The organism is Emcibacter sp., from assembly GCF_048269205.1.
Lineage (GTDB): Bacteria > Pseudomonadota > Alphaproteobacteria > Sphingomonadales > Emcibacteraceae > Emcibacter.
On the sequence record NZ_JBLXJC010000002.1, the window covers coordinates 1 to 115343 of the forward strand.

Below are 115343 nucleotides of genomic sequence, written 5' to 3' on the forward strand. Positions count from 1 at the left end.
TAAATCAGCGCGGCCTGCCCGCCCCGGCCCTCTGCCACATGGCGGTCGATCAGGTTATGACAGGCGCTCAGGCGTCCGTCCGCAAACCAGCGGTAGCTGTCACCCTCACGATGCAGGATCTGTTTGGGAAAACTCTCCCAGTCCAGGGAAGCAGCGGCAGACGCCCAATAGTCTTGTGGATCATTTTTCCATCCGGACAGGAGCTCTTCATAGGTGGTCATTTTTCATCTCCCCTGCCGACTTCCCGCCGGCAGTTCCAAAAGATTGACAATATCATCGAGCACATTCACTCGGATTTTGCTTACAACCGGTTCCCCGTGCTTTCCGGCCTCCATCAGTCTAAAGTTATATTCGGCCAAAAGAATTGCCAATTAGACTAAAGATAGCGTCGAAACGGATAGAACAGATATCCTGCGAGTTTCTCTTTCAGGGGACGGCCACGCCAGTCCGGCATTTCGTAAGACGGGCTTTGTGCCAGATCGCGGGAGAAGTGATCCCCAAGCGTCTCGACAATTTCCTTCCTGTTGCTGACCAGCATGGCTTCATGATTCTGGTGCAGGCTCAAACCATCCAGGTTGCAGCTCCCTATGGCGGCCCAGTTGCCGTCAACGATCATCATCTTCAGATGCAGCATGGAGGGCTCATAATAATTTATCCGGATGCCAGCGGCCAAAAGGCCACCACAACAATGTTTTCCAACCACATAAGGCGCATATCCGGAGTAGTCCGAAAGCAGGATTTGCACATCCACACCCCGCTGAACGGCCCGGACCAGCGCTTTGGATAACCTTTGATCCGGCGTGAAATAGGGTGTGGCCAGTTTCACAGATTTTTCCGCAGCATCGATCTGTTCAAGCAGGCTGTCGATAAAATAATGTTCGCCGGATTCAGGCGCATTGGCCTGGATGGAAATATCCCCGTCGGTTTCAAAATCCGGATGGGCGTCAATCTCCTCGTCATCCGATGCCTGCGATTTGGCCCAGCTTTGCTCAAAAATATATCGCAGCTGCTGGATCACTTTCCCCTCCAGCCTCAACATGCTATCCCGCCAGTCATGAATGGTGTCATAGATACAGACACCGCCGATATAGGCGCTCCGTTCGTCAATCATCAGTATTTTCCGGTGATCCCGGGGGAAAAAATTAAATCGTTTCAACCAGGCGAGCCGCGGCTTGTTAAAAAAACAAACCCGGACACCCGCATTCTCCAGTTCTTTCAACCGGGAAGACCCGATCAGTTCCAGACAGCCATACCAATCCAGTAACAGCCTGACATCCACACCCTCCCGGGCTTTGGCGATAAACAGATCAATGAAACGGTTCCCGATGGAATCAGGATGAAAAATATACTCCTCCATCCGGATGGATTTCTCGGCATCGCGGCACTCTGCAAGCATCGCTTCCCATGCGGACGGGGTCGTCGTGTAATAGTCTGTAACCTGCGAATTCATCTCGGTGCCTCTCTGGAGTACAGGCTGCTTATTTCGATACAGTATGTCCACCGCAGATTGCCAGAACTCTTCCGGCACCGCTCGCCACCCTGAGTTCAGTTGTAGATTACCCGCCATATCCTGGCCCTTCTGCAGATAAATCCCAGTGTACTCACAAAACCTAAGAGGTGGTAGAAGACTTTCTATTATATCGCTTCCGGTATTCTTCCGTATCTTCCCCGGCATCCTTGCCCGCAAACCTGTAGCGGGGAGCAAGTGCAGAATATCGGACGGGATGGGCGAACTGTCTTTGATCTCCGTCAGTATGAGGCACATTTACGACGGACTTCCGCGTCACAAAATGAGGATGGGTGCCCGCTTCGGCAATGGACAGAACCGGATCGACACACACATCACGGTCAGCAAAAAGCTTCATCCAGGATTCGAGCGGTTTTTCCCTGAATATTCCGACAAGCTCCTGATGAAAAAGGTCTGTCTGCTCCAGGGCCAGCGGCAGAAGATCCTCCCGCCCGAGCGCTTCGCACAACCCCCGGCGGAACTTTTCCTCCAGACTGCCGACAGCAAGATACCTGTCGTCAGACGTCCGGTAATAATTGTAAAATGACGAGCCGTTGAGCAGCGAGACCGCTTCATTTTTTTCGCAATTGCCGTTGAGGCCGGCGGGACCGGAAACCGCATTCATGGCCCATATGGCATCTGTCATGCCCACATCCACATGCTGGCCCTTCCCGGTCTGGTCCCGATGACGCAAAGCCATCAGTATGCCGATCACACCGTGCAGCCCGCCGGCGACATCCGCCACCGCAAAAGACAGTGGCGCGGGCGCTTGGCCGGAAGCAGCCTGTCCCTCAGCCGCCCCCGCCAGGGAAAAATAGTTGATGTCATGGCCCGCGCGGCGGCTGTATTCTCCGGTCTGGCCGTACCCTGAGATCGAGCAATAGATCAGTCCCGGGTTGCTTTTCCTCACCTGGTCGTAGCCAAAACCGAGCCGGTCCATGGTTCCGGGCCGGAACTGCTCGATCAGAATGTCGGCCTCATCCACCAGTTTGCGAACCAGTGCCGCATCTTCCGGAGACTTCAGGTCGACAGCGATACAGTCCTTGTTGCGATTGAGATAGCGGTGACTATAAGAGCTATCCCCGTCAAGCGGCGCGAAGGAACGGAAAGCTTCCGGCTGCACCGAGGATTCAATCCGCACCACCTGCGCGCCCATATCTGCAAGATACAGGCTGCACAAGGGTCCGGGCACAGACCAGGAAAAATCCACCACTTTCAGATCGCCAAGCACCATCACTCTTTTCCGTCCGAGAGGTCCATATGCTCAAGCCTTTCACACAACCGGGTGAGGAACCGGCCTGCCGGCGCCCCGTCGATCACGGCATGATCAACCGTCAGGGACAGGCCGATAAAAGGTTTTTCTATCAGTTCGCCGTTTGAACTGAACACAGCCCTTCTGTCCACCATACCGATCCCCAGCAAGGCCACCTGGGGAAAATTGAGGATCGGCGTAAAAAAGCGGACCCGGGTCATGCCCAGGTTGGACACCGTAATGGTGCCGCCGGTCTGCTCCGTGACGCTGAGCTGGTTCTTCCGGGCCCGGTCCACAAGCTCGCGGCGCTTCTCCGCCATGTCCTGAAGATCCATGACTTCAACATCGAACAGCGCCGGCGCCATCAGGCCGTTATCGGTATCAATGGCGATTGAGACATTGATGGTATCTTCTTCCTTCAATCCCTCCCCGTCCCAGCAGCTGTTGAACAAGGGAAACTCGCGCACGGTCTGTGCCAGTTCCCGGATGATCATATCCTCCACGGAAGCGGGCAGCCCCTGCTTCTTGAAGCTGGCCCTTGCCGCCAGGACGGCCGTGGCGTCAAACTCGCCCATAAAGGTCAGCTGGGCGGTCTGCTGCAGGCTCTGGCGCATTTTCCGCGCCAGAAACGCCCGCACGCCTGTCAGTTTCCGGGCTGTTGCCATGTCAGCCTTCAATCCTTCCGATGACATCCCCCTTGTTCACCAACGTCTCTTCCTCCACCTTCCGGACAAGCTTGCCGGCAGCCGGAGCACAGATTTCATGCTGCACCTTTTCGGTCATGATCTCGACGATGGCTTCGCCTTCCGCAACTGAGGCGCCCTCATCATAGAGCCACGCCAGCAAAGTGCCCTCAACATCCTCCTCCCAGAGGTCCTCGGGGATGATAATATCCATTTCCAGTCCTTTATTACTCACAAGATAGATTTAACAACGTCCACAACCTTTTCCGTCGAGGGGCGGACATGCGCCTCCAGGCTCCGGGAAAAGGGAATGGGAATATCCGGGAAAGTCACCCGCTTGGGCGAAGCTTTGAGAACAGAGGCGTCTTCCTCGACCACAGAAGCAATCACTTCCCCGGCCAGGCCGCACATGCGATAATCCTCGTCCACAGCCACAAGGCGACCGGTCTTTTTGACGGACTCAAGGATCGTTTCCCGGTCCAGCGGCACGATGGTCCTGAGGTCGATCACCTCGGCGGAACAGCCTTCCTTTTCCAGTTCACGGGCGGCAAACAGCGCCATCCACAGGGTCTCGCCCCAGCCGACCAGGGTGATGTCGGTGCCTTCCCTGACCACTTTGGCCTTGCCGATCGGCACTTCGAAATCATTCTTGGGTACATGAACGGCGGCCTCCTTGACGGGCTCGAACCATCCCATGCCGGTCAGACGCTTGTGAAGCATATAAACCACCGGATTGGGATCGCGGATCGCCGCCGTCAGCAGCCCCTTGGCATCATAGGCATTACTGGGCACCACCACCTTGATCCCGGGCAAATGGGCAAAGGTGGCATAGAGTGTCTGGGAGTGCTGGCTGGCGTCGCTATAGCCGCCGCCAATCCCGGTCATAATGGTCATGGGAACCGGCTGCCGGCCGTCGCTGTGATAGGCGCCCTTGGCCGCCGCATTGTAGATGGGGTCGAGACAAACCCCCACAAAATCCACAAACATCAGTTCGACAATCGGCTTCATGCCGCTCATGGCGGCGCCGGTTGCCGCGGCCATAAAGCCCGCCTCGGAGATGGGGGTGTCCATAATCCGGTTGGGTCCGAATTTTTCCAGAAAACCCGTTGCAGTCTGGTAGACGCCGCCAAAAAGCGCCAGATCCTCACCCATGAGAAATGTACTCTCATCGTGCGTGAGTTCATGCTCCAGTGCCTCGCGGATTGCCCTGTTCACCGGGATTTTTCTGATCTGTTCCTTAACTTCAGTCATGATTTCCTGACCTCTCTCACGCGAAAATATTCTGCATGGCTTCATCGCCGTCCGGATAGGGGCTGTCGCAGGCGAATTCCACAGCCTGCTCCACCCGCTGTTCCGCCTTCTCGGCGATAGCGGCCCGTTCTTTGGGTTTCAGGACACCTTCTTTCTCCAGGCGTTCACCCATAACGTCGATGGGGTCGCGCCTTGCGGCCAGCTCATCCTTTGGGACATAGGTTTCGGGATCGCCGACAAAATGCCCGGCCATCCTGATGGTCTCTACCTCGATGATGGTCGGCCCTTCGCCGTTTCGGGCCCGCTCCACCGCCCGTTTGGCGGCGCTATAGACGCCCCAGACGTCATTGTCCTCCACATATTCACCCGGTATCCCGTAGGCTGCGGCCCGGTCGGAATTCCGGGCGATGGACGTGGAGGTGGCCTTGGAAACAGAAACGCCCCATTTGTTATCCTCAATGATGCAGATGAACGGCAATTTCCACAGCGCCGCCAGATTCATGGATTCATGGAACAGCCCCTGGTTTGCCGCCCCTTCCCCGGTCACAGCCACTGCCACGGCGCCCGTGCCCTGCAATTTGGCCGCAAGCGCCTGTCCGACGGCAAGACCAATGCCCTGCCCCACAATACCGGAGCAGGAAAAGGATTTTTCCGGATCAAACAGGTGCATGTGACCACCCTTGCCACGGCTCAGGCCCGCCTCGCGACCGTATATTTCAGCGGTCATTTTATCGAGATCCACGCCCTTGGCGATGGCGATATGATGCGGGCGGTGCGAGCCAACAATACAGTCCTTGTCGGTGAGATGGGCACAGACGCCGACAGCCACCGGTTCCTGGCCGTTGGAAAGATGCATCTCGCCCGGGATCGGCCCTTTGGTCATATTGAAAACCGGAACCTTGCCCTCAAGATAGGCCTTGCCGATCCGCTCTTCATATTTCCGGCTCAGCACCATATGTTCGTACATCCACAGAAGTTCCTCTTCCGTCGGCTGGATTTCATTGGGCAGAGACATTCTATTTCTCCTTCATATAGCGGTCATATTCGGCATACATGTGAACAAGCCGTATTTCCTGTTCGCTGAAACGAACGCCCTTGAAAGCCCGGGAATGCAGGCCTTTCTGGACAAAGGGCACGGTTTCCGCATCCTGGTCCACCACCGGCCCGAATGTGATTTCGCCCCACTTGCCATAGGCCCGTTCAGGGCGCGGCGCATTGCCGGTCAGGTCCGCCCCTTTGGGAACACCCATATAGGTCGGCAGATAATAGTCGGGGTCCGAGACTTTCCGGGCCAGCACCCAGAAGTCATACAGACAGCGTTCGGGATCGCTGGCATGGGGACGGAACCTCATGACCAGAACCCCTTCCGGATGGGCATTCAGGGTAATGTTCGGAAAAATATGCATATTCCAGTCATCGGCCAGCTGGCTGTCGGTAAAGCGTGAATAGTCCATGCCGTTTTTTTGGGCCCACTCCCTTTTCCATGCCGGAGTATCGGCACGAACGCTGGACGCATTGTTTTCATATTTCTTTTCATCCATCCCAAATGAACGCACCAGGTCACGCATTTCCTCGCCGAGCTTGTCACGATTGGGATAACGGGGACTGACCAGCCCCATGGGAATGATCATCCGGCTGTGACCGTTCTTGAACAAATCATGCTGAAAATGGAAATCATCAATCATGTTCAGAAGTTCCGGATGCCGGATGTGAGCATGATAGCCTTCCATGAAAGCATCCAGCACCGTCTTCCAGTTCACCGGCCAGTCGGTTTCCAGATCCGCCGCCAGGATCATATTGTCCATATCATAAGCATCGAGAACTTCCGGCAGCTCACCGAGGAAGTCCATAAGCGGCTCAACATCGTCATTCATGGAAATAAACACGAAACCGCCCCAGACACCGCATTTCACCTCGGTCAGGCCCGGATTATCGCAAACCAGTTTTTCATCAAAGGTTTCCCGGTCGGTAATCCGCCGAAGGGAACCATCCAGATTCCAGCTCCAGGAATGAAAGGCGCAGACGAAGGCCTTCACATTACCATAATTGTCCATCGCCAAGCGGTTTCCCCGGTGATGGCAGACATTGTAGTAAGCCTTGATCTCCCCGTCGCCGGTTTTGACCACTATGAAACTTTCCGGCCCCAGTTCGTAGGTGAAATAGTCGCCGGGCTTTTGAAGGTCGCTTGTCCGACCGGCAATATGCCAGATTTTCGTCCACAGGCGATCCCATTCGAGACGGCGACATTCATCGGAAAAATATTTCTCGTGATCGTCATGAATACGGGTTTCATATTCAATGTCGGGGAACTTCCTGTCCGGTGAATCCGGTCCGGCTTCAGGGTCAACTCTCGGGTCGATGCCATATCTGGATTTCATTACACTCATCCTAATATTTTCAGTTTGTTCGCCAAGGTTATCCAGCTGTTAGTCTTGCGTCTTGCTTCCTGCTGCTCGATCGTTTGTTCATCTGTGCAGGGCTCATTTCACGGAAATTCCGGCCGCCACCCGATCCCAGGTCTTCTCGTTCACCCCTTCCTTTCTCAGATCAACCTTTCTGACCTTGTTGGTCGCGGTGAGGGGAAGACTGTCGCAAAATTCCAGATAACGGGGGATCATGAAATCCGGCATGCGTGGGATCAGGTACAGAATAAGTTCCTCGGGCAAAAGCGCGCGGCCCTCCTTGAGGATCACCACCACCTTGACCTCGTCCTCACCGGTTTCCGAAGGCACCGCAATGGCAGCACAGTCCATGACGTCGTCATGCTCCCGGATGTAATTCTCCACCTCGTAAGATGAGATGTTTTCGCCCCGGCGCCGGATCGCATCCTTGATCCGGTCAACAAAATAATAGTTGCCGTCCTCGTCATACCGGCCGGCATCACCCGTATGAAACCAGCCGCCTTTCCAGGCTTCGGCTGTCGCCTCGGGCCGGCCGAGATATTCCTTCATCATGGAATTGGGACGTTCGCAGCGGACCAGGATTTCACCCACCACACCGGGCCCGGTATCCTTGCCGTCCTGATCGACAATCCGGACCTGCCATTCGTCCCGCAGCTTGCCGCAGGTTTCCGAATTCGGCAAAGGCTGGTCATCCGACATGAACGGCCAGCCGATTTCGGTCATGCCGTAGCTGGCCACCACGCGCAGGCCAAATCTCTTCTCGAATTCCCGGAATTCAGGGATTACCGGCCCCATGAAGGCCGTCTCCAGCGGGTTGTCGACATCTCCCGCAGTTTCCGGCTGCTTATGGATAAAAGTAGCCGTCCCCCCAAGCAGGAGTGTCGTTGTGCATCCAAATCGTTTTATGTCCGGCCAGAAGTGACTGACACTGAAACGTGACCTCAGAACAACTCGTCCACCAAAGGCGATCATGTTATAGACCGGCACCTTGCCGGACATGTGGTTGGTGGGAAACGGGCAATAATGGCAATCCCTGCCATCCTTGCGGGGATGGAAAAGATCGAGTCCCCAGTAAAATTCCCCCCAGGGCACCAGGCATCCCTTGGACGGTCCGGTGGTGCCGGAGGTATAAAGAATTGTTGCAACATCACCGGGATCAATTTCCGGCAGATCCTCGGGATTAAATACCGTTTCCGGCCTGTAATTTTCTGCGGCGATAACCCGCTGCTGGGGCAGCTCAATGCGGTCCACATCGGCACATCCGGTCACAATAACCGTATGCAGCCCCTTCAGCTCCCCGGCAACCGGACGGAACTGATCCAGAAAGTCATGATGGATCACAAGGCGGCTGACATCTGCATCTTCGAGAATATGTTTCAGCATGGCGCCCTTGAACGCCGTATTCACGGGCACTTCCCATGCCCTGGTCCAGGCGCAGGCGCCCCAGAGATGATGCGCCGTCATCCCCACAGGCTGCATGACACCGACGGACTCACCGGGCTTGATATCAAGGTCCTGCAACAAGGAAACCCACCAGCCCAGGCTTGTGAGATATTCACTGAAAGTCTCGCTGACCCCGTCCGCATCCTGAAGAAAAACCTTGTCCCCGTCCCGACGGACGCGGTCCAGTAAAAGAGATGGCAATGGCACCTGTTCTGTAAGCATAAGTCAAATCTCTCGGAAAACTTGGCAGAAACGGGGATGGCGGAACTTTGCCATCCCCTGCTACGCTTCTAGAAGCTCAACTCAAGCTGGGCACCCCAGGTCCGGGGAATACTGACCGAAGTGATACTCAACAATGCTCCGGCAGCCAGCCCGTCCTGGATATATTCCTCATTGGTCAGGTTTCGGCCGAACAGGGAGACAGTCCAGACACCATTCTGATCCTCAAGAGCAATGGAGGCATCCAGTGTTCCCACACTTCGGCGATGTCCGAATTCATAATTCTGGGTGGTTGTTTCAAGTTGATCCGCCCAGCGATAGCGGATATCGAACAGTCCAGTGGCAAAATCGCCGAACGTATGCTCATAGCTTGCCGCCAGGCTGTACTGCAGCGACGGCGCCTTGCGCAGCAACAGGTCACTGTTGTCCATCACCCCGCCAAGACCGATATCGGCAACAAAATTCTTATAACTTGCCTCCAGGATGCCGATGTTGCCGCTGAAAGTCAGGCTTGCGATCGGACGATAGGTAAATTCCGCCTCAACGCCGTAGGTTTCCGCGGCCGCGGCGTTGGCCACGATGGTTTCCTGTCCGGTGCCGCCGCTGATGGTGCGCAACAACTCGACCTGCATGTTTTTATAATCATTATAGAAAGCGGCAATGTTCAGACGCAGGCTTCTGTCAAGGAGCGTGCTTTTGACACCGACTTCGTAAGAATCCACCTGCTCGGGATCATAGGGCCCGAGGGACGTGACCGTGCCGGCGCGACCATTATAGCCGCCGCTTTTGAAACCACGGGAGAAACTGCCATAGAGGAAAAACTCATCATTGACCCGATAGTCGAGACCGATCCTTGGTGTAAACTTTGACCAGCTTTCATCGTCCGAGGCGGAGCCCAGGGCGCCATAGGGATAAACGATTGGCGTTGATTCAAATTCTTTTTTCTCATAGGTATAGCGTCCCCCGACGGTCACCCGCAATTTGTCGGTCAGGTTGGCGTTGCCCTGGAAGAACCCGGCAACACTATTTGTGGTCTGTCCCGCATCGCCGGACTGTCGACAGCCGAAGGCGGCGTACGCGCCCGGTAGGGAGCCGCAGGTGATCCAGTCGGTAAACAGGTCAATTTCCTGATGCAGGGAATAATCGGACCAGAAATAATAGAGCCCGGCGACAAACTCATATGTGTCGGACCAGTTGGAGGTCAGGCGAACCTCCTGGGTAAACTGGTCATGTTCCTGCTGGCGCCGGCTGTTGAAAATAGCGCTGTCTTCAGCGTCGAAATCGTTATAGACATCCTCGTCCACCCAGCGATAGGCGGAAATGGAGGTGATAATATAGTCACCCTTGTCGACGTTGACTTCCAGTGACGCCGAGGTGGTGTCATAGCTGGTGCCGTCTTCAGGCAGGTCTGACCGCACTTCATAAAGCGGACCGGTATCTGCCGGATAACCGGGATAGGCCGGCGACAGGCCGAGAAGACCCGGCACTGACACAAGCTGGGTCGGCTGGGTCGCATTGCGAAGACCGGCCAGATCGCTGCGATCGCGGGTATGATCAAGATTGAGATAGACCTCCACCTCGTCGCTGACATTGTAAAGGGCTGCCGCACGCACAGAAAGCGTATCGACGCCACTCAGTTTTTCACCGGTCGCCGTATTGGTCAAATGGCCATCGGACTTGGAATAGGAACCGGCAAGCCGGAGGGCCAGCTTGTCGTCAGCAACAGGAAGGTTAACTGCGGCCTTGAGGTCATGCCGGTCAAAACTGGAATAGCCGTAGCTCGCCTTGCCGGACAGCTCATATTCGGGTTTCTTGCGCACCACATTGATGGTGCCGCCGATGGTATTTTTGCCGAACAGGGTGCCCTGGGGCCCCCTCAGGATTTCCACCCGCTCCAGGTCGAAATTGTCGACCATGGCCTGGGCGTTGGTGCCCATAAACACTCCATCGACCACCACGCCGATGGCCGGGTCAAATGATTTTTCGATCTCTGTATGACTGATTCCCCGGATGGAAATGGACACGGCATTGGGGAAAGCATTATAGGAATCAATGACAACATTGGGCGCCATGCCTTCCAGATGCTGAAGGTTATCCGCCATACTGCGGTCAATGGCATCAGCCGTCATCGCCGACACGGAGACCGGCACAGACTGCAGATTCTCGCTTCTTTTTCGGGCTGTAACCGTAATTTCCTCAAGAACGACAATGCCGTCGTCGTCAGCGGCGTGAACCGGCTGCCAGGACATTGTCAGGGCCAGTGCAGAAAGGCATACACCGGTTTTCAGGGTCTTTCCGCCTCGGGCGGACCCCGGATTTACTTTCATTGTCATTCAGACTACTCCCTATTGATCTTATATTTTTGGGGAAAGACGTCTCCAGCGGCCTAAATTTGGCATGGCCGGATCCTTCTCCCGCGGCGGTGAAGTCTGTCATCATCACTGGCTGTCCGCATGTTCAGATGTGCATGTGATCTGGACTGGTTATGCACTGGGTGCAGATTCTTGTTTATTTTGCAGTCCCGGCGATAGTACCGTATTCTATAAGAGGAGTCGTGAGAAGCTCGGAAAAAAACAAGTTGGGGCGTTCTGTCAGGGAGTCACAGTATGATTGAAAATATGACAACAAAAACTGTTGATCATGTTCAGAAAGTAGGCGTTCTCAAAAGCCTTCTGGACCGCACCTTCTGCACCACGGAAGTCGGCATGGCCAACAAACGTCAATCCTGCAATTCGGATATTTTCAACGTTCAGATGGGAAACATTAATGTCCTGAAATATATTTCGTCAGGACAGCAGACCGCCAAACGCACCCTGAATCACATCCGCCGGGACCAGGATGACCATTATATCCTGTACATGCCCGTCAACGCACAAATCACCATCGAACAAAACGGCCAGCTTACCCGTATGACCCCCGGCAGTTTTGCCTTTGTCCATACCGGAAAACCTTTTATGGGAAGCGTCACATCATGTGACGGGTCGGAAGACACCGCCTATGTTTCCCTGCACGCCAGGGTTCCCGCGCCTTTTCTGCGCGAACGCCTCCCTTTTTTCGACCAATATTGCAACAGATTATTCACCTTTGCCCCCGGTGCCAGCCAGATCATGGCCAGCACCCTGAAAGATATCCTCAAGAGCAGCCATCTGCTGACGGATGTCCAGAAGCATTATACCCGGCACATCCTGCTTGAAACCATTCGGGCCGCCGCAGAGGAAGCGGTACACGGCCTTGAGAACGGCCTGCCCGGACCAAAATCCATGCGCGCCATGACACTGGAGAAAGTTCAGGATTTCATTCAAGCAAACCTGTCCAACCCGTCCCTGACCACGGGACTGATTGCCGAAAAATGCCATATCTCCATGCGCTATCTGCACGCGGTTTTCGAGGAAACCGGCTGGACAGCCGCCGCATGGGTCAAGGAACAGAGACTTCTGAAATGCCGCCAGGCCCTTAAGGATCCCTCACAGGCACGGCTATCGGTGACGGAAATTGCCTTTCGCTGGGGATTTAACGACGCCTCCCATTTCAGCAGGGCTTACAAGGCGAGATTCGATAGCCCCCCGAGTGCTGACCGCTGCCGGTCATAAACCGTAAGTCCCAATTCATACTCCACAGTGACCCCGTCACACCTTGAAACTGGCAACCATTCTCGCCGCAATGACTAGAGGCAGGGCAAACAAAGCTGAAGGCCCCCTGAAGCAAAAATCCGATGATGCCGACCACTGCGTCAAAATTTAAATAGCTGAATGCAGTAATGCCTTTCACCATACGGGCGGTGCAGAGCCTCGATTTTGCCTTCGATAACCCGGATATGTGACTTTTACTTGATATGATCGCCAAGGGTAAATGATCGGGGGGTCAAGTAACGGAAACTCTGGAAGAAGCAGTTGGTGCGCCTGGCCGGACTTGAACCGGCAAGACCTTGCGGTCGACAGATTTTAAGTCTGTTGTGTTTACCAATTTCACCACAGGCGCATCCCCGGCTGAAAGTAGACAAAACCGGATATGACATATTCTGCCGGGGAAATAAACAGGCTTTTGAAATTTTCAGGGTGACCGGCCGGCCCTTTTCCTGTTCCCTTTTCCTATTCCCTGACCCTACTCTTTGGGGTCGGACCGGAAGGAAGGTTCCCCGTCAAAACAGTCATGTCCACCGCCGGTTATTTTCTCTTTCAGCAGTTTCACCGCCGCCTCCAGCGCGCCATCGTTTGTGGAACGCAACACAAATGTGGCCCCGTAGGCCCGGTCGTGATAGAAGGGATAGCTGCCGATGGACACTTCATCAAAGGCCTCATTGACCTCACCCAGGATGTCGGCGAAGAAGCTTTCCCCGTGGAAAACATGGATGGTTTTGCTGAGCGTCTTATCACCGCCGCTGATCCGCTTTGCCACATCCTTGAGCATGGCCTGCATAACCACCGGAATGCCAGCCAGAACAAAAATATTCTCCACATGAATGCCGGGCGCCCGGCTGACCGGGTTGTCGATCAGTTCCGCCCCTTCGGGCATCATGGCCATCCTGAGACGCGCCTCGGTCAGTCCTTCCGGGCCATAATGCTGCTTCAGGACTGCATAAGCTTCTGGATGCTGGACAAAGGGCCGCCCCAAGGCCCGGGCGATATTTTCCGCCGTTATGTCGTCATGGGTCGGGCCGATCCCGCCGGTGGTGAAAAGATAGTCATGGCTGGTGCGCAATTCGTTGACGGTGCGGACAATGATATCTCCGTCATCCGGAATCACCCTCACCTCGCGAAGCTGAATGCCGTGATCCCCGAGCCAGGCGGCCAGATGGTTGAGATTGGCGTCTTTGGTCCGTCCGGACAATATCTCGTCACCAATAATAATCATGGCGGCGGTTACTGTTTTGCTTTTCATCATTCCCGGTAAACCATATGTCAGATTGCCATTATTTGTTTTTCAGACTATACCCTTGCGTATGAAATTTACAGAAAAACTTACACGCGGAACCCTGATCAAAAGATACAAGCGTTTTCTGGCCGATGTGGAGCTGGAAAACGGTGAAATCATTACCGCCCACTGCGCCAATTCCGGCTCCATGATGGGCCTGAAGGATCCCGGCAATGAGGTCTGGTTGTCCCCGGCCACCAATCCCAAGGCAAAGCTTTCCTGGAAATGGGAGCTGGTCCGGGTCGAAGATGCCCTTGTGGGGATCAACACATCCCACCCCAACAAAATTGTAGAGGAAGCCATCCTTGGCGGCTCCATCACCGAACTTCAGGGATATGACAATCTTCGCCGGGAGATAAAATACGGCCAGAACAGCCGCATCGACATTTTCCTGTCCGGCCACGCAAGCCTTCCGGACTGCTATGTGGAGGTCAAAAACGTGACCCTGAAACGGGGACAGGACGTCGCCGAATTTCCTGATGCGGTCACCGCCCGGGGCACAAAACACCTGAATGAACTGGTCGATATGGTAAAAGAAGGCTATCGGTCCATGATGGTCTATCTTGTACAGCGGGAAGATTGTAATATATTCAAAGTTGCTGAAGATATTGACCCGGCCTATGCAGACGCGTTAAATACGGCCTTGAACAGCGGGGTTGAGGCTGTCTGTTACAGCTGCGCCCTTAATCAGGATGAAATCCGCATAGACCGGCCCGTGGAAATCGCCGGAATGAAACAGGTATAAAATGAAATACGTAAAAGCTTCAGAGGCCCCGTTGGAAGCCACAAACGCCATCAAGATCCACGATGCCGCGGATTTTAAAGGCATGCGCAAGGCCGGGCAGTTTGCCGCCTCTGTCCTGGATATGATCACACCCCATGTACAGCCCGGTGTTTCCACCGAGGAACTGGACCGGATCTGTCATGAGTTTATCGTGGATCATGGCCATGTCCCGGCGCCGCTGAACTATCGTGGATTTCCGAAATCCATCTGCACTTCGGTCAATCATGTGGTTTGCCACGGTATTCCGGGGCCAAAGAAGCTGAAAAAGGGTGACATCATCAATATCGACATCACCACGATTGTCGACGGCTGGTACGGCGATACAAGCCGCATGTTCTTTGCCGGCCCGCCTTCTATCAAGGCCAAACGGCTGGTGGACATCACCTATGAATGCCTGATGCGCGGTATTGCCCAGGTCAAGCCGGGCGCCACGCTGGGCGATATCGGCCATGCTATACAGGAATATGCCGAAAGCGAACGCTGCGGCGTGGTGGAGGTGTTCTGCGGTCACGGCCTGGGACGAATTTTCCATGATGCCCCCAACATTCTGCATTACGGCCGGCCAGGCCAGGGACCTGAACTCAAGGAAGGCATGTTTTTCACCATTGAACCCATGATCAACCTGGGGACATCGGAAGTAAAGGTGTTGAGTGATGGATGGACGGCGGTCACACGGGATAAGTCCCTGTCCGCCCAGTTCGAGCACAGTATGGGTGTAACGGCAGACGGGGTAGAGATTTTCACAAAGTCGCCAAAGGGATGGACCAAACCGCCATACGACTGACCTAACACACGGGGGAGAGATGTCTGATCAGGAAAAGGCCCACTACGCCGGTCACCGCCAGCGCCTGAAAGACAAGCTCAGAAAATCCGGTCCCGGTGCCCTGGCCGACTATGAACTTCTTGAACTTCTGCTCTGCCTCGCCGTTCCCCGTCGGGATATGAAACCGCTGGCCAAACAACTGATCTCCACCTTTGGCGATTATGCGGGCGTCCTGTCCGCACCTGAAAAACGGCTGTTGGAAATTAACGGTGTTGGCAATACGGTGATCTCCGCCATCCGGCTCGCCGAAGCCAGCGCAATCCGCCTCGCCCAGACGAAGGTGCTGGAACAGCCGGTCTTATCCAACTGGCAGGCGCTTCTCGACTATTGTCAGGCGGCCATGGCTCACGAAAGCCATGAACAGTTCCGCATCCTGTTTCTGGACAAGAAAAACCGCCTCATCAAGGATGAAATCCAGCAGAAAGGCACCGTTGATCACACCCCCGTCTATCCCCGGGAGATTGTCAAGCGGGCGCTGGAGCTCAACAGCACGGCCCTGATCATCGTCCATAATCACCCGAGCGGCGATCCCACGCCGAGCCGGGACGATATCGACATGACCCGCAAGATCGAGGAAATAGGCAATCAGCTCGGCATCAGGCTGCACGACCACCTGATTATTTCAAAAACCGGACACCAGAGTTTCAGGGCTCTCGGCCTATTATAAAACGATCGTTTTCATTGTTTGGTCTTTCCGTTTACCCCTGCTAGAATGGGGAGAAAACAGGAGGCCGAGCCATGTCGTTTTACAACCCCCACAGCGAACTTGACACCCATGAGGTCACGAACCAGCCTCCTGCCCTGGAAAACTACAATCTCTATACCTCTGATCCGCTCCTTCAGGAAACGGTTAAAAGGGAAAGCACCGGCAGCACATTTGAGAACCTTGTCTATACCGGCGCCCAGCTCGGCCATGAAACCTGTCTCGAGAATGGCCGCCTGGCCAATGAAAACCCGCCGAAGCTGAAGCTGTTCGACCGTTTCGGTCATCGTATCGACGAGGTGGAATTTCATCCCGCCTATCACGAAATGATGTCCCAGGGCAAAGGGTCGGGCCTGTCTTCCATTGCCTGGGAAGAGGATGCCCAGGACGGGCACCTGCATCATGCTGCACTCGAATATATGCTGCATCAGGTGGAAGCCGGCGTCTGCTGTCCACTGACCATGACCTATGCCGGCATCCCGGTGATTAATCGCTCCCCTGAACTGCGTGACGAATGGCTGCCGAAACTGCTCTCCCGCAGCTATGACGGCCGCATGATCCCGGCCCACCTCAAGGACGGCTGTACCATGGGTATGGCCATGACCGAAAAACAGGGCGGGTCAGATGTGCGCGCCAACAGCACGAAAGCAGTCAAATGCGACGACGGCTATCTGCTGACCGGCCATAAATGGTTCTGTTCAGCCCCCATGAGCGACGCCTTCCTGACCCTTGCCTATACGGACGCGGGCCTGAGTTGCTTTTTCGTGCCCCGATTCCGGCCAGACGACAGCCGCAACAGTTTCTTCGTCCAGCGCCTGAAGCAAAAGCTGGGTAATCACGCGAATGCCTCAAGCGAGATTGAATACCGGAACACCTGGGCAGTCCTCGTCGGGGAAGAAGGCCGGGGTGTCGCCACCATAATGGATATGGTGCATCACACACGGCTGGATACGGCGATTGCACCTGTATCCCTGATGCGGCAGGCTCTGGTCCAGGCCATCCATCACGCCCGCCACCGCAGCGCCTTCCAGAAAAAGCTTATTGACCAGCCGCTGATGCAGTCGGTTCTGGCGGACCTGGCCCTTGATCTGGAAGCCGGCGTCCTGACATTCCTGCACCTGGCGCATAAATTTGACGTGGCGGCAGAAAATGATGACGCCCGCGCCTATGCCCGCCTTGCTGTCGCCGTCGCCAAATTCTGGCACAACAAACGCTGTCCCAATTTTGTCTACGAATGTATGGAGGCACTTGGCGGCGCCGGTTATGTGGAGGAAGGCATCATGCCGCGCCTGTACCGCGAAGCCCCACTCAACAGCATCTGGGAAGGGTCAGGCAATGTGATTTGCCTGGATATCCTGCGCACCTTCGCCAAGGAACCGGAAGCCATTGACCTTTTCTTTCACCAGATTGCACCCGTCCTTGGACAGAATAGTAATCTGGATAATTGCCTGTCTGACCTCCGCGACATGCTTGGCAATACTGCCTCCCTGCAGGCCAACGCCCGCATCATCGTGGAAAAAATGGCGCTCTCACTGCAGGCGTCTCTGATGCTGCAATATGCCCCGGCCGACATCGGCACGCAATTCTGCGAAACGAGGCTCGGCGATGGACGCAACTTTGTTTACGGTGCAGCACAGATTGCAAATGCTGAAAGCATACTGGAGCGGATTTTTCCGGAAAAGTGAAATTCCGCAAATATTCTTGAGCCCGGCTCCATTCTCTGCTACAGCCTGCCCTTTAGCAATCCAGACATCAGCAGACAGGAAAAGACATGATCCCTCGTTATTCCCGAGAAGTTATGACCTCTATCTGGGAGCCTGAGAGCCGCTTCCGGATCTGGTTCGAAATCGAAGCCCACGCCTGTGACGCCCTGGCCGAGCTTGGCGTAATCCCCAAGGAAGCCGCAAAGACCATCTGGGAAAAAGGCAATTTCGATATCGACCGGATCGATGAGATCGAGCGGGAAGTGAAGCACGACGTGATCGCCTTCCTGACCTCCCTTGCAGAATATGTGGGTCCCGAAGCCCGCTTCGTGCACCAGGGCATGACCTCTTCCGATGTTCTGGATACCTGCCTGAATGTACAGCTGGTCAAGGCTGCTGACATCCTGCTGGATGACATGGACAAGCTTCTCGAAGTGCTCAAACGCCGGGCTTACGAGCATAAAATGGATGTCTGCATTGGCCGCAGCCACGGCATTCATGCGGAACCCGTCACTTTCGGTCTGAAAATGGCCCAGGCCTATGCCGAATTCGATCGCAACCGGGAACGCCTGGTCAATGCCCGCAAGGAAATCGCCACCTGCGCCATCTCCGGCGCCGTCGGCACCTTCGCCAATATCGATCCCCGGGTCGAGGAACATGTGGCCAAGGCCATGGGCCTGGAGCCGGAGCCCGTCTCCACCCAGGTGATCCCGCGCGACCGTCATGCCATGTTCTTCGCCACACTTGGCGTGGTCGCCAGCTCCGTCGAGCGTCTGGCTACGGAAATCCGTCACCTGCAGCGCACCGAAGTACTGGAAGCCGAGGAATTTTTCTCCAAGGGCCAGAAGGGTTCTTCCGCCATGCCGCATAAACGCAACCCGATCCTGACCGAAAACCTGACCGGCCTTGCCCGCCTGGTGCGCGGCTACAGCATTCCGGCCATGGAAAATGTGGCGCTCTGGCATGAACGGGATATCTCCCACTCCTCCGTCGAGCGCATGATCGGCCCGGATGCCACAGTCACTCTCGACTTTGCCCTGGCCCGTCTGACCATGGTTATGGACAAGCTGGTGGTCTATCCGGAAAATATGAAGAAAAACATGGATAAACTGGGTGGTCTGCATAATTCACAGCGCGTGCTGCTGGCGCTCACCCAGGCTGGGATCAGCCGTGAGGACTCCTACCGTCTGGTACAACGCAACGCCATGAAGGTCTGGGAACAGGGTGCCGACTTCGCTACCGAGCTGAAAAACGACCCGGAAGTATCCGCCAAACTGTCCGATCAGGAAATTGACGACAAGTTTGACGAAAGCTACCACACCAAACATGTGGACACGATCTTCAAGCGGGTCTTCGGCGAATAAGTCTATCTGATACTTTTATAGGCCGCGAGCGCCCGTTCGCGGCTCATGGCAAGATCAACGACAGGATCGGGGTAGCCCCCGGTTCTTTCTTTTTCTACTTTCCAGGGCTTGTGGATTTCATCCCCGTCCAGATCGGCAAGCTCCGGCACCCATTTGCGAATATATTTCCCCTGAGGATCGAACTTCTGTCCCTGTGTAACAGGATTGAAAATGCGAAAATAGGGCGCGGCATCAGCGCCCGAACCCGCCACCCACTGCCAGCCAGCACTGTTATTGGCGAGGTCCGCGTCAACCAGTGTGTCCCGAAACCAGTCCGCCCCCGCCTGCCAGGGGATCAGCAGGTTCTTGGTGAGGAATGAGGCCACAATCATGCGCACCCGGTTGTGCATGAAACCGGTCTGCCACAGTTCCCGCATGCCCGCATCCACCAGCGGATAACCGGTCCTGCCCTGCTGCCAGCCTTGGAGGAGTTCCTCATCCTCCTGCCAGGGGAAAGCTTCAAATTCCGGCCGGAAGGGCTTTTCCGCGATATGCGGAAAATGGTATAGTAAGTGGGTGCTGAACTCCCGCCACCCCAGTTCGCTGCGAAACTTTGTCACAGACTCACCCGCGCTTTTAAGCTCCTCGAACGGCTGCAGCCTGTTCCAGATATCGCGAACACTGATTTCCCCGAAATGGAGATGGGGGGAAAGCCGGGAAATTGCGTCTGCCGCCGGAAAGTCTCTTTTTCCGGCATAGTCCTGCAGTTTTTCCTCAAGAAAGCGATCGAATCTGTCCAGCGCCCCTTTCTCCCCCGGTGTCCAGCACCAGGCCAGTCCGCCGGACCAGTCCGGCCCGGTGGGCAAAAGCCCCCAGTTCTTCATATCCTCTGACGCAGTGGTCTGCCCTGCTCCCTTCAGAGGAGGAACAGACAACACCCCCTCACCGGCAATCTGACTGCGTGCCTGACGCCAGTAAGGGGTAAATACTCTGTAGGGGTTACCTTGCCCGGTCTTCACCTCCCAGGGTTCATTGAGCAAGCTGGCATTATATGTCCTGACCTCCAGCCCCATGTCCTGGAAATGTTCTTTGATCCTGGCATCACGCGCTATGGCCCAGGGTTCATAGAGCCGGTTCCAATGGATCGTCGTAACACCCGCATCCTCTACCAGCCCTTCCAGAATCTGCAACGGGTCGCCACGGCGAAGGACCAGGCGACAGCCACGCTTTTCCAGTTCATCCTGCAGGGCGCACAGGCTATGATGCAGCCACCAGCGGCTTGCCCCGCCCATCGGTGAATGTTCCTTTTCATCCAGAAGATAGGTGACCAAAACCGGACCGCGCCGGGCCGCATGATAAAGGGCCGGATTGTCAAGAAGCCGGAGATCCCGGCGAAGCCATACAAGTGTTGTCATATTACTGTTCCCGACACATCTTACGACAAATCCCCGGGATAAAAATGAAAAAACCACCCTTCCGACAGAAGGGTGGTCCTCAACTTACTATCTGCATCAATGGCAAGATCAGTTTTTAAGCTGCTCGCGGGCTTCGGCCAGCTTGTCTTCCATTTCGCGACGCAGCTGGTGCTCGGAAACCTCGACGCCTTTTGCATCCAGGTCGCCCTTGACCTTGCGGTAAACATCCTCGTGGCCTGCTTCTTCAAAATCTGCTTCCACCACTTCCTTTGCGTAAGCACTGGCGGCATCACCATCAAGGCCCATCAGTCCAGCGGCCCAAAGTCCGAGAAGCTTGTTGCGCCGCGCAACGATCTTGAATTCGTTCTCTTCATCCTTGGCATATTTCTTTTCGAATGTCTGTTCCCGGTCTTCAAACTGGGTCATTTTTCTAAACTCCATGTTGCGTCACGTTCGTGACAGTAATCTTTGTGGTCATATGTACGCCATTCAGACAAAGGTTTCCATATTTTTTATATAGGAATTTTGTTGCAGGTTTTTAAGGCCTTTTTATCGCTTTGGCTCATTGAATTTGACAATTTTATGATATATGTTCGCCTCGCTTGATTCTTAATCTTTATAACTTTTAAGGTTCCCCACATGACAAAGGGCGTGAAACTTTATGAGGGCAAGGCCAAAACTCTTTACGAGGGGCCTGAACCCGGCACTATTATTCAATATTTCAAAGATGACGCCACCGCCTTCAATAACGTCAAAAAAGGTACGATTGCAGGCAAGGGAATCATAAACAACAGGATTACCGACCTGGTCATGACCCGTCTTGCAGGCATCGGCATTCCGACCCATTATATCAAGCGTTTGTCGGATCGGGAACAACTGGTCAAGAAAGTGGAAATCGTCCCGCTAGAGGTCATTGTCCGCAATATTGCCGCCGGTTCCATGAGTAAGAAATTCGGTGTCGAGGAAGGCACACGCCTGGCCCGGCCGATCGTCGAATTCTCGCTTAAGAATGACGACCTGGGTGATCCCCTGATGGCAGAAGAGCACATCCTTGTTCTCGGACTTGCCAGCGAAGAGGAACTTGACGAAATTTTCAGCATGACCCTGCAGATCAATGATTTCCTCAGGGGCATGTTTGCCGCCATCGGCATCGAGCTTGTGGATTTCAAGCTGGAATACGGCCGCCTTGCGGAAGAAGATACGGTACAGCTGGTGCTGGCCGATGAATTCAGCCCCGACAACTGCCGTCTGTGGGATTTTGAAACCGGCGAAAAGCTGGACAAGGATCGTTTCCGCCGGGATATGGGCGGTGAAGTGGAAGCCTATCAGGAAGTGGCCCGCCGGCTGGGTATCTCCCTGGAGGCAGCAGAGTAACAACAAGACATTCAGAAAGGGATACACCGTGAAAGCACGTGTACATGTCACCTTGAAAAACGGCGTTCTTGACCCCCAGGGCAAGGCCATCCAGCACGCTCTCGCCGCGCTTGGCTTTGACGGTGTGGATGATGTGCGCCAGGGCAAATACATCGAACTGGATCTCGCCGAGACCGACAAAGCCAAGGCGGAAGCGGCTGTGGACGAGATGTGCAGGAAACTGCTGTCCAACACGGTGATTGAAAATTACGCCATTGAAATTGACTGACGCCCTCGCCCGAGGGCTTTAACTTATTTGGGATTTGCGTCTATGAAAAGCGCTGTAGTTGTTTTTCCGGCTTCCAACTGCGATCGGGACATGATCGTGGCCCTGGAAAAGATCACGGGACAAAAACCACATATCGTCTGGCATCAGGAGAGTGAAATTCCCGATGTTGACCTGATCGCCCTGCCCGGCGGTTTTTCCTTCGGGGATTATCTGCGCTGCGGCGCCATGGCGGCCCGCTCTCCGGCCATGAAAGAAGTGATTGCCCGGGCCGACAAAGGGGTCAATATTTTCGGGGTCTGCAACGGCTTTCAGGTTCTGACCGAAACCGGTCTCCTGCCCGGTGCCCTGATGCGCAATCAGAGCCTCAAGTTTGTCTGCAAACATGTTGATCTGAAAGTGGAAAATAATGACACCCCCTACACCAACGCCTATAAAAAGGGCCAGGTCATCAGCATTCCGGTAGCTCATCACGACGGCAACTATTTCGCCGACGACGAGACCCTTAAACAGCTTGAGGACGAAGGCCGGGTTGTGTTCCGTTATGTGGACAATCCCAACGGCTCCCGCAATGACATTGCGGGCATTATCAACAAGCGCAAGAATATTCTCGGCATGATGCCCCATCCGGAACGACTGATCGAAGATGCCCAGGGCGGCACCGACGGACGCGGATTTTTTGAAAGCATGCTGAACAGCCTGAATTAGGACCAGTGTTAGGAATTGGCACATGACGTGGAACAATAACGTAGAAATTACCGAAGAGCTGATCAAGGAACATGGCCTCAGCGCCGAAGAGTACCAGCTTGCCCTGAAAATTCTCGGCCGGACCCCGACCCTGACCGAGCTCGGTATTTTTTCTGTAATGTGGAGTGAGCACTGCTCCTATAAATCATCCAAGCTGCATCTGAAAACACTGCCGACAAAGGCGCCCTGGGTGATCCAGGGACCGGGCGAAAACGCCGGTGTAATCGATATTGGCGACGGCCAGGCTGCTATCTTCAAAATGGAAAGCCATAACCATCCGTCCTATATCGAGCCCTATCAGGGTGCAGCCACCGGTGTCGGTGGTATCCTGCGCGACGTCTTCACCATGGGCGCGCGCCCCATCGCCAATATGAATGCGCTTCGTTTCGGGTCTCCCGACCATCCGAAAACCCGCCATTTGCTGAGCGGTGTGATCGAAGGTATCGGCGGTTACGGTAACTGCGTGGGTGTCCCCACTGTAGGTGGCGAGACCAATTTCCATCCGTCCTATGACGGCAACATCCTGGTCAATGCCATGACCGTGGGCCTTGCCAATACGAACAAGATTTTCCTGTCCGCTGCCGCCGGTGTCGGCAATCCCGTGGTTTATGTAGGCTCCAAGACCGGACGTGACGGTATTCATGGCGCCACCATGGCCTCTGCAGAGTTTACCGAGGACAGCGAGGAAAAACGCCCGACCGTGCAGGTGGGCGACCCCTTCACCGAAAAACTCCTGATCGAAGCCTGCCTCGAGCTGATGGCCACAGACGCCATCGTCGCCATTCAGGACATGGGTGCAGCCGGCCTCACCTCTTCCTCCGTGGAGATGGCTTCCGGCGGCGGGGTTGGTTTCGAGCTTAACCTGGACAATGTGCCTCAGCGTGAAGAGCATATGACTCCTTACGAAATGATGCTGTCCGAAAGCCAGGAACGCATGCTGATGGTCCTGAAACCGGGCCGCGAAGGCGAAGCTGAAAAAATCTTCCGCAAGTGGGACCTGGATTTCGCCGTGATCGGAAAAATCACCGACACGGGTAACCTGACCCTCACCTTCAAGGGCGAGACCGTGGCTGACATTCCTGCCGGGCCGCTGGCTGATAACAGCCCGGAATATGACCGTCCGTGGGTAAAAAAGGATCCGGCAAAGGTGCTGTCCGCCAATGACGTTGCAGCCCCCAATGACCTTGGTGCAACGCTTCTGAAAATGGTCAGCTCCCCCAATCTCTGCAGCCGCAGCTGGATCTGGGAACAATATGACCATCAGGTCATGGCCGACACCATCCAGAAACCGGGCGGCGATTCCGCAGTGGTGCGCATCCATAACACGGACAAGGCTCTGGCCATTTCCACCGACTGTACCCCGCGCTATTGCTTTGCCGACCCTTACGAAGGCGGCAAACAGGCCGTGGTTGAAACCTGGCGCAACATCACCGCCGTTGGCGGCACACCGCTGGCCATCACCAACTGCCTCAACTTCGGCAATCCGGAACGCCCGGATATCATGGGCCAGTTTGTCGGCTGCATCGAGGGCCTGAAAGATGCCTGTAATGCGCTGGATTACCCGGTCGTCTCCGGTAACGTGTCCCTCTATAACGAAACCAACGGTACCGGCATTCATCCGACTCCGGCTATTGGCGGCGTTGGCCTGCTGAAAGACAGCACGAAAATGGCCACCATCGCTCCCAAAGCAGAAGGTGAAGTGCTGATCCTGGTGGGCGAGACCACCGGTCATCTGGGCTCATCCCTTTATCTGGATGTGATGGAAGGCCTTGAAGAAGGCGCCCCGCCGAAAGTGGATCTGGCGCTTGAGAAGAAAAACGGCGACTTTGTCCGCGGCCTGATCGAAACCGGAACGGTAAAAACCTGCCATGACCTTTCCGACGGCGGCCTGTTTGTTGGCCTCGCCGAAATGGTGATTGCTTCCGGACTTGGCATGAAAGTGCATCTGGAGAACGGCGATATTCCGCTCCATGCCTTTGGTTTCGGCGAAGACCAGGCCCGCTATATCCTGTCGGTCGCCCCCGAAAAGGCTGATGCCATACTGGCCAGTGCCCGTAGTGCAGAGGTATCCGCCTGCCGTCTGGGCACTGTGGGCGGCGAAACTCTCACCATTGAAGAGGCGCTTGTCGTTGCTGTCGCTGACCTGAAAAGTAATCACACGGAATGGATGCCGGGCTATATGGCCAGTTGATACGGCTCACGGAATGAAAATCAGGGCAGCAGGATAAGAATTCTGCTGCCTTTCTTTTTGGGGCATGTTAACAAATTGGTTGGTATTCTGTGCTAAATCCTTGTTAAATATGTAAAAGGAAAAACTGCGACAGGAAGAAGCAGGGGATGAAAATGATCTTTTTAATCGGCTCACCACGCAGCGGCACCACATGGGTCGCCAAGATCTTTGACAGCCATCCGGATGTCCTTTACCGGCACGAACCGGACTCCGTTGTTATTTCCGAAGAAGTCCCCTTCTTTCCCGCGTCCGCTGACATGGACAGGCTGATTCCGGCGACCCGGGACTATTTTTCAAAACTCTGGGATGTAAGACACCTGAAATCTGCAGGCTCCCTTCCTGTGTTTCCGAAAAGCTATTTCAGTTCCTTCATGAATGCCTTCCGGGCCAAGTTCCTCTTTACACTGAAAGTGATTGGCGCCGTCGCCCACCGTCTCGGCCTGCCGTCGGACGTCAAGGTACCTGCCATTTCCCGCAAAAAGATGGCAGCAGGCAAGATTGTGCCGGTGATGAAGTCGGTGAATTCCAACTGCCGCACCGGCCTCGTCGCCCGCGCCTTCCCCGAAGGAAAGGTCGTGCATATCCTGCGCCACCCTTGCGGTTATGTCTCTTCCCAGCTTAGAGGCCGCAAACTGAAACTGATGGAAGACGTTGTTTTCTATGAAGAAGTTTCCTCCATGCCGCTGGCCCGAGAGCGGGGCTGGACCGTGGAAAAACTGAAAGCCATGTCCCTTGAGGAACAGCTGGCCTGCACCTGGGTCTGCTTCAACGAAAAAGTCATGAAGGACATTCAGGGCCTGGAGAACTGTTACGACCTCGTCTATGAAGATCTTTGCGACGACCCCGTTGGTGTCGCCAAAAAGCTGTTCCAGTTTTGTGGGCTTTCCTATAACGATCAGACCGACGCCTTCCTGCAAAGCAGCTTGAATTATGAGGGTGGCCCGGAAAAATACCACCAGACTGTCCGCGATCCGAAAACAGCAGCGGAGAAATGGAAAAACGAGCTGGATGCCGAGCAGGTGGCCAAGATCAGGAACATTGTCTCCGGCACCATCGCCGGTGACAAATATGCCGATCGTTTCGCCTGATCACTCATGTAAAAAAATCACTTTTCCCCTTCAAACTTCAGACATTCGCCCCCATATACAGGCCAGTTGTCTTGACGTGATTTTGGCCAGATGCCAAACTGCGTTGATCAGACTTAACTGGAGTAAAACGATAATGGCAATGGATGCTGCAGAAATTGAGAAACTGATAAAGGAAAGTCTTCCCGACGCAAAGGTCACCATCCAGGACCTGCGCGGTGACGGCGACCACTATGCGGCCCATGTGGTCTCGAGTGCCTTTAAAGGAAAAAGCAGGGTACAACAGCATCAGATGGTCTATAAGGCCCTTAAAGGCAATATGGGCGGCGCCCTGCATGCGCTTGCCCTTCAGACCTCAGCAGAATAATCACACGAAATTCAGGGACAAGTACAAATGAGCAATCCGGTTTTTAATCGTATCGAGGATGATATCAAAAACAGCGATATCGTTCTTTACATGAAAGGCAGCCCGATGTTTCCCCAGTGCGGATTTTCCGCCGCAGTCATCGAAGTGCTGAACTATTACAATGTGGACTTTGAAGCCTTTGACGTGCTTCAGGACCCGGCTTTGCGTGAAGGCATTAAAGAATTCAGCGAATGGCCGACCATCCCCCAGCTCTATGTTAAGGGCGAGTTCATCGGCGGGTGCGATATCATTCGCGAAATGGCCGCCTCGGGCGAACTGATCGAAGTCTTCGAAAAGAACGACATCAAGCCGAAAAGCTGATCATAGTAAAGCGCCCCGACGAACAATTGCCGGGGCGCTTCTTTACCCAATAAACAAATCAAATTCCGCGGCGCGGAACGTCACCCCGCACGCTGTCGGTACTGTCAAAGAAACAGTTTACCAGGTCAGCGCTCGGAAATACTATTGATGAATTCCTCTATTTTAGCCTGTTTCTCTTCCAGGTTATTCTCATCCTCGCCAGATGTTTCGCGGAAACAGATTTCCAGATCATCCACCAGATTAGCCATTGCGGAATAGAGTGTCTTGCCGTCAACCGGCTTGCTTATATAGTCATCCATACCCTGCAATAAATAAGTTTCCCGATCGCCGGCCATGGCATTCGCCGTGAGGGCAATAATCGGTGTCTTGCTCTTTTTCCCCCGCAGTTCCCTGATCCGCCTTGTCGCTTCGAGCCCATCCATTTCCGGCATGTGAATGTCCATGAGAACCAGATCGAAATCACCATCTCGAACCGCCTGCAGGGCTTCAACACCATTCTGGACAAACTGTAGTGTCAGATCGTCCACCTTGAGCATGGCCTGCACAACCACCCGGTTGATATGATTGTCTTCTGCGGCCAGCACTTTCACCGGGGCCTTGCAGACAAGCCCCATCTTCTGACCAGCCTCGATTTCCTGAAGCCCTTCTCCGTTCTCGGGAATGCTTTCCTGCGCGAGCCTGACTGTAAAGCTGAAGGATGACCCCTTGCCCGGCACACTGCTGAGAGAAATCTCTCCACCCATCAGGGAGACGATCTCGCGGCATATAGCCAGTCCGAGACCGGAACCGCCAAATTTCCGTGTGGTCGATGTGTCCCCCTGGCTGAATTTTTCGAAAAGATGGGCTTCCTGCTCCATATCCAGGCCAATACCCGTGTCAATCACGGTAAATTTCAAAACCCCGGTCTCTTTTTCATCAGCAGCAAGGGAAATCCTGATCATGATGCTGCCCTGCATGGTAAACTTGACGGCATTGCTGACCAGGTTATGCAGAACCTGCCGTAAGCGCACAGGATCGCCGCGCCAGCGACGATCAGCTGCCTCCTCGAGATTTACCTTATATTCCAGTCCCTTGGCTCGGATCCGTGCTTCCCAGAGGTCCGATATCTCCTGCAGTATCTGGCTAAGGTCAAAGGAGACATGTTCCAGCTCCATTTTCCCGGATTCCACCTTGGTCAGATCAAGAATGTCATTCAGAAGCTGTAACAGAATTTTGCCCGACCTCACTGCGGTTTTGAGGTAGCCCTCCTGCTTGTCATCCAGCCGTGTATCCTTGAGAAGAGCCAGCATTCCGAGCATGCCGTTCATCGGGGTCCTGATTTCATGGCTCATGGCGGCAAGGAAATCACTTTTTGCCCGGTTGGCCTGCTCTGCGTCTTTCCGGGAGCGCTTGTTTTCTTCCACGACCTTTTCATATGCCGCCTGTTTTTCCTTAAGCTGGCTATATGTCAGTTCAAGCTCAGTTACCTGTTTCTCCAGCAGCTTCTCCTGTTCCTCGGCCACATGCTTTTCCTTCAGCGCGACCTCGGCAAGATGCTTATTGACGATTTTAAGGTAGGCGGAATTGCGTATGCTGCTCTCGATATTCCGGGCAAGAAGGTTGGTGAACAGGGTATAGAATCCCACCATTGTCGCCATTTCGAACCGCCCCGTGACAATAAAATAGCCAATTGCGGAAAACAGCGGCGGAATATTAAACAAAAGATAAGACTGGAAACTGGACGCCGAAGATACCAGCGCCCCGGCCGTCATACCGGATATGGTAAAGATAACAATCAGGATATCTTCCGGGGCCGACGTCAGTATCAGAAAGCCAATCATCGAGGCCCAGACAACGCCCGTTAGAAACGTACCAGCCTGGTAGATCCTGTACCATTTGTCGACGGTACTCATCCAGTCCGATAAATTATACAGATGCCAGGAAACAAACCTCAGGCCGCAGACCATAAACATGGCGCCCAGCCAGATAAACAGGACATTTTGCAGGACCGGCTGATAAAGGGCCCAGAAAACAAAAGAGGCAATCAGTATATTGCAGACCGCCACAAAGGGGATGCCCTTGTAAAAAAGGGCAAGCTGGTCAAGCCGGTAATCCCGATCAATCTGCTCCTGGTTGAGAGCCATACTCTGACCGAACGCCGGTGACAACGGGGAAATCGGCTCCTTGTTGACCGAAAACAAAAACAATTCCTGCTACTCCATGAAAACTTCTGGTTGTCAGAGTATGACGTCATCGTTAATTTTTTACTAGCGATGACGCTACATTTGACTTTTCTTATATTTATTTTCCGGCAGACATACAACCCTGGCGGAATAAAGTCCCCCAGGGTTCGAAATTAAAAAAGCCGCTCCGGAAAGAGCGGCCTTTTCAGATTAAGTATCGATACCGATTAGCGTGAGTAGAACTCGACGATCAGGTTCGGTTCCATCTGCACCGGATAGGGAATTTCATCCAGGACCGGCTGACGCAGGAAAGTCACCTTGTAGCCGTTATCTTCAACAGTAAGATATTCCGGCACTTCACGCTCGGCTGATTCCAGACCCTGGATTACCATCGGCACCTGACGTGATTTCTCACGGATTTCAATCACATCGCCCGGCTTCACCTGGTAAGAGGGGATATTCACTTTCTTGCCGTTCACTTTCACATGTCCGTGGTTCACGAACTGGCGTGAGGCAAAAACAGTCGGTACGAATTTGGCGCGATAAACTACCGCATCCAGACGACGCTCCAGCAGACCTACGAGGATTTCACCAGTGTCACCTTTCTGGCGATCGGCTTCCTTGTAGATGCGTTTGAACTGTTTTTCAGTGATATTGCCATAGTAGCCTTTCAGCTTCTGTTTGGCGCGCAGCTGAATACCGAAGTCGGACAGTTTGCCGCGACGACCCTGGCCGTGCTGGCCCGGTCCATATTCGCGACGGTTTACGGGAGACTTCGGACGACCCCAGATGTTTTCGCCCAACCGGCGGTCGATTTTATACTTGGATTGAATTCGTTTTGTCATGTTCTCGAATCGCTTGTGTTAAGAGTTAAAATTCAGCGCCGCAGCCCCGATTCCGACAATGGAGGAAACAGACTGCGCAACCCGGGAACTGCCCCCGAGTCATTACGATGGGCGGAATATATAGGGATAAGTCTCAGAGTCAACGGGAAAAGGCGGGAAATACAGGGAAAACCCTTTATTTCTTCCCGGTTTTACCTTTTTCCGCCTTTTCCTTCTGCCATTCCGGACCGCCGCCGGTGGCGAGCGAGCGGATGACCCCGCGGAGCGTCCTGACCTCTTCCTGGGTAAACTGGGCCCGGGTCAGCATGTTGCGCAGGTTCCGCACCATGGTCGGACGGCGCTTTTCATGACGCAGATAGCCCGCCTCCATCAGTTCCCCTTCCAGATGGTCGAACAGCTGCTGCATCTCCTCGCCCGTCGCGGGCGTGGTTTCCAGCGTCGGGGTATAACTTTCCGGGGTCTGGTCCCCAGCCTGAAACCATTCATAGGCCAACACCACGACCGCCTGGGCCAGGTTAAGACTGGCGAAGGCGGGATTGAGCGGCACCGAGACAATGGCATCACAGGGGGCCACATCCTCATTCCTGAGTCCGGCCTTTTCCGGCCCGAACAACAGGCCCACTTTCAAGCCCTGGTCCACCCTGTCCCGCATCACTTCTGCACATTTGCGGGGGGTGATGATCGGTTTGACCATATCGCGCATGCGGGCCGTGGTGGCATAAACATGATGCAGGTCCTGGATGGCATCCGCCGTAGTGGCATAAACCTTGGCATTTTCCAGCACCACATCGGCTCCGGCTGCCGCCGGCCAGGCGGCTTCATTGGGCCAGCCGTCCCGCGGAGCGACAAGGCGCAGGTCCGTCAGGCCGAAATTATACATAGCCCGGACTACCTTGCCGATATTCTCGCCAAGCTGCGCCCCGACCAGGATGATGGCCGGACCGTTGTCATGAAGGATGGGGGCTTGAGTGCTGTCTGTTCCGGCCATGGTCTAGTCGATCTTGATCCACAGGCATTTGGAAACACCCAGAAGTTCACCATCCCTTGAATAGATAGCGGCGCCGGACAGCATCTTGCGGCTTTCATCCCGTTTGATCGGCCAGGCAACAACGATATAATCTTCGTTCTTGTCCAGTTCCCGTTTCAGCACCAGCTTCTGGTTGGCGATCAGGGCCTTTTCGCCGGGCTCGAAGATGGCCCAGGCGCTGGGACAATCCAGAACGGCGGCCATTTCCCGCTGAGAGATTTTGTCGCCCTCAAGATAGAGATGCGGCCGCCAGACACAGGCGATCAGCCCATCGTCGCGACCGGCCACAGGACCGGTCATCAGGTGCGGCGCGTCATGGGGATCGCGTTTGTCGCCACAGATGTAACACTCGCGGAAGGGATTATAGGCCGGAAACACGACCGCCTTCTCAGCGGCCAGCGCCTCATCAAAGGTCACAGGTCCGGGCACATCGGCCAGCACAGCATCCGTATCATCGAACTCTTCTCCCTGCACGATCAGGGTGTCGTCCTGCATCAGGCTGGATTTGCCGTCTTTCAGTTCCAGGGTCAGCGGCACTTCCATGGGGATCGGCTTGAACAGGTTGACCTGGGCCGTCACCGGATAGGGTTTCTCCAAAGCCTCTACGGCGAGCCCGATGGCATAACCGCCGTTGGCGCCAAACGGCGGGCCCTGGTATTTTTTATCGATGATCAATTGTTCTGACATGGTTACTGCCTTTCCCAGGTGGTGCCCTCGGGCCCGTCTTTCAGGATTACGCCTTGAGCGGCCAGTTCATCCCTGATCTGATCTGCATGGGCGAAGTCCTTGTTTTTCTTAGAGATTGCCCGTTCATTGATAAGCTTTTGGATTTCGTCGTCAGAAATCGCGCCCTCGGCCACCTCGACTTTGAACCAGTCCTGATCCAGCAGTAAACCAAGGAGCTGAGCAGAAACTTTCAAATCAACACCATTCTGAAGTCTTTGCTCTTCAGTAATATCTGTTCGAGTTGAAAAAAGAGAAATTGCATCATCAACCTGATCATCCATAGGCTCTAAACGATTATCCATAATAATTTGAGCCTTCTCTCGCGGATTGCTGGCCTCCTTTGCAAGCTTATTCAATTCTGCGATTGCTTTTGGTGTATTCAAGTCATCCCTCAAAGCGTGCAGAACATCGTCAGAGACTTTTCCTATAATCTCATTTTCTTTGCTCAACTCTTTGATTTTCTTTTCTGCTTCGTTGCAAACCCGGTACCAGCGGTCAAGCTGCTTTTTCGCCTGCTGAATACCGGAGCGGCTGAAATCCAGCGGCTGGCGATAGTGGGCAGAAAGCAGCGCCATGCGGATCGCTTCGCCCTTGACGCCTTCCTCCAGCAGTTCATGGACTGTGATGAAATTGCCCAGGGACTTGGACATTTTCTCACCTTCCACAGTCAAATATCCGTTATGCATCCAGTAGCGCGCCAGCGGCGCGCCGTCATGGGCGCAGCGGCTCTGGGCGATTTCGTTCTCATGGTGCGGGAAAATCAGATCAAGCCCGCCGCCATGGATGTCGATGGTTTCGCCCAGCACATCCTCGATCATGCAGCTGCATTCCAGGTGCCAGCCGGGCCGACCCCGGCCCCAGGGGCTGTCCCAGCCGGGCTGGTCGTCTGTACTCGGTTTCCACAGCACAAAATCGGTGGGGTCTCTTTTATAGCTCGCCACCTCGACCCGGGCCCCGGCAATCAGCTCGTCCAGGGTACGGTTACTGAGCTCGCCATAATTTTCCATGCTCGGCACATTGAACAGCACATGACCGTCCGCTTCGTAGGCATGGCCCTTTTCGATCAGGGTTTCCACCATGCGGATCATCTGGGGAATATAGTCGGTCGCCCGGGGCCGTTCATCCGGCAGCTCCGCATTCAGCGCACCCATATCCTCTTCATAGATGCGGGTGAATTTTTCCGTGATGGCGGAAATATCCTCACCGCTTTCCCGGGCGGCTTCGATAATCTTGTCATCGATGTCCGTGATGTTGCGGGCATAGGTGAGCTTGGGATAATCATGGCGCAACAGCCTGGCCAGCAGATCAAACACCACCACCGGGCGGGCGTTACCCACATGGGCATAGTTATAGACCGTAGGTCCGCAGACATACATTTTCACATGGGCGGGGTCGAGAGGAACGAACGCCTTCTTCTTCTTCGTCAGCGTGTTGTAAACCTCCAGTGTCATGATGTCTCACCCCGCAGTCTGTCGACCAGCTTATCGCGGCCGATCAGCGGCAGCAAGGGGGCCATTTCCGGGCCATGGTCCATGCCGGTGATGGCCTGCCGCAACGGCAGGAACAGAGCCTTGCCCTTGGTGCCTGTGGCGTCCTTGATCGCCGTGGTCCAGGCCTTCCAGCTGGTTTCATCCAGGTCACCTTCCGGAAGCAGGCTCAGAGCTTTGGTCATAAAGTCCTTATCCTCGATAATCGGGACAACCGGTCCGTTGACAAGTTTCGCCCAGCCCTGCACATCGGACAATTTATTAATGTTAGGCCTTAAAGTTTGCCACAAAGCCTTTGAAATTCCTTCCATTTCCTGCCTGATATTCACCTGATCATAGTCGGTCATATGCAGGATTTTGGCGTTCAGAACTTCCAGGTCATGGGGATCGAACTTGGCCGTGGAGCGACTGTAGCTGGAGAAATCGAAGCCCTCAATTAACGGCTCGAGCGTAGTGAAAGGCTCCACATCCATATTCGAACCGAGCCTCGCAAGAAGGCAGTTGATGGCCATGGGCTCGAAACCTTCCTCTTCCCGATAGCTTTCGATGCTGGCGGTGCCGAAGCGCTTGGAAAGCCCCTCGCCGCCCTTGCCGGTCAGCAGGCTGAAATGGGCATAGGCTGGTGTCTTGCCGCCCAGGGCTTCAAAGATCTGGGTCTGGACTGCGCTGTTGGTGGCATGGTCCTCGCCACGCATGATATGGGTGATGCCATACTCGATATCATCCACCACCGACGGCAGGGTATAGAGGTAAGAGCCATCCTCCCGGATCAGGATCGGATCGCTCAGCGCTTCCAGATCAAAACTCTGATGGCCCTTGACCAGGTCTTCCCATTCCACACGGGCGGGCAAATCCAGCTTGAACCGCCAGTGGGGTTTGCGCCCTTCCACTTCATAGGCGGCGATCTGCTCCAAGGTCAGCTTCAATGCCTCCCGGTCATAGACCGGCGGCTTGCCCTGTCCCAGCTTGATCTTGCGTTTGAGGTCCAGTTCCACAGCCGTTTCATAACAGGGATAAAGCCGTCCTTCGGCTTTCAGCTTTTCCGCCGCCGCATCATATTTTTCCATGCAGTCCGACTGGCGGAAACAATCGTCCCAGTCTAGCCCCAGCCATGTGAGGTCGATCTTGATCAGTTCGGCAAATTCTTCCGTAGAGCGTTCCCGGTCGGTATCGTCCAGACGCAGGATGAACTCCCCCCCCTGCTGGCGGGCAAACAGCCAGTTGACCAAAGCGGTTCGGACATTGCCCACATGAATCTTGCCGGTCGGGCTTGGCGCAAAGCGTACTTTTACAGTCATTTATTATCTCTCTGGTATTTCCCTGTAACCCGAAGTTTTGTCAGGCATCCAGATCCTGCAGACGCGCATTTCGATAACCATGCGTAATCGGATAACGCCGGTCACGTCCGAAATTGCGTCGGGTGATTTTAACCCCCGGGGGCGACTGACGTCTTTTATATTCTGCCACATAGAGCAAATGCTCGATCCGTGCAACCGTTTCTGCATCATGGCCCCGGGCAACAATCTCCTTGAACGCCAGTTCCTTCTCGATCAGGCATTCCAGAATATCATCCAGAATATCATAGGGTGGCAAGCTGTCTTCGTCTTTCTGGTCGGGACGCAGCTCGGCTGTCGGCGGTTTGGAAATGATATTTTCCGGAATCACCTGGCCATCCGGACCAAGCCCGCCGACCGGGTGTTCCTCATTGCGCCACTGACACAGCTTGAAAACATCCGTCTTGTAGATGTCCTTGAGTACGGAATAACCGCCACACATATCGCCGTACAGGGTGGCGTATCCCACAGACATCTCCGACTTGTTGCCGGTGGTCAGAACCATGTAGCCGAATTTGTTGCTGATCGCCATCAGCAGCATGCCGCGAAAGCGGCTCTGGATATTTTCCTCGGTGATGTCCGGTTCTGTGCCGGCGAACTGGCCGGCCAGCATATCATCAAAGGCGTTTACCGCCGGGACAATGGGGATACTGTCGATACGGGCGCCCATCATTTCGGCGCACTGGGCGGCATCCAGCAGGCTTTCCTGGCTTGTATATTTGGACGGCATCATCACCAGATGAACCCGGTCCGCGCCCAGGGCATCCACCGCCACGGCGGCGCTGAGCGCACTGTCGATGCCACCGGACATGCCAAGGATTACACCGGGAAAGCGGTTCTTTTCCACATAGTCCCGAAGGCCCAGCATCATGGCCTGATACATGGCGGCGCTACCGTTGCCGGCCTTGCGAATGTCACCTTTTTCACAGACCCAGCCGGACGGCGTTCGGGTCCAGTCGGTGATGGTCAGGTCCTCGATCCAGCTTTCCACCTGAACAGCCAGCTCATAGTCCCTGTTCAGGACAAAGGTTCCGCCATCAAATACAAGTTCGTCCTGGCCGCCCACCTGGTTCACATAGATCAGTGGCAATTCGCTTTCCTGCACCCGTTTCAGGGCAAGCTGGAGGCGCTCGTTATATTTGCCGCGTTCGTAGGGCGATGCGTTTGTGACCACCAGGATTTCGGCCCCGGTCTCGGTAAGGCATTCCGTCACATCCGGATACCACATATCCTCGCAGATCACGATGCCGAGTTTGACACCGCGGAAATTGATCGGCCCCTGCAACGGCCCTTCGTCGAAGATGCGCATTTCGTCAAAAACGCCGTAGTTGGGCAGGTCATGCTTATAGCGTATCGCCGCCACCTTGCCACCCTCCAGCAGCAGGGCAGCATTATAGAGCTTCTGTTCTTCCGGTTTATCCCCGTCTGCGGTCCAGCAGCAGCCAATCAGCATGGCCGGGCCACCGTCCGCCGTGATCTTGGCGAGCTCTTTAACCTTGGCCATGGACTGACGCTGAAAAACGGGTTTCAGGACCAGATCTTCCGGCGGATAGCCAAGCAGGATCAGTTCGCTATAGACGACAATATCAGCCCCCCCGGCCGCTGCCCTGTCCCGCGCCTCGATAATCTTTCGGGCATTGCCTTCCAGATCACCTACGGTCGGGTTCAGGGTCGCCAGCGCGATCTTGAGACTGTTTGTCATCTTTACTCCTTAAGCCTGCCTCAGGACGCTTTCTTTTCTTCCGCCGCCCTGGCATCCCGCTCATCCTTCAGGCTTTCCGCAATCAGGAAAGCGAGTTCCAGGCTCTGACTGGCGTTGAGACGCGGATCACAATGGGTGTGATAGCGGTCCGCGAGCTTTTCGTCAGTGATGGCCTCGGCGCCGCCTGTGCACTCGGTCACATTCTGGCCGGTCATCTCGAAATGAACGCCACCCGCATAGGTGCCTTCCGCCTTATGGGCTTCGAAGAACTTGCGCACTTCCTTCAGCACCCGGTCAAAAGGACGGGTCTTGTAGCCGCTGGTGGACTTGATGGTATTGCCGTGCATGGGATCACAGGACCAGACCACGGTGCGGCCTTCTTCCTTGATCCGGCGGATCACCGGCGGCAACTTGTCTTCCACAATATCAGAGCCCATGCGACAAATCAGGGTAATGCGCCCGGCTTCATCCTGCGGGTTGAGTTTGTCCAGAATCCGGATCAGTTCATCCATGTCGGTTGTCGGCCCCACTTTCAGGCCGAGCGGATTGCCAATGCCGGAGAGAAAATCCACATGAGCCTCGTCAATCAGGCGGGTGCGATCACCAATCCACAGCATATGGCCGGAGGTGTCATACCACTGGCCGGTAGTGCTGTCGGTGCGGGTCATGGCTTCTTCATACCACAGAAGCAGAGCTTCGTGAGAAACATAGAAGTCGGTTCCCTGCAACTGGGGAATACCCGCATTGATGCCGCAGGCTTCCATGAAGCGCAGTGCCTCGTCAATACGATCGGCCATATCCTGATAGCGTTCCGCCGCCGGGCTGTGGGAGACGAAATCCAGGTTCCACTGATGCACCTTGTGCAAATTGGCATATCCGCCCTGGGCGAAAGCGCGCAGCAGGTTCAGTGTCGCCGCCGCCTGGCTGTAGGCCCGGAGCATGCGTTTCGGATCCGGGATACGGGATTCGGGTGTGAAGTCGATGCCATTGATGATATCACCGCGGTAGCTGGGCAGTTCCACATCGCCCTGCTTTTCCATGTCAGCACTACGCGGTTTGGCAAACTGGCCGGCCATGCGGCCCACCTTGACCACCGGGCAACTTGCCGCAAAGGTCAGGGCCACGGACATCTGCATCAGCACTCGGAAAGTATCCCGGATATTGTCGGCGCGGAACTCCGCAAAGCTTTCGGCGCAGTCGCCGCCCTGCAGCAGAAAGGCCTTGCCTGCCGCCACATCGGCCAGCTGGTCCTTCAGTCGGCGGGCTTCACCGGCAAAAACCAGCGGCGGGGATTTTTTCAGCTCAGCTTCAACAGCCTCCAGTTCCGCCTGATCGGGATACTCCGGAACCTGCCGGATCGGCTTTGATCTCCAGCTGTCAGGTGTCCAGTTCTTGGTCATCTTCAATTCCATTCACATCTTCAATTAACAAAGTGGCACTTCAGAGCCATTCATATAAGCCTCTTCGCGCCCGAATGCCAGAAGAAACCCCGCAATCAGCCAATTTTTCATGTGCCAGTCACAAACGGTTCGGGGTCATCGCATGAGGACGAATTCCTCGGCCGAGGACGGGTGCACGGCAACGGTATTGTCAAACTGGGCCTTGGTGGCGCCACATTTGAGGGCAATAGCCACACCCTGGATGATTTCCGCCGCATCGGGACCGATCATATGGGCGCCGATCACTTTGTCGGTGGATTTCTGGACGATCAGCTTCATCAGCGAACGCTCTTCCTTTCCCGCCAGGGTATATTTCATGGCCCGGAATTCAGAGCGGAAGACCTGGATGTCATCGCCGTATTTTTCGGCTGCCTCTTCCTCGCCAAGCCCCACAGTGCCGATGGGCGGCTGGGAGAAAATAGCCGTCGGGATATAATCATAATCCACCGTGGTCGGTGTATCGTTGAACTGGGTTGCCGCCAGTGCCGCCCCTTCCTTGATGGCTACGGGAGTCAGTTGCACCCGGTCTGTCACATCGCCCACAGCGAAAATATTATCCACAGAAGTACGATAATTCTCATCGACCACGATGGCGCCGTTACGCTGCATCTCCACACCAAGCTCCTCGAGCCCCAGACCCTTTACATTAGGCACCCGGCCGGTGGCATACATCACCGCCCCGGTCTCAAGTGTGGACCCGTCCGTCAGGCTCAGGGCCACGCCGCCTTCTGTTGTGGAGATTTTGGTGACATTGGTCTCCAGACGCACATCAACGCCTTTCTTGCCCATTTCTTCATAGAGCTTGTCGCGGATTTCCCGGTCAAAACCGCGCAAAATCTGCTCCCCCCGGTACAAAAGCGTGGTCTCCACACCAAGGCCGTTGAAGATACCGGCAAATTCCACAGCAATATAGCCGCCGCCAACCACAGTGATTTTGTCCGGCAGGTTCTCAAGATGAAAGGCTTCGTTGGAGGAAATGGCATGCTCGATGCCCGGTACATCCGGCATCTGCGGCCAGCCGCCGGTGGCAATCAGGATTTTGTCGGCTGTGACTGTTTTCACCCCGTCGGGGCCGGTCAATTCCACGGTATGGGCGTCAAGCAGTTTCCCCCGCGCCTGGATCACCTCGACCCCGGCGTTATTCAGGGTCTGAAGATAGAGGCCATTGAGACGGTCGATTTCCTTATCCTTGTTACCCACCAGTGTGGACCAGTCGAAGGACGCCTCTTCCCGGCTCCAGCCGAAGCCGGCACTGTCCGCAAAATGACCCTTGTATTCGGAAGCATAGACGAAAAGCTTCTTCGGCACGCAGCCGCGGATGACACAGGTGCCGCCGACCCGGTAATCCTCGCACAGGCCAACTTTGGCGCCGTAGGAAGAAGCCATCCTGCTCGCCCGCACCCCGCCGGACCCTGCCCCGATTACAAAAAAATCATAGTCAAACATATCGCGTTTCCATATTTGGTTTCTGTTACCAACGATCTCTGAAGATTGGTCTTATCACAAAATTATCAAGTGACTAAGGGCAAGATTGAGCTATAGTCACAATAATTTTATCCACCCCTATGGGGTGGAAGGTTTCAAACGGGGAATTCATATGAATAAGAAGCGCATTGTCTGGGCCTCCGCCGGAGGGGCCATTCTGGTTGTCATCTTCGGCATTCTGCCGTGGTTTTTCGGCAATATGGCACATAAGAAACTTGAAGAACAGGCGGTGGTCGTTTCAAAACTACCGGGCTATACGCTTACAATCCAGGAATATGACCAGGGTTGGTTTTCCTCCCGGGCCGTCTTCAACCTTGGCTTTGACGAACATATGCTTGAGGTGTTCGAAAAATCAGAAAATAAAGACAATATGGATCGGACAATTATGGAATTGTTCCGGCACGGTATGGTGTTCGAGACTGACATTGCCCACGGACCGGTGACCTTCCAGGACGGCATTAACTTTGCCCTGCTCACCTCCAAATCCAATTTGCAGGATTTTGATACTGAAAGTTTTCGCATTTTCAAGGAAAATTCCCGCATTGAATATCTTCTGCAGGGATTTAGCCGTGTGACCTATTTCGGCACCATTGAAGGCACCTTTTCCAGTCCTGCATTTTCCAGCCGATTCACCAACCCGAAAGGTCAGGAAATTGTCATTGATTTTGGCGGCTTCGAGGGTGAAACAACCATGGAAGCGGATCTAAGCTATTATGACCTGGAGGCGGTCATGCCGGGGGTCACAATTTCCAGTCAGGATGGCAGTTTCACGATATGGACTATCAGAATGGAAGCCGAAGCGGAACGTCTGAATGACTATCTCTGGCTTGGTGAAGGTGAAACCAGCATGAAATCCGTTGAGTTTTCAGCGCCGGGCAAAGCCCCTTTCAACCTGGACAAGCTGAAAATTACCTATGACATGAAAAAGGAAAGCGACAAGGACCTGTCCTTTGCCCTGGCCTTTACCATTGACAAAATTGCCGGAAAAGAAAGCGCCGAAGCAACCGATGAAATCATCATCGAGGATATCGAGCTGGATACTGTCGCACACCGGCTGGAAATCGGTGCCCTCACCGAATATGTCAAAGGCGTGCAGGAAGTCAGCAGCCTGATGTATCAGACCACTAGCCCGGAAGAACAGAAGGCCCAGGCAGAGGCCCTGGCGCAGGTCATCGGCTCTGCCGGGCAGAAGCTTCTGCTCAATTCACCGGAACTGGAAATAAAGGCGCTGGATTTCAAATTCAACGGCGGCAGCTTTGACGGTGACGGCGTGGCCAAAATCAATGCAGAGGGCCTGACCGACGCCCAGGCACTTGCCGTGCCGGAGGAACTGACCAGGCGCCTTGACCTGGACCTCACCGCCCGTTTCGACCAGCCCCTGGCCGAGGCTTTGGTCCTGATGGGCATGAAAAAGCAGATGGCCGCCAGCGGCATGGATATGAGCGCCCTGCCGCCGGAACAGGTGAAAGAGGCCGTCGGGGTGCAGACCAGCATGATGCTGCAGGTTTATGTGCAGCAGGGCCTGATCGTTGCCGGGGAAAAGGAAAATACCTTCAAATCCCGTATCCAGATCAAGGATGGTCAGCAAATGGTCAATGGCAAGGCGATCCAGCTGCCGATGGCGCAGTAACCTTTATAGTGGCGCGATATCGCAGGGCGCCGTCACCCGGTATTGATCCGATGTAAAGGGATTGGTGCCGTGCCAGGTATAGGAGGGGAAAAACACCTGCATCCCCTCCTCCGGCTTGATCATTTTGCGCGGGGTATTGTATTTTCCGTCGATTATCAGGTTGGCCTCGCCGAATTTCACCCAGCCCGGCCTGTCGCCGTCGTCTGTTGACTTCTTGATTTCGTCCGGCAGAGACACATAATAGGGCCCGCTGATCCAGCCCTTGGGATGCATATGATTGGTATGGAATCCCTGGCTTTTCAACCGGCAGGACCATGACCCGCTGAATTTGATGTCATGGGTCAGGCGCCGGGTCAGAGGATGGGTTTTATCCTCGGGCAAGTCGGCGATATAGCGTCGGGCAGCATCATAGACCGCGGCACGCAGCTTGCTGATCACCTCGTGTTTATTGCCATAAAGATGACCAAAGGTCTGGGTCCCGCCCCTGAGTGTCTGGTCCAGGGGCTGACGCTGCATTTTATGCAAACTCACCAGGGTTTCCAGCAGATGTTCGTTGAACTCTTCTATGGAACCATAGCCTTCCGGTACTTTAAGCTCAATTCCGCGCACGAACAGGTCGTAATTCTGCAGCCAGTGTTCCCGCTCGTCCTCCATCAGGCGCCAGCATGCCGCCCTGAGGGCCCAGATGGTCTGCTCGTCCGGATTGATCCGTTCGGCGGCCTCAAGCTGGCGTAACGCATAGTCCAGATCCCCCATGTTGATCAGCATGCGGGCGAATTCGAAATGATACTCCTCATCATCCGTTTTTCCGGCCACAGATTTTTCATAATACCCGCGGGCAGTGTTATAATCCTTAAGCTGGTTATATGTCTTGCCGAAGGCATAGTTAAGTTCGGGAGATTCCGGGAACCTCTTGATGGCCCGCTCCAGCATCTCTAGGGATTTGTCAGGATAGCCGGCCAAATTCAGATATTCCGCATAAACCACGGGAATCTCAACCACATCGGGCCGTTGCTGCATGGCCCGTTCGTAACTGTTCAGAAATTCCCCCTGCGCTTCGGATTCCCAGATGATATTATTGAGGATCCGATGGCTTTCCATGTGGGTGGGGTCGATTTCCAGAAGCTTTTTATAAGCCTGGATCGCCTTGGGGTTATCCCCTTCCTCATGCAGGATAGCGGCATAATTCTGCCAGCTTTCAAGCTGCTGTGGGTTGCGCCGGATGACCTCCATGCAGCAGGCCTTGGCTTCCTCCAGCCGTTTTTCGGCCCGGAGCGCGCCGCCCAGGTTGTGGATCGCCCGGGTATTATTGGGATCAAGCCGGACCGCCTGCTCATATTCGGCGATGGCCTTGTCATTCTGTTCCTGCCTGCGAAACACAAGCCCCAAAGCATTATGATAGCGGCTGTCATTGGGGTTGAGCATTAAGGCCTCGCGCAGTTTCTTTTCCGCCTCGTCATATCGCTCCAGTGTGGTCAGCGCCAGACCCCAGTTATAAAGCGCCTCGGCAAAGCGAGGCTCCAGCTTGACGGCCCGGGCGTAATGGGCAAGCGCCACTTCATGTTGCCCGGATCCGCTGAGGAAGTTGGCGTAATTGCTGCTGATCGCCGGATTTTTCCCGCCCAGCTTGAGCGCCTTTTCAAAATTCTCCTGTGCGGCCTTCGTATCCCCGGCCCGTTTGCACAACATGGCCAGAAAATGCAGGGCGTCGGGCTGATCCGGGTGGGAGATGAGCACCTGACGGCAGACGGCCTCGGCCTCGGCAAACCTGCCGGCCTGCTGATGCTGGATCACGCTCTGAAGCTGTTGCTGAAGGTTATTCTGAAACATGGCAAATTGTATACCATATTTCCGGAGGGAAGGAATGGGGGAATTTCAGGTGTCCCCTTCAAAACACTAAAAGGGCCGCCTTACCCGGCAGCCCTTTGGGAAAATCTATAGTATGGAAATTAGCCTTTGCGGCGGTAAAGTCCCAGGCCAATCAGGGACAGGGTCAGAAGACCAAGAACACCCGGCTCGGGCACTTCCGCTTCATCGGCGCCAACAGTGAAGTTAAAACCTGAAAATCTGACTGTTGAGGACGACCGACTTGCAATCGAAGAACATTCTGAATTGTTGCAATGACCTTGTGTCGCCGCCGTAGAACCGTATAAGCCAACACTCATCACATCGCCCTGGTAGGGATCGTTAGTCTCGGAAGCCCTGAAATAAAAATTGTAAAATCCATCCATGGCGGAATTAATATCAGCACGAATATAGAAATTCACAGCGGTATCAATGGTGATTTCCATCGACCCTGCCGTAAAGGAAAACCACGAAACATCAGCAGCGCTGAAACTTCCGGAGGGAACAAGCAACTCGTCAGCCAGTTCAAATTCCAGGCTGAGCGCGTCCCCCGTGTTCATATCGATCAGGGAACAATTATCCGTACAGTCAGCAGTGATGGAAATAATTGAGGCGGAAGAGGCACTGGCGAAACCCAGTGTCAGCAAAGACATCAGGGCAAACAACTTCATCATATTTTTCATAACCTACACCCAAACTAAAAATACTTTACAACTTTGAAGGAAAAAATCCCATTTCGGGGCAAGTGAAGCAATTAATATGCCAGAATAATTATTTTCTTTGAAATCATAGGCTTAATATAAAGCAAAGTGATTTCAATGAATTAGGGGATTCTAATTGTGTAAATAATCCTGACAGATTTTGGATTGAGGAACCGCCCGGCCTGCTGATACGGGATCACGGATTATAGTTGCTGCTGGAGATTATTCTGAAACATGGCAAATTGTATACCATATTTCCGGAGGGAGGGAACGGGGGAAATTGAATATGATTAGCCAGTTAGATTTGATATCTTAAACTGCGACAGACATCTACTTGCGAGAATAATTTTCAAAGGAGTGTATTTTTGCTCGAAGCAATCAACACAATTACTTCTGTTGTAGCATTAGGCTTTTCTATAGCAGCGACTATATATGCAATTAGAATCGGCAAAGAACAAAAACGCCTTACAGTCCTGCAGATAAAAGCGGAAGAAACATCTCAGTTAGATGAGAAAAAAGCTAAATTGTCTATTTCCTTAACTGGGGGAAGTCCACAGGGGAAACTGATTATACGCAATCTAGGAAAAGCATCAGCAACTAATATCCGCTTAAAAATTGTTGAGGGACAAATTGATATTGCTAAAAGCGATCATGAAGGCATAGTCCGATTGGATAAAATATCTCCCTCTCAAGAAGTTGAAATTAGCTCCTATTTGTACCTCGCAAACAATTCACAAATATCAATGAGCGTCTATTGGGAAGACCAATTTTCAGACACGAATAAAGATACTGTTACTTTAAAACCCTGAAATATCAGCTCAACAAACCGGCCTTACATCCGTTTTGGCGAAATCGTTACCGACATAAAGCAGCGGGATACTCCGCTCTTTCGCCAGGGCATAAGCAAAACAGTCGCCGAAGTTGAGTCCTGCCGGATGACCGCCTTTGCCCCAGGTAACGTAGGCCTGCTGCACCTGGCGCGCGACGGCGCCATCAACAGTGACGACCTCTACCCCCAACGCAGAAATCAGTTCCTCAGCCTCTTCGCCCAGTCCGCGAGCGGCGGCAACGATCAGAAGCTCGGACAGAGTGCCCGCCGATATACACAGTTCGTTGTTAGTAAGGCGGTCTGAAATCTTGTCCGCCCCCTTTTCCCCAAGCAGCAGCGCCATGATCGCGGAGGTATCGACCGCAATCATCCGGGCATTCCGGTTTCATCATAAAGGAACTTGTCGGCCTCGGCGGCGGGAACGCCTTTAGCAATTTTGCCTTTCGCCCGGGCCAGGATGCTGTCCAGCGCGGCGCGCTTTTCTTCGGCTGTTTTCACACCGCTCACCGGGCGAATTTCCGCCACCGGCTTGCCGTGTTTGGTGAGCAGGATCTGCTCCCCTCCCAATGCCGCATTGATCAGGCCGGACAGTTTACCTTTGGCCTCGTGAATGGCAATTTTCATGGGACATCTCCTATTTGGTCCATTATATGGTCCAGATAGGAATAAAGTCAAGACTTATGGACCACAATATGGTCCCGAATTATTCCACCGTCACCGATTTCGCCAGGTTTCGCGGCTGGTCCACATCGGTACCTTTGGCGACGGCGACGTGATAGCTGAGGAGCTGCACCGGGATCGCATAGAGAAGCGGCGTCACGAACTCATCCAGCATGGGCAGCGCAATGGTCGCTTCCGCATCAACACCGTTCTTTTTGGCGCCTTCCTCGTCGGTGATGAAGATCACCCGGCCTTTACGGGCAATCACTTCCTGCATGTTGGAGACGGTCTTGTCAAACAGGCGCCCGCTGGGCGCGATGACAATGATCGGCACCAGTTCGTCAATGAGCGCGATGGGGCCGTGTTTCATTTCCCCGGCAGCATAACCTTCCGCATGGATATAGGAAATTTCCTTGAGCTTGAGCGCCCCTTCCATAGCAATGGGATATTCCGGACCACGGCCCAGATAGATCACATCCCGGGCCTTTGACATATCGTCGGCCAGGGCCTCGATGGATTCATCATGGTTCAGCACTTCGGCCATCCGGGCCGGCACTTCTGTCAGGGCATTACACAACCGTTCTTCTTCCTTATGGTCGATCTTGCCGCGCGCCTTGGCGACGGCGATAGACAGGCAGGCGAGCACGGAAAGCTGACAGGTAAAGGCCTTGGTGGAAGCCACGCCCACTTCGGGACCGGCATGGGTCTGGAGCACGATGTCGCTTTCCCGCTCCATGGAGCTCTGTGGCACATTGACGATGGTCAGGATATGCTGACCCTGGGACTTGGCATAGCGCAAAGCGGCCAGCGTATCGGCGGTCTCCCCGGACTGGGAGATAAAAATGGCGAGCCCGCCCGGCGGCATCACCGCCTCCCGGTAACGGAATTCAGAGGCGATATCCACTTCCACATTAATACGCGCCATCTGTTCGAGCCAGTATTTGGCCACCAAACCCGCATAAAAACTGGTGCCGCAGGCAATGATCGTCACGCGCTCGATGCTCCCTAAGTCAAAGGGAAATTCTGGCAAGGTTGTGGTGCCATGCAGCGGATCCACCAGGGTGCCGATGGTCTGGCCGACCACGGTCGGCTGCTCGTAAATTTCTTTCAGCATGAAGTGGCGATAGTTGCCCTTGTCGATGGTGCCGCCGGAAACACTGGCGATGGTCACCGGACGGACAACTTCCTTGCCGCTTTCATCAAAGATTTTGGCGGTGTCATGGGTCAGTTCGACCCGGTCGCCCTCTTCCAGGTAGGTGATGCGGTTACTGAGGTCGGCAAGCGCAATGGCGTCAGAGCCCAGATACATTTCGCCGTCGCCATAGCCCAGCACAAGCGGGCTGCCGCGGCGGGCGCCGATCATCAGATCGTCCTGGCCGTCAAAAATAATGGCGAGGCCAAAAGCCCCTTCCAGCCGGTCAATGGCGGCAGCGGCCGCTTCACGCGGGGCCATGCCCTTATCCAGCATGCTGGTGATCAAATGAACAATGGTTTCGGTATCGGTTTCGGTCTCGAAGATATGACCCTCGCTGGTCAGTTCCTCACGCAGCTCGCGGAAATTCTCGATAATGCCGTTGTGGACGGCCGCGACCCGTGGGGTGGCATGGGGGTGAGCGTTATTTTCCGTCGGTGCCCCATGGGTGGCCCAGCGGGTATGGCCGATGCCGATATTGCCCGGCAGTGGCGCTTCCGCGACACGGGCGGCCAGGTTCTTCAGCTTGCCCTCGGCCCGGCGGCGGTCGATGCTCTTGCCGTCGAACAATGTTGCAATCCCCGCGCTGTCATAGCCGCGATATTCCAGACGACGCAGACCGTCCAGAATACGGGGGGTTACCTCTTCCTTGCCGATGATACCGATAATGCCGCACATAGCTCGTGTTCCTGTTTATCCGTTGTATTACTTCTTCTGGTTCTGGCGAAACTTCAACGCCCAGCCGCCAAGCTCTTTCTGGGTGGCCCGGGTCACCGCCAAAGCATCGCCAGATACCTCTTTGGTCACCACACTGCCCGCGCCGACAATGGCACCGTCGCCGATGGTCACCGGCGCCACCAGCGAGGTGTTGGAACCGATGAAGGCACCCTTGCCGATGTCCGTTTTGAATTTGTTGAAGCCGTCATAATTGCAGGTAATGGTACCGGCGCCAATATTGGCGCCCTCGCCCACCCGGGCGTCGCCGATATAGGTCAGGTGACTGACTTTCGCACCTTTCTCGATGGTGGATTTTTTGATCTCTACAAAGTTGCCGATCTTGGCCCCTTCACCAATGTCGGCAGCAGGCCGCAGGCGGGCAAACGGACCGACAGAGGCCCCTTCATGGATCGTGCAGCCCTCAAGGTGGGAGAAGCTATGAATTTTCACATTACCCGCAACGCTCACCCCGGGTCCGAAAAATACATTGGGGCCAATGACCACATCGCGGCCGATTTTCGTATCATGGGCAAAAAAGACAGTCTGCGGATCGATCAGGGTCACGCCTTCGGCCATGAACCAGTCCCGCTTGCGGTTCTGGAAAACGGCTTCGGCCTCGGCCAGTTCCTTGCGGCTGTTGACCCCCATGACTTCCTCTTCATCGGCCTCTACCACGGCACAGGTCAGGCCACGGCTACGGGCAATTTCCACGATGTCGGTGAGGTAATATTCACTGGAGGCATTATCGTTGCTGACCTGATCCAGCAAGGCGAACATCTCCTTGCCGTCCACGGCCATGATGCCGCTGTTACAGAGATCGATTTTGCGTTGCTCTTCGGTCGCATCCTTATGCTCGACAATCGCTTCCAGTTCCCCGGACCCGTTCACCACAAGGCGACCATATGCCTTGGTGTCTTTGGGCCGGAACCCAAGCACGACAACAGAAGCGGCCTTGCCTCCCTTACGGGCATCAACCATGGCTTTCAGGGTCTCTTCCCTCAGCATGGGCACATCGCCGTAAAGGATCAGGACATTGCCGTCAAAACCTTCAAGCGCCTCACGGGTGACCTGGACCGCATGACCGGTGCCGAGCTGCGGTTCCTGGACCACGATTTCCGCAACCTCCCCGACAGCGCCCTGGACCTGGTCCTTGCCGGCGCCGACCACCACCACCTTGCGGGAGGGTTTGAGGGGCTCCAGCGTATCCATAAGGTGCATCAGCATGGGGTGGCCCGCCAGTGGATGCAGGACCTTGTGGGTAGAAGATTTCATGCGGGTCCCCTTGCCCGCTGCGAGAATAATGACCGCAAGATCAGAAGAGCTCATGATTTTGTTTCTTTTTCCGCTTTATCTTATTACAAATGAAGGACCGTATCGTGACCCTAGAATGTCCCGTTTCGGGGCAATGTGCCACAAGAACTTTAAAATTTATATAACTCAATTGTTTAATTTTGTCCGCAGTCTTTGTCAGGGATTAATGTCAACTTTATGTCAGCAAAACTGAAAGCAGTAATCTTCGATCTTGATGGTACCCTGGTAGACAGCGCCCGGGACCTGACCGCTACACTCAATTATGTCCTGCGCCACAGGGGACGGCCTGAGATTGGCATCGAAAATGTGCGCCATATGGTTGGCCATGGCTCCCGCGCCCTGCTCATCAAAGGATTCGATTATTCCGGCAATGTCCCGCCCGAAGAAGAGCTGGACCGGCTGCAGGAAATGTTTCTCGACTATTACAACAACCATATTGCCGACCATACCATCAGCTTTCCGGGCCTTTGGGAGGCCCTGACCGAACTCCGCAGCAATGACGTCAAGCTTGCCGTCTGCACCAACAAGGTGGAAGATTTGAGCCATAAGCTGTTGCAATCATTGGGGCTTGACGATTTCTTCTGTGCCCTGACCGGTGGCGACAGTTTTGACTATAAAAAGCCGGATCCCCGGCACCTGCTCTCTACCCTCGAACTGATGGACTGCGATCCGGACAACGCCGTCATGGTGGGAGATTCCGCCAATGACATCGACGCGGCCCGCAATGCTTCTATCCCGGTCATCGGCGTGACCTTTGGCTATACACCGGTACCGGTCGAGGAACTCAATCCGGACCAGGTGATTGATCATTATGACAAGTTGATCCCCGCGCTCAGGGAAATCATGAAAACTTAGGTCCTAAACCGGAAGGCGGCGCAAGAATTTGGTGGCCAGATGCTTGAAAAGCAAGCCCGTAGGCATACGAAGCCAGTGGGAGCGGATATACAGGATTTTGGCCGCAACCTGGAACATCCGGCTTGTTGGCGGTTTCATGGTCAGCGGCACCGTCCAGTCCATCATCCCAAGCGTCAGGCCATTGGGCGCATGGCGCTGCATATCCTTCAACACATGTTCCGGCACTTCGGTACCGAGGATCATGGAACAATAGCGCAGGCAATAATAGAGCGGCCGCCCAAGCCCCAGTTCATCGGCACGATTGAGCAGTTTATCCCAAAAACCTTCTGCCTTTGAAAACTCCCCGATCATGTCATGCTCTTCAATAAGATTGCGGAGGGATACCGCAATAACGCCGTCATGGAACAAATGCACAGCGCTGTGCAACAGCATATCTTCCGGCGACAGGCTATGGAGGTTGCCATCCAGTTGTTCAGTGCATTCAAAAAGCATTCCGGCATCCACCGTCAGGCGGCCCATCACCGGCAGGATGGTATGATGCACATCCACGGTCATGCCCCGGTCCGGATGATAGAGCGGCGGCAACTCATGGGCCCATTCCCGGTAATATTTCTGGTCGTAATCATCCTCGATGCTATGCACCCAGCCCGCCTCAAGCAGCATGTCTTCAACTGCATCCAGGTCACTGCGTTCCACCATGATATCCACATCGGAGCTGATCCGCCCTTTAGCCGTTTGCATGTTTCGGGCGATATAAGCCCCACCCTTGAGGACCACGATTCTGCCCTCAAATCCGAAAAGGGCGCGCCGGATCCGGTTCAGTTCCCACATCAGGCGACGCTGTCGGGATTCGGCATCAATTTCCGCTGAAAGGAAAATATCCTGGACCCGTTTTGGCAGTTGATGCCACAGGTCATGCTCCCTTGCCTCTGCCGCCAGCCTGCCGGTCAGGCTGTTGACCCGGGCCTCATAAAGAATACTGTTCCATTGTCCGACTGAGAATCCGGTCATCTGGGACGGCTTGTTCAGAACATCAATGACAAGAGAACCGCTGGTTTCAGTCATACCCGCTCCCCTCTGGTGCAGGATCAACATTTTCAGACATAAAGCGCTCTACCAGCTTTATGCCCTCTTCCAGATTGGGGTAGATGATTTCACAACAGGCCGCCTTGTCGGCTATATCCGTCATAATGCGGAAAGAACGCTCCCCGATATCGCCATAGTTAGCCGACGACATGACAATTTTGAAAAAGGCCATACTGCGGGTGATTGGCCTGATCTCAGGCTTGGCCCCCGGCCGGAACCTTGGCAGAATTACAGCCCCGGCTTTCGCACGTTCATACATACGCCTGATACTTTCCTCAGGCGGGCGCATATAACAGATCGTCCCCTTCGGCGTGCCTTCATATTCCGGACTGAAGCAGGTCCCGGGCGTGGCCCAGTCCTTCATCACCGGAATGGATTCATTTTTGAGGGAAACCGGCCGTGGATAAGGTACGAACTCACCTGTATCGATGTCCGCCAGGCCAAACTCATCTGAAAACAGCCGCCAGCCTGCGAAGGATAAACCCGCAGACAGCGTACTTTTACCACTGCCAGAAGCAGCCGGCATAATCACAACCCGACCGTTTTTTTCTACAACACCAGCATGAAACAAGAGGAGATTCTTGCATCCAACGGCAGCCTGCCAGTTCATGCCCATCTCAGTCGCCACCATACCGATATCGGCCGGAAATGGGGCGAAGTCATCCTTCATCATGGTATCCACACAGGCTTGCGGCCTGATATACCGGCGGAAGAAGTTTCGGCCATAGACCCGGAGATGATTATTCGCGATTGCGCCATTTGGATGGACTGGATAACCGCCATAGAGATCACAGAATTCACGACGGAGATTTGGAAAGAAGATACGCACCTGAGTTACAAAGGGCCCCACCTCAAGGGAAAGTCCCTGCCCGGTCAATAATGCTCCCAACTGCCTGTCAGGGATATCAGATAACTTGACGGTATCTTTATCATTCATTGGTGGGTTCGATCAGTCCCATTTTGTCGAATTCAATGATAGTGTGGAGGATATTCTGCCGAATGTCTTGTGAAAAATTTTCTTCCATGATCCCCCTGACTTCCTTGCACAGTTGGTCAAGACTACGGGGTTTTTCTTCAATGATCGCGAAAATTTCCCGGGCGAAAATATTCATGGCCTGGGTATGGCCGGACCTGGGATCAAATATCACATAGGCATCATCCCAGTTTTTCCATAAGAAACCGGCTGCATCCCCAACATGGAATACAGCCGTCTCATATATGGACTTTTGGTTCTTCACCGCTCAGTCAACTAGTTCAGGAACGTCAACCGCCATTCCACCAGCCGCCGCCGCCACCGTTCCATTTATGGTCGATATATTCAGCAGCATCCATGGAGTGAAGACAGGAGCACCCCTCAACTTTGTTTTTCTTGAGGTAATCCCAGTGGTTTTCATCCATGTCATCGAAGTGTGATGTCTTGTGAGGTTTCTTATACTTATGATCACGTGACATCCAGGTCCGATGTTCTTTGGGAATTTGCAACCCTTTATGTCCGCGCCTGGACTTGTCTTTTACACCAGAAACACAGGCCGCACCAGAAACAGCGATACGGTTGGTCGCCATGGCATTGCCTGTACTCAGCGTAAGAGCCAACGGCGCCAAAGCCGCACCGGTCTTGAGCACTTTACGACGGGACTGCCTTTTCGCCTGCTCCATATCGGGTGACAGCGTCCCGGTGTCTTTTTCTTCAAAATCTTTCATTGTACCAGCCTCTAGCGTTAGTTGCTGTATATACCGATTGTCAAAAAAATATACAGATTCAATAATATTAAACCAATTTGGGGATATCCATGCAAAATCCAGGCCATTTTATTTAATCATTTAAAATCAATGCATTAAAAAATTAGCTTACTCAGAACCGCCAAAAACTGTTAAATTTCCTGACACTTCTGATCCAAACTGGCACAGTTGCGTTGGGCGCCAAGGTTGTTCTAGCATAAAATTGTTAAAAATCGTATATCCGAATGAAAAAACTGGATCGGAAACTGAACCGCTTCTATTATTTTTTTGTGACACAGGTGACTTTTATTCGCTACAACGCTAACGTCCCCCGTCAATTCGCCGAAAGCGATGTTAGCTGCATTTCTCAACACGGGCAGCAACCGACGTCTTTTTTTGAAGGTTAGTCATTGGACCAGAAAAGCTCTTACCATTCCCCGCTTCATGAACTGAGACCGTTGATTTACACCCTCCCGGTCGCATTATTGCTGTTGATATTCACGCTGTTCGAGACTGTTTCGGTCGCCAATGCCATAATCATCACCATCCTGACCTTCATCAGCATGATATATCTGAACCGGCGCTATGAGGAAGAAAATGCGGAACTGCGCCGGAAAACCATTCTCCAGGAGCATGAAAGCCGGGATACACGGGCCTCACAGTTTCTCCTGACCAACATCATGGAAAATTTGACCGACCCCTTTCTTTTGCTGGATTCCCGCAAAAGAATTCTGATGGCCAACAAATCCGCGATAAACATGCTTGGCTCGGATATCCTGCGCAAGGATATTTCCCTGTTCATCCGCAATCCCGATGTGAACAACGCCATCCGAAAGACGATCCGCACCGGCACGACACAGACAGTCGAATATCTGCACGGCAATATCGTTCAGCGCAACATGCTGGTTCGTCTGCACGCTCTGGACATACAGGGCAGCGAGGACAATCATGAAAACAAGCGATATGTTTTTCTGTCCATCTACGATATTACCCTGATCAAGCAGGCCGAACAAATGCGCGTGGACTTCGTCGCCAACGCCAGCCATGAGCTCAGAACACCGCTGGCCAGCATCCTGGGATTCGTGGAAACCCTGCAGGGGCCGGCAAAAAATGATCTGCAGGCGCAGGAACGCTTCCTCAGGATCATGCATGACGAGGCCAGCCGCATGACCCGGCTGGTGGACGACCTGCTTTCCCTGTCCAAGATCGAGCGGGAAGCCCATATCCCTCCCGAAGGCACGGTCCATCTACCCACTCTGATCAACAGCGTCACCGAAACACTGGCCATGCGTCTCAAGGAACGCAACATGACCGTCAAGGTCAGCAACCCGGACAATGCAGCGGAAATAACAGGCGATTATGACCAGTTGACACAGGTGGTGCAAAATCTGCTCGACAATGCCATTAAATACGGACACGAAAACACCACTGTCGATGTTGCCCTGAAAAAGCATACCAGCGAATTTCCCATCCACGAGCAGAGCGTCAGCTTTTCCATTACCAACCGCGGCAACGGAATTCCGGCAGAGCATATTCCCAGACTGATGGAAAGGTTCTATCGTGTGGATACCGCCCGTTCACGAAGCCTTGGCGGTACGGGCCTGGGACTCGCCATCGTGAAACACATTATCCAGCGTCACAAAGGCCACATTTTGTTCGAAAGTGAAGTCAACGAATATACCCGTGTGACTGTTACCCTTCCCAACAAAACAAACTAACCAATTGAAATAATTGAAATATTAATATATCCAAAAAAAAGAAATTCTCTCCCGGCCCAGTCTGTCACAAATGTTTAACAAAACTGACGCATATGAGTAATTGATGCTGCATACTGTCATCGGAAGTTAATGGCATTTATGTAAATCAGAATGGCCTTTGCATCATCCGCCGATCGGGCGGTGATCCGGGCCGGATAACAATCATCCAGATAGAGACACAGGTTTCTACATTATAGTTTGGAGATATGAACGTGCTGAAAAAATCCCTTATGACTCTCGTTGGCGCTGGGGCCCTTGCCATGTCTGTTGCAGGTGCAGCCGAAGCCCGGGACCAGATCCGTATTGTCGGGTCTTCCACAGTCTTCCCTTTTGCGACAGCCGTTGCTGAGGAATTCGGACAGACAACCTCTTTCAAAACACCTGTTGTTGAAAGCACTGGTTCCGGCGGTGGCCTGAAACTGTTCTGCGCCGGTGTCGGCGAAGGTCACCCTGATATCACCAACGCCTCACGCCGCATCAAAAGTTCTGAAATCGAACTCTGCGCCTCCAACGGCGTTCAGGAAATCGTTGAAGTCAAGGTCGGCTATGACGGTATCGTTCTGGCAAACTCCAAGAATGCACCGCAGATGGAACTGTCCCTGCGTGACGTCTGGCTTGCCCTTGCCAAGGAAGTTCCGGTTGGCGGTTCCATGGTGGAAAACCCCTATCGTTACTGGAATGAGGTAAACCCTTCCCTGCCGAAGAAAAAAATCGAGGTTATGGGCCCGCCTCCGACTTCCGGAACACGTGATGCCTTTGTCGAACTGGCCATGGAAGGCGGTTGTAAAACCTTCCCTGAAATTGCCGCCCTCAAAAAAAGCGACAAGAAAAAATACAAAGCTGTCTGCCACACCATCCGTGAAGACGGTGCCTATATCGAAGCCGGCGAGAACGACAACCTGATCGTAGGCAAACTTCAGGCCAACCCTGACGCCCTGGGCATTTTCGGGTACAGCTTCCTGGACCAGAACAGTGATGTTATCCAGGGCAGCAAGGTTGATGGCGAACTGCCGACTTTCGAAAATATCTCCGCAGGCAAATATCCTGTGTCACGCTCCCTGTTTTTCTATGTGAAAAAAGCCCATGTGGGCAAAATTCCGGGAATCCAGGAGTATCTGGCCGAGTTCACCAGCGAAAAAGCCATGGGTGAATTTGGATATCTGGCCGAAAAAGGGCTGATCCCCATGCCTGCAGAAGAACTTGCAAAATATCGTGAAGATGCGAAAAATCTTACACCGATGAAATAATCACTGTAACATGCCGGAACAGGACATCCTGTTCCGGCAGTTTGTTTTAGTTTATTCATTAATCCCTTTTGATTTCACAGGGCCCCCGATGAACATTTATTCACTTATTCTGGTTCTTGGCATCATTTCTACCGTATCCTATGTATACGGGCGCAAAAAGGCCCTGATGTCGGTGAATGGAAAAATCAGTCACCTCCATTCCCTGCCCAGCCATTATGGCTGGTACGCCGCCATGGTCGGCCTGATTCCCGGCCTGTTCATTCTGGTGGTGTGGATTGTCCTGGGGTCAAGCGTTGTCGACAGCCTGGTGCTGGCGCGCCTCTCCGAAACGGTACAGACCATGAGCCGGTTTGAAGTCAATGTCCTGATGAATGACATTCGCAACCTGGCCGCCGGTGATGCCATCTCGGGCGCGGTAACCAGCCAGCTCAGGGAAGCTGCAGATCACTACACTCACACATCGCGGGCTATATTTACCGTTATCTCGCTGTCCGCGATTGGCGTCACTGCCCTGTGCGCGCTATTTGGCATATATCAAATCGAACCCGACCTCAGGTCACGAAATCAGCTTGAAGCTATTATTCTTTTCAGCCTGATTGCCTGTTCTGTTATCGCCATTCTGACCACCATTGGCATTGTCTCGTCGCTGGTTTTCGAAACCATGCGTTTCTTTGAAAAAGTCCCCCTGACAGAGTTCATTTTCGGACTGCAGTGGAGCCCCCAGACTGCCCTGAGAGCAGACCAGGTTGGCAGTTCCGGGTCTTTCGGGGCGATCCCCCTGATTACCGGCACCCTGCTGATCACCTTTATCGCACTGCTTGTCGCAGCACCCGTAGGACTGCTTTCAGCAATTTACATGACAGAATTCGCCGACCGGAAAACCCGCGGCATCTTCAAGCCCCTGCTTGAAGTCCTGGCCGGCATCCCCACCGTTGTTTACGGTTTTTTCGCCGCCCTTGTTGTTGCCCCCGCAATCCGGAACACCGGCGACATCATGGGACTTGAAATTGCCTCTGAAAGCGCCCTTGCCGCCGGACTGGTCATGGGAATCATGATCATTCCACTGATGTCCTCCCTGTCGGACGATGTGATTTCCGCCGTACCGCAAAGCCTTCGCGATGGTTCCTACGGCCTTGGCGCCACCAAAACAGAAACAATTCTCAATGTGATTTTACCCGCCGCCCTGCCGGGGATCGTCAGCGCATTCCTGCTGGCCGCGTCCCGCGCCATCGGTGAAACCATGATTGTGGTGATGGCCGCCGGGATGGCTGCCAACCTGACAGCCAACCCACTGGAAGCTGTGACGACCGTTACGGTACAGATCGTAGCTCTTCTGACCGGTGACCAGGAATTCGACAGCGCTAAAACTCTCTCTGCCTTCGCACTTGGCCTGGCATTGTTTGTCATTACCCTGTCCCTGAACTTCCTGGCTCTCCATGTAGTTCGTAAATACAGAGAACAATATGACTGATATGAACGAGACAGCATCGGCCGAAAATATTCAGGGCCCGACTGCCTGGCAGAACCCAACCATGCGGAATCGTGTGGCCAGGCGATACCGCAAGGAGAAAATCTTCAAAGCCCTCGGTATTGCCGGACTGGCTTCGGCAACGCTTGCGCTTGCCATCTTGATCGGCAGTATCTTGTACATCGGTCTCAGTGGTTTTTCCACCACCAGCATCAGGCTCGACATCACTCTTGATTCCCAGATTATTGGTGATCTTTCCAACCGCACAGAGGCTGAAAGAACCACCTTGCTGCAACAGGCCAACTACAACACCCTGATCCGGGACAGCCTCAGGGCCAAATTCCCTGATGCGCAAAGCCGGCGGGATATATTCTCTCTGATGCGCCTGATCAGCAACGGTGCCCGTGACGAAATCCGTCAGTTGCTTATGGACAAACCCAGCCTGATCGGAGAAACCATCTCCATCGACCTGCCGGCATCCAGCAATGTGGACATGTTTATCAAGGGACAGATCAGCCGGGACGTCCCACAATCGGACCGGAAAATTTCAGACCAGCAAATTGCCTGGATCGACCAGCTGGATGCGGAAGAACGTATTTCAACTAATTTCAACTGGCGCCTCCTGTCGTCGGGCGATTCCCGTGAACCGGAACTGGCCGGGGTCTGGGGTGCCGTGGTCGGCTCTTTCTACACCCTGATGGTCTGTTTCCTGGTTGCCTTTCCGGTGGGTGTGGCATCCGCTATCTACCTTGAGGAATTCGCCCCCCAGAACAGATGGACAGACCTGATCGAGGTGAACATCAACAACCTGGCTGCCGTACCGTCGATCGTTTTCGGCCTGCTTGGTCTGGCCATCTTCCTGAATGTCTTCAATATGCCGCGCTCTGCCCCCATGGTGGGTGGTCTCACACTGGCTCTGATGACATTGCCGACAATCATTATCGCCTCCCGGGCAGCCATCAAGGCCGTACCACCGTCCATTCGTGATGCGGCAACGGGACTTGGCGCCTCGCCGGTCCAGACAGTTTTTCACCACGTCCTGCCCCTCAGCATGCCCGGCATCCTGACCGGAACCATTATCGGTATGGCCCAGGCCCTGGGTGAAACTGCACCGCTTCTAATGATCGGTATGGTGGCCTTTATCGTAGACATCCCGCAAGGTGTCACCGATGCAGCCACGGCACTGCCGGTGCAGATTTTCCTGTGGGCGGACAGCCCTGAACGCGGTTTTCTTGAAAAAACCTCCGCCGCAATTATCGTATTGCTTGGATTCCTTGTTATTATGAACGGGCTCGCCATCTGGCTGCGACAGAAGTTCGAGAAACGCTGGTAAAGTAAGATGAACATTATGAACGTACAAAACGAAGAGCAGACCATTCCTTCCTCGCAGAAGACCGCAAAAATGAGGGCCCGGAATGTCGACGTATATTATGGTGAAACCCAGGCTATCAAAGACGTCAGTCTGGACATCAACTCCGACGAAGTAACCGCTCTGATCGGTCCCTCCGGCTGCGGCAAGTCCACCTTCCTGCGTTGCCTGAACAGGATGAATGACACGATCCCGATCTGTCGGGTGACTGGCAATATCAGCCTCGACGGAGAGGATATCTACGGCAAGAAGGTCGATGTTGTGCAACTGCGCGCCCGGGTCGGCATGGTGTTCCAGAAACCCAATCCCTTCCCCAAGTCAATCTATGACAATGTGGCATACGGTCCGCGCATCCATGGTCTCGCCAACAACAATACGGAACTTGATGAGGTGGTCTTCACCAGCCTGCAAAAAGCCGGCCTGTGGGAAGAAGTTAAGGATCGCCTGGATACCCCGGGCACCTCACTTTCCGGCGGTCAGCAGCAGCGCCTTTGTATTGCCCGCACCATTGCCGTAAATCCGGAAGTTATTTTGATGGACGAGCCCTGTTCGGCACTCGACCCTATCGCCACAGCAATTATTGAAGAGCTGATCGACGAACTTAAAGGACGCTATGCTATCGTTATTGTCACGCACTCCATGCAACAGGCAGCGCGTGTTTCCCAGAAAACGGCATTTTTCCACCTTGGCGATCTGGTCGAATATGACGACACGGTGAATATTTTCACCAATCCCAAAGAGGAAAAAACGAAAGATTATATTACCGGACGCTATGGCTGATCGCCATCGAGTCCGCTTTACAGGACAAGAAAGATATGACAGACAGTCACATTGTTGCCTCCTTTGATGAGAACCTGAACGATCTTCGCAAGAAGATTGTCCAGATGGGCAATCTGGTCGAGGAACAGTTCACACTGGCCAACAGAGCCCTTACTGACAAAGACAAAAAGCTTGCGGAGGAAGTCCGCAAAGATGACAAGGCCATCGACCAGCTCGAGCTGGAAATCGAAAAGTTTGCCGTTGAGGTCATCGCCCTTCGCGCCCCGGTTGCCGACGATCTGCGGGAGGTGATTTCCTCCATCAAAATCAGTACGTCCCTTGAGCGCATGGGGGACTATGCCAAAAACATGGCCAAACGCCTGAGCGTTCTCAATCAGATCGATCATCTGCCGGGCAGCACGACAATTCTCTCCCAGATGGTCAAAATCACCCAAGAAATGCTTCTTGATGTGCTGGATGCCTATGTCAAGCGTGACACCAGTCTTGCCATTGAGGTCTGGAACCGCGACCAGGAAGTGGACAGCCTCTACGATATCCTGTTTCGTGATCTGCTGACCTATATGATGGAAAAACCTCAATATATCACCAGCGCCACTCACCTGTTGTTTATCGCCAAGAATATCGAGCGCGCCGGGGATCAAACCACAAACATTGCAGAAATTGTCTACTACATCACCGAAGGTGAGCTGCTGGAGCTCAAGCGTCCTAAAAAAGACGATACCAGCTATGTTGACGTGGGAATTAGCGACACAAAAAATAAGTGAATGTTATGAGTGCACATATATTACTTATCGAAGACGATCAGAACCTGACGGAACTGGTCAGATATAACCTGGAGCAGGAAGGCTTCAGGGTAACCTGTGAAGCAGACGGTGAAGAGGGATTGATATCCGCCTCGGACGAAAATCCGGATCTGATCCTTCTCGACTGGATGTTGCCGAATTTGTCCGGCATTGAAATCTGCCGCAGACTGCGGCGGGAAAATACGACAAAAAACATCCCGATCATCATGTTGACGGCCAGATCCGAGGAAACGGATCGCATTCGCGGTCTGGAGACAGGCGCCGATGACTATATCACCAAACCATTTTCTCCCAAGGAACTGATCGCCCGGATCAACGCCATCCTGCGCCGTATTCGTCCGGCCTTGTCCGGGGAAACCCTGGAATATGCGGGTATCGTCATGGACACGGCGTCCCATAAGGTTTCAAGGGACGGTACGGCCCTCCATCTCGGCCCTACCGAATACAGGATGCTGAAACACTTCATGGAAAACCCCGGGCGGGTATTTTCCCGGGAACAGCTTCTGGATTCCGTCTGGGGCAATGATATTTATGTTGAATCCCGGACAGTTGACGTCCATATCCGCCGCCTGAGAAAGGCCCTTAATATCGATCAGAGTCCGAATATCATCAGGACCGTCCGATCGGCAGGATATGCGCTGGATAAGGACATCTGACCTCAAGTGTAAAATAATCCATACAAACTGTCGGTATTTTTTACAACTATCGGCAGTTTTTTTATGCCTGTGTCAGGCTAATACATAATAACTAGCTGTAATCTATAGATTTATAATTTTTGGCACAATTCTTGTATATCTAGCTATATATTATTTACGTGACAGACGTTTAGCATTGAAAAAAAATTGATTAAAAAATCTCTGGCCATAAGATTTTATTAACTATAGGATAAGAACGTTATCGGGCACAGAGACTAACTTATTGATATAATTGAGAGTTACAATGGCTGATAATACCGATAAAAATAGCGATGAGCGCCTTTCCATGCGGCAGTCTGTGATGATCTGGGTCGTTGGCGCCGTTTTGGGCTGGGTTGTCGCTGTCGCCTCGGTTTACAGTGCCCTTCGTTCCCCTGACAGCGAAATCGCCAAGAACACCCTCCACAAGGAAGAAACTGTTTCTCCGGAAGACGCCGAAAAAGTTCAGGAAATCATGCCTGCTGCAGGTCAGAACAAACAGGAGCGGAAGGAAGACGACTGAAACCGGACGTTATTTCTGGTTTGTTGTCGGATATAGCTTTGGAAACCCTGCTTATTTCGCCTTGCGGCCTCCAGCAGTGCTGAGGCCGGCTTCATTCAGGATCTCATGGATGTAAACTGCCGGAATGGCAAAAGTGATCCCACTTGGTGATTTCAGGGCATTCTCCTTGGTACCCTTTACTTTCACGCTATTGATTACCCCTTCCACCTGTCCGCTGCCCGCATCATACAGGGGACTGCCGCTATTGCCCGGATAGGCCGTTGCATCAAGCTGGTAAACTTCAAATCGCGACTGGGTGATGATTTTAATATCCAGATAGCGGGCCGAAGGCTGGGGAATGACATTTGGCGTGATGGCGGCAACAAACCCCCGATGGGTAACCGGATAAAGGCCGAGCACCGCACCAATGGGGAACCCTGTAAAAGCAATAGATGTTCCGGGATCAATCAAAGCGCCGTTGCCAAGCTTTAGAGCAGGAAGAGGCGCGCCGGAGATCCGCAACAAAGCAAGGTCGTGCTGTTTGTTGGTTTCTACAATTTCCACCTGCCGGATGTCCGGCTGACGGCCAACACCAACAAGAACAATAATCGATTCCCTGCTTTTCATCCTCGCGGGGTCCGGCAACACATGGGCATTTGTAATCACATATCTGCCGTCATAAACGGCAAAACCAGTACCGCGCAACACATTCTGCGGCGATCCCAATGGGTTATGTGTCGCAATCCCCACAACCGACGGGGTAACTTTCTTTACAATCTTTGGGAAATCCCCGGTGCTGTCATGTGCAACAGCAGAACCGGCAAAGAAAATCGCCAGAAAAATAAGAATAATAAAGGAGCCGGTTCCGGTTTTCATATAAATCACCTGTCTGCGGAGTGTTCCGCTTGCTGCTCAGCTACTCCTACGCCAAGAATAGTATGGATCGATGGCATTTTTTGGGCAACCCCTTCCAGGATTTCGCGCGCGGCTTTTTCATTATCGTCTTTTATCGGCAGGGAAATCGCAAATACCATTGCTTCCAGATTGCCGCCGAAAAGTTTTGCCCGGGCATCATAGAGCTTTGCAAGATATGGAGTATTGGTAAAGCTGCCATCTACCAGGTACACATACCACACCAGTCGGTTTCCATAACCGGTATGCAGCACTTCCTCTACCATCCTGTATTTCCGGCCGCCAAAAACAACCGTCCGGCTGCCGCCGGCAGTGCGCGACCAGATTTCGGGCGCGGCGACCGTATTGCCGAACCTGATCATTTCCTTGCTGTGGAACTGATAGGTATACCTGGCAGCATAAACATCAAAAGTCTGGCCTGTCCCGATCAGGTAACTGTCAAAATATTCCTCATCCGCCCCTTCGAACCTGGGACGCCAGTCGCTGTCCACGTCAGACCTGGAAAAGGCGGGAAATTCCACCTGAAGGCGGCTTTCCTGCGCCTGGGCCGAAAACCTGTTTTCGATACCCAGGCTGTAGAGAGGTGCGGATACCACCAAAAGAACCGATGCGGCAAACATGAGTCCCCAATGACGAGGCGTGGCATCCGGCAACGGCCGGCTCCAGTATTCCCGGGTGAAATCAATATATCCGTCAGTCACCTTGCGGTTGGTAAAGGTCATGGCGATGGATATAAAAAGCAAAAGGACAAAGGCGAAAAACACCCAGCCATAAACCAGGTGATCAACACCCACCGCATATTTCATTTCGGAATAGTAGCCAACCAGGACAATGCCCGTCGCCCTGGCGCCATTGGCCAGTACCGGTACAATAAGAGACAGCAAAACCACAATAATCTGGCGACCAATGGTCTTGTAGGCGATATTGGCCATCAGCAGGCCAAGTGCAACCGTCGCCACCAGGAAACGCAAGCCGGCGCAGGCTTCGGCCACATGGAACTTTCCATTGGGTACCGTCAGGAATACACCTTCCACATAAACAGGAATATCAAGGGCATTCAGGGTAGAAACCACAAAGAACGTAGTGACATCCTGCAATGTTGGAATCAGAAAGTTACCAAACGGGATCAGAAAATACAGAAACAGGAAGGGAAACAGCAGGCTATAGACGGCCCGAACGCCAATCATTGTTAGAATGGTCCCCTGCAGCAATACCACAAGCCCAAACTGTCTGACCACATTTGTATCCGCCAGATCCCCCACAAGCCAACCAAGGGCGCCAATGCCGGTCAACAGCAAACCCCAGGCTGAGGGCCTCGGGGCGAGCCGGTCAAATATTTCCCGACGTTCATACAGGACATAAATGACGATGGGAATGATCAGGAGACAGTGATTGTAATAGGCCTCATTCCACCAAATGCCCACAACGGTGGTAATACTCTGCCAGAAGGAGACCAAAACCGCAGCCAGAAGCAAAGCCCAGACAACAGCTGTCTTGATCCATCTCTGGCGCACACTCAAATCATTTTCAAACAACCTGATCACTTTTCCCTATACACCTAAAACCGACATTATTTTCCCCCAACCGTTATGGAGCAAACAGGTTTCCAAACAGTTATTTATCCTTAAACTTTCCCCGACCGGTGCAGGGACACCTACCCCAGGGACCGTGAAATCATCGGCCCCAGGAAGTTGGCCATACCCAGCGGCAGTTTCTTCCAGGTATTGATCATCAACCGGTATTTGGGGTTCATTGGATTCACTTCTGGCACCTGGCATCCTTCACGCAGGTAATATTCATAGTGCAGCGGACGCGGCTCGAACCCCCAGTTTTTCTTGAAACTGAACGACCCGGTATTGTTCTTGCTGCGGCCAAAATCGAAAATTTCAACACTGCGTTCCGTAACCGCCCGCTCCATCACCGACCAGTACATGAAGTCGTTGGCGGCATATTTCCTGGCTTCGATCGTGGCACCGCCGTAATAAGGAAAAACCTCGTTTCGGAAATAAATGCTCATCACACTGGCAATCGCCTGCCCTTCGGGCGTACATACCGTCAGGATCTCACAATCATTGCCAAATTCGTCCTTCATGGCCTGAAACAGTTTTTTCGGGAAGACCGGCGTGCCCAGGTTACGTACACTTTCCGCATAAAGGGAATAGAGCCGCCCCACATCCTGGTCAATTTCAGCCGTCAATTCGAACTTGATGCCTTTTCTGACCATGGCCCGCTGCTTGCGGGGGATGGCCATCATGTTCTCTTCATTGTCCGGGGAAAGCTCCTTGCGAAAAACCGAATACATCTCGTCCTTGCAGGGCCAGTCGTCGTGCACCCGATCCATGTTGCGGAACTCGATACAATCCACCTTAAGTTCCTCGGCCAGCCGGGCGCATTCCTGATCCAGCAGGGCAAGCACTTCCCTGTTGTCAAACAGAGGACCGCCGTTGGTCGAAAACGCAACAGAAATAAGGGAATTGCCGAAAAGGCGGCTTTTGACATGGACAAGCGGCACCAGACCACGGATCCTGCCCTCGTCCTCCACATAAAGATAGTAAAGCGGATGTCCCATACTGACATGCGCCGCCCGCCCCCAGGCAAGCATATGAGCTGCCGTGCCTGCCGGATGGGCGAGCACATAGTCATTCCACGCCGTAGGATCCCCGTTGATATCGTATTGTTTAACCTGCATACCCGCCCCTGTGAGAAAATCTAGTTTTTCAGAAAGATCTCGTCCATCCGTCCCCAGCTGAAATCGGCAAGCGCCCGACGCAGTTTCTTTTCCATGACATCAAGATTTGTGTAATGCCTGAACCTGGACTTCAGCCCCGCCTGCTCCTGTCTCGGCTGGTCCGGATCAATCTCCCACGGGTGAAAATAGAAAATGCAGGACTGATCATCCCTGTTATTGACCCGGGACATGGCCCATTTTGACAGAAAATAGGGCAACAGCCTGAAATACCCGCCGCCTCCGCAGGGAATTTTCTTTCCCGCCACGTCCACCGTGGTTACAGGCATTTCCAGGAAGTTACGCCCCTCAATGGGGCGGAAAGCGAACCTGGGCGCATTAGGCATTCCGTAGTGGTCATGCCGGATAGGATAGATGCTCGAGCTATAGTCAAACCCGGCTTCTTCCAGAATATCCAGTGCCCAGAGGTTCTTCTCACCGATGGAAAAACTGGCCGCACGGTACCCTCTGATGGGACACCCCCCCACGTCTTCGAGTAGTTTCTTTGACCGGAGAACATCTTCCCGGAATTCCTCCGGACTTTGATGGGTAACGCGCCAGTGCGCCATGCCGTGACTGGCCAGTTCGTGTCCCTCTTCCACAATCCGTCTGACAACGGCGGGATAACGCTCCGCCACCCAGCCCAGGGTGAAGAATGTGGCCTTTGTGCCAGCCTCATCGAACATATTCAGGATCACATCCATATTGCGTTCTACGCGGCAGGGCAGAGAATCCCAGTCTTCACGCCGAATATCATTTTCAAAGGCGCCAACCTGAAAATAATCCTCCACATCCACCGTCATGGCGTTCCTGATCCGACCTGTCATGACTGTCACTCGCCCCTCTCGGCATTTTTTCCAATCCAGACAGAGGCAATGTCCAGGACTGCCTTGATCGTCTCGTCATGGACACGTACATATTTTTCGAGCCGGTCAAGGCGTTCTTCAAGATCGGCCGGCAATGAGGCACCTTCTGCCGCGCTGGCCATCTGTCCACCGCCACCGTTAATTGGTCCTCTGATGGAAGACGGACTGTTCACAGGCCGGGTTGCCAGAGCGTTTTCCTGCTCCATGTCGGCAATAACATCCGCAACAATCTTTTCCGTAATGGCGTGAACTTCCTCGATGGCACCATACAGGAGAATACGGGAACAGAGTGTATTCAGACGCCTCGGCACCCCTTGGGTATATTCGTAAATTTTCCTGAATGCGCCGTCGTCAAAGGACGGATTATTCTTCCAGCCCACCAATGTCAGGCGATGTTCCACATATTCACGGGTCTCGTCATAGGTCATGGCCTGCAAATGATGGGTAGCGATCACACGTTGACGCAACTGCTCCAGGTCCGGATCAAAGGCCCACTTGTCGCGGAATTCGGGCTGGCCGACCAGAAAACTCTGCAGCAGCGCCCTGTCCCCTTCCTGGAAATTGGACAACATGCGCAACTCCTCCAGCGCTTTGGTCGGCAGGTTCTGAACCTCGTCGATCAGCAGCAGGGCGCGTCTGCCGTTTCTGTGATTTTGGCGGAGAAAGGTTTCGATATCCCGAAGCAGGATGGATTTGTCCTTGCCGGTAACATCAAGTCCGAAACCGACAGCAACCATTCTGAGGATATCATCCGCCTCCAGATTGGTGGTTACGATTTTCGCCGCAACGAATTTGTCCGTGTCGAGCTCGTTCAGCAGATGCCCCACAAGCGTGGTCTTGCCGGCCCCGATCTCGCCGGTAATGATAATAAATCCTTCTCCCTGGCTCAAACCGTACGTCAGGTAGGCCATGGCCTTGTGATGGGTACTACTGTCAAAGTAGAACCGGGGGTCCGGTGTCAACTGAAAGGGCTTGCCTTCTAGACCGTAAAATTCAGCATACATGGTTTAAACCTAAAGTGCCGCCCTGAGTGAAAAAGAAATATAATTTGACGGACGATTCAGCAAGGGCAGGCGCGTGCCTGACCTGTCAGAATGTACGTAAGACAGGGTTGATGTCAGTGATTCAGAAACGCGATAGGACATATTGGCGCCCGCACTCCAGAATTTATCGTCAACAGCAAATGAAAAATCACCGAACCTGTCAATATATTCAGAATAACTGAATGATCCGTGCACCGTGGCGCTTAGCTTACGGCTGATCGTGCGGCTCAGGGAGAAAGCCGCCGTCCAGCGTTCCTCGTCACGAGTCACGACTTCATTGAAATATCTTCTGTTGGTTCCGCTCAGGCTGTAACTTGTCCGGCCGCGTTCGCCCTGCAGGCTTACCCGCCAGGTTTTGGTACGGACAAAACTGTCATCCAGAAATTCGGTTCCGCCGTTTGTGACCTCACCCGAGAAGGGGTCAAGAATGACAAAGTCCAGAACTTCCAGGGTCTGGTAGGTTTCCAGACGGTCATCGTAGCTCACAGTAATCTGGGCCTTCGGCGTAATCCGGTAAAAGGCATCCAGGGAAAAGGTATCTCCCTGGTACTGGTTCCCGTAGCGAAAAGAAATAGACGTCCGCGGACCCGGCACGAGCCGGAAACCCGCATCCCAGACAAAATTGTCAAAATTAACGAAAGTGCTGTTGGCGTCGCGGGACTGGTAACCGACGCTGCCCAGCAGGCTCAGCATCCGGTTAATCCGATAACTGCCGTCCAGACGGGTGCCATAAGTGACATAATCACTGGACCTTACCCGTTCCTGGTTATTGTAGAACGCACTGTAATTCCATTCGAAGCGTGAAAATTCAGTGCCGCTGTCCAGTGAGAATGTCGTACCGTAGCTGGTTGCCTTGTCAAAGTCCGATCCTGCCGCATCAAGGCGCTCCCTGTCGTCACTGCGCACATGCCTGACGTTCGCTTCGAGCCGGGCGTCGGCAAAGCTACCAAAATGACGAACCAGATAGGGGCTGATCTGATAGGTCTGAATGGTTGCCCTGTTCTGGGTCCTGCTGCCTTCGCTGCTGGAAATCGCCTGTCGACGGTCCAGAAAGCGCTGATTGATATTGGCCGTGGCCGAAACAAAAAACAGATCGCGGGACAATTCCGTGTTGGTGTGAAGAAACAGGTTGTGGCGCACCTCGTCTTGATCGCCTTCGGCATCGGGATAATAGAAATAGTTAGGGGTATAACGAAAATCCACATCAAGCCGCGCACCGTCCGCCCTGACAGCAATGGAAGGCGCAACCTGTGTGATAAAATCGCCCTGGGCCTCGGCGCTGTCCAGATCCACATTGTCGGTATAGGTTTCTGTCACGGTCAGCGAAGGGACAACATCCCAGTCGGCCGCCATGCCGGCAAAAGGCACGGATACCCCGGCAATTGCCGGAAGGAGAACACAAGCGATTTTATTCTGTTTATACATATTCCCGCCCCGATTTGTTGTTTTTTATTGGTGACCGTAACCGTAATAGGACCCGAATTTCTTCTTGCCGCCGGAGAAACGCGACTTGTTCAGAAGAAGATTGATGTGCTCACTAGAGCCGATCATCGACAGGGCTTCCTTGAGATCGATTTCACGGGTCTTGTCAGCCTCTACGACATAAAGCACCTGCCCTACGCTGAGGGCCAGAACTGATGCCGAACTGCTGGCCAGAACCGGTGGTGAATCGATAATGATCACCCGATCCGGATAACGCTTGGCAACCTCGTCTACAATATCTCCCATCCGCTCACTGGCCAGAAGCTCGGTGGTCAGACGGTGCTTCTTACCCGCCGGCAGAAGCGTGAGGTTCGGAATGTTGGTTTTCAGCAGACAATCAGAAAGGTCAAGGTTCTTGTCCTCAATCACATCGATCAGGCCCTTGTCCGCCTTTACACCAAGCCGTTTCATCACATCCGGCTTTTCCACATCCGCATCAATCAGCAGAACCGTGAGATCCCGTTCCATCGCCATACTCATGGCCAGACTAATGGCGCAGAAGGTCTTGCCCTCATCGGGCTGGGTGCTTGTCACCATGATGATATTGCCGTTCTTGATGGCGGATCTACCCTTGGCGAAGGCATTCAGCAAGAGGCTTCTTTTGACAATCCTGAACTCTTCCGAAATGACCGTTTCATCGGTTTCCATCACCGGAACATTCTGAGCCCGAAGCTCATCAAAATTTATCTCAACATACCGGCTCGTACGACCATAGGACCTGGAACGCTGTTCCACCTGAGGTATAGCAGCTGGTTCTGACTGCGGTTCCGACTGCTTCTGTACAGGCGGTTGCTTAACCGGCGGTGTCGACGGTGCCTCGGCAGCAGCCTGGTCAGCAGAAGGCTGGGGAGAAGTCTCTGCCTTTTCAGCGGCCTCCGCCGCCTTCCTGGCAGCCTTTTCAACAAGGCTTTCCGCCTTTTTCATCTTCTCTGCAGCTTTTTCGATCAAACTCATGATTTTTCTTCTTATACGTTCAGGTTTTACGCCGTGGGCATATGGAAATAGTTCATCATTGCATAGACACTGATGCAGGAGACGAACAATCCGGCCAGCATGATTGAAAACAGGATCAGCTTGCGTTTCCTGCCACGGAGTTCCTGCGGCGACGGAATAGCGGAAATGCTGCCCAGAACAGGCATGGAGAGAACATCCCTCAAGCGCTGTTCAGTGGAGAAAGTCGAATGCATCTGGCTCATCAGGAATGCAACCCCGACACCGGCGCCAAGCCCGACGAACAGAACCCCGATAACATACAGAAGGCGGTTCGGGCTGCTCGGCTCACGAGCCTCCTGCGGCGGCTCGATCACCCGGAACTGCACGCGATCGGACTTGGTTTCCAGATCCTGTGAAATCCTCGCTGATTCACGTTTTTCCAGCAGTTCGTTATAGTTCCTTTTGATAATACCGTAATCACGGTTAAGCCGGGCCAGTTCGGCTTCCACTTCCGGCACGCGCTGGGCGTAGGAGGCCAGACGTTTGACTTCCTCTTCCTTCTGCGTCAACCGGGCCTGGAGACTGGCAATCTCGCCTTCCAGTTCGATGATATTCATGTTCAGCTGGTCATAGACCGGGTTTGGCCGCACTCCAGCCGTCGACTGAAGCTTTTCCGTATCCCCTTCTTCGAGAGCCTTGGCAAGTTCAGCCTGTTCGGCCTCCATTTTCCCACGCAAATCCTCGATCTGGGTGGTGATGATCTTGACGTCAGGATGCTGGTCCTTGTATCCGCGGGCATACAGATCGTCCAGACGCTGCTCGAGAATGGAAATTCTGCCCGCCAGATTACTGGAGCTCGCGGGTCCGCCGCCGCCAATTGACGGTCCGGTTCCGGAGCCCGATGCCAGATAGGGCGGAATATTCTCCAGATAGCCTTTCATCTGCTTCTGCTTGTTGCGATATTCGTTGATCTGGTTCTTCACCGAGGCCACAGCTTCCTGGGCCTGCTGCATCTGGTCGAAATAGGATCTGCCCTGGCTGGACAGGAACGACATGTTCTTCTGCTTGAATTCCGCAGTCCTCTGCTCGGCAATCTCCATCTGCTCTTCATATTCGCGGATTTGTTCTTCAATGAAGCGCAGCGCGGACGACAGGTCCTTGCGGCCCGTGGCCAGCTTGTCCTCAATAAAGATATTCAAAAGGGACTGGACAACTTTTTTCGCTACTGTCGGGTTGCTGTTCTCATAGGAAATCTGGAACAGGTTTGCGGCCCCCTGGATACTGATATTGATATCTTCACTCAGGGAATCCACCAGTTTCTCCGTCGCCTCTTCAGAAGTGACCGTCATATCGAGATCGGTCATGCGGATGACCTTTTCAATATTCGGGCGACTGATCAGGGTCTGGCGCATCATGCGGACCTGGTCATAGACATTGTTGGAAACGGCGAGACCCTTCATAAGGGGTTTCAGCATGGTTTCGGCATCAACGTGAATCTTGGCGCTGGACTGGTATTTGTTTGGAATCTGAGCGACATACATCCAGCCGGCTATACAGACCACCCATGATACAATCAGGGCGAAATGCCGCTTGCGCCAGACACCATACAAGATGGATATTATTTGTTGATATAGTTCCTGCATGTCTTTCTCAATTCCCAAACCTAGCAAGTATATACCCGCCCTGTGGCGCCCCCCGACGCCGGCGGAAATCAGCAACCGGGCGGATATCATTCATCCGCCCGGTTGCTATTATCCTAGAAGAAGCTTTCCGGAATAATGATTACATCACCCGGATTAATCATCACGTTTGCACTGACGTCTCCGTCCTTGATCAGATCGTCTATACGGATGTTATATTCCTTCTGCACACCGTTTTCCACCCGGGCCAGAACCGCGCTGTTGCCGGCGGCAAACTCGGTGGTACCGCCCACAGCGATCATCAGGTCCAGCAGAGTCATATTCGCCCGGTAGGGAATTGCCTGCGGCGAAGTGGCGGATCCCACAACACGCACCTGCTGGGCAAAGGGTCCCTGGAAACCGCTGACGATAACCGTCACGATCGGGCTCTGAATATATTCGGAGAGTTTCTTTTCGATATCCCGGGCGAGCTGTGTCGGTGTTCTGCCGGTTGCTGCCATATCATCAATCAGCGGCACGGAGAAACGACCGTCCGGGCGAACTGTGACGCTTGTGGACAGTTCCGGGTTACGCCAGACAAAAATCTGCAGATTGTCAAGCGGACCGACCACATAGGGCTGCCCCGGACCTTCTTCAATCGGCACAAAAGCCGCCGGCGGCAGACCACCATGTCCACTTGAACAGCCGGCCACAGCCAACACACCAAATACTGCAGCCATTTTAAGCAGTACATCACGGATCGTTGTGATCTTGATTTTATTCTTATTCACAGCACATTCCCTTCCATCTATTACCGTTCTTTTGTGATGCCCCTTGCCAGGTCCACCCCGAAATGCATTTATTATCCCATGTTTACCTGAAAAATGTTAAAGTAATGCAAACACTGGGGGATAAGATTATGCGGGATGGCTTGTCGCCATCAATGACCATATCGCCTCACCCCGCTCGCGGCACATATTACATCATATGTCCTACAAAATCCAATTATGATAATATCCTAGTCCATTTGGCTAATAATGGGTCTTAAGCCATATTTCAAGCACAGCCAGGTCCCATGCAAGCCCCGCGCCGGGATCGTCTTCCCGGCTGCAGGAGGCGATAACTCCATCCAGAAAATCATTCTCCAGATATCCCCGTTTCTTGAAATCCGATACATTGTCCGTCACCAGCTCTTTCAGTCTCTTCTCCTGGTGAATCCAGACCATAAAGGGAAGGCCGAACCCTTTCTTCTTCTTCGCCAGGGTCTCATCCGGCAAAAACCCCTTCATGGAAAATTTGAAAAAGTCACGAAGCTTGTATCCGGGCAGCAGGACGTCTACCGGAATACCGGCGGCAAATTCAACCAGTTCATCCTCCAGGAAGGGATACTGCACATCCACCCCGGCGAGCCGGCACATCTGATTGACCTTGCGCAGGTCATTGTCCGAGAGCGTAATCTGCATGTCCATATGCATCATTCGCTGCAGCATCTGGGTGTTTTCATGCCGGTGATAGGTCTGTCGGATCAGATTAAGCGGCAGCTCCGTGTCAAGACCGGCGCGGCATTCCGGACGGAAAATTTCCTGCGGCTCCACGTCCGAGATAAAGCTGTAGGAATAGAGACGTTCCGGCATGGGGGTCGCATAGCGTCGGGCCAGGCTCCGGGCTTTTGAAACGACCGGCACATGCTGCATACCCGGGAGTTCCAGGACCGGCTCGAGAAAATATTTCCGCACCGTCCCGGGGATCAGGGCGTATTTCTCGATCTTTTTCATCGTGACGTAGCGTTCGTTACCGGCAAATATCTCGTCCCCGCCATCGCCTGCCAGCAAGGTCGTTACGCCGTTTTCCTTCGCCATTCTGGCGCAATAATAGGCTGCTACCGCCGAATGATTACCGTAAGGTTCATCATAGATACCGGCAATGTCAGTCATCACCTTTTCCACATCGCCCGGCTCCATGAAATATTCATGATGATCGGTATGGAAATGTTCCGCTGTCAACCGGGCGTAGCCGCTTTCATCGAATTTTTTCTCGTGAAATCCGATGGTAAAGGTTTTGCCGCCGCCGTTATGTTTCATCATCAGGCCGGCCACTGTGCTGCTGTCCAGGCCGCCACTGAGAAAGGCGCCGAGATGGCTGCGATCCGTATCATTCAGGACTTTCTCGAAACTGCGATCAAGCAGTTTCCAGAGCGCTTCTTTCCACTCCTGCGGGTTGCCGGAAGCTTCAGTCGTATAAGGCATGGACCAATAAAATCCCTTGTCTACCTGGCCATTGGCGAACCTGACATACTGGGCAGGTTCCAGCTTGTTCATCTGGTCATAGATAGACGTGGGGGATGGCACCACAAAATAGTAAAGATAGTTATAGACCGACTGCGGGCTTATGGTGGTTTCCAGGCCCGGGAACTGCTTCACCGCATCCGTCACAGTGGAAAAGATAAACTCCCCTCCGCGTCCACAGGCATAACAAAGGGAATGAATGCCGGTCCGGTCAATGGCGATGAGTGTTTCGCCTCTCTCCAGATCAACAAGAGCAGCGGACCAGGCCCCCTGCATCCGCCTGAAAACATCCGTATCAAAACGCCGGTATCCTTCAATGAAGGCGGCTGCATCATTTTTCTGCGCGGCCAATGCGGCAAGGCTGTCGTCCTGCCAGTGAACAATCCCGTTCACGGCGCCATATACCGCCTCATCCTGGTCAAGGGAGCCCCGCTTCGGCGTAGCCACCACAGCCAGCGCACCGCCGGATGTGGAAGATTTCTTAATATGATTAAACAGATGTTTTTCGTGGTCGGTACGGATCAGGCACCCAGCCATCTTATCGATCAGAGCGTTTGCCGCTCCATTATCGCCCGCGTGCCCCTGCCAACCTGCAATACCAGACATTTGGTTATACCCCCTAAACCAGTATTTCCTTCGGTGCTTCGTGGCCTAGAAAGGCCGTCGGACTGGCGGTCAGGCCATACGCCCCGGACTGGAACAAAACCACGTAATCGCCGATTTCAGCCACCGGCAGTTCCATCTTGTTGCCCAGCAAGTCCAGTGGCGTACACAGGCAGCCGACAACGCTGGCCTCTTCTTTCTTACCGCCGTCCATGCGGTTGCCGATTTCCACAGGATAATTCTTGCGAATCACCTGACCAAAATTACCCGAGGCCGCGAGATGATGATGCAGGCCGCCATCGGTCATCAGGAAAACATGTTCGCGGGAGATCTTGCGGTCCACAATCTTGCTGACGTAAATACCCGCCTCGCCGACAAAAAAACGACCAAGTTCGATCACAACTTCCGAGTTCGGCAATTCCTTTTCAAATGACGGCAGCAACTCTGCCAGACCAGCTCCGGCTGTCTTCAGATCAAGCGGTTCCTCGCCCGGGAAATAGGGAATGCCGTAACCACCGCCGATATTGACGAATGTCGGCACACAGGGCGCGTCTGCTGCCAGACGAACAGCCAGCGCCAGCGTTTTTTCCTGGGTTTCGAGAATGCTGTCCACGCGCAGGTTCTGGGAACCGCTGAAAATATGAAAGCCCTGGAAATCCAGATCCAGGCCCTTCAGTTCCTTCAGCATGTCAGGTACCTGTTCCGCATCCACGCCGAATTGTTTTGGTCCACCGCCCATTTTCATGCCCGATGATTTCAGCTCGAAATCCGGATTGACCCTGATGGCCGCTTTCGGCCGGATACCCTGACGGTTTCCAATATCCGCAATACGGCGCATTTCGCCGAAAGATTCCATATTCAGGACCACGCCGGCTGCAACCGCCTGGCTGAGTTCCGCATCGGTTTTTGCCGGTCCGGCAAAGCTGATCAATTCCGGGGACGTTCCGGTATCCAGCGCCACCGCCATTTCGCCGCTGGACGCCACATCAAGACCGTCCACCAGGGACGCCATATGATGTACAACCGCCGGCATGGGGTTTGCCTTCATGGCGTAATGAAGCTGCACCTGTTTCGGCAAATATTTGCGCATCTCCTGCACCCGCGCCGTCATCAGGCCGCGGTCATAGGCGAAAAAGGGTGTCGATCCTACCCTGTCGGCGAGCCTTGAGAGCTTTACACCCCCCAGGGTAATTTCTCCATCCACAACGGGGAAGCCGCTGATCGGTGCATGTTCCGGTTTTTTCTTGTCTTTCACAGCCGATATTCCTTTATTCTTTTGCGGTGACCTCGGCGGCAATGGCCTTGCGGTCAATTTTTCCGTTCGGGTTACGGGGCAAAGATGGCCATTCTATGATTTTATGCGGCACCATATAGCTGGGCAGTTCCGCCCGGCAATAGGCCAGTACCGCCTCTTGGTCAAGTTTCGCCCCGTCCTTGCCGGTGGCCACAATCCATATGGCCTGGCCGAGCTTTTCATGATCCACACCAATGGCAGCAATCTCTCCGATCAGTCCGCTGGCGTAAATGGTTTCCTCAAGCTCGGTAGGACTTGTCCTGTAACCCGATGTCTTGATCATTTCATCCCGCCGTCCGACGAAATAGAGATACCCGTCTTCGTCCGTTTTTACCGTATCGCCGGACCAGACGGCAATCTCCGGCATGGGAATACCCGCGGGCTGCCCGGGGGCGGGCCTAAATCTTTCTGCGGTGCGTTCCGGGTCGTTCCAGTATCCGAGCGAGACAAGCGCTCCTCGATGGACAAGTTCGCCCGGCTCACCCGGCGCACAAAGGGTGCCGTCCTCATGCACGACCATAATCTCCGCATTGGGGATCGCCTTGCCCATGGACTCAGGGATCCGGTCCACTTCCGACGGCGGCAAATAGGTTGACCTGAAAGCCTCGGTCAAACCGTACATCAGATAGATATCGGTCTTCGGCAGCTTTTTGCGGAAGGACTTCGTCACCGGCACCGGCATACGCCCGCCTGTGGTGGCAATATAGCGGATGCTGTCCACGGTTTCCTGCGGCCACTCCATTTCCTCGAGCTGAATCCACAAAGGCGGCACACATGTGATCCCGGTTACCCGGTGTTTGGCCGCCTGACGGATCACATCCCGCGGCATCAGATAATTCATCAGAACCACCGTGGCGCCGACCCGGAAAGCCGTGGTCAGCTGGCTGAAACCGGCATCAAAGCTTAGCGGCAACACGCTCAGGACTTTATCGTCCGGTGTGTTCTTAAGGTAGGTGGAGACACTTTCGGCCCCGACAATAAGATTCCGATGGGATACAATCACACCTTTCGGCATACCCGTACTGCCCGATGTATAGAGGATGGCTGCCATATCCGCGTCGATCACCGAATGGCCTGTACAGTCCCCCTCGCCGCCTTTACTCATAAAATCGTCCCAGGACGTGATAGAAGCCTTCACATCCGGCAGACTGTCAGGAATTTTCCCGACCAGAATAACCTGTTCAAGATCATCACAGTCCTGCAGTTCCTCCACAAGTCCGGCAAGCCGGTCCGCGCTGGTAACCAGATATCTGACATTGCAATCCTTGAGGATATAGACCACCTGGCGGGCCTTGAGGGTCGGATTGACAGGCACAAACACGCCACCCGCCTCGGAAGCCCCGAAAACGGTCACCAGTGTCTCCACCTGCTTCGGCAGAAAAACAGCAACCCGGTCATTCTTTGACAGCCCCGCCGACATCAATGCGGCACCGAATATGCCGTTCAGACGGGCAAACTCACCGTAGGATACTTCCTCTGCCTTGAAGACAATCGCCGTATGGTCCGGACGGCTTGTGGATTGCGCTTTGACAAAATCCGATAGTCTGTTGATCATGATGAGAGTATTCTTTTTTCTTGTTTCAATTGGACCGTAAGATATTGAAGAATAGTTAGAGAAATATGAACAGCTTACCAAGAAAATCTGACCTTGTTCCGCAACCACGTCTTCACAGGTTAACAAAGTCCCCGGAACGCATATTAACCATAATTTGAAAGCTTACCATTTTTATTTTATTAACATAAGTCCTGTAGAAATCGGCAACAGAAACAGAACAATAATAATTACGCTATGGACAGACTGAATGTTCAACTGGTTTAGAACCTCTTTCCGGCAGCTGGGGATATATTCCACCTTTTGTTACGGTGCGGACGTCATCCTGCAGCGGCTGGGTATCGGTTCCCTGTATCGCTATCTATATTACGCGCAGCCACTTGAAATGCTTGTGAAACCGGCAGGCCGGAGGAGCGCCTTCGAAGTAGCCGAGCTGAAACCGGATAACCCGGACCTGCTCGACCTGCTGGGCCGGGATGTACTTGACTATCGCTACGGCCAGGATGCCGTTTGTCTCGCCGCCCTGAAGGAGGGAAAAATCGCCGCCTTGCTCTGGTATACGGCGGGGCCCTACCAAGAGGATGAAGTGAAGGCCGTATTTGTGCCGCCTGCCGGTAATGCCTGGGATTTCGGTGTCCATGTTGAACCTGAATTCCGCATGACCCGGGCTTTTATGACCCTGTGGAGCGAAGGCGCACGGCTGATGACCGAACGGGGTCTGGAAAATTCACTGAGCCGGATTTCGAGCTATAATCCCAATTCAATCCTGTCTCATTCCCGAATGGGAGCGTTTGAAATCGGCCGGGCCACATTCTTGAGCCTGGGTCCACTGCAGGTCAGCTGGTCATCGCTCCAGCCACATATTGATTTTACCCTCGGGGAAAGAAAGAAACCTGTTTTTAATTTTTCTGGTCTATTATCAAGGGCGCGATCAACAGAAAAACCATGACAGGTAGAATTGTTGTTCAGCCTTTATTTAAAGAAGCGCTTATAGTATAAGGGCTCATTTTTAAGCTGAACTATTGATTTACCCAGAGAATAAGGCTGTAGAATGTCAGTAATTGAAGATGTAAGAGAAGTTCTGAAAGCAACGCTTCAGCTTGGCGATCGCGCCAACGATATCGAAGCGGACACCCCCTTGCTGGGCAACCTTCCGGAACTGGATTCCATGGCCGTCGCCATGCTGGTGACCTCAATCGAGGAACATTTTGATATTTACATCGAGGATGACGAAATCAGCGCCGAAACCTTCGAAACATTCGGCGCACTTTGCTCTTTCGTGGAAGAAAAAGCAGCCTGAACAACCAGGGATTCCCGGGGGAGCCGTCCAAGTGGAACCTTTTTTTTTCAAAAGTGTCAAAGGACATCTGTTCGGGAATTACTTTCCGCCCAATCCTGAAGTCGCCGACTTGGGCGACCTTGTTTTCTGCCCCCCTTTTGCCGAAGAATTGAATCGGTCCCGGCATATGATCGCCCGACAAACACGTGCGCTCAATCAGCTGGGCTATGGCGTACTGTTGCTTGACCTCTACGGCACCGGCGACAGCGAAGGCACCTACGGGGAAACTGATTGGCAAACCTGGCTCGGGGATCTGCAGGCCGCTGTGGACTGGATCAAATCAAGGAACCATCATTTTTCAGGTTTCTGGGCCATGCGTACCGGTGCCCTGCTGGCCGCGGACTTTACCGCCAACAGTGACACACTCTGTCCGCTGATTCTGTTTTGGCAGCCGGTGACCAACGGCAGGAATTTCGTCGGTCAGTTCCTGCGCATCAGGCTGGCCGGCGAATTTACCGGCGGAAGTGAGCCGCAAGTTACTTCTAAAGACCTGACAACCGCCCTGGAACGTGGAGAAACCCTGGAAATCGCAGGATATGACCTCACACCGGATATCGCCAGTTCTCTGGGGGGCTTGTCTCTCGCCAATATATCCCTGCCCCCCGAAACGACTGTCTGCTGGACCGAAACTTCCTTGAAGGAAGAAGCGGAAATAAGCCCGGGTTCCAGGAAAGTAACGGAAAAATGGGCCGCGGAAGGAGTGGAGGTAAACTCCGCCGCCGTAAGGGATATACAGTTCTGGGCCCTGCAGGAACCGGAATGGGCAGACAGTTTTATCGAACGAACCGCAGGCCTTATCAGGGAGGTGCAGCAGTGACCAGCTTCAACGAACAGGCCTTTGCCTTTGAGGTCACGGACAAACAGGTGACCGGTATCCTGCACCCTGCCCTCGAACCCAGGTCGGGCACCGGCCTGCTGATCATCGTTGGCGGCCCCCAATACCGCATCGGTGCCCACCGGCAATATGTGCATCTGGCCCGACATTGCGCAAAAGGCGGCTTTCCCGTCATGCGTTTCGATTACCGCGGCATCGGCGACAGCGAAGGCGATTATCCGGGCTTCCGGTCTGTTGAGCCCGATGTCCACCGGGCTATTGATGAATTCCTCGCCCGGGACAAAAAGATCAACAATGTGGTTATCTGGGGCTTGTGCGAAGGGGCCTCCGCCTGCCTGCTGGGGGCACAGAAACATCCGGCCGTCTCGGGCCTCGTCCTTGTCAATCCCTGGGTTAGGAGCGAAGCCGGCCTCGCCAAGGCCTATGTAAAACATTACTACACCGACCGTCTGAAGGATCCGGAACTCTGGAAAAAGCTTTTTTCCGGCAAAATGAATCTCGGCGGTGCTATTGGCGGATTTCTCGGCAACTTTAAAAAAGCCTTCTCCGGAAAACCGGCCGCCGGCAATGGGGAACCGTATAGTCAGCCTGAAGAGATTACCGAAGAGAATTTCCCCGAAAAGATGCTCGAGGGACTTCAGGGCTTCACGGGTCGTGTCCTTCTGGTGCAGAGCGAAGTCGACATGGTGGCCCGGGAATTCGATGACCTGGTGAGAGGCTCCCGTGACTGGAAGGCCGCTTTCGAAGAGAAAGATTTTACCCGCCGGGATATTGCCGGAAGTGATCATACCTTTTCCAGCGAGCCCTGGCGGAAAGCTGTCGCCGAGGCGACCCTGGACTGGCTTGCGGGCAGCAGGAAGGCCGGGAAATAAATGGGTGCGTTTCTGATCCTCAAGGAAGACCAACTTAACGAGCCCCGGAAACAGGCGGCCCTGACCGCCCTGTCCCGTGCCGGCTTTCAAAACCCCCATGTCCTGAACTGCGCCGACAAGACCATCTATCTCTATGACAAGCTGGCAGCTCCTGCGCCGACCCTGTACGAACCAGGGAACGGCGATTTCTGTTTTTCCGTCGGCACCCTGATCTATGACGGCAGCTATGGCGTTGAGGCGTCGGAAAAGCTTTTCAAAAGCTTTACCCCCGCCCGCATCGACCCGACGTTGTTTGACGGCAGTTTCGCGGCGGTCATTGCCAAAAGCGGCAAGCTTTATATCTTTGGTGACCCGCTGGGTACCTACAGATTGTTCCACAGCGAGGATCACAGCATCTGGGGATCGTCCTTCTTGGCGGCGGCCTCCGCCCTCTCCTCCCTGAAGCTCAATCCCCAGGGGCTCTACGAATATGTCTTCCAGGGCGCCACCTATGGCAATGACACTCCCTTCCACGAAGTAAAAATGGCCGACAGTCATGCACTCTATGAATGGGAAAAGGGCCAGGCCCCGAGCCAACGCACCCGCTATTTCAACCTGTTCCTGAGACCTCTGGAGAGCAGTCAGGACGAGATTCTCGATTATTGCCTTGACGCCCTGAAAAACCAGTTCTCCCAATTGACCGCCCTGTTTGGCAACAATATGGATACAGCTTTGTCAGGCGGATATGATTCACGTCTTATCCTGGCTTTGCTGCGCCAAGCCGGCGGCATGCCCAAAATCCATGTTTACGGGGCGGACACAGACCCTGATGTGGTGGTTGCCAAAACCATATGCCAGGGGGAAAACCTGCCCCTCGAGCACAAAGACAAAAGCAGTGTTCCGCCGCCAACTGCGGCAGATTACCCCGCCCTGGTTGCAAAAAACTTTTTTGTCATGGACGGCATTCCCAATGAAGGCATCTTTGATAACGGGCTTAACCTGGAAACCCGGCGCGAACGCGTAGGGGGCGGTGCATTGGCGCTTAACGGCGGCGGCGGAGAAATCTACCGGGATTTTTTCCATCTGCCGGATCAGCCTCTGACTGTCCACGAAATGATCATGACCTTTTACAGTCAATATGATCCCGCCACAACCACCGAGGAATTCAACGAACGCCTTTATCGGGAGAGACTGGCCAAGAAAATCCGCCTTTCCCTGGACAAAGGGCATGACCAGCTCAACCGCATCGAAGCAGAATCCATCTATCCCCTTTTCCGTCTGCGCTACTGGATGGGCAAGAACAACAGTCTGAACAACCGTTTCGGACCGGCGCTGACCCCCTTCACCAGATATTCAGTACTGCAGACCGCCATGCCGGTACCGCTGTCGATGAAATATTACGGCAATTTCGAAGCCGCCATGATCCGCAGTATTGATCCGGTTTTGGCAAGCTATGCCACAGACTATGGTTATTCCCTGTCAGCACCGGCGCCTCTGGGCGCCAGAATAGCGGGCTGGATGGATATCAAAAAGCCGATTGCCTTGCGCCAGTATATTTTTGCGTTGAAGAACAGGATGCGGAAACTGGAAAAACCCTTTTACCTGAAAGAAGACTATCTGGGTGATATCCTGGAAACTGCCTGCCCCGCCATGAGCCGGTACTTCAATATCGGACAGATCAACAGTGCCGAACAACTTAACCGGCTCTATACACTGGAATATCTGATAAACTTTATCCGGAATCCCTGATGTCAGGACACCAGCATGGCCTGAAGTTCCAGAGGATTGGCCGACCGGCCGCCCAGGTCATTCATGAAAAAGCTGAAATAGACATCCATATCCTCAAGAAACCTGTCCAGTTGTGCCTGATCCTTCACATAGGGTGAGCCGCCGATCATAAGGCTGGAACTGTGATAGGCGTAGTTAAATACCTTGTGGCCAATGGCATGCATACGCCGGGTCATGCGAATGTGATCTTCCGCCCGGATGCCCTCCGGGGTCAGGGGAATACGCTCCAGCAGGGTAAGTTTTGACAATACCCCGGCCATCAGAGACCTGAGACCGGACTGACCGGCGAGCAGCGGATAAACTGTACTGCCCCAGCGGGCCAGCAGACCATCATATCCGCGGCTGTTGGGCAGTTCCAGGAATTGCCGGTTGCCATATTCAAAATAATAGGGCTCGACGGGCAGTCCCCGGAAATCGGGTCCCGTATCATGCGAAAAATCAGTATCGGCCACCACGCTGGTATCAATTTCATAGCCAAGCTCTGCCAGTATCCTGCCGGTATTAGGGCCAGCGCCATAGCGCCCGGCCTTATAGATCACCGGACGCCGACCCGTCTTGCGCTCAATCAGGTCCGTCAGGGTCTCAAGCTTGGCCTTTTCCAGTTCATAGGGCAGATTGCCCGGGTAGGAATTGCGGACACAGACCTCTTCCTCATAGGGCGGATTAATCCAGGGATGCAGATGGGTGCCGATCAAACAGCCCCCCTCTTCCATCCATTCCCGCAGGATACCGACAGCCGTATCATCCTCCGCCACCGCATGATCAATCACATAAGTGGGAATGATGTTGTGTTTTCTGAAAATATCCTGCGCCAGATACTGGTGAGAAATACAATTTACGGAACGGCTGTCCCGGTCAAAGGGGGCGGCCCAGTCGAATTCCTCTTCCGTATCAATCACCACAGTCAGAAGCGGCTGGTCACCATCAAGATGGGCTTTCTGGATATTTTTCTTGTCAAACATGTCCGGTTATCTTCAGGACTTCTTCTTGGGAGAATATTTACGGGGGTCGAACTTTTCCTTTTTGGTGTCCGTATAGTCATCCTGCTTCACAGACAGATACATAACGTACAGGATCAGAGCAATGAAACCCGCAAGAACTATCTCGAACATGTGACCTCCAAAAAATTATGATATAATCACTATTTAAAGCTTAGCGGTTTCAAAAATGTTAACTAATATCCACTAAAGACCATACTGCGGACAATAACAGAAAACCGATCCATGCGTGACATATTTCTAAGTCTCATTATTTTTGGCCTGATCCCGATCATTCTCAAGTTTCCTCATGTGGGTGTACTGGCCTGGTCATGGATTTCCTATATGAATCCGCACAAGCTGGCCTATGGTTTCGCGTTCTTTTTCAACTTCCTGGATTTTCTCGCTGCGGCCACGATAGTGGGCTTGCTGATCACCAAAGATAAAAAATCACTGCCCAAGCATCCGATCGTCTGGCTCCTGGGCCTTTATGTAGCCTGGGTAAGCATCTCAACCCTGATGGCCATAAACCACGAAGTGGCGAACCCCAAATATATCACCGTTATCAAGATCATGCTGTTCACTTTCGTGACCATGCTGATCATGCAGTCAAAGTCACGTATCAACGCCCTGATCTGGGTGATTGTCCTGTCCATTGGCTTCTATGCCTTCAAGGGGGGGATATTCACCATTCTCACCGGCGGCGGCGGCAGGGTATGGGGCGCCCCGGGCAGCTTTTTCGGGGACAACAACCATTTCGCGCTCGTGCTTCTGATGGTCGTTCCGCTGACCTATTACCTGTACCAGAACGCCGAACATAAATGGGTACGGCTTGCCGCCATGGGCCTTGTGATCTGCGAGATACTGTCCATCTTCGGCACTCAGTCGCGTGGTGCTCTTATCGGCATGGTCTGTATGTTCTCTTTCTGGGCCTATAAATCCAAAAAGCTCGCTATTGTCCTGTTTTTATTGCCGTTTCTTGCCCTCGTCGCCTTCTTTTTTATGCCCGACAGCTGGAAGGCGCGCATGACCACAATCGAGCACTATGAAGAAGATGCCTCTGCACAGGGACGTATTACAATGTGGCGGGTGGCCATCAAGGTGGCCAACGACAATCCCATTTTCGGCGGCGGCTACAATGTCTTCTATGACGAAGGCGTAAGAGCCAGATACTTGTTGCCAGGGGAAGTAGGACGCGCGGTACACAGTGTACATTTCGAGGTTATCGGGGAGCAGGGATACGCCGGCTATCTGATCTTCCTGCTGCTTGCCCTCACAACCTATGCGACCGGCAACACCATCAAAAAACGATCACAACAAAGACCGGATCTGAAATGGTGTGGCGATCTGGCGGAGATGATACAAGTCAGTATGATCGGTTATGCCAGCGCCGGAGCCTTTGTGAATCTGGCCACATTCGACCTCTATTATCACCTTCTGGCAATTATGGTGATGACCAGGGTTGTACTCCAGAAAGAACTTGATAAAACAGAACAGAACGTAGAGGCAGTCGCCAGGGCGGCAGCAATGAGGAAAATCTGATCATGACGAAAATTATCCATCTGATTGCGGCCGCGAGGCCGAATTTCATGAAAATTGCCCCGCTCTATCATGCCCTGAGCAAACAGGACTGGTGCGAGGTGAAGATCATCCACACCGGCCAGCACTATGACGCCAACATGTCGGACAGTATATTCGCAGACCTTATGCTGCCCCAGCCTCATTTCCATCTTGGCGTAGGTGGCGGAACCCACGCTCACCAGGTCGGCAGTGTCATGATCGCCTACGAAAAAATCTGCCTTGAAACGGAACGTCCGGATCTTCTTGTCGTGGTCGGGGACGTGAATTCCACTGCCGCCTGCGCCCAGGTCGGTACAAAACTTCATATTCCAGTAGCTCATCTGGAAGCGGGTCTGAGAAGCGGCGATCGCCGCATGCCGGAAGAAATCAACAGGCTGGTCACGGACGCCATCGCCGACTATCTCTGGACCCCGTCACCGGATGCCGACGAAAACCTGCGTAAGGAAGGTCATCCGGACAGCCGCATCACCCGTGTCGGCAATATCATGATGGACAGCTTCGAGCTGCTCAGGGACCGCATCGAAAGCGAGAACACCCCCGCCAAATTCGGTCTAACTCCAGGAGACTACGGTGTCGTCACCATGCACCGTCCGTCCAATGTTGACGAAAAAGACACCCTGACGTCCCTGATGGAGCAGATCATGACTGTCGCAGGGAAGATAGACCTGCTGTTTGCGGTACATCCGCGCACCCGGAAGAATCTGGAAAAATTCGGCCTCTGGGACAAACTCAACAATACAAAGGGCCTAACCCTGGTGGAACCGGTCAGCTATGCCCCGTTCATGAGCCTGGTCAAGGACGCGAAACTGATCATTACGGATTCCGGCGGCATCCAGGAAGAAACCACCTATCTGGACATCCCCTGCCTGACGCTCCGGGAAAACACAGAGCGCCCCATCACCGTCACCCAGGGTACCAACAAGCTGCTCCCGACCACACAGCTTCTGGAAAATGTTGACAACGTCCTTTCTGGAAACTGGGTATCCGGAACCAAACCGGATCTGTGGGACGGTAAAACAGCAGACAGAATAGTCTCGGAAATCTCCCGCGTTTTCTCTCTTTGACATGCCCGGCGAAGGGACAAGCCCATGAGCAGCGAACCGAACACATCTGACGGCGCCATTGCCTCCCGGGTCATGAAAGGTGCTGCGTGGATGGCCTTTACCAGGTTTTCCACCCGCATGCTCGGCATGCTCAGTACCATTGTCCTGGCCCGCCTCCTGATCCCCGAAGATTTCGGTATTGTCGCCCTGGCCTCCTCTTACTACGCCATTCTGGAAGGCATGAGCCAGCTCAATTTCAGGCAGGCACTGATCAAATATCGCGATACGGACAACAATGATTATAATACGGCATGGACGCTAAACGCCTGTCGCGGCGTCCTGTTGTGCCTGATTATTGCTGCAAGCTCGCTCTTTGTTCCCGACCTCCTTAACGAACCGCGCCTGGCATCGGTGATCCTGCTGGTGGCCATGATTCCGTTGATCGACGGATTTGAAAATCCGAAGTTTGTCATTTTCGAGAAAAACATAGACTTCACCCGGGAAGTGATCATTACCCTGGGGACCAAGGTCATGGTGCTGATTGTCACCATATATCTGGCATACAGCATGCGCAGCTACTGGGCCCTGATCATCGGGCTGGTATTCGGGGCAACCAGCCGAATGACCATCAGCTATCTTATGATCCCCTTTCTGCCCCGGATCAGTTTTGCCTCACTGGGACGTCTGTTCAGTTTCTCCGCCTGGATGTCCGGCGTCAATGTGCTGCAGTCCCTGTCCAACAATCTGGACAAATTCTTTGTCGGTTATTTCCTGGGAACAACCGCGACAGGCATCTTTCATATCGGTAAAAGCGTAGCCTTTATGCCTACGAATGAAATGGTTATGCCGCTCAATCGGGCACTTTATCCGGGCTTTACCCTGATCGTGGACAAAAAGGACTATATGCGGGAAAAAGTACTGGAAAGCGCCCAGTTTCTGGCCGGCCTAAGCCAGCCTCTCGGCATAGGCTTTGCGCTGGTCGCCCCGGAATTCATGTATCTGGTCTATGGGCCGAAATGGCTGGAATCCATTCCCATTGTCCAGATTCTTGCCTCCACCTCCGCCTTCAGCATCATCGGTTCAATCGGCATGTTTGTCGCCATGGCTCACGGCCGGACAAAATATCTGTTTTTCCGGCAGCTTGTCGTTTTCATAGCGCTGCCTGTTTTCGTGATTACCGGTGTCCATTACGCAGGCTTTATCGGCGCCATCTATGGCATGGCCGCCAGGCTCATTCTGCAAATGCTGCTCAATATGTTTATTGTCCAGAAGCTGCTTGAACTGCCACTGCTGCGTCTTCTCTTTGCCCCCTGGCGCAGCATGGTTTCGGCGGCCCTGATGGCGTTGTGCCTTTTCACTCTTGACCGGTTCCTGCCCCATGAAACCATCGCAGACAAATCCCTCACCCTGGCGGTTAAAGCCATCGGCGGAGGGCTGATTTATGTAATCACCCACTACCTGCTGTGGCTGATGGCCGGAAAACCCAAAGGGTTCGAACAAAGGCTTGCGGGGATTATCGAGAATAAATTTCTGAAACGGAAAACAGCCTAGCCAGTCTGACGGGCCGCAGAGTCCTGCTTTTCCCGCAGTAACTCGCTCTTGCGCTTTTTCTCGCTCTCGGACTTGAGCTGGCCACAGGCGGCAAGGATGTCTTCGCCGCGGGTCTTGCGCACCGGCGCAGAAATACCGGCTTCAAACACAATATCGGAAAAGCGCTTGATCTGCCTGTTCGTGGAACGCTCGAACTCGGACCCGGGCCAGGGATTGAAGGGGATCAGGTTGACCTTGGCCGGAATTTTATAATCCTTCAGCAACTTCACCAGCCGGCGGGCATCATCGTCACTGTCATTGATATCCTTGAGCATGATATACTCAAATGTGATGCGGCGACTGTTGGTGACCCCTGGATAATCGGCACAGGCCTGCAGCAGTTCCTCAAGCGGGTATTTGTTGTTGATCGGCATGATCCGGCTGCGGGTTTCATTGTCCGTGGCATGCAGGGAAATGGCCAGGTTCACCCCGATTTCCTCCCCACAGCGTTTCATTTCCGGGACAACCCCGGAGGTGGACAGGGTAATGCGCCGCCTGGACAGGCTGATGCCGCCCTCATCCATGATGATCTTCAGCGCCTTTTTCACATTGTCGAAGTTATAGAGCGGCTCGCCCATGCCCATCATCACAATGTTGGACAGCATGCGTCCGTCTTTCGGCGTCGGCCATTCACCCAGATCATCGCGCGCGACCAGAACCTGCATGACGATTTCCATCGGGCTGAGGTTGCGGACAAGCCGCTGGGTTCCGGTATGACAGAATTTACAGGTCAGCGTACAGCCCACCTGGGAAGAGACGCAAAGCGTGCCGCGGTCTTCCTCGGGAATAAATACCGTCTCGACCTCGTTGCCGTCCGGGAAACGCATCAGCCATTTGCGCGTGCCGTCCACCGAGACCAGCGCCTCAATGATTTCCGGCCGGCCGATTTCAAAATGTTCGGCAAGCTGGGCCTGCATGGTTTTGGAGATGTTGGTCATCTCGTCAAAGCCCTTGGCGCCGAAATGGTAAATCCAGGACCAGATCTGCTGGGCCCGCATGCGGCATTGTTTTTCCGACACACCGATCCCTTTCAGGCGATCGACGATTTCAGCGCGATCAAGCCCGATCAGGGTGCGGTCTTCCCGGAACTGCGGGCTTGGCCCGACAACCGGTTCTGTGCCGAGAGGTAATGTCTGCATATCCTTGTGCCCTTCCGGGCCTCCAGTCAACTTTCCCGCTGAAATCAGCGGCAGGCCTTTGTAATGGCGTTATGTGCCGCCGTAAAGCCGGAAAGTGAAAAATGGTAGCTGGTGGCATTGCCGCGGCCACTGGTGGCCCTTATCGTCAGGTCATTGCCCCGCTTCATGGCCGTCGCCATGGCGTTGTCCTGTTTGGAATCATATCCCCAGGCCCCGTCGCCGGAAGTGAACATCTTGAAGGTGCGCTTCTTGTCGATCACCATGGTGACCGTCGAATCCTTCTTGAAGCTGTAGCCGACCACAAAGTTCAACTCATTGGAAATCTTGCGTTTTGGCTTGTGAGACACGGTAATAAAGGGATTACCGTGAGACAGGCTGGCCGGCATTTTTCGCTTGGGTACAGAGATCATATAGCAGACCGTCTCACCGTCGCTTTTTTTGAGCACAAAAGCATCCCAGCTTTTAAAGCTGCCCAGCAACTGGCGACTGTCCGCCAGCGCCTCGCCGGTCGTCAGGGAAAGCATCACCAGCAAAAAAACAAAAGCGGTACAAACTGTCTTCATATGATCCTCTGATTATCTTGATTTGCGCTACAGTAACAAACTGGCGAATCACCCTCAAGCCCGTTTTAGCCTGCATCATGCAAAAGCATGTCATTATATTAGGGGGTATAGCCGTCACTGTTCAACCTGTAACCGGGAAAATGGACCAAATTTTGATCATTTTCCCGATAGGCAAATAATGTGGGTTTATACTCTCCCGATTGACCGGCTTTTTGCATTGCACCATCCATAGTCTGCCAGTAATGTGTCTCAATTGATCCCGGTACCTAAGTATCACTAGGCGTAATCCGGCGTTTGTATTATGTGTGTGCCGATCGAAAACCATAAAAAAACCGGTTGTCAAAACCGGACAACTTCAAAGCCAAGTTCAGGAGGTTGAACAATATGAGGAAAGTTTATGAGAGTGCCGAACAGGCCCTTGAGGGTATTCTGTTTGACGGCATGACCATCATGGCCGGGGGCTTCGGCCTGTGCGGCATCCCGGAGGAGCTGATCTTGGCGCTCAGGGATTCCGGCACCAAAGACATCACCGCCATCTCCAACAACGCCGGTGTGGATGATTTCGGGCTCGGCCTGCTGCTGCAGACCCGGCAGATCAAAAAAATGATCTCCTCCTACGTCGGTGAAAACAAGGAATTCGAGCGCCAGTACCTGAACGGCGAACTGGAACTTGAATTCAATCCCCAAGGAACACTCGCGGAACGCTGCCGCGCCGGCGGCGCCGGCATTCCCGGCTTTTACACCAAGACCGGTGTCGGCACCCTGGTGGCCGAAGGCAAGGAACATAAGGACTTCAACGGCGAGACCTATATCATGGAAACCGGCCTGGTGGCCGATGTGTCCATCGTCAAGGCCTGGAAAGGCGACAAGGAAGGCAACCTGATTTACCGCAAGACCGCGCGCAACTTCAATCCGAACATGGCCACCGCCGGCAAGGTCACCGTCGCCGAGGTGGAGGAACTGGTGGAAGTGGGTGAGCTCGATGCGGACCAGATCCATACCCCCGGTATTTTCGTGCAGCGGATCATCGAGTGCAAGGCGCCCGAGAAACGCATCGAAAAAGTCACCACCCGCGCGAGAGGAGAATAATCATGCCCTGGACAAGAGATGACATGGCCAAACGGGCCGCGCAGGAACTGGAAGACGGCTTCTACGTCAATCTGGGTATCGGCATTCCGACCCTGGTCTCCAACTATATCCCGGACGGCATGGAAGTGACCCTGCAGTCGGAAAACGGCATGCTGGGCATGGGCCCCTTCCCTTACGAAGGCGAGGAAGATCCGGACCTGATCAATGCCGGCAAGCAGACCATCACCGAGCTGGACAAAACCAGCTATTTCTCCTCCGCCGACAGCTTCGGCATGATCCGCGGCGGCCATATCAACATGGCCATCCTGGGCGCGATGCAGGTGGCGGAAAACGGCGACCTGGCCAACTGGATGATCCCGGGCAAGCTGGTCAAGGGCATGGGCGGCGCCATGGACCTGGTCGCCGGCGTGAAAAAAGTGGTGGTCATCATGGATCACACCGCCAAGGACGGCGCGGCCAAGTTCCTGAAAGCCTGTGACCTGCCGCTGACCGGCGCGGGCGTGGTCGACATGCTGATCACCAATGTGGGCACCTTCACGATCACCCCGGAAGGCGTGACCCTGATCGAGCTGGCCCCGGAAGTGACCGTCGAGGACGTCAAGGCGTCAACGGAAGCGCATTTTGAGGTCGCCGCCGGACTGGCGTAAAGAGCCTTTACACAGATTGAAACGAAGAAGCCGGGTGATAAACCCGGCTTTTTTTGTTGAAGAACCTACATCCCGAACGCCAGGAACGCCGTGGCCGCCGTCCCGATGATCGCGGTAATGATGGTCGGGCGGCGGTAATTGGGCGCCAGCAGGCCGACAAGAAGCCCGCCAACCACGGACAGGAACAGTACCGAGCCCACCGCAATCAGATAGGTGCGGAAGATACGCGGACCGTGGCCCATATGCAGCTCCATCAGGCTATATTGCCAGTCCGGCTCGTTCAGGGTCGCCTGCATGCTGTCTTCGCCAACTTCGAATTCCACAAAGGTGCGCGAGGTCGGCCGGGTCAGGAAATTATTGCCCCTGTCCTTGATATATTCGAAATCCACGTCAATATTCTGGGCCGCCAGCAGGCTACGCACATCTTCCTCAAGGGTTGGGCTTTTCGGATCCAGCATAGTTCCGGCCGGAAGCTCTATCGGGGTGCGGGTGACTTCCTCCTTGAACCCCGCCACATGCATACCGCCGGAGATGGCCATCAATAGGAAAGCCGGGGCCAGAAAAGCGGCCAGATAAAGATGGGCAAGAACCAGGAAACGACGAAGCTTGAGAGTATTCATGTGGAATGATCCCCGTAAAATTATTATCAGAACTATGTTATTTATACTCGACCCGGCTCAAAATCCGACCCCAAAAATGAAAAAGCCGGATCAGATGACCCGGCTTTGAATAATTTTGACTGTGACTGAACTTAACCGAAGTTCTTAGCCACAAAGTCCCAGTTCACCAGGGCCCAGAAGGCCTTCAGGTAATCCGGGCGCACATTGCGGTAATCGATGTAATAGGCATGCTCCCATACATCACAGGTCAGAAGCGGGGTCACACTTTCATCGGTCAGCGGAGTTGCCGCATTTGAGGTGTTGACGAGGGCCAGGGAACCGTCGGCTTTTTTTACCAGCCAGGTCCAGCCTGAGCCGAAGTTATTGACGGCGCTGTCGGTGAATTTGGCTTTAAAGTCCTCAAAGGAGCCAAAGGCCGCGTTGATGGCGTCGGCCAGGGCGCCGGTCGGGGCGCCGCCACCGTTGGGGCTCAGCCCTTCCCAATAAAAGGTGTGATTCCAGACCTGGGCCGCATTGTTGAAGACGCCGCCTTCGGAAGCCTTGACGATTTCTTCCAGGGATTTGCCGGCAAGGTCGGTGCCTTCAATCAGGCCGTTCAGCTTGACCACATAGGTGTTGTGGTGTTTGCCGTAATGATATTCCAGTGTTTCTTTCGAAATATGGGGCTCGAGGGCGTCCATAGCGTAAGGCAGAGCAGGCAGTTCAATGGTCATTCTCTATTCTCCAGTTTTTAATATACCCTAGTTCAAAAATCTGTTCGGCGCGCAAAAAGGCCCCGCAGACCCCCGCAGGTCTGTTTGTCCCTCATTTATCAATACTACCGATCAGAAGGCCGATGCGGCCCACTGAATGGATGGAAATATACTTTATCCATCCACTGTGACAGTCCCGTGATCGGGAAGATTTCCCCCGGGCCCCTGTTGCCAAACATATAGGTAATCATGCCTTGTCTCTCAAGATGGAAAATGGAATTTTTCCGGAAAAAGACACAAGGCGCTGATTAAATGTCACTATTTCGCCTAGCGGATCGTCAAGTAAAGGGAAGGAAAAAATCCGCTTGGCCCCTGCACAGAAATATCCCATAGTCCTGACAAGAGTTTTCCACATGTTCACAAGCCCGTGTTCCCCGCAGACGGAAGTTCCAGATGTCCCCGAGTAACATCACCACAAGCAACTACGGCAGGGCCATCGCCTATATGGCAGGCTATGCGCTCAACTATGCTCTGCTCTGGGCCCTGGTGCGTCATCTTTCAGCGGATCTGCATCCCTTCCAGCTGGTATTTTTCCGGACGTTCCTCGGCTTGTTATTCATTCTTCCGGCGCTGCGGCATCTTGAAATATCCCAGTTTAGAAGAATACCGCGGCCACTTTATTTCTTCCGCGCCATTTTTAATATCACCTCGGTATTTGGCGCCTTTTATGCGGTCAGCCACATCTCCCTGGCCGATGCCGTCGCTTACAGCTATCTGGCCCCTATCTTCGCCACCATCATGGCGGCGGTTTTCCTTGGCGAAAAATTCCGCCTTGCCCGGATGATGGCGGTGCTCTGTGCCTTTGGCGGCATGCTGATCGTGCTGAGACCCGGATTTCAGGAAACCGGCCCGGGCGTCCTCGGGGCCCTGACAAGCGCCCTGTGCTTCGCCGCCACCATGATCAGTGTGAAAAAACTGACCGGTGAAGATCCCCCGGCCGTGGTCACTTTTTACGGCTTTGCCCTCGGCACCCCGATCAGCCTGGCTGTCGCCCTGTTTTTCTGGCAATGGCCGACGATCGGTCAATGGCCCCTGATCCTGTGCCTCGGGCTGTTTTCCTCCATTGCCCATGTGTGCATGGCCCGGGCTTTCTCCCTGGCGGAAATGACGTCCGTCCTGCCCATGGACTTCACCCGGCTGATCTTTGCCGCCCTCATCGGCATCACCCTTTTCGGCGACCCGTTCGATGTCTATACCTGGATCGGCGCGGCCATCATCCTTACAAGTTCGGTCTATGTGGCTTACAGGGAAAACCGCAAAAGCAAAATCCCCGAGGCCCCGGTGTCATAGCTTTTGACAAGCCCGGCCACAGCAATTAACCTGTTGACACAGTTATCAGTTTTCCCGCAATCCGGATGTGTTTATGACCCCTGCGCCGCTTCAGAAAAACAATGTCATGCTCGGCTCGGCCTATATGCTGACCGGTTGCCTGACCTTTTCCCTGATGGGTGGACTGATCCGGGAACTGGCCGATGGCGGCATCCACCCGCTGATCACCGCCTTCTGGCGCACCTTTTTCGCCCTGTGCATTATCTTGCCGCTGTTCTGGAAAAGCGGCATCATCAAGGGGCTGAAAACGGATAGGCTTGGCTTGCATTTACTGCGCGGCACACTTTCAAGTTTTTCCGTGATGGCTAATTTTTACGCCTTCAGCGTCATTCCCCTGGCCGAGGCCGTCTCCTACAGTTTCGCCACCCCGATCTTCACCACCATACTGGCGGTATTCATCCTCAAGGAAAAAATCAGGCTGCCCCGCATTCTCGCCATTGCGGCAGGGTTCGGCGGTATGCTGGTTCTGCTGAGACCGGGACATGCCCCCCTCAGCCCCGGTATTGCCGCGGCCCTCGGCGCTGCCGTTACCGTCGCCCTGGCAATCGTCATTGTGCGTATCCTCAGCCGGACGGACAGCCCCCGGGTCATTACGGTCTATTCCCTGTTGTTCACCCTGCCGGTCAGCTTTGTGTTTGCCCTGCCGGTCTGGGTCTGGCCTGACGGCCGCACTCTGCTCCTGCTTGTCTTTACCGGCCTGCTCGCCAGCATCACCCAGCTTTCCCTGTCAAAGGCGCTTTTCGAAGCCGAGGCCAGTGCCCTGATGCCGCTGGACTTCACCAGGCTTATTTTTTCCGCACTGGTTGGGTATTTCCTGTTCGCCGAACAGCCGGGCCTCAATACCTATATCGGCTCTGCCATCATCATGGCCAGCGCCCTTTATGCGGCGCACCGGGAACGCATTAACGCGCGTCGGGAAAAAGGCCGGGTCCCGCCCGCAGCAGAGGCAACGATAAAACCCGGCGGAGAAGGCCTTTGAGCGAGGTCCCGGCCCCGCGGCCCCAGAACAATTTGCATGGCATCCTGTTCATGATTGCCGGCGGCCTGTGCATGTCCGTCAACAGCATCTTCATCCGTAATGCGGGCCATAGCCTAGGGGTTTTCGAGGTGGTGTTCCTGCGCTCGGTGGTCATTGTCACCTTCGCCCTGCTTTTTTCCCGCAGCTTCACCCTGGAAAGCCTGAAAACACAACAACCCAAACTGATTGCCGCGCGCAGCATGCTTATGTGCCTGATCGTGCTGGCCAATTTTACCGCTATCATGTATCTGCCGCTGGTCACCGTAACTTCGATCCAGTTCACCCGGCCGCTTTATCTTGTGGTGCTGGCCGCCCTGTTCCTGGGGGAAAGCGTCAAACTGCCCCGCACCATCGCCACCCTCATCGGTTTTGCGGGGGTGTTGATCATCCTACGCCCGGGTAGCGATAGCGATATTCACTGGGCCATGACCCTGCTTCTTGCCGGCACCATGGCTTCAAGCATGAACGCCATCGTCACCAAAAAACTGACTGTTACCGACAAAATCAGCAACATGATGATCTACAGCAATTTTGCCGTGATTGCCATGTGCGCCCCCATTGCCATTTACTACTGGATAATGCCCGGCTGGATGGACCTTTTGTGGCTGCTCGGCCTTGGCGCCATGTCCGGCGGCACCCAGTATTTCGTCATCCGCGCCTATGACCGGGGAGAAGCCACCGTGGTCGCCCCCTTCGACTATATGCGCATTATATTTGTCGCTCTGATTGGCTATTTTATCTTTGATGAACTTCCGGATATCTTCACCTGGATCGGTGCCTTTATCATCATCGTCTCCACCCTGTTCATCGCCTGGCGCGAGGCACAATTGAAAAAGAAAATCGGCAGCGAAAATTCGCAGAAACAATAGCTCGACTTTTTTCCGCCGCTGCATTATATGTTACTCAACAGTAACATCATTCAAGAGGGAAACATGGATATTCAAGGTAAAGTCGCTGTCGTCACCGGCGCCGCCTCGGGACTGGGAGACGCCACCGCCCGCGCACTGGCCGCCGCCGGGGCAAAAGTCGCCGTCTTCGATCTGAACCGTGACGGCGGGGAAAAAGTCGCCTCTGCCATCGGTGGTGTCTTTTTCGAAGTTGACGTCACATCCGAGGACAGCGTCACGGCTGCCCTGGACGGGGTTGAGGAGAAACTGGGCGCCCCCCGTATCCTGGTCAACTGTGCCGGCATCGCCCCGGCCCAGAAAACCGTCGGCAAGGAAAATGCCCCGCATGATTTCGACCTGTACAAAAAAGTGCTGGAAGTCAACCTGTTCGGCACCTTCAATACCGTGCGCCTGACGGCGGCCCGCATGGCGGCACAGGATCCTCTGGACGGCCTGGAACGCGGTGTGATTGTCAACACAGCCTCCATCGCCGCCTTTGATGGCCAGATCGGCCAGGTCGCTTATGCTTCCTCCAAGGCCGCCATTGCCGGCATGACCCTGCCCATCGCCCGGGATCTCTGCAAACTGGGCATCCGCATCTGCACCATCGCGCCGGGCATTTTCGGCACCCCGATGCTGCTCGGCCTGCCCCAGGAAGTTCAGGACAGCCTTGGCGCCAGCGTGCCCTTCCCCAGCCGCCTCGGCAAGCCGGAAGAATATGCCGCCCTGGCCCAGCATATTGTGGAAAACCAGATGCTGAACGGGGAAACCATCCGCCTTGATGGCGCCCTGCGCATGGCTCCTAAATAGGCTGTCTATGGATTACAAAGCAAAAAAAGGAGCCTCGCGGGGCTCCTTTTCTTTTATGCTGGGTGGCACTCAGCTTGCGGAACAGTTAATCACCATCACATCCCGGTTAAGCCTGCGGATTATTTCCTCGCTTTTATTACCGCGCACAGCCGCCATGATCCCCTTGCGGGATAATGTTCCAATCACAACAATGTCCGCATCGATATCATCTGCTACAGTGGAAATGATGGTCACCGGATCCCCCTGTTGAACATGGATATTTTCCTGCACCGTATCAGTTTCCCTGAGCAGCATGGCCCGGTCCGGGAATTCCATGGTGTCCTCATAGGCATTAACCACATGTTTCTCGGCGCCGTAAGAATTGGCCATCATGCGACTGACTGCCAAAATATTTTCATTCAGTTCCACATAACGGGGATTGTCGGTCTGCATATTGACTGCCGCCAGAATGGTCTTACGATGCATCTGGGCTGATGGATGAACAATCAGCACCGGGCACGGCGCCACCCTGAACAGGGCCCAGCGGGAGGCGGACAATTCATTCTGGTGTTTTTCAGTGGCATAATCCGACATTATGATCAAGCCGGCGCCATACCTGTCCACCGCGGCCACTACCGACTTCTGCCAGTCTTCGGTCCAGAAGACCTCGGCCGTGTAGTGGATACCGGCTTTATGCAGGGGTTTTACCAGATCGGAAAACCAGTCATTATTGCAATGAAATTCAAAGGACTCCCGGCCTATATGATCCATTTCCACGGTAATGAAGAGATGGATACTGACCCCGCCATCGATGATCTCATTCATCAACAGGGCGCGCCTCAGAGCATATTGCACCTCCTCGGCCGGATCAATTATAACAAGCACTTTACGCAGTGACGGGGTTGTTTCAGTCATGGTGGCTCTTCCTTCAGTAGGATTTTATCTGCCCCAGACTGCACCCCAAGGATCCCGCGGTCATTGATCCAGGCCAATTGACTGTCTTTTTACTGGAAAATCTGACGAAAATCAGGCTGCCGCGTGGTTCATGTATCTGGCCAGCTGCACATCCTTCAGGGTAAGCCCGCCGGCGCTATGGGTGGTCAGTGTCACTTCGACCCTGTTATAGACATTGGACCATTCGGGATGATGATCCATTTTTTCCGCCCGGAGCGCGATCCGGCTCATAAAGGCAAAGGCCTCGGCAAAATCCTCGAATTTAAAGCTCTTGCAAATCGCCTCCCGGTCCGCGACCTTTTCCCAGCCGGGAAGCTCGGCCAGGGCCTCGGCAATATCGCTGTCGTCTAGTTTCATGCATGTGCCTCCTTGAGAAGATTTTCAACATACTGTGGCACAACTTCCGTCGCGGGGCCATAACATGTTTCTTCAAACAGGCTGTAGCCGTCGGAGGGTTCCCGGTTCAGCTCTACCGTATGGGCGCCTGCATCCGTGGCGGCCTGAATGAACCCGGACGCCGGATAAACCTGTCCCGATGTACCTATAGAGATAAAAAGATCTGCATTTTCAATGAACTGGGCGATTTTATTGAGATGAAAAGGCACCTCGCCGAACCAGACGATATGGGGCCGCAATTGCCCGGACTTTGTGCACAGCGGACAAACCGTCTCTGTCACCAGATCATCCCACCAGTCCATCACCTGACGGCAGGATCGGCAGCGTATCTTGCCCAGTTCGCCGTGCATATGGCAGATATTGCGGGAACCCGCCTTTTCATGAAGATCGTCCACATTCTGGGTTACCAGCAGGATTTCCCCCGGATATTCCCGTTCCAGCCGGGCCAGCGCCATATGGGCCGCATTGGGATGAACCGTTTTGACCGCTGCCCGCCGCAGATTGTAAAATTCATGCACCATTTCAGGGTCCCGGGCAAAGGCTTCCGGGGTGGCCACCTTCATCAGGTCGTATTTTTCCCAGATACCGCCCTTGTCACGGAAGGTATCAAGTCCCGATTCAGCGGAAATTCCGGCCCCGGTCAGAATGATAATTCGTTCAAATTGGGTCATAATGCCTCGATTTCTTGCGTTGGTGAACCTCCCATCATATATAACAATGTGAAACTTATGGTATCTTTTGAGGAAATTTCTAAGACATGCTCAGGGTTTTGTTCGTCTGCATGGGAAATATATGCCGTTCACCGATGGCCGAAGGGGTCTTCCGCCACCAGGCCAACACCGCCGGAATCAGGGACGGCCTGCTGCATCATCTGTTCATCGATTCCGCCGGCACCACCGGCTATCATGCGGGTGAAAAGCCGGACCCCCGGGCGCAACAGACAGCGTTCAAATATGGCATAGATATCAGTGGCTTGCGGGCCCGTCAGGTCACCCGGCAGGATTTTGCCGATTTTGACTACCTGCTGGCCATGGACCGGGAAAATATCCGCAATCTGGAACGCATGGGCGACCCAGCCCATCACCACAAGGTCAGGCTGTTTATGGATTTTGCCGAAAACTGCCCCGGCATTACGGAAGTGGACGACCCCTATTATGGCGGTGCGGAAGGATTCGAGCGGGTTTTCGACATCATCGAACGCGGCTCCACCGGTCTTTTGAAATATCTGCAGGAAAATCACGACCTTAATTAAAGGATACACCCCGGGCATGGCGCCGTATGGTGGACCGGAAATCGGACAATCCACTCCCGGTTTCTCTTGAATTCTGTGCCCATTGTGACAATATAACAGCCATACGTGCCCTATAAGTACCAAGACTCAGGGAAATGACTTTTAACAAAGGGATAAAATACCAATGGTAGAACGCGATACCCACTATTCACCGACAGGTGTCCGCACGGCGGCCCAGATAGACGCCGGCCTGCGAAGCTATATGCTGACCGTCTATAACTACATGGCCATTGCCCTGGCCGTGACAGGGTTTGTAGCGCTTGGCGCCTCCCAGAGCCAGGAGCTGATGCAGCTCATTTATGCCACACCGTTGAAATGGGTGGTGATGCTGGCCCCGCTCGGCATGGTGTTTTTCTTTGGCAAGGCGCTCAACAGTTTCAGCGTCGCCGGGGCGCAGATGTTCTTCTGGGCCTTTGCCGCCCTGATGGGGCTGTCCCTGTCCTATATCTTCCTGGTCTATACCGGCGCCAGTGTGGCCAAAACATTCTTCGTCACGGCCGCCGCCTTTGGCTCCCTAAGCCTCTATGGTTATACGACCAAGAAAAATCTTTCCGCCATGGGCTCCTTTATGGTTATGGGCCTGTTCGGCCTGATCATTGCCATGGTGGTCAATATCTTCCTGCAGTCGGCCATGATGGACTTTGTCATTTCCGCCGGCGGGGTTTTGATTTTCGCCGGACTGACCGCCTGGGACACCCAGAAAATCAAGCTGATGTATATGGAAAGCGACCATTCGGACGTGGCCAGCAAAAAGGCCATTATGGGCGCGCTGACGCTGTACCTGGACTTCATCAACATGTTCCTGTTCCTGCTGCGCTTCATGGGCAACCGCGAATAGCAGCGGACAAAGAAACGATGGAAGCGGCCCCCTGTTGGGGCCGTTTTTATATGTGCCGGGAAAATATCCGACAGAACCATTTTGCCGTTGCACTGCGGGGAGTTTTGAACTAGTCTCCGGCCTGTTCCGGCGATATACTGCCGGTTCGATACTGGAAGCACCCGTAGCTCAGCTGGATAGAGCGCTGCCCTCCGAAGGCAGAGGTCACAGGTTCGAATCCTGTCGGGTGCGCCAATTTTCTTCAATCAATTAGACTGATTGGATCTCGTTTAATCTCTGCATCCTGATAAATTGGTTTGCCTAAAGAGTTGTGTAGGTACAAACATAACTTATGAAGGGTTTCAGGCAGCAAGACAGTTCGGAAACCGGTTTTAATATATCGATCTAAAATCGCTTCACCAAGGAGATCAATTTGACCTGCCTGTACGGAATTAAATAAAAGTCCAAATTCCTTGGCCTTTTTTCGAAGCGCCTTCATGTCGTGACCTAAGTCTTTGCTTCGGAGCTCTTTGATGGTGACTCCATTAAGTCGGAGGGATGATTTCAGGTAAAGCTCCAGGGCATGAGAATAGAGAAAACGAATTGGGGAATCTGGGTGGGTAGCCTGAATATTAGTTTTACGAAGGGCAGCCGCGCTGGAAGCATATGAGTGAGCGTAATGAAAAAAGCCAACCGGTGTTTCACGATCCTCATTTGTCATTTGCAATTCTTTCTTTTCCCAAAGGCCGCTCCATAAATATGCACTTCCCCTCCCTTCTTCCCCATCACATCGACCACTTTCCCAACATCTGCGGGCCGGGCGGGATTTCCCGGTCCAGGGCGGCAAACTACTCAGGAGGGGCTTTTGCCTCCAGGCTATCCGGATCAATCCCAATGGTTTGCATACGCTCGCGCCAGCGTTGATAGGCAAGGGCCTGCATATCTTCGACCTTGTCCAATTCATCGGTAATTTCAAGGCCTATGAGCGTCTCCACCACATCTTCAAGGGTCACAATGCCCTGAACAGTGCCATATTCATCCACGATAAGGGCGATGTGGCCCTGTTCACGCATCAGGCGGTCATAGGCATCAGAGGCGCTTACCTGATCGGAAAAAACAACGAAATCACGCCGGAATTCAGAAAGCGTCCTGTCGAATTGGTCTTTGGCCTGTGAAATCAGGAGATCTGTTTTCAGGACATATCCTGTGACCTCGTCACGGGTCCGACCAAAAACTGGGATGCGGGAAAAGGGAGCATCGGAATGGGCGTCAAAGAAGTCCTGCACGCTCCGATCCTCCTGCACCGAGAAAATGACAGGGCGCGGGGTCATGATATCGCGCACAGAGAGGTGCCGCAGCTTCATGAGGTTGGAGACGATCTGGTGCTCCTTAACATCCAGAACGCCTTCTTCCCTGCCAATTTCAGCCATAGCCTGAATCTCATCCCGGCTGAAGGAAAACGCGCTGGCCCCGCCGGAGGAAAGCAGACGCGTCAGTTTTTCCGAACACCAGACAAAAGGGTACAGGCCAAGAGTGAGCCAGTGAATAAAAATTCCAAACACAGGCGCCAGTTTTTGCCAGTAAACAGCGCCAAGTGTTTTGGGGATGATTTCCGAAAAAATCAGGATGAGCAAGGTCAGGATGGCGGAGGTCACACCAAGATAGTTGTTGCCAAAAACATATGCGGCCTGGGCGCCAACCCCTGCTGCGCCGAACGTATGGGCAACGGTATTGGCTGTCAGGATCGCCGCCAGGGGGCGGTCGAGATCATCCCGCAAGCGTTTGAGGACTTTGGTTGAGCGGCTTTTTTGATCCAACGCTGCAATAAAGGAAGGCCTTACAGACAACAAAACCGCCTCCGCAATCGAACAGAAGAAAGAAACGCCGATCGCCAAAAACAGGTAAAAGATCAAAAGAGACATAGGTTATAAACCGCTTGGTTATAGTGCTCCGTTTGTTGGGGTAGGCGGCCCAAAACCGCTTGCAACCATGATAACTCTCCCCGGCTATTTGTCTATATAAACCGGGTGAAATCGGCAGCCCTGGGTCCTGAACAGGCGAAGCTGACCTTGAAACTGCACCCGGGCCGGATAAGCATTTCAGGGATTGAGTCAGGGGTAAGGTAGGAGAGTTAGGTCCCCTACTCCCTCGCCAGGAACGCCTCATCCTCCACGACCCGGAGCGCCAGAAGGTCGCTGTCAGAGCGGATCACCAGCGAGGGATCACAGCGCACGCAAACCCCGGCATCACGCCCGTCGACAGAGAAAGAGCAAACCTGAACCCGGAGTCCGCCGATGTCCGGCAGGCGGAACAGGGCCTGGTAGATCTGGTCGCGGTCGGCGAACTGGCCACCGGTTTCATAAAGCACCGTATCATCCCGCCCGACAAGCGAGATATTCTTGCCGCAACGGCCGACGATGGGTTTGATCACATAGCCGTTCTTCTGCAGGCTGTCGGTAAGTTCGAAATGGCTTTCCAAAAGATAAGGATGATCCGGGAACAACGACCAGAGCACCGGCAGGATCGCCTTGTTGCTGGTGATCAGGGTCCAGAGCGGCTCGAACACCATCACTTCCGGCCGGAGTAAAATGTCAATCAACCGCGGCGCATGGTCGCGGGGTTCGCTCACCTCATGGCTCCTGAGAAAGGCCTCCTCGTCCACCGCCTCGTCCCGGAGCTGGTCGAGCGCGGTTTCCCAGGCCCAGGTTTTCCACACCCAGGTGATGCGGTTACCCTCATCATCCACCACCCAGCCGTCCTTATCCCAGGACAGGCTGCCGAGGCCGGAGATGATCTTGCAGTGCAGGCCCGCCTGCTCAATCATGTTGCGCATATACTGGGCGTGATATTCCTCGTCCGGGTCTTCGTCTTTCAGCACATGCAGCACGGCGCCCACATGGGCGTCCTTCCAGGCCCGGACCAGGGCCGGCCCCAGGGCTTCGCCTGCATCGCGCCCCACAGCAATGCCGTGCGCACGGGCCCATTCGCCCTGCACCTGGCCGCACTCCATATAACAGCCCGCACTATCCGCATTATATTCATAGACCTTGAGCCCCTTGTCGGTCATGACAAAGTCAAACCGGCCGGTAATATTATGGGTCTGGCGGTCCTGCCAGCTCTGGCGAATACGGGGCAGTAACGCCGCCGGCAAGCCGAATTTTTCCAGTATTTCCGGATTGTCCAGCACATAATCTGTGGCGCGCATGAACATGGCATGCAGTTCGTTGGTGGCGCGTTTGATTTCCTTGCGGGCGGTTTCGCTCATCAGATAATAGCGGGTCAGTTCTTCGTCCCGGGTGGCGAGCCGGTGGCCGCCCATATAATCGACAAAGGCGGCTTCGGCGGGCCGGTTCACATCCAGCCACTTCTCCACCACATGGTCCGCATCCCCGGCCTTCAGGTTAAAAAGCCCAGGGTCCGGATCCTCCATAATTTCTGCATAAGCGGGATCATCGGTCTGGATCACCCAGCCGAGGATCTCCCCTTCCGTGTAGGTGCAGCTCACCCGGTAGCCGCCGTCAGGGGCCCGTTCCAGCGGCAGCTCCCGGGACCAGCTCGCCCCTTCGGTCCAGCGGGTATGGTCCACATTCTGTTCAATGATGCGCACATGATTGTCCGCGACTTCAGTCACCACCGCCACATGGCCGGTAATTTCGAATTCACCGCCTTCGTTCCAGATCATCAGCGCGCCGGGTTCCGGCGGCCGTTTGGCACCGTTGCGAAAGGAATAAAGTGGCAGTTTCCGGCCGTCCTTCACCATGGTGACATGCCGCAGGTTGAAGATGTCATAGGCCATAGCGATATCGTCAAAGACATAGCCTCTGTTCAGGTATATCCAGCGCCTTGCGAGCTCCACACACTGCCATTTCACGCCCATGAAAATGCCGTCCACGTAGCTCTTGAAGGAAGCGCGATCAGGTAGCTCCTCTTTGTCGACGGATTTATAGTCGGAAGAATGAACCGGTACCCGGCCGGGGCCATGGCCAAGGATGGTGCCGAAGGGTTCCGGGCGGACCGGCGGTGTTTTTGTCATGGGGCGACTTTCAGTGTTTTGCAGGCAGGATAAATGGAGGTCGCAAAAAGAATTACAAGGGGATGCGGAAAAGAATTTATCACTCTCCGCAAGCGGCAACCAGACCTTTGAAAAGATTACGGAATTTCTGCCTGTAAATCAATGCCTCGGGGTGGAACTGAACGCCGAGGTAGAAGTCCCGCGCCCCGTCCTCCACCGCCTGGACAACGCCATTATCTTCCCGGGCGGAAACGGACAGCCCCTCGCCGACCCGGTCGATGGCCTGGCGGTGCATGCTGTTGACCCGTTCCACCCCGGTCCCGATCAGACCTGAGAGAAGACTGTCCCCCAAAACCCGCATGGGTTTTCTGAAAAAGATATTGGCCAGCAGGCTCGCCGGGTAGCGGGCGTTTTCATAAACCTTGCTCACATCCACATGCAGGCTGCCGCCGCGCTTGACATTCATCAGCTGGGCGCCGCGACAGATGCCGAGAACGGGCAAGCCCTCCATCTCCGCCCGGCACAGCCATTCAATCTCCATCGCGTCCCGGTCCAGGTCATAGGCGTAATTGTCCTTGGGAAGGCCCTCGTAGATAACAGGATAAAGGTCGGTGCCACCGCCGATCACCAGCCCCTGCACCGCCCGATGATAATGGGGACGTTTCGGATGAAGGCGCAGGGGCCGCCCGCCGGCCAGAAAAATGGCAAGCGCGATCAGAAGCTGTGTGAAGCTGAACCGGTCCCGGCCGGTATAGCCGATCAGCGGTTTTTCGCCTTTTGCCATGGGAGCACCTGTCCGCAGTTGCGGCCGCTACCGGGTCATCTCTGGCGGCAGCTTGCCGTGTTTCCACAGTGAACTGAGCACAAACAGGAACCCGAGGCCGATGAAGGGGTCATCCTTGCCATAGTCGATTTCCTCTGCCTCCTTCATCCTTTTGCCGGTTTTACGAAAAGCGGCCAGGGCCTCATCCAGATTGAAGGTTTCTTTCAGGGCATCGCGGAAGATCCCGCCGGCCCGGCCCAGTTCCTGATCTTTCAGGTGACGGCGGATATCCGGCCATGTCTCCTCCAGCTTTGTGAAATCGACCGCCGCGCCCAGGGTGCTTTCCAGCAGGGCCAGAGAGGAAAGACCGGGCAGACGGGTCTTGCGCCCCACCGCCGCCTCAACTTCCTCAACCAGCACCTGGCCCGTGGCGATCATCTGCCAGAGCAGCCACGGGAAATCCACCTCGGAACGGATGGAATGATCAAGTCCGGCCCAGAAACGAGGGTTAACCTCAATCATCTTCGGTGTGGTTTCCGGATTACCGTCCCACATGAAGTCGATCTCCGCCACCCCGTGCCAGTCCAGCGCTTTCATCAGTTTGGCTGCCGCCTCGACAAAGGGGGCGCCGTCCATGGTCTCCCGGGCGACGCCGGGGCCGGTCTCGCTGGGGAATTTCTGAAGATTGCGGTAGACCATATGGGTGATCATCTCGCCCTTCTCGAACAGGCCGCAGAAACAATAGTCCACACCCTCGGCCAGTTCCTGGATCAGGAGCTGCTGCCCGGGATAGCGTTCCTCAAGCTCCGCAAAAGCCTCTTTAAGCGCCTGCGCATCATCGATTTTGGAAATGCCGCGCCCGCCGACCTCTTCAGGCGGTTTGACAAAGACCGGGAAGCTGATGTCGGCGATCATCTCCTCAAGCTTCCCGGCAGTCTCCGGTAAAAATGTCTTTGGCCCCGGCAGGTCAAGCAAAGCCACTGTACGGGCGAAATTATCCTTGGGATGCACCGCGTCGATGGCCTCAATGGACGGACAGGCGAGCCTGATCAGCCCCCCGAAGCGATCGGCGTGGCGGGCAATGATCCCGGCCTCGTCAAATCCCGGCATCAGCACATAGGGTCGGTCGTCGTTTGGCCTGTGGTTCTCGACAATCTCCAGCAGATCCTCGATAAAGCCGTCCTCGTCCTCACGCGGGGAACGGTAGGTGCAGGTCTCCTGCACATGGTTGGAGAAGCTGAGCACGGTCAGGTCCACATCGTCACAGCCGATCACCTCGACCCCGCGGCTGCCGAGCGAGCGGGCAATCATCAGGGCAATCAGGCTGCGGCCGTAGGTGACAATAACCCGGCCCGGTTCAGTTTTCGCTAGTTCGATAAAGTCGTTCATATCCGTCCCGTTCTGTCGTTAAGTTACAGGATCAGGATAGGGCGGCCCGGCGCCCGGGCCAATTCGGCAGACTGTTGGGTTTGGGCGGCAAAATCATCAAGGGAGCATAAAGACGGACGCCACATGCCTCTGAAGTTCCGGCAGGACCTCGGCCTCAAACCAGGGGTTCTGCTTCAGCCAGCGGATGTTGCGGGGGCTTGGATGCGGCAGGGGAATGATGCCCTCGTCCATAAAATCCCGCCAGTTCTTTACCGTCTCGGCCAGCGCTCTCCCCTGCCGGCCTTTCAGGTGCCAGGCATGGGCATAACGGCCAATCACCAGGGTCAGACGAATGTCTGGCAATTCAGCAAGAAGCTTCTCCCGCCAGGCCTCTGCACATTCCGGACGCGGCGGCAGGTCGCCCCCTTTCCCGGTGCCGGGATAACAAAACCCCATGGGCAGGATCGCCATGACCTCCGGGTCATAAAACTGTTCCCGGCTCACCCCCATCCAGTCGCGCAGGCGATCGCCGCTGGGGTCGTTAAAAGGGATGCCGGTTTCATGCACCTTGCGGCCCGGCGCCTGCCCGGCAACCAGAATCCTTGATCCGGGCGCCATCTGGAAAACCGGGCGCGGCCCGAGCGGCAGACTTCCCGCACAAAGTGTACAGGTCCGCACCTCGGCCAACAAATTGTCAAAGTTTGTCTTTGTCATCCCTCGCCAAGCCTAACCGCCCCGGTGCCACCAGACCAGAAAGAATCATGTTATCCGGCAGCAATTTACAGGGAAAATTCTGCCTTTTCCACAGGAGGCAAGGCAAAATTCGCCCGGCCAGCCTCCTTCCGCTTCCCACTATCCCGTCAATTTTCACTATATTTCAGATGGCACAATTTTTGCTTGCACTAAAACCATCTTTTACAGGATATCCAGAGGCAAAACATATGATTGATACAACACCTTCAACCGCAAGCACCATTGCGGCCACCCCGACCGCCAGAAACGGACAAGAGGTCACGTTGCAGGCCAAAGAAAAGGAAGACAGCTTTGATAACCTGGTCGAAGAATTCCTCAAATGGTCCAAAATGAACCCGGCGGAAAGGATCCGGGCCCAATATCTCAAGGAACATGGCCTGACCGAAGAAAGCCTGGCTGCCCTGCCAGAAGAAAAAAGGGAAGCCATTGAAAAGGAAATCGAAGAACTGATCGAGGACAAAATGGCCCTCGGCGACGATACGGAGCAGGAGCTTGAGCAGATGGAACAGATCCAGACCGGGGAAAAAGCTCTGCAGACACTTCTCAGCATGCAGTCCATCTTGCTCGATAGACAGGAGGCTTCACCCAAATAACCTCGAAACTCTTTGTCTCACCCCTCCAGAATGGCTTCAAACCCGCCAACGATCATCCTTTTACCGTCATAGGGCATATTGTCCCCTGACAACATTCTATCGAGCTTTTCCATGCATTGAGCGACGCCTTTGTCCCGGGCCTGCTTTGACGGCCATTCGACCCAGGAAAAGACAACCGTTTCATCCTTGGCGCATTTAACCGCCATCGGAAAGGAAGTCACTTTCCCTTCGGGCACATCAACACCCCAGGTTTCAACCACTCTTAAGGCGCCGAATTCCTTAAAAACCGGCAGGCATTTTTCCGCCAGCGCGAGGTAGGCCTCCCGGTTCTTTGTCGGGACCGCCAGCACAAAACCATCAATATACATTTTCGTCTCCTATTTTCCGGAACTGACCAGACTGAACATCACCCCTTGCGGATCCTGTGCCATGATGATCCAGCTATCGTCCGGCACCTCATGTGGTCCCATAAACACCGCGCCGCCGGCCTCTTTGATGCGTTCTGCTGCAGCCTCAACACTGTTGCAGTTGAAATAAAGGTTCCATGTGGGCTGGGGCACCATATCCATGGCCTTCATCATGCCACCCGTCTGCACGCCGTTCACAGTGAAAAGGCGGTAGACCCCGGCCTCGCCCATATCCATGTCCTGTTCTTTTTCCCAGCCGAACAGGGCGTTGTAAAAGGCCATGGCTTCATCCACATCCTTTGTGTAGAGCTCAAACCAGCCCATAAAACCCGGTACACCGTCCCGATGAATTGTAGGCGGGACACCCCTACCATTGGTCATATGTATGGCGAGTTCGGCCCCGGAAGGGTCTGCCAGAATGGCAACCCTGCCAAATCCGCCGGGAATGTCCAGGGGCGGGGTAATAATCCTGCCGCCCAGCGTTTCCGCCTTTGCCGCCGTTTTATCCACATCCTCAACAGCTATAATTCCCCGCCAGCATGAACCCCCTGCGCCTTCCAGCTTCTCTATGTCGCCAATGCCCTCACCGGCATTCTCGATAAAACTAAATCCCTCCGGCATATCCGGATGGCTTGTGAACGACCACCCCAGCAATGTGCCGTAAAATTCTGCCGCCGACTTTGGATCACCAGTATTGAGTTCAGCCCAACATAAACCACCGTAAGCCATGTCTTATCCTTTCCTTGTTAGATATCCCCTTGTGACTGTCATGGGCTCACTTTCATCCTTGACATATACGTTGATATCAACATAATTACATCATGTCAAACAATAGTACCGTACCCTTTCAGACAACACTCCACGTCAGGGACCATTGTCTGTGCCTTCATGTTCAACGCGCCGCCCGCGCTCTTGCCCGCCATTTTGATGACACCCTGCGCCCCTTCGGCATCACCTCAGGGCAGTTTTCCCTGATGATGTCACTAAACCGCCCCGCTCCGCCAAATATCAGTTCAGTCTCGAATCTGCTAGGCATGGACCGAACGACCCTGACCGCCGCCCTGAAACCACTGGAACGGCGCGGGTTGGTTAAGTCGGCCCCGGACGAAAATGATCGCCGCAGCCGTTGCCTCAACCTGACCGAGGCCGGAATGGCGCTTCTTGTTGAAGCATCCTCAATCTGGGAAAAGGAACATGCGGCCCTTGAATCCAGGATCACTCCCCTTTCCCCCGACGACCTGCGCACCGGCCTTAACCAGCTTTCCGGCTGGGAAACATAAAAACCATAAAAAAAGGGCCGCATGACTGCGGCCCTCAGGTTGCCTTTCTCCAGGTGGGAGAAAAATTCCAATATTGGTCCCGGCTCCTACATCTTGAAGGATGCTTTCAGGAACCATTCGGTCGGACGGTTATAGGTACCGTAGATCTGACCGGAGGCCAGGTTTGCAGACCCGGTAACCAGATAACGTTCATTCAGGATGTTGTTGACACCGGCAGAAACCTCCCAGCTTTCGCTATCCGGACGATAGCTGACGAAACCGTTCAGCATATTGACCGAACCACGCTCCAGCAGGGGTGTATTTTCCGTGTCGTTGAACAGGGTTGAGCTATAGGTATAGTCAACGCTGGCCATAACAAAACCTTTGCCGTTACCAAGGTCGTGATCATACCGGGGGTTGATGTTGAACTTCCATTCCGGAGTCTTGGGCAGTTTGTTACCCGCATTCACGCCCGGTGCAATCTCGGTATATTTGGCATGGGTATACCCCAGGTTGGCGGCCACGGAGAACTCGGCAGAAAGAACAAACTGGCTTTCCACCTCAAACCCGTAGATTTCCGCATCACCGGCGTTACGGAGTGTCGGGGACACGCCTTCCTGCTGGTTCAGCTGAATATTTTTATACTTGGTGAAGAAACCGGCCATATTCAGCAAAATGGTGCGGTCGGCCAGTTCTGACTTGAGACCAATCTCGAAACTGTCAGCAGTTTCCGGTTTAAATCCGGGCTCTGCCTGTTCCGCCGTCACCGGGTTGGAATAACGTGTCGTCCAGCTACCGGTCTTGAAGCCTTTGGAATATGAGGCATAAACCATCATGTCTTCGTTGGGCTTATATTCCACACCGACGCGTGGTGAGAAGTCCGTGAAGTCCTGGGTGAACTCACCCGGCGGATGATAACGCAGCACATTGTCCTGGTCCGGATATCCCACAAGCGTGGCGAAGTCACACATATCTGACGGCGGCACCGGACCTGCATCATCACAGGGGATACCAATCAGGGCATTAATCGGCACACCACCGACTTTGTAGTTGAAGCCGTTCAGGTCGCTCTGGAAGCCCTGGAACTTCTTGCTCTCGTCAGTGTAACGACCTCCCAGGGTGATACTGAACTCATCAGAAATCCGATAGTTTAAGTGAGCGAATGCAGCCATAGCTTCTGTTTCCAGAAGGTTGAAACCATCCACCTGCAAAAGACCGGCCGGGAAGACTACATAGTCCTGCAGGTCGCCTTTTTCCTTGAAGTAATAGACACCAAACACATAGTCGAGCTTGTCATCAAGGGCCGTACCATTGAGCTGAAATTCCTGGCTGAACTGCCACTGATTCATTTCGAAGCTCAGTTCCAGAATTTCCAGGGGTGAGCCGTCAAGGTCCATACCCGCCTGCCAGTGCAGTTCGCGGTAGCTGGTGATGGATTTAAGCGCCATGCTATCGTTGATATCATAGTCCAGAGTGAGGGCCGAACCCCAGGCTTCCATCCAGGAGAAGCTGACACCTGAAGCATAACTCTTGTCGATATCGTCGGTGATAAAGCGATCATCATAGGGCAGACGGTTGTTCGTGGGATCAGCATCCACATTCACACCGGCCAGCGAACTTGTCACATTGGCCCGGCCCAGCGGGTTGATCGCGCTGGCGGGTACACCGCGCTCACCACATACGAGAGCGAGGTTAGTTGTGAAGGGCGGGAATGGCGCCGGAATATCCGCGGCAAGCTGCGCCGGAGTGGAATTGATACAGGTGTTATAAATAGTGGTGAAATTATTGGCCGTGGGACCAAATGGCAGCTGGGTGCTGTTGGGCACCGCCAGCAGGGTATTGGCCAGGCCTTCCTGATTTTCATAGTTATAGTCGCCGGCCAGGGTAATTTTCAGCCTGTCTGACGGCTCTGCCACGATTTTACCACGCAGGGACCAGACATTCTCTCCGCCTTCAGTCTTGCTGGTTTCCATCTTGTCCGCCTGACGGAACTGGTTGCCGTCGGTGACATAGGGGCCGAAACTGCTATCCACATAGGGCATGCGCTCCACATAACCGTCACGGCTTTTCTTGGAGAATGACACAGTACTGCGGATTGTGTCGCTCAGCGGCATGTCCACAGAACCCTTGACGTCCAGGCGATTGTAGCTGCCGGTGATCATTTCACCTGTGGCCGCAAACTCGTCACCGGGTTCACGGGTCACGATAGAGATGGCGCCACCAATGGTATTCCGGCCGAACAGGGTTCCCTGCGGGCCTTTCAGAATCTCGATGCGCTCCACATCGCCCAGGTCCATGTTGGCACCAACGGTACGGGCATAATAGACACCGTCCACATAAACCCCGACACCGGGATCAAGGTTGAAGGCAAAGTCATTCTGACCGATACCGCGCACATAGGCTGACAACACGTTTCCGGATGCGGAGAATGGTGTACCGGCATCCAGCGTCACGTTAGGTGTCATATTGCTCAGTTTTGAAACATCGTTGATTCCGCGCTCTCTCAGCATGCTTTCCGTCACGGCGGAAATAGCAATGGGCACATCCTGAACATTCTGCGCGCGCTTCTGCGCTGTTACCACAATTTCCTCGAGGGCAAAGGCTGTTTCTTCCTCGGCGTAAGCGGTAGCAGATATGAACGGAACAGATGACAAAACACCAACCAGCGCAAGACGGCTGGCACTGTTCATGAAGGTTGACATTATTTTAGTTCTCCCTAATGTTATTTTAATATGGGCTATTCCCAGAGCTACCCATCAAGCAATCATAGTCTTTTCTCCGGAATAAAACCCAACTAGGGGAGAAATAAAATCTGACTACCAGCGCATGCACGGGAAACAGCGACACTTCGAGCAAGGACAGCGGGCCCGCCTCCCGAACAAAACAATATACTGATTTAAAGAATAACTATGAAAACCCGCATTCCCTCACCCATGCAAATCATCTCACATAACACCAGCCCCATCAATATCCGTTAGTATACCACGCAATATTCCATCTATTTTCTTTACAAGGTCAGATTGCCAGGACCATAATCCACAGAAATAACATCCGAGTATGCATCCCCGGTACCAAGGAAATAGATAGAATGACATTGCCTGAAATGAGTGAGGTCGGACAATTTGTCGTTGCGGCCATCGCAATTGTGGCGACACTGGCAACCTTTGCCTATCAGATGAGCCAGAGCAGGAAGCTGAAACGTCAGGAGGTTTATCAGGAACTGGAACTGGCAAGTAATGAAATCTTTCGTTACGAGGCTCAGTATGCCGCCATTCTTCAACATATTTTATGCGCTGAACGGACAGACCGCATCTATACCGGTGAAGAAAAAGGTGTTGCCGATAACCTGATTTTCCAGACCCTGAACCTGTTCGAAATTGCCACCAATTTCCGGGACCAGGGCATCTTTGACGCCAAGGTTTATGCCAGTTGGGTAATCTGGCAATATGACACTCTGGACAGCTGGTACTTCCGGGAGAACTGGCCGAATTATCGGACCAACTATACCAGGGAACTGCGCAAGATTTTTGACGAACCTGTCAGGAAATATAAAAGCTTTGCCGATGAGGAAGCCCGCCAGAACGACTTTTTCGAACATGTGGCGAAAGTGCTGAACTGCGAAGAGATCCAGCAGGTACTGGAAGATCGCTTTGAAGAAGACAGTACACCACCCCGGGAAGCCAAAGAGACGTCACCCAAGACAGATCTGGATATCAAATGGGTGGATGAACCTCAGGAACTGTCACGCCTGAGTGGACTTTTCACACGGGAACTACGGAAATATCCGGAATATATATCACATGGCGAGATTCATTACGGCATGACCACGGACGGTAAAAACTGGTCTGACAATATTAATGATATTAACGATAAAACATTTGCCGCCATTGCCGCAGACAACCCGGTGGAAACTGCCGCAGCAGCCTATGGCAAGGACGGGGATATTCTGGGACTGGCCATAGTATCCTGGAATGAGAACGACGCATTTCCCTACGCCATTCTGCAGGATATGCTGGTCACGGAAAATGACCGGAGCAAAGGTGTCGGCGGCCAGCTTCTGGAGTTTGTGGAACAGGAAGCAAACTCCCGGAACTGCAAGTGGTTTCTTCTTGAAAGCGGCAAACGCAACAAAAAAGCACATGAGTTTTTTGAGCATCGGGGTTTCGGACATCTTTCCAATGTATATGGGAAAAAACTGTCCTGAGCCATGCTAGTCCATGAAGTTTAGTTCAATGGTAATCCCGTTCGGGTCTTCAACAAAAATCTGTCTGAGGCCGATGCCCTCTACCAGATTTGTCTTATAGGCAACCCCCGCCTCAATGATCTGTTTTTCCATGCCGTCGTAGTCCTCGGCCTCGAAAGCTACATGATCAAGGGCGCCGCCTCCATGAGGCACATCCCGGCCTGCTTTCGCACCGTCATAGATATGCAGAACAGGCTCTCCCGAGGGATCATACATCCAGGCGCCCGGAAGCGGTATGGGGGGCCGTGCCCCCTCCTTCAGTCCCAGCACACGGGAATAGAAATCAAGCGTGGCCGCAAGGTCCGCTGTCCAGATATTATAATGGTGAATTCGTGTTAAAGGCATGATCCATACTTTCCCGGCCAGGATATTCCCGGCGTTTTTCACAACATAAACAAAGTCAGAAAACTACGCCTTTTCAATAGCTTACATAAATTCTTTCATATTCACATTCGGATCAGCAAGCTTGTCCGGATCCGGACTGGCCTTCTGTGCGATCAGTTTTTTGCTGGCCATGAATTCAGCAGGTTTGTTGACCCCGTCCATGGAAATCAGCACACCGTCTTTCAGATAAAAGGCGGCGATAGAGCGGCTGTTCAGGTCGCCGCGGATCACGATCTGATCATAGCCCGCACTCAGGCCCGCGATCTGAAGTTTCATGTCATACTGGTCAGACCAGAACCAGGGGATATCATCATATACTTCCAGCGTCCCCATAATAGCCTTGGCCGCAATCTTGGCCTGCGCCATGGCGTTGGGCACACTTTCAAGACGGATGCGGCGGCCATATAGCCGGCTCGGATGGGACGTTACATCCCCGATGGCATAAACATCGGTGGCGCTGGTCCGGCAATGCTCATCCACCCTGATGCCGTTCTCAAGCTCGATGCCGGCCGCTTCCGCCAGTTCCTGGGCGGGAATGATGCCGATGCCGACAACCACAAGGTCCGCGTTAAAAGACTGGCCGTCGCCGGTCAGCACTTTGGTCACGCGGCCATTTTCGCCCTCAAGCGCCGTTACACCAGTGTTGCAGAGGATTTTCACTCCCTCCTCTTCATGTACCCGCTGGTAAAAGGCGGACATTTCCGGCGCCACCACCCGATTGAGGATGCGGTCGGCCATTTCCAGTACGGTGACATTCTTGCCTTTCTGACGGGCAACCGCAGCAATCTCCAGCCCGATATAGCCGCCGCCCACAACAACCACATCCTGTGCAGTTCCGAAGTCGGCCTGGATGCCGTGTACATCACTAACGGTGCGCAAATAGTGCACCCCTTCCAGATCGTGGCCCGGCACAGTCAGCTTGCGCACATGACTGCCTGTGGCAATGATCAGGTGATCCCAGGAAATTGTTTCCCCGTTATCCAGATCGGCGGTTTTCCCGGCGGGGTCGATTTTGGTGACCCGCACACCGGTTTTCATGTCCACATCGCGATCTTCATAGAATTTCGGCGGCTTGATATAGAGCCGTTCCAGCGGCAGATCACCCTTGAGGAAATCCTTGGACAGGGGCGGCCTCTGGTAGGGAATAAAGGCCTCGTCCCCGACGACAACAATCCTTCCCTCGAACTTTTCCGAACGAAGACTGGCGACGGCCTGGGCACAGCCATGGCCCGCGCCGATGATCAACACTGTTTCTGACATTCAATTCCTCGACTGCTTTGTGTGGCACTTCTTTTTTTCACACAGTTAACATGTCTGAAGACCGATTGAAATCAGAAATTGACCGGAGGCAGCCCGCCGGACAAGGCTTTCACGAAGGTGCTCTCATCTACATTGCCGCCGCTGAGCAAAAGCCCGATCGTCTTTCCCTTCACATCCAGCTTTCCATAAAGAAGAGCCGCAAGACCCACCGCACCGCCAGGTTCCACCACCAGCTTCAACTTCTGCCAGGCATATTTCACCGCCCCGAGAGCCTCTTCATCGGTAACAGAAAAGCCTCCGTCAAGGCTGTTTCCAAGAATGGAAAAGGTAAGATCGCCGGTAGACGGTGTCAGCAACGCATCACAGACCGATCCGGTCAGCTGCTCGTTTACTTCCCTGTGGCCGCTTTGCAGGGAACGGACAAGATCGTCAAACCCTGCGGGCTCCACCGCATAAAGAGCGGTGTTCGGAGAAAGCTCGCCGAAGACAATGGAACAGCCGGAGGCCAGACCACCACCGCCGGCCGGGCACAGAAAAGCATCAAATACCGCCCCAATCCTGTGCGCCTGCCGCAGCATTTCCAGGGCCGCCGTCCCCTGCCCGGCGATGATATCCGGGTCCTCAAAAGGCGGCACCACAACGCTTCCCTTCTCCCGGGTAATCTTTGCCGCAATTTCCTCGCGGCTTTCCGTCACCCGGTCATACAGTACCACGTTGGCGCCGTACCCACGGGTATTCCAGACCTTCATTTCCGGTGCATCGGAGGGCATGACAATGGTCGCCTCGATACCGAGAAGTTGCGCCGCGGCAGCCACCCCCTGGGCATGGTTGCCGGAAGAAAAGGCGACAATACCGCGCGCACGCTCTTGCCCGTTAAACTGCACCAGACGGTTATAGGCCCCACGGAATTTGAAGGCCCCGACCCGCTGCAGGTTCTCAGGCTTGATCAGAATTCGCGCTCCCAGATCCTCATTCAGCAAAGGATTTTCCAGAAGCGGCGTCTCTATGGCCACACCGGCAATACGTTCTGCCGCCGCCTCGACATCGGCAAACACCGGTATTCGAAGTTCACTCATTTTCCACTCCCGGCTCAGATTGGAGAGCCCGGCGGCATGGCGGCCGGATTTTCCGAGGCAGGATCTAATGAGCCCGACATATAAGCGCGGATGCGGGCGGCTTCAAAGCTGTAGTGCGCCTTGAATGTCGGATGCCTGCCCAGCTTGCGGGCTGTATTTTCCATCCAGTCCGCGACTTCTTCGAGCTTCAGTCGGGCCATGGCGCGCACGGATTCCGCCGCCGATGTGTCTGCGGCAACCTGCATCATTTTAAGGATCACAACATGACCAACGCGCCTCTGCATGGCACCGGATAGTTTTTCCTGACGATCAGCACGCACTGTCGCGCCCAGAATATAGTCAAAATAGTCACTCAAACTCATCATTCCCTCACCACGCTGGTGAAATTGTTCCAGTCGGGCCAGCCGGGCCGGGTCCAGCAAAATGTCAGACACATGCCCCGCAGCAGCCTCCCCTATGGTCAAGACGTCCAGTTGCCCCGAGGTGTGACGTGGAAAACTTTCCCGCGTAAATTCATAACCATAAGCCTTGGGGGGAACGAGCTTGAGCACCTTCTCCGGCAACAGCAGATAATCCGGCGTCAGCGCCAGAAGGATTTCATCCAGCGCCTGTTTTTGCTGTTCCGGCGGGACAATACGATAGGGAATATCCGTTCCCTCCCCGCGCAGGGTATATTCGTAGAACAGGCCGCCCACATATTTCCCGGCGGCTTCCAGCTGGTAGCGGGTCAGGTAATAAAGCGGCACCAGAACTTCCTCCAGCGAGCTGTAGGGCTCACCAACAGGAATATTCTTCTCGGAAAAATTACTCAAGGCGATATGCCGCACCTTGCGCAGATGGGCAAGTTCGGCAATGGAGTCCGCCCCATTGTCCCACAGGCTGGAGCCGGCATTGAAATCCCTAAGGCTCCTGCTGTCCCGATCGGTAATAAACAGGAGCCCCTGTATCTCACGTTCCTTGAGAATAGCTTCAAGCCCCGCCTTCTCCGCTTCCGGTCCCGCATACTGGCTGTAGCCGTAACGCACCACCAGCTTGTCCCATGCGCCGATATCTCTGTCATAGGCATCGGAAAGGTCAAGTTTACCCCCGTCTGTAATTTTAATCAGCGGATGAGGATAATCCATGACCGAAGCTCTGTCAGAAAGACTGGCGGCAAAGTTATGGGCAATACCCAGGGTATGCCCCACCTCGTGAGCGGAGAGCTGACGGATACGGGCCAGCGCCATTTCCTCCTGTACCCCGATATCGCTGCCGTCCTCCTCGTAGGGCGCAGCAAGCGCGGTGGCGATCAGGATATCCTGACGCACCCTGAGCGACCCTAATGTCACATGGCCTTTGATGATCTCTCCAGTGCGGGGATCAATCACCGCACTGCCGTAGGACCAGCCCCTGGTTGC

At 54.0% G+C, this 115343-nt stretch carries 108 protein-coding genes, 2 tRNA genes and 1 pseudogene (1 of these 111 running past the window's edge); 44 read left to right on the top strand and 67 right to left on the bottom strand.

The window, feature by feature from the left end:
* From ACN0YD_RS08740 to ACN0YD_RS08785, 10 genes are all read right to left on the bottom strand, one after another.
* On the bottom strand, positions 1-221 hold a 221-nt coding region (locus ACN0YD_RS08740), incomplete at its 3' end, for an acetyl-coenzyme A synthetase N-terminal domain-containing protein (protein ID WP_417318890.1).
* Between the two features lie 155 nt (positions 222-376).
* The gene (locus ACN0YD_RS08745; RefSeq protein ID WP_417318892.1) at positions 377-1450 is read right to left on the bottom strand and encodes a phospholipase D-like domain-containing protein; all 1074 of its coding nucleotides are present in this window, start codon (positions 1448-1450) and stop codon (positions 377-379) included.
* A 160-nt stretch (positions 1451-1610) separates the two neighbouring features.
* The gene (locus tag ACN0YD_RS08750) at positions 1611-2741 is read right to left on the bottom strand and encodes a CaiB/BaiF CoA transferase family protein (RefSeq protein WP_417318894.1); all 1131 of its coding nucleotides are present in this window, start codon (positions 2739-2741) and stop codon (positions 1611-1613) included.
* Positions 2741-3424, bottom strand: a complete 684-nt coding sequence (locus ACN0YD_RS08755; protein WP_417318896.1) for a 2-oxo acid dehydrogenase subunit E2 — start codon at positions 3422-3424, stop codon at positions 2741-2743. The genes ACN0YD_RS08750 and ACN0YD_RS08755 overlap by 1 nt, the downstream gene beginning before the upstream one ends.
* A 1-nt stretch (position 3425) precedes the next feature.
* The gene (locus tag ACN0YD_RS08760; RefSeq protein ID WP_417318898.1) at positions 3426-3656 is read right to left on the bottom strand and encodes a lipoyl domain-containing protein; all 231 of its coding nucleotides are present in this window, start codon (positions 3654-3656) and stop codon (positions 3426-3428) included.
* A 17-nt stretch (positions 3657-3673) separates the two neighbouring features.
* A complete protein-coding gene (locus ACN0YD_RS08765; protein ID WP_417318900.1) occupies positions 3674-4693 on the bottom strand; it encodes an alpha-ketoacid dehydrogenase subunit beta in 1020 nt (339 codons plus the stop codon).
* Positions 4694-4709: 16 nt separating this feature from the next.
* A complete protein-coding gene (locus tag ACN0YD_RS08770) occupies positions 4710-5708 on the bottom strand; it encodes a thiamine pyrophosphate-dependent dehydrogenase E1 component subunit alpha (RefSeq protein WP_417318902.1) in 999 nt (332 codons plus the stop codon).
* 1 nt (position 5709) lies between these two features.
* A complete protein-coding gene (locus ACN0YD_RS08775; protein WP_417318904.1) occupies positions 5710-7071 on the bottom strand; it encodes an aromatic ring-hydroxylating oxygenase subunit alpha in 1362 nt (453 codons plus the stop codon).
* 102 nt (positions 7072-7173) lie between these two features.
* Entirely contained in the window at positions 7174-8760 is a 1587-nt protein-coding gene (locus tag ACN0YD_RS08780; RefSeq protein ID WP_417318906.1) for an AMP-binding protein, read from the bottom strand.
* A gap of 68 nt (positions 8761-8828) precedes the next feature.
* Positions 8829-11090: a TonB-dependent receptor gene (locus tag ACN0YD_RS08785; RefSeq protein ID WP_417318907.1), complete on the bottom strand. Its 2262-nt coding sequence runs from the start codon at positions 11088-11090 to the stop codon at positions 8829-8831.
* Positions 11091-11363: 273 nt separating this feature from the next.
* Between ACN0YD_RS08785 and ACN0YD_RS08790 the strand changes: the two genes are divergently transcribed.
* A complete protein-coding gene (locus ACN0YD_RS08790; protein ID WP_417318909.1) occupies positions 11364-12347 on the top strand; it encodes a helix-turn-helix domain-containing protein in 984 nt (327 codons plus the stop codon).
* Between the two features lie 301 nt (positions 12348-12648).
* Here the strand turns inward: ACN0YD_RS08790 and ACN0YD_RS08795 are convergent.
* Positions 12649-12735, bottom strand: a tRNA-Leu gene (locus ACN0YD_RS08795).
* Positions 12736-12858: 123 nt separating this feature from the next.
* Positions 12859-13638 (bottom strand): competence/damage-inducible protein A, encoded by a 780-nt coding sequence (locus ACN0YD_RS08800; RefSeq protein ID WP_417318911.1) that lies wholly within the window; start codon positions 13636-13638, stop codon positions 12859-12861.
* 58 nt (positions 13639-13696) lie between these two features.
* Here ACN0YD_RS08800 and sfsA point away from each other — a divergent pair, with 58 nt between their 5' ends.
* The 5 genes from sfsA (at position 13697) to purB (ending at position 19045) form a co-directional block, all read left to right on the top strand.
* Complete coding sequence (gene sfsA, locus ACN0YD_RS08805) at positions 13697-14413, top strand: DNA/RNA nuclease SfsA (protein ID WP_417318913.1); 717 nt, start codon at positions 13697-13699, stop codon at positions 14411-14413.
* A gap of 1 nt (position 14414) precedes the next feature.
* The gene (map, locus tag ACN0YD_RS08810; RefSeq protein ID WP_417318915.1) at positions 14415-15236 is read left to right on the top strand and encodes a type I methionyl aminopeptidase; all 822 of its coding nucleotides are present in this window, start codon (positions 14415-14417) and stop codon (positions 15234-15236) included.
* 19 nt (positions 15237-15255) lie between these two features.
* Positions 15256-15942, top strand: coding sequence for a RadC family protein (gene radC / locus ACN0YD_RS08815; protein ID WP_417318917.1), 687 nt, complete (start codon positions 15256-15258; stop codon positions 15940-15942).
* Positions 15943-16013: 71 nt separating this feature from the next.
* Positions 16014-17663, top strand: coding sequence for an acyl-CoA dehydrogenase family protein (locus tag ACN0YD_RS08820; protein ID WP_417318919.1), 1650 nt, complete (start codon positions 16014-16016; stop codon positions 17661-17663).
* A gap of 86 nt (positions 17664-17749) precedes the next feature.
* The gene (gene purB, locus ACN0YD_RS08825) at positions 17750-19045 is read left to right on the top strand and encodes an adenylosuccinate lyase (protein WP_417318921.1); all 1296 of its coding nucleotides are present in this window, start codon (positions 17750-17752) and stop codon (positions 19043-19045) included.
* A 2-nt stretch (positions 19046-19047) separates the two neighbouring features.
* Here the strand turns inward: purB and ACN0YD_RS08830 are convergent, their stop codons facing one another.
* Together ACN0YD_RS08830 and ACN0YD_RS08835 are read right to left on the bottom strand one after the other, a co-directional pair.
* Positions 19048-20439 (bottom strand): cryptochrome/photolyase family protein, encoded by a 1392-nt coding sequence (locus tag ACN0YD_RS08830; protein WP_417318923.1) that lies wholly within the window; start codon positions 20437-20439, stop codon positions 19048-19050.
* A 108-nt stretch (positions 20440-20547) separates the two neighbouring features.
* Positions 20548-20865, bottom strand: a complete 318-nt coding sequence (locus ACN0YD_RS08835; protein WP_417318925.1) for a DUF1476 domain-containing protein — start codon at positions 20863-20865, stop codon at positions 20548-20550.
* Between the two features lie 213 nt (positions 20866-21078).
* Here ACN0YD_RS08835 and purC point away from each other — a divergent pair, with 213 nt between their 5' ends.
* The 7 genes from purC to grxD all read left to right on the top strand — a co-directional run bounded on the left by purC (position 21079) and on the right by grxD (position 26867).
* Positions 21079-21813, top strand: a complete 735-nt coding sequence (purC, locus tag ACN0YD_RS08840) for a phosphoribosylaminoimidazolesuccinocarboxamide synthase (protein WP_417318927.1) — start codon at positions 21079-21081, stop codon at positions 21811-21813.
* 28 nt (positions 21814-21841) lie between these two features.
* A complete protein-coding gene (gene purS, locus ACN0YD_RS08845) occupies positions 21842-22081 on the top strand; it encodes a phosphoribosylformylglycinamidine synthase subunit PurS (RefSeq protein ID WP_417318929.1) in 240 nt (79 codons plus the stop codon).
* A 42-nt stretch (positions 22082-22123) separates the two neighbouring features.
* Positions 22124-22786, top strand: coding sequence for a phosphoribosylformylglycinamidine synthase subunit PurQ (gene purQ / locus ACN0YD_RS08850; protein WP_417318931.1), 663 nt, complete (start codon positions 22124-22126; stop codon positions 22784-22786).
* A gap of 22 nt (positions 22787-22808) precedes the next feature.
* Entirely contained in the window at positions 22809-25016 is a 2208-nt protein-coding gene (gene purL, locus ACN0YD_RS08855) for a phosphoribosylformylglycinamidine synthase subunit PurL (protein WP_417318933.1), read from the top strand.
* A gap of 152 nt (positions 25017-25168) precedes the next feature.
* Positions 25169-26143, top strand: a complete 975-nt coding sequence (locus tag ACN0YD_RS08860) for a sulfotransferase family protein (RefSeq protein ID WP_417318935.1) — start codon at positions 25169-25171, stop codon at positions 26141-26143.
* Between the two features lie 133 nt (positions 26144-26276).
* On the top strand, positions 26277-26507 hold the full coding sequence (locus ACN0YD_RS08865; protein WP_417318937.1) for a BolA family protein: 231 nt from the start codon (positions 26277-26279) through the stop codon (positions 26505-26507).
* 27 nt (positions 26508-26534) lie between these two features.
* Complete coding sequence (gene grxD, locus ACN0YD_RS08870) at positions 26535-26867, top strand: Grx4 family monothiol glutaredoxin (protein ID WP_417318939.1); 333 nt, start codon at positions 26535-26537, stop codon at positions 26865-26867.
* A gap of 125 nt (positions 26868-26992) precedes the next feature.
* On the opposite strand, the gene ACN0YD_RS08875 is transcribed toward grxD, so the two are convergent.
* The 9 genes from ACN0YD_RS08875 to gor all read right to left on the bottom strand — a co-directional run bounded on the left by ACN0YD_RS08875 (position 26993) and on the right by gor (position 39035).
* Positions 26993-29047 (bottom strand): ATP-binding protein, encoded by a 2055-nt coding sequence (locus ACN0YD_RS08875; RefSeq protein WP_417318941.1) that lies wholly within the window; start codon positions 29045-29047, stop codon positions 26993-26995.
* 209 nt (positions 29048-29256) lie between these two features.
* Positions 29257-29874, bottom strand: coding sequence for a 30S ribosomal protein S4 (rpsD, locus tag ACN0YD_RS08880; RefSeq protein WP_417318943.1), 618 nt, complete (start codon positions 29872-29874; stop codon positions 29257-29259).
* A 175-nt stretch (positions 29875-30049) separates the two neighbouring features.
* Positions 30050-30862 (bottom strand): RNA methyltransferase, encoded by an 813-nt coding sequence (locus ACN0YD_RS08885; protein WP_417318945.1) that lies wholly within the window; start codon positions 30860-30862, stop codon positions 30050-30052.
* A 3-nt stretch (positions 30863-30865) separates the two neighbouring features.
* Positions 30866-31588, bottom strand: coding sequence for a hypothetical protein (locus ACN0YD_RS08890; RefSeq protein ID WP_417318947.1), 723 nt, complete (start codon positions 31586-31588; stop codon positions 30866-30868).
* 2 nt (positions 31589-31590) lie between these two features.
* Positions 31591-33078, bottom strand: coding sequence for a cysteine--tRNA ligase (gene cysS, locus ACN0YD_RS08895; RefSeq protein WP_417318949.1), 1488 nt, complete (start codon positions 33076-33078; stop codon positions 31591-31593).
* Entirely contained in the window at positions 33075-34412 is a 1338-nt protein-coding gene (gltX, locus tag ACN0YD_RS08900) for a glutamate--tRNA ligase (RefSeq protein WP_417318951.1), read from the bottom strand. The genes cysS and gltX overlap by 4 nt, the downstream gene beginning before the upstream one ends.
* A gap of 40 nt (positions 34413-34452) precedes the next feature.
* Positions 34453-36150: an NAD+ synthase gene (locus ACN0YD_RS08905; RefSeq protein ID WP_417318953.1), complete on the bottom strand. Its 1698-nt coding sequence runs from the start codon at positions 36148-36150 to the stop codon at positions 34453-34455.
* A 20-nt stretch (positions 36151-36170) separates the two neighbouring features.
* Complete coding sequence (locus ACN0YD_RS08910) at positions 36171-37550, bottom strand: class II 3-deoxy-7-phosphoheptulonate synthase (protein ID WP_417318955.1); 1380 nt, start codon at positions 37548-37550, stop codon at positions 36171-36173.
* 135 nt (positions 37551-37685) lie between these two features.
* Positions 37686-39035, bottom strand: coding sequence for a glutathione-disulfide reductase (gor, locus tag ACN0YD_RS08915; RefSeq protein WP_417318957.1), 1350 nt, complete (start codon positions 39033-39035; stop codon positions 37686-37688).
* Positions 39036-39186: 151 nt separating this feature from the next.
* On the opposite strand from gor, the gene ACN0YD_RS08920 reads away from it, so the two are divergent.
* Positions 39187-40704: a YdgA family protein gene (locus tag ACN0YD_RS08920; RefSeq protein ID WP_417318958.1), complete on the top strand. Its 1518-nt coding sequence runs from the start codon at positions 39187-39189 to the stop codon at positions 40702-40704.
* Between the two features lie 3 nt (positions 40705-40707).
* Here the strand turns inward: ACN0YD_RS08920 and ACN0YD_RS08925 are convergent, their stop codons facing one another.
* Together ACN0YD_RS08925 and ACN0YD_RS08930 are read right to left on the bottom strand one after the other, a co-directional pair.
* Entirely contained in the window at positions 40708-42534 is a 1827-nt protein-coding gene (locus ACN0YD_RS08925; protein WP_417318960.1) for a tetratricopeptide repeat protein, read from the bottom strand.
* A 119-nt stretch (positions 42535-42653) separates the two neighbouring features.
* Positions 42654-43223, bottom strand: coding sequence for a PEP-CTERM sorting domain-containing protein (locus ACN0YD_RS08930; RefSeq protein WP_417318962.1), 570 nt, complete (start codon positions 43221-43223; stop codon positions 42654-42656).
* 392 nt (positions 43224-43615) lie between these two features.
* Here ACN0YD_RS08930 and ACN0YD_RS08935 point away from each other — a divergent pair, with 392 nt between their 5' ends.
* On the top strand, positions 43616-44059 hold the full coding sequence (locus ACN0YD_RS08935; protein WP_417318964.1) for a hypothetical protein: 444 nt from the start codon (positions 43616-43618) through the stop codon (positions 44057-44059).
* Between the two features lie 9 nt (positions 44060-44068).
* On the opposite strand, the gene ACN0YD_RS08940 is transcribed toward ACN0YD_RS08935, so the two are convergent.
* The 4 genes from ACN0YD_RS08940 to glmU form a co-directional block, all read right to left on the bottom strand.
* Entirely contained in the window at positions 44069-44449 is a 381-nt protein-coding gene (locus ACN0YD_RS08940) for a type II toxin-antitoxin system VapC family toxin (protein ID WP_417318966.1), read from the bottom strand.
* Positions 44446-44703: a type II toxin-antitoxin system Phd/YefM family antitoxin gene (locus ACN0YD_RS08945; RefSeq protein WP_417318968.1), complete on the bottom strand. Its 258-nt coding sequence runs from the start codon at positions 44701-44703 to the stop codon at positions 44446-44448. Before ACN0YD_RS08945 ends, ACN0YD_RS08940 begins: the two co-directional genes overlap by 4 nt.
* 79 nt (positions 44704-44782) lie before the next feature.
* Positions 44783-46609, bottom strand: coding sequence for a glutamine--fructose-6-phosphate transaminase (isomerizing) (gene glmS / locus ACN0YD_RS08950; protein WP_417318970.1), 1827 nt, complete (start codon positions 46607-46609; stop codon positions 44783-44785).
* Positions 46610-46636: 27 nt separating this feature from the next.
* Positions 46637-47974, bottom strand: a complete 1338-nt coding sequence (gene glmU, locus ACN0YD_RS08955; protein WP_417318972.1) for a bifunctional UDP-N-acetylglucosamine diphosphorylase/glucosamine-1-phosphate N-acetyltransferase GlmU — start codon at positions 47972-47974, stop codon at positions 46637-46639.
* 162 nt (positions 47975-48136) lie between these two features.
* On the opposite strand from glmU, the gene gph reads away from it, so the two are divergent.
* Entirely contained in the window at positions 48137-48814 is a 678-nt protein-coding gene (gene gph / locus ACN0YD_RS08960; RefSeq protein ID WP_417318974.1) for a phosphoglycolate phosphatase, read from the top strand.
* A gap of 3 nt (positions 48815-48817) precedes the next feature.
* Here the strand turns inward: gph and ACN0YD_RS08965 are convergent, their stop codons facing one another.
* From ACN0YD_RS08965 to ACN0YD_RS08980, 4 genes are read right to left on the bottom strand one after another with little or no spacing between them, the layout of a single operon-like run.
* Positions 48818-49879, bottom strand: a complete 1062-nt coding sequence (locus ACN0YD_RS08965; RefSeq protein ID WP_417318976.1) for a nucleotidyltransferase family protein — start codon at positions 49877-49879, stop codon at positions 48818-48820.
* Entirely contained in the window at positions 49872-50837 is a 966-nt protein-coding gene (locus tag ACN0YD_RS08970) for an HprK-related kinase A (RefSeq protein ID WP_417318978.1), read from the bottom strand. The genes ACN0YD_RS08965 and ACN0YD_RS08970 overlap by 8 nt, the downstream gene beginning before the upstream one ends.
* A complete protein-coding gene (locus ACN0YD_RS08975) occupies positions 50830-51138 on the bottom strand; it encodes an HPr-rel-A system PqqD family peptide chaperone (protein WP_417318980.1) in 309 nt (102 codons plus the stop codon). The genes ACN0YD_RS08970 and ACN0YD_RS08975 overlap by 8 nt, the downstream gene beginning before the upstream one ends.
* Positions 51139-51163: 25 nt before the next feature.
* Positions 51164-51601: a hypothetical protein gene (locus ACN0YD_RS08980; protein ID WP_417318982.1), complete on the bottom strand. Its 438-nt coding sequence runs from the start codon at positions 51599-51601 to the stop codon at positions 51164-51166.
* Between the two features lie 428 nt (positions 51602-52029).
* Here ACN0YD_RS08980 and ACN0YD_RS08985 point away from each other — a divergent pair, with 428 nt between their 5' ends.
* The 8 genes from ACN0YD_RS08985 (at position 52030) to ACN0YD_RS09020 (ending at position 60240) form a co-directional block, all read left to right on the top strand.
* Entirely contained in the window at positions 52030-53337 is a 1308-nt protein-coding gene (locus tag ACN0YD_RS08985) for a sensor histidine kinase (RefSeq protein WP_417318984.1), read from the top strand.
* Positions 53338-53582: 245 nt separating this feature from the next.
* Positions 53583-54623 (top strand): PstS family phosphate ABC transporter substrate-binding protein, encoded by a 1041-nt coding sequence (locus ACN0YD_RS08990; protein ID WP_417318986.1) that lies wholly within the window; start codon positions 53583-53585, stop codon positions 54621-54623.
* An 88-nt stretch (positions 54624-54711) separates the two neighbouring features.
* The gene (gene pstC, locus ACN0YD_RS08995; protein WP_417318988.1) at positions 54712-56094 is read left to right on the top strand and encodes a phosphate ABC transporter permease subunit PstC; all 1383 of its coding nucleotides are present in this window, start codon (positions 54712-54714) and stop codon (positions 56092-56094) included.
* A 1-nt stretch (position 56095) separates the two neighbouring features.
* Entirely contained in the window at positions 56096-57424 is a 1329-nt protein-coding gene (gene pstA, locus ACN0YD_RS09000; protein WP_417320195.1) for a phosphate ABC transporter permease PstA, read from the top strand.
* 6 nt (positions 57425-57430) lie between these two features.
* The gene (gene pstB / locus ACN0YD_RS09005) at positions 57431-58240 is read left to right on the top strand and encodes a phosphate ABC transporter ATP-binding protein PstB (protein ID WP_417318990.1); all 810 of its coding nucleotides are present in this window, start codon (positions 57431-57433) and stop codon (positions 58238-58240) included.
* Positions 58241-58275: 35 nt separating this feature from the next.
* Positions 58276-59004: a phosphate signaling complex protein PhoU gene (gene phoU, locus ACN0YD_RS09010; RefSeq protein WP_417318992.1), complete on the top strand. Its 729-nt coding sequence runs from the start codon at positions 58276-58278 to the stop codon at positions 59002-59004.
* Positions 59005-59009: 5 nt separating this feature from the next.
* Positions 59010-59699 carry a phosphate regulon transcriptional regulator PhoB gene (phoB, locus tag ACN0YD_RS09015; RefSeq protein WP_417318995.1) on the top strand — a complete coding sequence of 230 codons (690 nt, stop codon included), beginning with the start codon at positions 59010-59012 and terminating at the stop codon, positions 59697-59699.
* A 283-nt stretch (positions 59700-59982) separates the two neighbouring features.
* Positions 59983-60240, top strand: a complete 258-nt coding sequence (locus ACN0YD_RS09020) for a hypothetical protein (RefSeq protein ID WP_417318997.1) — start codon at positions 59983-59985, stop codon at positions 60238-60240.
* A 51-nt stretch (positions 60241-60291) separates the two neighbouring features.
* On the opposite strand, the gene ACN0YD_RS09025 is transcribed toward ACN0YD_RS09020, so the two are convergent.
* The 12 genes from ACN0YD_RS09025 to ACN0YD_RS09080 all read right to left on the bottom strand — a co-directional run bounded on the left by ACN0YD_RS09025 (position 60292) and on the right by ACN0YD_RS09080 (position 75536).
* Positions 60292-61095: a S1 family peptidase gene (locus ACN0YD_RS09025; RefSeq protein WP_417318999.1), complete on the bottom strand. Its 804-nt coding sequence runs from the start codon at positions 61093-61095 to the stop codon at positions 60292-60294.
* A gap of 5 nt (positions 61096-61100) precedes the next feature.
* Entirely contained in the window at positions 61101-62675 is a 1575-nt protein-coding gene (xrtA, locus tag ACN0YD_RS09030; protein WP_417319001.1) for an exosortase A, read from the bottom strand.
* Between the two features lie 110 nt (positions 62676-62785).
* Positions 62786-63820, bottom strand: a complete 1035-nt coding sequence (locus tag ACN0YD_RS09035; protein WP_417319002.1) for a FemAB family XrtA/PEP-CTERM system-associated protein — start codon at positions 63818-63820, stop codon at positions 62786-62788.
* A gap of 20 nt (positions 63821-63840) precedes the next feature.
* Entirely contained in the window at positions 63841-64683 is an 843-nt protein-coding gene (locus ACN0YD_RS09040) for an XrtA system polysaccharide deacetylase (protein ID WP_417320197.1), read from the bottom strand.
* A gap of 5 nt (positions 64684-64688) precedes the next feature.
* Positions 64689-65726: an XrtA/PEP-CTERM system-associated ATPase gene (locus ACN0YD_RS09045; RefSeq protein WP_417319004.1), complete on the bottom strand. Its 1038-nt coding sequence runs from the start codon at positions 65724-65726 to the stop codon at positions 64689-64691.
* A 9-nt stretch (positions 65727-65735) separates the two neighbouring features.
* Positions 65736-67190 (bottom strand): TIGR03016 family PEP-CTERM system-associated outer membrane protein, encoded by a 1455-nt coding sequence (locus ACN0YD_RS09050; RefSeq protein WP_417319006.1) that lies wholly within the window; start codon positions 67188-67190, stop codon positions 65736-65738.
* 24 nt (positions 67191-67214) lie between these two features.
* Entirely contained in the window at positions 67215-68201 is a 987-nt protein-coding gene (locus tag ACN0YD_RS09055) for an XrtA-associated tyrosine autokinase (protein ID WP_417319008.1), read from the bottom strand.
* A gap of 26 nt (positions 68202-68227) precedes the next feature.
* Positions 68228-69823 carry an XrtA system polysaccharide chain length determinant gene (locus ACN0YD_RS09060; protein WP_417319009.1) on the bottom strand — a complete coding sequence of 532 codons (1596 nt, stop codon included), beginning with the start codon at positions 69821-69823 and terminating at the stop codon, positions 68228-68230.
* A gap of 113 nt (positions 69824-69936) precedes the next feature.
* A complete protein-coding gene (locus ACN0YD_RS09065) occupies positions 69937-70539 on the bottom strand; it encodes an XrtA/PEP-CTERM system exopolysaccharide export protein (protein ID WP_417320199.1) in 603 nt (200 codons plus the stop codon).
* 291 nt (positions 70540-70830) lie between these two features.
* Positions 70831-72690: an asparagine synthetase B family protein gene (locus ACN0YD_RS09070; protein WP_417319011.1), complete on the bottom strand. Its 1860-nt coding sequence runs from the start codon at positions 72688-72690 to the stop codon at positions 70831-70833.
* Positions 72691-72703: 13 nt separating this feature from the next.
* Positions 72704-73942: a pyridoxal-dependent decarboxylase, exosortase A system-associated gene (locus ACN0YD_RS09075; RefSeq protein WP_417319013.1), complete on the bottom strand. Its 1239-nt coding sequence runs from the start codon at positions 73940-73942 to the stop codon at positions 72704-72706.
* Positions 73943-73955: 13 nt separating this feature from the next.
* A complete protein-coding gene (locus tag ACN0YD_RS09080) occupies positions 73956-75536 on the bottom strand; it encodes an acyl-CoA ligase (AMP-forming), exosortase A system-associated (protein ID WP_417319015.1) in 1581 nt (526 codons plus the stop codon).
* Between the two features lie 247 nt (positions 75537-75783).
* On the opposite strand from ACN0YD_RS09080, the gene ACN0YD_RS09085 reads away from it, so the two are divergent.
* The 5 genes from ACN0YD_RS09085 (at position 75784) to ACN0YD_RS09105 (ending at position 80307) form a co-directional block, all read left to right on the top strand.
* Positions 75784-76482: a hypothetical protein gene (locus tag ACN0YD_RS09085; protein ID WP_417319018.1), complete on the top strand. Its 699-nt coding sequence runs from the start codon at positions 75784-75786 to the stop codon at positions 76480-76482.
* Positions 76483-76584: 102 nt separating this feature from the next.
* Positions 76585-76833: an acyl carrier protein gene (locus tag ACN0YD_RS09090; RefSeq protein ID WP_139941650.1), complete on the top strand. Its 249-nt coding sequence runs from the start codon at positions 76585-76587 to the stop codon at positions 76831-76833.
* Positions 76760-77689: a hydrolase 2, exosortase A system-associated gene (locus tag ACN0YD_RS09095; RefSeq protein ID WP_417319021.1), complete on the top strand. Its 930-nt coding sequence runs from the start codon at positions 76760-76762 to the stop codon at positions 77687-77689. The genes ACN0YD_RS09090 and ACN0YD_RS09095 overlap by 74 nt, the downstream gene beginning before the upstream one ends.
* Entirely contained in the window at positions 77632-78579 is a 948-nt protein-coding gene (locus tag ACN0YD_RS09100) for a hydrolase 1, exosortase A system-associated (RefSeq protein ID WP_417319023.1), read from the top strand. Before ACN0YD_RS09095 ends, ACN0YD_RS09100 begins: the two co-directional genes overlap by 58 nt.
* Entirely contained in the window at positions 78580-80307 is a 1728-nt protein-coding gene (locus ACN0YD_RS09105; protein WP_417319025.1) for a hypothetical protein, read from the top strand.
* Positions 80308-80309: 2 nt separating this feature from the next.
* Here ACN0YD_RS09105 and ACN0YD_RS09110 read toward each other — a convergent pair whose 3' ends face one another.
* Positions 80310-81308, bottom strand: a complete 999-nt coding sequence (locus ACN0YD_RS09110) for a polysaccharide deacetylase family protein (RefSeq protein ID WP_417319027.1) — start codon at positions 81306-81308, stop codon at positions 80310-80312.
* Positions 81309-81320: 12 nt separating this feature from the next.
* On the bottom strand, positions 81321-81458 hold the full coding sequence (locus ACN0YD_RS09115; protein WP_417319029.1) for a hypothetical protein: 138 nt from the start codon (positions 81456-81458) through the stop codon (positions 81321-81323).
* 111 nt (positions 81459-81569) lie between these two features.
* Here ACN0YD_RS09115 and ACN0YD_RS09120 point away from each other — a divergent pair, with 111 nt between their 5' ends.
* From ACN0YD_RS09120 to ACN0YD_RS09130, 3 genes are read left to right on the top strand one after another with little or no spacing between them, the layout of a single operon-like run.
* Positions 81570-82865, top strand: coding sequence for a putative O-glycosylation ligase, exosortase A system-associated (locus tag ACN0YD_RS09120; RefSeq protein WP_417319031.1), 1296 nt, complete (start codon positions 81570-81572; stop codon positions 82863-82865).
* A gap of 2 nt (positions 82866-82867) precedes the next feature.
* A complete protein-coding gene (gene wecB / locus ACN0YD_RS09125) occupies positions 82868-83968 on the top strand; it encodes a non-hydrolyzing UDP-N-acetylglucosamine 2-epimerase (protein ID WP_417319033.1) in 1101 nt (366 codons plus the stop codon).
* A gap of 24 nt (positions 83969-83992) precedes the next feature.
* The gene (locus ACN0YD_RS09130; RefSeq protein ID WP_417319035.1) at positions 83993-85498 is read left to right on the top strand and encodes a lipopolysaccharide biosynthesis protein; all 1506 of its coding nucleotides are present in this window, start codon (positions 83993-83995) and stop codon (positions 85496-85498) included.
* Here ACN0YD_RS09130 and rlmN read toward each other — a convergent pair.
* Entirely contained in the window at positions 85495-86676 is a 1182-nt protein-coding gene (gene rlmN, locus ACN0YD_RS09135) for a 23S rRNA (adenine(2503)-C(2))-methyltransferase RlmN (protein WP_417319037.1), read from the bottom strand. The genes ACN0YD_RS09130 and rlmN overlap by 4 nt on opposite strands.
* A 44-nt stretch (positions 86677-86720) precedes the next feature.
* Positions 86721-87239: an invasion associated locus B family protein gene (locus ACN0YD_RS09140; RefSeq protein ID WP_417319040.1), complete on the bottom strand. Its 519-nt coding sequence runs from the start codon at positions 87237-87239 to the stop codon at positions 86721-86723.
* A 384-nt stretch (positions 87240-87623) separates the two neighbouring features.
* Here ACN0YD_RS09140 and ACN0YD_RS09145 point away from each other — a divergent pair, with 384 nt between their 5' ends.
* On the top strand, positions 87624-88328 hold the full coding sequence (locus tag ACN0YD_RS09145) for a CoA transferase subunit A (RefSeq protein WP_417319042.1): 705 nt from the start codon (positions 87624-87626) through the stop codon (positions 88326-88328).
* Between the two features lie 2 nt (positions 88329-88330).
* Positions 88331-88975 (top strand): CoA transferase subunit B, encoded by a 645-nt coding sequence (locus ACN0YD_RS09150; protein WP_417319044.1) that lies wholly within the window; start codon positions 88331-88333, stop codon positions 88973-88975.
* 65 nt (positions 88976-89040) lie between these two features.
* Here ACN0YD_RS09150 and ACN0YD_RS09155 read toward each other — a convergent pair whose 3' ends face one another.
* Positions 89041-89595 carry a hypothetical protein gene (locus ACN0YD_RS09155; protein ID WP_417319045.1) on the bottom strand — a complete coding sequence of 185 codons (555 nt, stop codon included), beginning with the start codon at positions 89593-89595 and terminating at the stop codon, positions 89041-89043.
* 131 nt (positions 89596-89726) lie between these two features.
* Positions 89727-90308, bottom strand: a complete 582-nt coding sequence (gene sodB / locus ACN0YD_RS09160) for a superoxide dismutase [Fe] (protein WP_417319047.1) — start codon at positions 90306-90308, stop codon at positions 89727-89729.
* 432 nt (positions 90309-90740) lie between these two features.
* Here sodB and ACN0YD_RS09165 point away from each other — a divergent pair, with 432 nt between their 5' ends.
* The 4 genes and pseudogenes from ACN0YD_RS09165 (at position 90741) to ACN0YD_RS09180 (ending at position 94391) form a co-directional block, all read left to right on the top strand.
* Positions 90741-91637 (top strand): DMT family transporter, encoded by an 897-nt coding sequence (locus ACN0YD_RS09165; RefSeq protein ID WP_417319049.1) that lies wholly within the window; start codon positions 90741-90743, stop codon positions 91635-91637.
* 106 nt (positions 91638-91743) lie between these two features.
* Positions 91744-92544 (top strand): annotated as a pseudogene (locus tag ACN0YD_RS09170) (DMT family transporter); the annotation flags it as partial.
* 107 nt (positions 92545-92651) lie between these two features.
* Positions 92652-93563 (top strand): DMT family transporter, encoded by a 912-nt coding sequence (locus tag ACN0YD_RS09175; protein WP_417319051.1) that lies wholly within the window; start codon positions 92652-92654, stop codon positions 93561-93563.
* Positions 93564-93626: 63 nt separating this feature from the next.
* The gene (locus ACN0YD_RS09180) at positions 93627-94391 is read left to right on the top strand and encodes a 3-hydroxyacyl-CoA dehydrogenase (protein ID WP_417319053.1); all 765 of its coding nucleotides are present in this window, start codon (positions 93627-93629) and stop codon (positions 94389-94391) included.
* Between the two features lie 69 nt (positions 94392-94460).
* Here the strand turns inward: ACN0YD_RS09180 and ACN0YD_RS09185 are convergent, their stop codons facing one another.
* The 3 genes from ACN0YD_RS09185 to ACN0YD_RS09195 all read right to left on the bottom strand — a co-directional run bounded on the left by ACN0YD_RS09185 (position 94461) and on the right by ACN0YD_RS09195 (position 96391).
* Positions 94461-95285 carry a universal stress protein gene (locus tag ACN0YD_RS09185; RefSeq protein WP_417319055.1) on the bottom strand — a complete coding sequence of 275 codons (825 nt, stop codon included), beginning with the start codon at positions 95283-95285 and terminating at the stop codon, positions 94461-94463.
* Between the two features lie 111 nt (positions 95286-95396).
* On the bottom strand, positions 95397-95681 hold the full coding sequence (locus tag ACN0YD_RS09190) for a 4a-hydroxytetrahydrobiopterin dehydratase (protein ID WP_417319056.1): 285 nt from the start codon (positions 95679-95681) through the stop codon (positions 95397-95399).
* Positions 95678-96391 carry an NAD-dependent deacylase gene (locus ACN0YD_RS09195; protein ID WP_417319058.1) on the bottom strand — a complete coding sequence of 238 codons (714 nt, stop codon included), beginning with the start codon at positions 96389-96391 and terminating at the stop codon, positions 95678-95680. The genes ACN0YD_RS09190 and ACN0YD_RS09195 overlap by 4 nt, the downstream gene beginning before the upstream one ends.
* A gap of 86 nt (positions 96392-96477) precedes the next feature.
* On the opposite strand from ACN0YD_RS09195, the gene ACN0YD_RS09200 reads away from it, so the two are divergent.
* From ACN0YD_RS09200 to ACN0YD_RS09210, 3 genes are all read left to right on the top strand, one after another.
* Complete coding sequence (locus ACN0YD_RS09200; RefSeq protein WP_417319060.1) at positions 96478-96972, top strand: low molecular weight protein-tyrosine-phosphatase; 495 nt, start codon at positions 96478-96480, stop codon at positions 96970-96972.
* Between the two features lie 163 nt (positions 96973-97135).
* A complete protein-coding gene (locus ACN0YD_RS09205; protein ID WP_417319062.1) occupies positions 97136-97849 on the top strand; it encodes a Bax inhibitor-1 family protein in 714 nt (237 codons plus the stop codon).
* Positions 97850-98006: 157 nt separating this feature from the next.
* A tRNA-Arg gene (locus ACN0YD_RS09210) sits at positions 98007-98083 on the top strand.
* Between the two features lie 7 nt (positions 98084-98090).
* Here the strand turns inward: ACN0YD_RS09210 and ACN0YD_RS09215 are convergent.
* From ACN0YD_RS09215 to ACN0YD_RS09240, 6 genes are all read right to left on the bottom strand, one after another.
* Complete coding sequence (locus tag ACN0YD_RS09215; protein WP_417319064.1) at positions 98091-98549, bottom strand: hypothetical protein; 459 nt, start codon at positions 98547-98549, stop codon at positions 98091-98093.
* 127 nt (positions 98550-98676) lie between these two features.
* Positions 98677-99750: a CNNM domain-containing protein gene (locus tag ACN0YD_RS09220; RefSeq protein ID WP_417319066.1), complete on the bottom strand. Its 1074-nt coding sequence runs from the start codon at positions 99748-99750 to the stop codon at positions 98677-98679.
* A gap of 218 nt (positions 99751-99968) precedes the next feature.
* Complete coding sequence (gene gss, locus ACN0YD_RS09225; protein WP_417319068.1) at positions 99969-101861, bottom strand: bifunctional glutathionylspermidine amidase/synthase; 1893 nt, start codon at positions 101859-101861, stop codon at positions 99969-99971.
* 79 nt (positions 101862-101940) lie between these two features.
* The gene (locus ACN0YD_RS09230) at positions 101941-102624 is read right to left on the bottom strand and encodes a gamma-glutamyl-gamma-aminobutyrate hydrolase family protein (RefSeq protein ID WP_417319070.1); all 684 of its coding nucleotides are present in this window, start codon (positions 102622-102624) and stop codon (positions 101941-101943) included.
* A gap of 27 nt (positions 102625-102651) precedes the next feature.
* The gene (locus tag ACN0YD_RS09235) at positions 102652-103992 is read right to left on the bottom strand and encodes an ATP-grasp domain-containing protein (RefSeq protein ID WP_417319072.1); all 1341 of its coding nucleotides are present in this window, start codon (positions 103990-103992) and stop codon (positions 102652-102654) included.
* Between the two features lie 96 nt (positions 103993-104088).
* Positions 104089-104685, bottom strand: a complete 597-nt coding sequence (locus ACN0YD_RS09240) for a uracil-DNA glycosylase family protein (RefSeq protein WP_417319074.1) — start codon at positions 104683-104685, stop codon at positions 104089-104091.
* A 227-nt stretch (positions 104686-104912) separates the two neighbouring features.
* Between ACN0YD_RS09240 and ACN0YD_RS09245 the strand changes: the two genes are divergently transcribed.
* The gene (locus ACN0YD_RS09245; protein ID WP_417319076.1) at positions 104913-105317 is read left to right on the top strand and encodes a hypothetical protein; all 405 of its coding nucleotides are present in this window, start codon (positions 104913-104915) and stop codon (positions 105315-105317) included.
* Positions 105318-105334: 17 nt separating this feature from the next.
* Here ACN0YD_RS09245 and ACN0YD_RS09250 read toward each other — a convergent pair whose 3' ends face one another.
* A complete protein-coding gene (locus ACN0YD_RS09250) occupies positions 105335-105685 on the bottom strand; it encodes a DUF1428 domain-containing protein (protein WP_417319077.1) in 351 nt (116 codons plus the stop codon).
* A 9-nt stretch (positions 105686-105694) separates the two neighbouring features.
* Positions 105695-106453, bottom strand: a complete 759-nt coding sequence (locus ACN0YD_RS09255) for a VOC family protein (protein WP_417319079.1) — start codon at positions 106451-106453, stop codon at positions 105695-105697.
* Positions 106454-106545: 92 nt separating this feature from the next.
* Here ACN0YD_RS09255 and ACN0YD_RS09260 point away from each other — a divergent pair, with 92 nt between their 5' ends.
* Entirely contained in the window at positions 106546-107004 is a 459-nt protein-coding gene (locus ACN0YD_RS09260; RefSeq protein ID WP_417319081.1) for a MarR family winged helix-turn-helix transcriptional regulator, read from the top strand.
* An 86-nt stretch (positions 107005-107090) separates the two neighbouring features.
* Here the strand turns inward: ACN0YD_RS09260 and ACN0YD_RS09265 are convergent, their stop codons facing one another.
* The gene (locus ACN0YD_RS09265) at positions 107091-109685 is read right to left on the bottom strand and encodes a TonB-dependent receptor (protein WP_417319083.1); all 2595 of its coding nucleotides are present in this window, start codon (positions 109683-109685) and stop codon (positions 107091-107093) included.
* 386 nt (positions 109686-110071) lie between these two features.
* Between ACN0YD_RS09265 and ACN0YD_RS09270 the strand changes: the two genes are divergently transcribed.
* Complete coding sequence (locus tag ACN0YD_RS09270) at positions 110072-111187, top strand: GNAT family N-acetyltransferase (RefSeq protein WP_417319085.1); 1116 nt, start codon at positions 110072-110074, stop codon at positions 111185-111187.
* A gap of 6 nt (positions 111188-111193) precedes the next feature.
* Here the strand turns inward: ACN0YD_RS09270 and ACN0YD_RS09275 are convergent, their stop codons facing one another.
* The 4 genes from ACN0YD_RS09275 to ACN0YD_RS09290 form a co-directional block, all read right to left on the bottom strand.
* The gene (locus tag ACN0YD_RS09275) at positions 111194-111571 is read right to left on the bottom strand and encodes a VOC family protein (RefSeq protein ID WP_417319087.1); all 378 of its coding nucleotides are present in this window, start codon (positions 111569-111571) and stop codon (positions 111194-111196) included.
* Positions 111572-111652: 81 nt separating this feature from the next.
* Entirely contained in the window at positions 111653-112870 is a 1218-nt protein-coding gene (locus ACN0YD_RS09280) for an NAD(P)/FAD-dependent oxidoreductase (protein ID WP_417319089.1), read from the bottom strand.
* Between the two features lie 71 nt (positions 112871-112941).
* Positions 112942-113946, bottom strand: coding sequence for a threonine ammonia-lyase (locus tag ACN0YD_RS09285; RefSeq protein WP_417319091.1), 1005 nt, complete (start codon positions 113944-113946; stop codon positions 112942-112944).
* A gap of 14 nt (positions 113947-113960) precedes the next feature.
* Positions 113961-115343, bottom strand: partial view of a zinc-dependent metalloprotease gene (locus ACN0YD_RS09290; RefSeq protein WP_417319093.1) — the 3' portion only. 1038 nt of this gene lie beyond the right edge of the window; only the last 1383 of its 2421 coding nucleotides appear in the window; its start codon lies beyond the right edge, outside the window; it ends in the stop codon at positions 113961-113963.

Bases quoted from the DNA above. Each gene is read 5' to 3' on its own strand.
- ACN0YD_RS08835 (WP_417318925.1), bottom strand. From the start codon at position 20,865: ATGACCCAGTTTGAAGACCGGGAACAGACATTCGAAAAGAAATATGCC.
- sfsA (WP_417318913.1), top strand. From the start codon at position 13,697: ATGAAATTTACAGAAAAACTTACACGCGGAACCCTGATCAAAAGATAC.
- ACN0YD_RS08860 (WP_417318935.1), top strand. From the start codon at position 25,169: ATGATCTTTTTAATCGGCTCACCACGCAGCGGCACCACATGGGTCGCC.
- ACN0YD_RS09250 (WP_417319077.1), bottom strand. From the start codon at position 105,685: ATGTATATTGATGGTTTTGTGCTGGCGGTCCCGACAAAGAACCGGGAG.
- cysS (WP_417318949.1), bottom strand. From the start codon at position 33,078: ATGACACTGGAGGTTTACAACACGCTGACGAAGAAGAAGAAGGCGTTC.
- phoU (WP_417318992.1), top strand. From the start codon at position 58,276: ATGACAGACAGTCACATTGTTGCCTCCTTTGATGAGAACCTGAACGAT.
- ACN0YD_RS08800 (WP_417318911.1), bottom strand. From the start codon at position 13,638: ATGATGAAAAGCAAAACAGTAACCGCCGCCATGATTATTATTGGTGAC.
- ACN0YD_RS09090 (WP_139941650.1), top strand. From the start codon at position 76,585: ATGTCAGTAATTGAAGATGTAAGAGAAGTTCTGAAAGCAACGCTTCAG.
- ACN0YD_RS09195 (WP_417319058.1), bottom strand. From the start codon at position 96,391: ATGACCCAATTTGAACGAATTATCATTCTGACCGGGGCCGGAATTTCC.
- gss (WP_417319068.1), bottom strand. From the start codon at position 101,861: ATGACAAAAACACCGCCGGTCCGCCCGGAACCCTTCGGCACCATCCTT.
- ACN0YD_RS09025 (WP_417318999.1), bottom strand. From the start codon at position 61,095: ATGAAAACCGGAACCGGCTCCTTTATTATTCTTATTTTTCTGGCGATT.
- ACN0YD_RS09275 (WP_417319087.1), bottom strand. From the start codon at position 111,571: ATGCCTTTAACACGAATTCACCATTATAATATCTGGACAGCGGACCTT.
- ACN0YD_RS09190 (WP_417319056.1), bottom strand. From the start codon at position 95,681: ATGAAACTAGACGACAGCGATATTGCCGAGGCCCTGGCCGAGCTTCCC.
- ACN0YD_RS09185 (WP_417319055.1), bottom strand. From the start codon at position 95,285: ATGACTGAAACAACCCCGTCACTGCGTAAAGTGCTTGTTATAATTGAT.
- ACN0YD_RS09040 (WP_417320197.1), bottom strand. From the start codon at position 64,683: ATGACAGGTCGGATCAGGAACGCCATGACGGTGGATGTGGAGGATTAT.
- ACN0YD_RS08865 (WP_417318937.1), top strand. From the start codon at position 26,277: ATGGCAATGGATGCTGCAGAAATTGAGAAACTGATAAAGGAAAGTCTT.
- ACN0YD_RS09265 (WP_417319083.1), bottom strand. From the start codon at position 109,685: ATGTCAACCTTCATGAACAGTGCCAGCCGTCTTGCGCTGGTTGGTGTT.
- ACN0YD_RS09145 (WP_417319042.1), top strand. From the start codon at position 87,624: ATGAGGAAAGTTTATGAGAGTGCCGAACAGGCCCTTGAGGGTATTCTG.
- pstA (WP_417320195.1), top strand. From the start codon at position 56,096: ATGAACGAGACAGCATCGGCCGAAAATATTCAGGGCCCGACTGCCTGG.
- ACN0YD_RS09180 (WP_417319053.1), top strand. From the start codon at position 93,627: ATGGATATTCAAGGTAAAGTCGCTGTCGTCACCGGCGCCGCCTCGGGA.
- ACN0YD_RS08765 (WP_417318900.1), bottom strand. From the start codon at position 4,693: ATGACTGAAGTTAAGGAACAGATCAGAAAAATCCCGGTGAACAGGGCA.
- ACN0YD_RS08750 (WP_417318894.1), bottom strand. From the start codon at position 2,741: ATGGTGCTTGGCGATCTGAAAGTGGTGGATTTTTCCTGGTCTGTGCCC.
- ACN0YD_RS08745 (WP_417318892.1), bottom strand. From the start codon at position 1,450: ATGAATTCGCAGGTTACAGACTATTACACGACGACCCCGTCCGCATGG.
- ACN0YD_RS09205 (WP_417319062.1), top strand. From the start codon at position 97,136: ATGGTAGAACGCGATACCCACTATTCACCGACAGGTGTCCGCACGGCG.
- grxD (WP_417318939.1), top strand. From the start codon at position 26,535: ATGAGCAATCCGGTTTTTAATCGTATCGAGGATGATATCAAAAACAGC.
- phoB (WP_417318995.1), top strand. From the start codon at position 59,010: ATGAGTGCACATATATTACTTATCGAAGACGATCAGAACCTGACGGAA.
- rlmN (WP_417319037.1), bottom strand. From the start codon at position 86,676: ATGCAGACATTACCTCTCGGCACAGAACCGGTTGTCGGGCCAAGCCCG.
- gph (WP_417318974.1), top strand. From the start codon at position 48,137: ATGTCAGCAAAACTGAAAGCAGTAATCTTCGATCTTGATGGTACCCTG.
- sodB (WP_417319047.1), bottom strand. From the start codon at position 90,308: ATGACCATTGAACTGCCTGCTCTGCCTTACGCTATGGACGCCCTCGAG.
- ACN0YD_RS09070 (WP_417319011.1), bottom strand. From the start codon at position 72,690: ATGTCTGGTATTGCAGGTTGGCAGGGGCACGCGGGCGATAATGGAGCG.
- radC (WP_417318917.1), top strand. From the start codon at position 15,256: ATGTCTGATCAGGAAAAGGCCCACTACGCCGGTCACCGCCAGCGCCTG.
- ACN0YD_RS08905 (WP_417318953.1), bottom strand. From the start codon at position 36,150: ATGACAAACAGTCTCAAGATCGCGCTGGCGACCCTGAACCCGACCGTA.
- ACN0YD_RS08770 (WP_417318902.1), bottom strand. From the start codon at position 5,708: ATGTCTCTGCCCAATGAAATCCAGCCGACGGAAGAGGAACTTCTGTGG.
- ACN0YD_RS08790 (WP_417318909.1), top strand. From the start codon at position 11,364: ATGATTGAAAATATGACAACAAAAACTGTTGATCATGTTCAGAAAGTA.
- ACN0YD_RS09050 (WP_417319006.1), bottom strand. From the start codon at position 67,190: ATGTATAAACAGAATAAAATCGCTTGTGTTCTCCTTCCGGCAATTGCC.
- wecB (WP_417319033.1), top strand. From the start codon at position 82,868: ATGACGAAAATTATCCATCTGATTGCGGCCGCGAGGCCGAATTTCATG.
- ACN0YD_RS09200 (WP_417319060.1), top strand. From the start codon at position 96,478: ATGCTCAGGGTTTTGTTCGTCTGCATGGGAAATATATGCCGTTCACCG.
- ACN0YD_RS09245 (WP_417319076.1), top strand. From the start codon at position 104,913: ATGATTGATACAACACCTTCAACCGCAAGCACCATTGCGGCCACCCCG.
- ACN0YD_RS09035 (WP_417319002.1), bottom strand. From the start codon at position 63,820: ATGCAGGTTAAACAATACGATATCAACGGGGATCCTACGGCGTGGAAT.
- ACN0YD_RS09285 (WP_417319091.1), bottom strand. From the start codon at position 113,946: ATGAGTGAACTTCGAATACCGGTGTTTGCCGATGTCGAGGCGGCGGCA.
- map (WP_417318915.1), top strand. From the start codon at position 14,415: ATGAAATACGTAAAAGCTTCAGAGGCCCCGTTGGAAGCCACAAACGCC.
- ACN0YD_RS08920 (WP_417318958.1), top strand. From the start codon at position 39,187: ATGAATAAGAAGCGCATTGTCTGGGCCTCCGCCGGAGGGGCCATTCTG.
- gltX (WP_417318951.1), bottom strand. From the start codon at position 34,412: ATGACTGTAAAAGTACGCTTTGCGCCAAGCCCGACCGGCAAGATTCAT.
- pstC (WP_417318988.1), top strand. From the start codon at position 54,712: ATGAACATTTATTCACTTATTCTGGTTCTTGGCATCATTTCTACCGTA.
- ACN0YD_RS09095 (WP_417319021.1), top strand. From the start codon at position 76,760: ATGACGAAATCAGCGCCGAAACCTTCGAAACATTCGGCGCACTTTGCT.
- ACN0YD_RS09260 (WP_417319081.1), top strand. From the start codon at position 106,546: ATGTCAAACAATAGTACCGTACCCTTTCAGACAACACTCCACGTCAGG.
- purB (WP_417318921.1), top strand. From the start codon at position 17,750: ATGATCCCTCGTTATTCCCGAGAAGTTATGACCTCTATCTGGGAGCCT.
- ACN0YD_RS09165 (WP_417319049.1), top strand. From the start codon at position 90,741: ATGTCCCCGAGTAACATCACCACAAGCAACTACGGCAGGGCCATCGCC.
- ACN0YD_RS08760 (WP_417318898.1), bottom strand. From the start codon at position 3,656: ATGGATATTATCATCCCCGAGGACCTCTGGGAGGAGGATGTTGAGGGC.
- gor (WP_417318957.1), bottom strand. From the start codon at position 39,035: ATGTTTGACTATGATTTTTTTGTAATCGGGGCAGGGTCCGGCGGGGTG.
- ACN0YD_RS09120 (WP_417319031.1), top strand. From the start codon at position 81,570: ATGCGTGACATATTTCTAAGTCTCATTATTTTTGGCCTGATCCCGATC.
- ACN0YD_RS08830 (WP_417318923.1), bottom strand. From the start codon at position 20,439: ATGACAACACTTGTATGGCTTCGCCGGGATCTCCGGCTTCTTGACAAT.
- ACN0YD_RS08980 (WP_417318982.1), bottom strand. From the start codon at position 51,601: ATGAAAGATTTTGAAGAAAAAGACACCGGGACGCTGTCACCCGATATG.
- ACN0YD_RS09280 (WP_417319089.1), bottom strand. From the start codon at position 112,870: ATGTCAGAAACAGTGTTGATCATCGGCGCGGGCCATGGCTGTGCCCAG.
- ACN0YD_RS09220 (WP_417319066.1), bottom strand. From the start codon at position 99,750: ATGTCTCTTTTGATCTTTTACCTGTTTTTGGCGATCGGCGTTTCTTTC.
- ACN0YD_RS09020 (WP_417318997.1), top strand. From the start codon at position 59,983: ATGGCTGATAATACCGATAAAAATAGCGATGAGCGCCTTTCCATGCGG.
- ACN0YD_RS09270 (WP_417319085.1), top strand. From the start codon at position 110,072: ATGACATTGCCTGAAATGAGTGAGGTCGGACAATTTGTCGTTGCGGCC.
- glmU (WP_417318972.1), bottom strand. From the start codon at position 47,974: ATGAGCTCTTCTGATCTTGCGGTCATTATTCTCGCAGCGGGCAAGGGG.
- ACN0YD_RS09100 (WP_417319023.1), top strand. From the start codon at position 77,632: ATGGGCAGACAGTTTTATCGAACGAACCGCAGGCCTTATCAGGGAGGT.
- ACN0YD_RS09130 (WP_417319035.1), top strand. From the start codon at position 83,993: ATGAGCAGCGAACCGAACACATCTGACGGCGCCATTGCCTCCCGGGTC.
- ACN0YD_RS08885 (WP_417318945.1), bottom strand. From the start codon at position 30,862: ATGGCCGGAACAGACAGCACTCAAGCCCCCATCCTTCATGACAACGGT.
- ACN0YD_RS08930 (WP_417318962.1), bottom strand. From the start codon at position 43,223: ATGATGAAGTTGTTTGCCCTGATGTCTTTGCTGACACTGGGTTTCGCC.
- pstB (WP_417318990.1), top strand. From the start codon at position 57,431: ATGAACATTATGAACGTACAAAACGAAGAGCAGACCATTCCTTCCTCG.
- ACN0YD_RS09215 (WP_417319064.1), bottom strand. From the start codon at position 98,549: ATGACAAATGAGGATCGTGAAACACCGGTTGGCTTTTTTCATTACGCT.
- ACN0YD_RS08965 (WP_417318976.1), bottom strand. From the start codon at position 49,879: ATGACTGAAACCAGCGGTTCTCTTGTCATTGATGTTCTGAACAAGCCG.
- ACN0YD_RS09105 (WP_417319025.1), top strand. From the start codon at position 78,580: ATGGGTGCGTTTCTGATCCTCAAGGAAGACCAACTTAACGAGCCCCGG.
- ACN0YD_RS09060 (WP_417319009.1), bottom strand. From the start codon at position 69,823: ATGCAGGAACTATATCAACAAATAATATCCATCTTGTATGGTGTCTGG.
- ACN0YD_RS09240 (WP_417319074.1), bottom strand. From the start codon at position 104,685: ATGACAAAGACAAACTTTGACAATTTGTTGGCCGAGGTGCGGACCTGT.
- ACN0YD_RS08945 (WP_417318968.1), bottom strand. From the start codon at position 44,703: ATGAAAATTGCCATTCACGAGGCCAAAGGTAAACTGTCCGGCCTGATC.
- ACN0YD_RS08910 (WP_417318955.1), bottom strand. From the start codon at position 37,550: ATGACCAAGAACTGGACACCTGACAGCTGGAGATCAAAGCCGATCCGG.
- ACN0YD_RS09065 (WP_417320199.1), bottom strand. From the start codon at position 70,539: ATGGCTGCAGTATTTGGTGTGTTGGCTGTGGCCGGCTGTTCAAGTGGA.
- ACN0YD_RS08970 (WP_417318978.1), bottom strand. From the start codon at position 50,837: ATGAATGATAAAGATACCGTCAAGTTATCTGATATCCCTGACAGGCAG.
- ACN0YD_RS09045 (WP_417319004.1), bottom strand. From the start codon at position 65,726: ATGTATGCTGAATTTTACGGTCTAGAAGGCAAGCCCTTTCAGTTGACA.
- rpsD (WP_417318943.1), bottom strand. From the start codon at position 29,874: ATGACAAAACGAATTCAATCCAAGTATAAAATCGACCGCCGGTTGGGC.
- ACN0YD_RS09085 (WP_417319018.1), top strand. From the start codon at position 75,784: ATGTTCAACTGGTTTAGAACCTCTTTCCGGCAGCTGGGGATATATTCC.
- ACN0YD_RS08755 (WP_417318896.1), bottom strand. From the start codon at position 3,424: ATGGCAACAGCCCGGAAACTGACAGGCGTGCGGGCGTTTCTGGCGCGG.
- ACN0YD_RS08990 (WP_417318986.1), top strand. From the start codon at position 53,583: ATGAACGTGCTGAAAAAATCCCTTATGACTCTCGTTGGCGCTGGGGCC.
- ACN0YD_RS09155 (WP_417319045.1), bottom strand. From the start codon at position 89,595: ATGAATACTCTCAAGCTTCGTCGTTTCCTGGTTCTTGCCCATCTTTAT.
- ACN0YD_RS08820 (WP_417318919.1), top strand. From the start codon at position 16,014: ATGTCGTTTTACAACCCCCACAGCGAACTTGACACCCATGAGGTCACG.
- ACN0YD_RS09080 (WP_417319015.1), bottom strand. From the start codon at position 75,536: ATGATCAACAGACTATCGGATTTTGTCAAAGCGCAATCCACAAGCCGT.
- ACN0YD_RS09235 (WP_417319072.1), bottom strand. From the start codon at position 103,992: ATGAACGACTTTATCGAACTAGCGAAAACTGAACCGGGCCGGGTTATT.
- ACN0YD_RS08780 (WP_417318906.1), bottom strand. From the start codon at position 8,760: ATGCTTACAGAACAGGTGCCATTGCCATCTCTTTTACTGGACCGCGTC.
- ACN0YD_RS09055 (WP_417319008.1), bottom strand. From the start codon at position 68,201: ATGAGTTTGATCGAAAAAGCTGCAGAGAAGATGAAAAAGGCGGAAAGC.
- ACN0YD_RS09255 (WP_417319079.1), bottom strand. From the start codon at position 106,453: ATGGCTTACGGTGGTTTATGTTGGGCTGAACTCAATACTGGTGATCCA.
- purQ (WP_417318931.1), top strand. From the start codon at position 22,124: ATGAAAAGCGCTGTAGTTGTTTTTCCGGCTTCCAACTGCGATCGGGAC.
- glmS (WP_417318970.1), bottom strand. From the start codon at position 46,609: ATGTGCGGCATTATCGGTATCATCGGCAAGGAAGAGGTAACCCCCCGT.
- ACN0YD_RS08925 (WP_417318960.1), bottom strand. From the start codon at position 42,534: ATGTTTCAGAATAACCTTCAGCAACAGCTTCAGAGCGTGATCCAGCAT.
- ACN0YD_RS08940 (WP_417318966.1), bottom strand. From the start codon at position 44,449: ATGATTGCGGTCGATACCTCCGCGATCATGGCGCTGCTGCTTGGGGAA.
- purL (WP_417318933.1), top strand. From the start codon at position 22,809: ATGACGTGGAACAATAACGTAGAAATTACCGAAGAGCTGATCAAGGAA.
- ACN0YD_RS09115 (WP_417319029.1), bottom strand. From the start codon at position 81,458: ATGTTCGAGATAGTTCTTGCGGGTTTCATTGCTCTGATCCTGTACGTT.
- ACN0YD_RS08890 (WP_417318947.1), bottom strand. From the start codon at position 31,588: ATGTCAGAACAATTGATCATCGATAAAAAATACCAGGGCCCGCCGTTT.
- ACN0YD_RS09150 (WP_417319044.1), top strand. From the start codon at position 88,331: ATGCCCTGGACAAGAGATGACATGGCCAAACGGGCCGCGCAGGAACTG.
- purC (WP_417318927.1), top strand. From the start codon at position 21,079: ATGACAAAGGGCGTGAAACTTTATGAGGGCAAGGCCAAAACTCTTTAC.
- ACN0YD_RS08785 (WP_417318907.1), bottom strand. From the start codon at position 11,090: ATGACAATGAAAGTAAATCCGGGGTCCGCCCGAGGCGGAAAGACCCTG.
- ACN0YD_RS09230 (WP_417319070.1), bottom strand. From the start codon at position 102,624: ATGGCAAAAGGCGAAAAACCGCTGATCGGCTATACCGGCCGGGACCGG.
- ACN0YD_RS09110 (WP_417319027.1), bottom strand. From the start codon at position 81,308: ATGTTTGACAAGAAAAATATCCAGAAAGCCCATCTTGATGGTGACCAG.
- ACN0YD_RS08775 (WP_417318904.1), bottom strand. From the start codon at position 7,071: ATGAAATCCAGATATGGCATCGACCCGAGAGTTGACCCTGAAGCCGGA.
- ACN0YD_RS09140 (WP_417319040.1), bottom strand. From the start codon at position 87,239: ATGAAGACAGTTTGTACCGCTTTTGTTTTTTTGCTGGTGATGCTTTCC.